This is a genomic window from Ramlibacter cellulosilyticus, assembly GCF_014297465.1.
Classification (GTDB): domain Bacteria; phylum Pseudomonadota; class Gammaproteobacteria; order Burkholderiales; family Burkholderiaceae_C; genus Ramlibacter; species Ramlibacter cellulosilyticus.
Window position 1 is genome coordinate 552,356 of the sequence record NZ_JACORT010000001.1, and the last position, 108,435, is coordinate 660,790.

A 108,435-nucleotide genomic window follows, 5' to 3' on the forward strand; every position below is an offset into this window, starting at 1 on the left:
CGCGACGCCGGCCACGGCAAGGAGCAGCCAGGCGGCCAGGTAGGTCGTCATCACCATGGGACCTCCGGGCTCAGGCCGCCCGCCGGGTGCGCGCCGATTTCGCGGGCGTGCGGCTGCGGGTGGTGGTGGTCTTGCTGGCGGTGCTGCGCTTGCGCGGCTTGGCGGCCGCGACGGCGTGCTCCTCCGACTTGTGCGAGCGCTTCGCAGTGGCCGTGGACCGGCCCCCGCTGCTGCCGCTGCGGGTGGACGCCGGCGCCGCGGCCTTGGCGCCGCCCTTGAGGCTGCGGCGCAGCAGCTCGGTGAGGTCGATGACGTCGGCGCCCTGTTTCTCGGGCGCCTCTTCCAGCGGCTCGACCTGCGCCGTGTCGCCCGCCTTCGCCTTGCGTTCCACCAGCTTCATGATGGCGTCGTGGAAGTTGTCGCGGAACTCCTGCGCGCTCCAGTGGCCGCTCATGTCGGCGATGAGGCTGCGCGCCATCTTCAGTTCGGCGTCCTTGATGCCGGTCTTGCCTTCCGAGGGCAGCGGCAGGTCTTCCCAGGAGCGGATCTCGCCGCCCCAGCGCAGCAGGTTCAGCACCAGCGCCGGCCCGCAGGGCAGGAGCACGGCCAGGTGCTGCTTGCTGTGGATCACCACGCGGGCCAGTCCCGCCTTGCCGGTTTCCTTCAGCGCTTCGCGCAGCAGCTTGTAGACCTTCTCGCCCTTGTTGATCGGGGCGGTGTAGTACGGCTTCTCGAGGTACACGAACGGCACCTCGGAGATGTCGACGAAGGCCTCGATCTCGATCGTCTGCGTGGTGCGCGGATAGGCCTCGGCGATCTCGTCCGGGGAGAGCACGACGTAGTTGCCCTTGCCGTACTCCACGCCCTTGACGACGTCCTCCTTGTCGATCTCCTTGCCGGTGCGCTTGTTGATGCGCTTGTAGCCGACCGGGTCCAGCGTGCGCCGGTCCAGCCAGTCGAAGTTGACGTCGCTTTCCTCGGTCGCCGAGTACAGGCCGATGGGGATGTGCACCAGCCCGAAGGTGATCGCGCCCTTCCACAGGGAGCGCGTCGACGTCCTGGCCATGCCTTGGGTGTCTGCCATGTTGCGTGCAAATGTTTCGGCCAGTTTGCGAATGTGCACGGCCGTGCACTGTCGGACGCGCCCCGTGCGTCCTGTAGGCGCGTGCCCACTGCGCGGCGGGCGCCCCGGAAAAGCAGACGCCGGCGAGGCGGGGGAGCCTGGCCGGCGTGGCGGAGGGGTTCGGACGGGGGCCGCGGGTCCGTCACCGGACGGCCGCGTCCCGGGCCGGGTCAGGCGCGGGGGGCGTCTGCAGCGGCGGCAGCGGCGCGCGCGTGGCGCTTCTTGCCCGCGGCACGGGCTTCCTCGCTGGTGAATTCGTGGGCGTGGCCGCTCTGGTGGGCCGCGCGGCCACCCAGGCTGGCGATCTCGCGCTGGCGCTGCGGGTCCATTGCAGCGAAACCGCGCAGGGACTTCTTCGGAGCGGGCTTGACGTTGTCGGTGTCGTGGGCGGTTTGGGAATCCATGGGGTCCTCGTCTAGGTTGGTCTCACGAAAGTGGGCAGGCGCCCGTGTCCAGGGTGTGCGCTGCCGGCTAAGGGGAGTCAGGTCAACGCAACGGCAGAGTCTGTTCGCTTTGCACGCCGCGTCTTGTAGGACGATGCCTCTAGCTATGTCGGTGCCCTCCTGCGGGCGCGCGGGGCATGCAGGAAGCTGCGATGGGCGATCGCCTAGACTCGCGGCCATGAAATCGGAGACCCTGCCGGCGCCCACGTTCTCGGAGGCCCACTGGGTGGAAGGGGAACTCGTTCGCGGCCTCATGCGCACGCAGCGCCAGGCGCAGTGGTTGTCCCTCGTGCTCATGGCGGTGATCGTCGGCGTGCTGTGGGCCGACGTGTCTCCCGCGTGGCTCGCCGCGTGGGTCCTGCTCGGACTCGGGGTCGCCGCGTGGCGCTGGTGGATCCTGCGTCGCTACCAGCGCGAGGTGGTACACCAGGGTACCGACGAACACCTGGCGTTCTTCCGGCGCTATCGCCTCTTCTGGCCGGCGTCCGCGCTCGCGTGGGGCATCACGACCCTCCTGTACTTCGACCGGTCCTCGCTGGCCGACCAGTTCATCTGCTGGCTGACGATGGCGGGCCTCGCGATGATCGCGGCGAACAGCCTCTCCAGCCAGCTCGCGACGATGCGCGGGTACATCGACACCATGGCGGTCACGGCGCTCGCCGTCATGGCCTGGCGCATGGGCGTGGAGTTGCGGCTGCAAGGGCCTTCGTACCACTGGTGGCTGGTGGTGCTGCTGCTGGTGTTCTGGCAGGTGCTGCGGCACGCGGGCCAGCAACTGCACGAGACGCACAGGCGCAACTTCGAGCTGCAGTTCCGCAATTCGCAGCTGATCGAGTCCCTGACGCGCCAGACGCAGGCGGCGCTGGACGCGGTGGAGATCAAGAACCGCTTTCTCGCGAGCGCCGCGCACGACATCCGGCAGCCGGTGCACGCGCTGGGCCTCTACGCGGACTGGCTCGGGACCGAGCCGGAGCTGGTGCACGAACTCGCGCCCAAGATCGTGGAGTCCACCAAGGCGGTCAACCAGCTGTTCGACTCCCTGTTCGACCTCGCGCGACTGGATTCCGGCAAGGTGCGCCTGAACATCGAACCGGTGGACGTGGCCAAGCTGCTGCGCGACCTGGAAGTGCAGTACCGGCCGCTGTGCGAGGCCAAGGGCCTGCAGTTCCGCATGCGCGTGCGGCCCGGGACGGCGCAGTCGGACCCGATCCTGCTGCAGCGGATCGTCGGCAACCTGATCTCGAACGCGGTGAAGTACACCCAGCGGGGAGGCGTGCTCGTCGCCTCGCGCGTCACCGCGCAGGGCCTGCGGGTGGACGTGTGGGACACGGGCGTCGGGATTGCGCCGGTGCACCAGCGCGAGATCTTCCGCGAGTTCTACAAGGTGCCCACGCATGCGGGCACCGAGGACGGCTTCGGCCTGGGGCTCTACATCGTGGGCCGGCTCACGCACATCCTGGGGCACCCGCTGACGCTGCAGTCGCGTCCGGGGCGGGGGAGCGTGTTCCGGCTGCTGCTGCTGCCCACCGATGCGCGCGCCGCGGCGGAGCGCACCATGAGCTCGCTCGCGCAGATGACGCCGCCGCGGGAGTGAGGGTCAGGCCCCCAGCAGGCCGTGCGTGCGCGCGTAGTGGATCGTCTGCGTGCGGCTCTTCACGCCGAGGCGGCGGAACAGGCGCCACAGGTGCACCTTCACCGTGTGCTCGCTGATCCCGAGTTCGTCGGCGATCTCGCGGTTGGAGAGGCCGCGATCGAGCATCACGATCAGCTGCTTCTGCCGCTTGGACAGCTTGCTGTCCGTGGGGGCGAGCTCCTCGAACTGGCCGTCGGCGGACAGCAGCGCGCGCAGCGCGTTGCCGATCTCCTGGCCGCCCGAGGACTTCTCGATGTAGATGTCGGCGCCGGCTTCGATGCACGCTTCCTCCGCGTCCGCGGCGGGCGATGCGGACAGCACCGCCAGCGGCGTTTCGGGGAAGCGCTTCTTCAGTTCGTGCACGCCGGAGGTGCCGGTGGTGTCGGGAAGCTTCAGGTCCAGCGTGATCAGGTCGGGCACGCCGTGCTGGCGCACCGCGGCCTCGACGCCGCCCAGGCGATCGAGTTCGACGACTTCGGCGCCGGGACGCATCCGGCGCAGCAGCATCACGACGGCCTCGCGCATGAGCGGATGGTCGTCGATGACGTAGAGGGTCATATTGCGAGGTTTTCTGTCAGGGAACGATAAGCAAGCATAGCGCTTTCGCCATGCAGACGTCCGTGCTAATTCCTTAGTTCCCGGATTCCGCCAGTTCCCGCAGCGCCGCGACGACCTGCCCGGCATCGACGCCGTCGGCCGTGGCGGCGGGCAGCCCCGGCGGCAGCGCCTGCGCAGCCTTGAGGCCCGCGATGCATTGCCCGGCCTCCTTCGGCGAGGCGAAGCCGCTGCTTTGCAGCAGCAGGCGTCCCTGCGCGTCGACGAACTTGAAGTAGAACAGGCCGTCGCTCTCGCGGTACTGCTTGAAGCTGGGCAAGGCCGCCTTCGCCTTCTCCTTCTTCGCGCCGCCGGCCAGCGTCGCGAGGTTGCGCAGGCCCACCGCCTCGCGCAGCTCGCGCATCAGCGGCGTCGCGCGTTGCCGCGCCTTGGCCGCGCCGGCCTGGAGGATGCGCTCGAGTTCTTCCGGATGGTTCACCAGGTGCTCGTAGCGCGCGCGCATGGGCGCGATCTCGGCGTCGATGCGATCGAACAGCATCTGCTTCGCGTCGGACCAGGCGATGCCCGCCGCATACTGCTGGCGCAGCTTCTGCGTTTCCTCCGGCGTGGCGAAGGCCTGGTAGATCTGGAACAGCGCGGAGCCTTCCGTCTCCTTGGGCTCGCCGGGCGCGCGCGAGTCGGTCACGATCGAGAAGATCTGCTTGCGCACCTGCTCGCGCGGCGCGAACAGGCCGATCACGTTGTCGTAGCTCTTGCTCATTTTCCGGCCGTCCAGGCCGGGGAGCAGCGCCACCGATTCGTCGACCTGCGCCTCGGGCAGCACGAGGTGCTCCCCATAGAGGTGGTTGTAGCTCTGCGCCATGTCGCGCGCCATCTCCAGGTGCTGCACCTGGTCGCGGCCCACCGGCACCTTGTGCGCCTTGAACATCAGGATGTCCGCGGCCATGAGCACGGGGTACATGAACAGGCCCATGGTCACCTCGGCATCGACGTCGACGCCCGCGGCCGTGTTCTTGTCCACCTGCGCCTTGTACGCGTGCGCGCGATTGAGCACGCCCTTGCCGGTGACGCAGGTGAGCAGCCAGGTGAGCTCGGTGATCTCGGGGATGTCGGACTGGCGGTAGAAGAAGACCTGCTCCGGGTCCAGCCCCGCCGCGACCCAGCACGCGGCGATCTCCAGCGTGGAGCGCTGGATGCGCGCCGGCTCGTCGCACTTGATCAGCGCGTGGTAGTCGGCGAGGAAGTAGAAGTTCTCGGTGCCGGCGCGGCGGCTCGCCTGCACGGCGGGGCGGATCGCGCCGACGTAGTTGCCCAGGTGGGGCGTGCCGGTCGTGGTGATGCCGGTGAGATAGCGGACGACGGAGGCGCTCATGCGGGTCAGGACAGCAGGAATTGGAAGGGGGACAGGAGCCAGCCGAGAATGGTGTAGCCGACGGAGATGAGCGGGCTGAGCCAGAACGTGCTCACGATGCCCGCGAGCACCAGGCCCAGCACGATGAAGAAGCCCCACGGCTCGATGCGCGAGAAGGCGTAGGCCTGCCGCGGCGGCAGCAGGCCGACCAGCACGCGGCCGCCATCGAGCGGCGGCAGCGGGAACAGGTTGAAGGCCCACATCACCAGGTTCACCAGCACGCCGGCCTTGGCCATCAGCAGGAAGAAGCGCTCGTTGATGCCGAAGGCCGTGAGCAGCGTGAACACCAGCGCCCACAGGATGGCCTGCACGAAGTTGGAGAGCGGCCCCGCGAGGGCCACCCAGATCATGTCGCGCTTGGGGTGCCGCAGGTGAGCGAAGTTCACCGGCACCGGCTTCGCGTAGCCGAAGAGGAAGGCGCCCGAGGTCGCGAAGTACAGCATCAGCGGCATCAGGATGGTCCCGATGGGGTCGATGTGCTTGATCGGGTTGAGCGTGACGCGCCCCATCATCGCCGCGGTGTTGTCGCCGAAGTGGCGCGCCACGTAGCCGTGCGCCGCCTCGTGCACGGTGATCGCGAAGAGCACCGGCAGCGCGTAGATCAGGACGGTCTGGATCAGGTTGTTGAAGTCCACCCGCCCATTGTCTCAGACCGGTTCAGAGGCCCAGGACCGAAGGGTCGCCGCGGCCCGGGCGCACCAGCACGGGATCGCCGCCCGTGTCCATCGGCGTGAGGTCGACGACCGTCGTGGGCTGGTCCGGGCAGGGGCCGGAGCCGATCACCGCATCGAGCACTTTCTGGAAGCGTTCGCGGATCTGGTCGGGGTCGTTCAGGGGCTCGTGGTCGTCGGGGCCCATGAGCGTCGTCGCGAGCAGCGGCGCGCCGTGCGCCTCCAGCAGCGCCTGCAGGGCGCGGTGGTCCGGCACGCGCAGGCCGATGGTCTTGCGCTGCGGGTGGCTCACGCGCCGCGGCACCTCGCGCGTGGCATCGAGGATGAAGGTGTACGGCCCCGGCGTCGCCGACTTCAGCAGCCGGTACTGGCGGTTGTCGACGCGGGCATAGTTCGACAGCTCGCTCAGGTCGCGGCACAGGAGGGTGAGGTGGTACTTGTCGTCGATCCGGCGGATCTGCCGCAGCCGGTCGGCGGCCGCCTTGTCGTCCAGGTGGCAGGCGATCGCATAGCTCGAATCGGTGGGCACGGCCACGACGCCTCCGCCCGCGATCACGGCCACCGCCTGCTTCAGCAGGCGGGGCTGCGGGTTCTCCGGATGCAGTTCGAAGTATTGCGCCATGGTCAGTTAACTCTGAAAAATCGCCAGAGGCGATTTTTCAGAGTTGCCTAATCAGTGCGAAGAGGACCGGCAGAGCCGGATCCTCTTCGCAAGTGGGATCGCGCTGCATGTTATTCCGCGCAATCCTCGAAACACCGAATCAATCCCGCGCAGCGGCACGTGGACCGGACGGAGCATCGCGCAGGCCGGTCCGCCTTGAGGAGGGGATCCGGCTTTGCCGGGCCCCTCCTCACCATTCAGGCCACTGAAAAATCCGCTTCAGCGGATTTTCAGTGAAGGGCTTCAGGGGGCCGCGCGCCGCTCACGCACCGTGAGCCAGGCGCCGGCCGCGCCGCAAACCGCGATCATGACGATCCCGGCGAGGGACAGGTGGTCCGGCACGTGCGAAAACACGAGGAACCCGCCGAGCATGGCGAAGGCGATCTGGCTGTAGAGATAGGGCGTCAGCGTGGCGGCGGGCGCTCGGTAGTACGCCAGGATGAGCGCGAAATGGCCGATCGTGGCCATCAGTCCCATGAAGCACATGCCGGCCCACAGCCACGGGTCCGGGACCTGGGTCCACACGAAAGGGACCAGCACCGAAGCGACCAGCGTCCCCGTCCAGCCCGTGTACAGGTGCATGGTGACGGGGTCTTCCGTGCGCGCCAGCTTGCTGGTCAGCACCTGGAACCAGGCATTGCTGGCCACGAGCGCCAGCGGCAGCAGGCTGCTCCAGCCGAAGCTGCCGTGGCCCGGCCGGATGATGACGAGCGTCCCCAGGAAGCCGCCCGCCACCAGCACCCAGCGCAGCGGCGTCACCGCCTCCTTGAGCAGCGTGGCGGCCAGCAGCGTGATGGCCAGCGGCGTGATCATGACGATGGCCGTGAATTCGCCGACCGGCAGGTAGCGCAGCGACAGGAAGGCGAGGAAGCTGCTCGTGAGCAGCAGCAGCCCGCGCACGACCTGCCATGCCAGGTGGCGGGTGCGCCAGATGCGCCAGCCGCGCTGCGGCAGCACGAGGGCGGTGGTGGCGACCGCCTGGAACAGGTAGCGGAACCACAGCGCCATGAGCAGCGGCACCGAGGCGCTGACCCACTTGGTGGTGGTGTCCAGCGCCGCGAAGCAGGCGCTGGCGCCGATGACGAGCGCGATGCCCGCGAGCGCGTGCGGCTTGCGAAGGGCGGGGGCGGCGGTCTCCGCCGTCACTGGATGCGGTCGGCCAGCAGCTCCCACACCGGCGTCAGGTCGCCCGGCAGGTAGGGCAGCTGGCCCAGGTCGGTGTGGCTCTCGTCCGGGCTGTGGAAGTCGCTGCCGCGCGATGCGGCGAGGCCGAACTCCTTGGCCGTCGCCGCGTACTTCACGTATTCCGCGCTCGTGTGGCTGCCGGTGACGACCTCCACGGCGCGCCCGCCGTGCGCCTTGAACTCGCTGAAGAGCGCGTACTCCTCGTTGGCCGTGAACTTGTAGCGGGCGGGGTGGGCGATGACGGCCATGCCGCCGGCATCCGTGATCCACTGCACGGCGTGCTTCAGTGAGGCCCAGCGGTGCGGCACGTAGCCCGGCTTGCCCTCGACGAGGTAACGGCGGAACACCTCGGGGGTGTCCTTGCACACGCCCGTCTCCACCAGGAAGCGCGCGAAGTGCGTGCGCGAGATGAGCTCGGGGTTGCCGACGTACTTGAGGGCGCCTTCGTAGGCGTCCTTGATGCCCACCTGGGCCAGGCCGGCCGCGATCTCGTGGGCGCGGGCGCCGCGGCCGCCGCGGGTCTCCTCGAGCCCGCGCTTCATCTGCGGGTCGTCGGGGTCGAAGCCGAGGCCGACGATGTGCACCGTCTCGCCCGCGAAGGTGACGGAGATCTCGGTGCCCGTGAGATAGCGCATGCCGTGCTCGCGCGCCGCGGCGGCGGCGCGGTGCTGGCCGCCGATCTCGTCGTGGTCCGTCAGCGCCCAGAGCTCCACGCCGTTGGCCGCGGCGCGCGCCGCCAGCACCTCCGGCTGCAGCGTGCCGTCGGAGACCACGGAGTGGCAGTGGAGGTCGGCGTTGAGGATGGACACGGACCGATTCTATCGACGAGGTCCCGGCCTGCGCCGGGACGGGTGCATTCACTGAGCACGGGTCAGTTCAATGCACCCGCTTCCTTGCGGATGTCGTGCGTCGTGGACAGGGCGGTGGTGATCGCGATCTCCAGCCCGCGCACGAGCTCCTGCAGCCGCATGGAGGGCTGGCCCTGCTCCGGCAGCCACGGTACATGGATCAATCCGCCCCGCACGCCCTGCCATTCGGGCCGGGCGAGCAGGTGCATCAGGCCGTAGAAGGTCTGGTTGCAGACGAAGGTGCCGGCCGTCTGCGACACCTCCGCGCGCACGCCGGCATCGAGCAGCGCCTTCAGCATCGCCTTGATCGGCAGGCTGGTGAAGTAGGCGGCCGGGCCGTCGGGGACGATGGGGACGTCGATGGGCTTGGCGCCCACGTTGTCCGGGATGCGTGCATCGTTCACGTTGATGGCCACCCGTTCCAGCGAAATCGCCGGGCGGCCCCCCGCCTGGCCGGTACAGATCACGAGGCGGGGCCGGTGCTGCTCCATGAGTGCCTGCAGGCGCCCGAGGGAGGTGCCGAAGACGGTGGGGATTTCACCGCCGACGATGCGGTGGCCGGCGATCTCCCGCCCGTTCAGGGCATGGATGGCATCCCAGCTGGGGTTGACGGCGCTCCCGCCGAAGGGATCGAACCCGGTAACCAATACGGACGAAGGACTACGAACGGCTGTGCTTGGGGGCGATAGCATCGAACCACTCTACAGCACGGAGAACGACCATGCGCTGGGAAGGCAACCGGGAATCATCCAACGTCGAAGACATGCGCGGCGGCGGCGGCGGCGGCTTCGGCCTCGGCGGCGGCACGATCGGCATCGGCACGCTCGTCATCGCGCTCGTGGGCGGCGCGCTGCTGGGCGTCAATCCACTCACGCTCCTGGGCATGATGACGGGCGGCGGCCAGGTCACCCAGCAGCAGGGCCCCGCGCCCGCGCCGCCGGCCAACGACCAGGAGGCGAAGTTCGTCTCCACCGTCCTCGCCGACACCGAGGACGTGTGGACGGAGCTCTTCAAGCAGGGCGGCGCCACCTACCAGGACCCGAAGCTGGTCCTCTTCCGCGGCGCCGTGCGCACGGCTTGCGGTGCGGGCCAGGCGGCGATGGGGCCGTTCTACTGTCCCGCCGACCAGAAGGTCTACATCGACCTGAGCTTCTACGACACGCTCAAGTCCCGCCTGGGCGCGCCCGGCGACTTCGCGCAGGCGTACGTGATCGCGCACGAGGTGGGCCACCACGTGCAGCAGGAACTGGGCATCACCGAACAGGTCGACCGCGCCCGGGCGCGCGCTTCGCAGGCCGAGGGCAACGCGATGAGCGTGCGGCTGGAACTGCAGGCCGACTGCTTCGCCGGCGTCTGGGCCCACCATGCCCAGCGTGCGCGCAACGTCCTGGAGCAGGGCGACATCGAGGAAGCGATGAACGCCGCCCAGAAAATCGGCGACGACGCCCTGCAGCAGGCCTCCGGCCGCGCGGTGGTGCCGGAAAGCTTCACGCACGGCACGAGCGCGCAGCGCCAGAAGTGGTTCTCCACCGGGCTGCAGACGGGCAGCGTGAAGTCGTGCGATACGTTCAGCGCGCGGAGTCTCTGAAGACGGACATCCGAACGCAAAGGGCGCAAAGGTTTCGCAAAGGACGCAAAAAATCCAAGGGAAAACCTTCGAGGTCTTCTTTTGCGTCCTTTGCGTATCTTTTGCGCTCTTTGCGTTCGGATGTCCGCCCCCGCTTTCTGACCTCCGGCACGCTTTTTGCGGCAGTGCGACAATACGAGGTTGATGTCCGAATCCGCCTTTTCCAAACTGAACCTGGCCGAGCCCCTGGCGCGGGCCGTTGCCGAGATGGGCTACGAGTCCATGACGCCCATCCAGGCGCAGGCGATCCCCGTCGTCCTCACCGGCAAGGACGTGATGGGCGCCGCGCAGACCGGCACCGGCAAGACGGCTGCCTTCTCGCTGCCCCTGCTGCAACGCCTGCTGAAGCACGAGAACGCCTCCACCTCGCCCGCGCGGCACCCCGTCCGGGCGCTGGTGCTGCTGCCCACGCGCGAGCTCGCGGACCAGGTGGCCCAGCAGGTCAAGCTCTATGCCAAGCACACCAACCTGCGCAGCGCGGTGGTGTTCGGCGGCATGGACATGAAGCCGCAGACGGCCGAACTGAAGCGCGGCGTCGAGGTCCTGGTCGCCACGCCGGGCCGCCTCCTGGACCACATCGAGGCCAAGAACGCCGTCCTGAACCAGGTGGAGTACGTGGTGCTGGACGAAGCGGACCGCATGCTGGACATCGGCTTCCTGCCGGACCTGCAGCGCATCCTGTCGTACCTGCCCAAGCAGCGCACCACGCTCCTGTTCTCCGCGACCTTCTCGCCCGAGATCAAGCGGCTGGCCGCGAGCTACCTGCAGGACCCGGTGACCATCGAGGTCTCCCGGCCCAACACGACGGCCTCCACCGTCGAACAGCACTTCTACAGCGTGCCGGAGGACGACAAGCGCCGCGCGCTGCGCCAGGTCGTGCGCCAGCGCGGGATCACGCAGGCCTTCGTGTTCGTCAACAGCAAGCTCGGTTGCGCGCGCCTCGCGCGTTCGCTGGAGCGTGAAGGCCTCAAGACGACGGCGCTGCACGGCGACAAGAGCCAGGACGAGCGCCTGAAGGCGCTGGACGCCTTCAAGAAGGGGGAAGTGGACCTGCTGGTGGCCACCGACGTCGCCGCGCGCGGCCTGGACATCAAGGACGTGCCGGCGGTGTTCAACTTCGACGTGCCCTTCAACGCCGAGGACTACGTGCACCGCATCGGCCGCACCGGCCGCGCCGGCGCTTCCGGCCTGGCGGTCACGCTGGTGTCGCCCGGCGACGGTCGCCTGGTGGGCGACCTCGAGAAGCTGCTGAAGCGCAAGCTCGAGATCGAGCCGATCGAGTTCGAGGAGGATCGTCCGCGCGGCCGCATCAACGACGGCCGCCGCGCCTGGCGCGAGCAGGACGACGAGGACCGCCCGCAGCGCTCCTGGGACGAGCGCCGCCGCGAGTCGCGCGCCGCGCCGGCACCCAAGGACCCCTTCTTCGACCAGCCTTACCAGCCGCCCGCGCGCGAGGAAGTGCCCGCGTGGGAAGCCAACGCGAAGCCGGCCAGCAGCCGCGTCTCGGCGAACATCAAGACGAAGCGCAAGGTGGCGGCGCTGTTCAAGTCCACGACTTGAACGGGCGTGGTGCTGGGGTGCACTTCGTGCAACCCAGCCTACGTTGGCTGCGTGCGTTCGTAGGCTGGGTTGCGCGAAGCGCACCCCAGCGATCCGCCTCTACTCCCCCGGCGCCTGCGCCTGCTCGCACTTCTCCTGAATGAGCTCGTGCCGTCCATCCGCGGACAGCTTCAGCGCGCTCAGGCACCCGCCCCACACGCAGCCCGTATCCAGCGCGATGAGGTCCGGCCGCCGCAGGTAGCCCAGCGTCGACCAGTGCCCGAACGCGATGGGCACGCCCGCCGTCTTGCGCCCCGGCACGTCGAACCACGCGAGCATGCCGGGCGGCGCCTGGTCCAGGCGGCCGGACGCCTTCAGGTCCATCGCGCCTTCCGGCGTGCAGAAGCGCAGGCGCGTGAGCGCGTTCACGATCACGCGCAGCCGGTCCGCGCCGGTGAGCGCGTCGTCCCAGCGATCCGGCTGGTTGCCCCACATGCGCGCAAGGAAGCCGGGCAGGTCCGGCCCGCGCAGCACCGCCTCCACTTCACTCGCCAGCGCCAGCGCCTGCCGCACGTCCCAGGACGGCAGCACGCCGCCGTGCACCAGCAGCACGCCGTGCGCCAGCAGCGCCATCGAGCGGTGCCGCAGCCAGTCCAGCATCGCCTCGCGGTCCGGCGCCTGCAGGATGTCGTCCATCGTGTCGTTGCGGTGCGGCGCGCGGTGCCCGTGCGCCACCGCGAGCAGGCTCAGGTCGTGGTTGCCCAGGAGGCAGTGCGCCGCGTCGCCGTATGCCATCAGCCGCCGCAGGACCGCCGCGGAGGACGGCCCGCGGTTCACGAGGTCCCCGAGCAGGTACAGCGTGTCGCGGCTCGGGGAGAAGCCGATCTTCGCGAGGAGGCGCGCGAGGGGCGCGTCGCAGCCCTGGATGTCGCCGACGAGGTAGGACGCCATCGCTTCAGCGCTGCGAGCGGTACGGCGTGCTGGAACGCGCCACGCGGTCGGCCCACGCGGGCTGGTACAGCTCCAGCATGCGCACGACGGAGCGCAGCGCGAGCGGCGTCGCCAGCACGGGGCCGAGGATGATCCGCCGCACCATCTGCTCCAGGCGCAGCTGCGTGGACGTCCCGAGCGCGTCGGTGGTGAAGCGCAGGCGCGGCTCGATGCCGCGCGAGCCGATGGCGTAGTGCAGCTGCTGCGTGAACAGCCCTTCGCGGTCCAGCTCGCGCAGGTAGACGATGCGCCACTCGCGCTCCTCGTGGAAGCCGCGGTGCTTCGTGAACAGCGCGAACAGCTTGATGCGCTCGAACAGCGCATCGGCCGCGGCCTTCATCTGCGTGACCGGACCGCCCGCGCGCTGCAATGCGTGCGCGAACTGCTGCAGCTTGCGGTCCATCCACGCCTCGCTCGCTTCGTACGAGAGGTACTGCACCTGCCGCACCAGCAGCGGGGAGCGCGCCGCGAGCAGCGGGCCCATGTCGAACACGATCGCGACGCCGTTGCCGTCGCCGCCGTAGCCTCGCCACATGGACAGCAGCCCGTCGTCGCCGATCTCGTCGTCGTGCTCGGAGCAGCTGAAGACGTACACGTCGAACGCCGAGTCGCTGTCGAACGCGGAATACAGCTCGTCGAAGGCATCGAGCAGGGCGTTGTAGTGCGTCGGCGGGCAGGCCTCGCGCAGCCCCGTGTGGCTGCGCACCGCGTGCAGGCCCAGGTTCATGCCGTAGCGGAGCTCGTCCACGTCGTTCATGTACAGCGGGTTGGAGAACCAGATCTCGCCGGTCTGCGCGATGCGCTCCAGGGTGCCGATGGAGGTGTAGTGGGCCAGCAGCGGCAGCGCGCCGGGCGCGGGCTCGTGCTGCATGTCGGACCAGAGCACCGGGCGGAGGGTTTCGTCGGGCACGGGTGGCTTGGGATAAAGTGCGTTGCTCCGATTCTGTCCCGATTCATGGATTTCCTGCTGATCGCACTGCTCACGCTGCTCAACGGCCTCTTCGCGATGTCCGAGATGGCGCTGGCCTCCACCCGGCGCGCGCGCCTGGCGTCGATGGCCGAGGCAGGCGACGGCGGTGCGCAGGCGGCGCTGAAGCTGCTGGACCAGCCGACGCAGTTCCTGTCCACGGTGCAGGTGGGCATCACGTCCATCGGCGTGATCAACGGCATCATCGGCGAGGCCGCGTTCAGCGAAGGGCTCGCCATGAGCCTGCGCGAATGGGGCGTTCCGGCCAAGGCCTCGGGCATCGCCGCCACCGCGATCGTCGTGGCCATCATCACCTACGTCACGATCATCTTCGGCGAGCTGGTGCCCAAGCGCATCGGCCAGATCTACCCCGAGCAGATCTCGCGCGCCGTCGCGCGGCCCATGCGCTGGCTCTCCAGGGCCGCGGGCCCGTTCGTCAGGGTGCTGTCCGCCTCCACGCAGGCGATCCTGAAGGTGCTCGCCATCGACACGCGCGCCCGCGCCGTGACCGAGGAGGAGATCCAGCACAGCCTGGAGGAAGGCGTGGAAGCCGGCGTGATCGAGGAGCACGAGCACCAGATGGTGCGCAACGTGTTCCACCTCGACGACCGCCCGCTCACCTCGATGATGGTGCCGCGCGGCGACGTGCAGTGGCTCGATGCCTCCACCAGCGTGCGCGAGGCGCTCGCGCGCGCGGGCGAGGGGGATGCGCACTCCTGGTACCCCGTGTGCCGCAACTCGCTCGACGACGTCGTGGGCGTCGTGAGCGTCTCGCGCCTCATCTCCCTGGGGCCCTCGCACGAAGGGCCGATCGAGCCGCATGCCGTGCCCGCCCCGTTCGTGCCGGAGACGCTCAGCGGCATGGAGCTGCTGGAGCAGTTCCGCATCCAGGCCGCGCGCCTGGTGTTCGTCGTCGACGAATACGGCATCGTGCAGGGCCTCATCACGCCGCACGACCTGCTGGAGGCGATCACCGGCGAGCTGCAGCCCGCGCAGCAGGACGAGGCCTGGGCCACGCAGCGCGAGGACGGCTCCTGGCTGCTGGACGGCCTGATGCCCGTGTCCGAACTCAAGGCACGGCTGGAGATCCGCGACCTGCCCGAGGAGGACAAGGGCCGCTACAACACGCTGGCCGGCCTGCTGATGGCCGTGTCCGGCCGCCTGCCGGCGCCCGGCGAGCGCATCGACTGCGGCGACTGGGTGTTCGAGGTGGTGGACCTGGATGGCCGCCGCATCGACAAGGTGCTGGCGCAGGCCGTGCCCGAACCCGCGGATGCGGCGGCGGGCGACTGAGGACGCGAGGAGGGACGAGATGGCGCAACCGGCTTACTACGAACGACCCGTGCTGCTCGATCGCGAGCGGCATCGCCGCCGGCGCGTGAAGCCGGCCACCGGCTTCGGCTTCGCGCGCAAGACGCACTCGGTGGCCCTCGCCGCCGCGGAATTCGGCGAAGCCGCCAAGGAGTACGCGATCGTCTTCACCCGCACGGCGGGAGGCCCGGTGGTGCCGGTGGCGCTGCTCGGGCTGCGTGCCGGCGAGAACCTCTTCGTCGACGCGCAGCAAGCCTGGGACGCGCGCTACGTCCCTGCGTTCGTGCGCCGCTATCCCTTCGTGCTGGCGGAGATGCCGGGCCAGTCGCTCGCCGTGTGCGTGGACGAGGCCTTCGCGGGCTGGAACATCGAGGAGGGCGAGGCGCTCTTCGACGAGCAGGGGCAGGAGACGCCCTTCCTGAAGAACGCGCTGGAGTTCCTCACCCGCTACCAGCGCGAGCACGTGCGCACGCTCGCCTTCTGCGAACGGCTGGAGCAGGACGGCCTGCTGAAGGAAATGAACGCGCAGGCGAAGCTGACCGACGGGCGCGCCTTCACCATCGACGGCCTGATGGTCGTCGACGAGCAGAAGCTGCTGGCGCTGCCCGACGCGGCGGCGCTGTCCCTGTTCCGCAGCGGCGAGCTGCACCTCGTCTCGATGCACCTGGCATCGCTGTCCAACCTGCAGCGGCTGGTGGACCGGATGGCGGAGCGCAAGAGCACGATCGAGCCCGCGCCCCAGCCGGCGTCCTAGGAGCTCAGGCGGCGCGTGCCTCGCGGCCGGCGAACCGGGCGGGGTCGATCACTTCCAGCGCGCCTTCCTGCACCAGCTTCATCAGCAGCTTGTCCAGCTGCTGCGGCGCCATGCGGCAGCGCGCGAGCAGGTACTGGCGGTTCACCGGCTGGTGGCTCATCACCGAGAGCACGCGGTAGATGTCCGCGGTGCGCCCGTCCTCCGGCAGCTGCGGCCACGACTTCATGCGGAAGATGAGGTCGGCACCCGGCCGCCGGTGCAGGCCGGTGGCGGGAGCGGTGGGTTGGAAGGGGCTGCCGGGAGCTTCCTTGCGCTTGGCTCCGAACAACCCGCGAAGCGACAATGTGAGCATGCCAACAGTGTCACCCATGGATGAGCACTGCCCGCTAGGTGTTTGGCGCCGCGCGTTCTAGTCCGATTTCCTACGTGCTACGACAGAGCTCTCGCCGTGGCGAAGCCGAGCGCGGTGAGCAGCAAGGAACCGGCGAGGTGCGTCCCGGCCACGAGCAAGGCGGGCAGCAGCCGGCCATCGTGGAGGTGAGCGACGACTTCGGCGGAGAAGGTGGAGAAGGTGGTGAGGCCGCCCAGCAGGCCGGTCACCAGGAACAGGCGCAGCTCCGCGGGCAATTCAGGATGTTGCGCCAGCCATCCCAGCACCAGGCCGATCGCATAGCCGCCCGCAAGGTTCGCGATCAGCGTGCCCAGGGGCAGCGCGGGCCACAGCGGATTGAAGCGCACCGCCAGCACCCAGCGCAGGAGCGCACCCACTGCGGCGCCGGCGCCGACCGCGAGCACCGACAGCAGCGGGACGCCGCTCACGCGGGCGTGTCCTCGGCGATGCGATAGCCGACGCCGCGCACGGTCTGGATCACGCCGTCGCCGAGCTTGCGGCGCAGGTGGTGCACGTGCACTTCGACGGCGCCGCCGTCGCTCACGCGGTTGCCGCTGCGCGCCTGGATGTCGGCGCGGCTCAGCGCCTTCGGACGGTCTTCCAGCAGCGCCAGCAGCACGGCGAATTCCTGCTCGGTGAGTTCCACCGCCTGGCCGGCCCGCTGCACGAACCGGCTGGTCGGGTCCACCACGATGTCGCGCCAGCTGATCTGGCCGGCGGAGATCGTCGTGCGGCGCCTCAGCAGGGCCCGCAGCACCGCGCCGACTTCCTCGAGGTGCACCGGCTTGATGATGTAGCCGTCGGCACCGAGGTCCAGCGCGCTGAGGCGCGAGCGCAGCTGCGAACGGGCGGAGATCACGAGCACGGGTGTCTTCGGGTCCGGCCACAGGCCGGCCGGGGCCCGCCTGAGCTTCTGCAGCAGGTCGGTGCCTTCGCCATCGGGAAGGCTCAGGTCCAGCAGCACGAAGTCGAAAGGCCCTTCGCGCAAGGCGTTCCATGCGGACTCGAGGTCCTCGCGGACCTCGGCCTGCCATTGGTGGCGCCGCACGAGCCCCGAGAGGGCGGCGGCAGTGGTGGGGTCATCCTCGACGATCAGTGCGCGCGTCACATCCCCGAGGATAGACGATGCACGGCAGCAGCCGTGTTACCGCGGGCTCAGGCGGAGAGCTCGGGCTTCAGTTCCGTGGCGGGGATGATGCCCTGGTCGCCGTCTTCGTAGATCAGGTACGCGGCGTTGCCCATCATGCGCCAGCAGGCCTGGAAGCGCTGGCCCTGGAACATCGCGGAGGCGGCGCGGAACTGTTCGGCCATGCCGGGCTCGAGGCGGCTGATCACCAGCTCGCTCTTGCAGGAATCTTCCGAGAGGCGGACCGAGTCGTCGCCCTGGCGGGCGATGAGGTCCTGGGAGAAGGCAGGCGCCGCGGCGAAGGCGGCAAAGGCAGCGCAGAAGACGACGGCTTTCATGTTGGACTCCACGGTTCTTCGGTTGAGCGCATCGCCAGCTACGGGATGAAGACTGAAGGTCTGCGCTACGTGGGAGCCATGGTGGGGCCGGGGCGAAAACCACCCTGTAGGAAAGGCGGCGTGCGAACCGTCCTCCAAGTCCGTGCAAGAGCCTAGTCCGCAGGGCTGCCTGCGCCGTGGAGCCGTCCTGCGCGTGCCACAGCCGTTTGGCGGCCGCGACGCGCGCGCGGAAGATTCACGCGCCGGCGTTCTCCACCTGCAGCACGCCGCGGCGGATCTGGTCGCGCTCCAGCGATTCGAACAGCGCCTTGAAGTTGCCGTTGCCGAAGCCGTCGTCGCCTTCGCGCTGGATGAACTCGAAGAACACCGGGCCCAGCAGCGTCTCGCTGAAGATCTGCAGCAGCAGGCGCGGCTTGCCGGTGGACGTATCGCCATCGAGCAGGATGCCGCGCGCCTGCAGTTCGGGCACCGGCTGGCCGTGGCCCGGCAGGCGCTCTTCGAGCATCTCGTAGTAGATGTCGTTGGGCGCCGTCATGAGCGGCACGCCCGCCATCTGCAGCTGGTCCACCGTCTCGCGCAGGTTGTCCGTGAGCAGGGCGACGTGCTGGATGCCTTCGCCGCTGAACTTCATCAGGAACTCCTCGATCTGGCCCGAGGTCTTGCCCGACTCCTCGTTCAGCGGGATGCGGATGAGGCCGTCCGGCGCGGTCATCGCCTTGGACGTGAGGCCCGTGTACTCGCCCTTGATGTCGAAGTAGCGGATCTCGCGGAAGTTGAACAGCTTCTCGTAGAACGCCGCCCAGTGCGCCATGCGGCCGCGGTAGACGTTGTGCGTGAGGTGGTCCACCACCTTCAGGCCCACGCCCCTGGGATGGCGCTCCACCCCGGGCAGCCATTCGAAGTCGATGTCGTAGATGGACTTGCCGTCCTCGAAGCGGTCGATCAGGTACAGCGGCGCGCCGCCGATGCCCTTGATGGCCGGCAGGCGCAGTTCCATCGGACCGGTCGGGATCTCGATCGGCTGTGCGCCGAGCTCCAGCGCGCGCTCGTAGGCCTTGTGCGAATCGCGCACGCGGAAGGCGAGGGCGCACGCGGACGGGCCGTGCTCCGCGGCGAAGTAGCCGGCGAAGCTCTTGGGCTCGCGGTTGACGATGAAGTTGATGTCGCCCTGGCGGTACAGCAGCACGTCCTTGGAGCGGTGCTTCGCGACGAGGGTGAAGCCCATCTTCTCGAAGAGGGGCTCCAGGACGTTGGGGGTCGGCGAGGCGAATTCGACGAACTCGAATCCGCACAGGCCCATGGGGTTGTCGAACAGATCAGCCATTGGGAACTCCTGCAAGAGGGAAGAACCACGCGCGGTGCGCGTGCCCTGGGTTCCCGCCCGCGCGGGAACGACGGCCTAGGCAGGAGGCGCGCCCGGGATCCCCCGCACGCTGCGCGCGAGGTGGTCACCGATGAAGAGGGCGAAGCCGGGCATCACGCGCCGAGTCTAAACCCTTTGCGGCCCGGATGCGCCGGGTCCTGACGTGCGTCAAGGTGCGCGGCCGGGGCAAGGCCATCATCGGACCATGGCCGCCCTGTCCCTCCCGCACCACCCGCAACGCCTGGCGGACGACGCCCAGGGGCTCGCCACCGGCACGCTGCTGGCCGCGTTCGGCGTGTTCCTGATGCAGCAGGCGGGCCTGGTGCCCGGCGGCACGGTCGGCATCGCGCTGCTGCTGCACTATGCGAGCGGCGTGGACCTCGGGGCCACGCTCTTCCTCGTCAACCTGCCGTTCTACGCGCTGGCCTGGCTGCGCCTGGGCAAGGCGTTCACGGTGCGCACGCTGCTCGCGGTGAGCCTGCTCGCGGCGCTCTCGTGGTGGCTGCCGCGCGCGATCGCCGTCCAGCAGGTGGACGGGGTGCTCGCCGCGGTGCTGGGCGGCCTGCTGTGCGGCGTCGGCATGCTGATCCTGTTCCGGCACGGGGCGAGCCTCGGCGGCCTCAACGTGCTGGTGCTGCGGCTGCAGGATCGCTTCGGGTGGTCCACCGGCAAGGTGCAGCTCGCGTTCGACGCAATGATCGTGCTCGCGGGCGCCTGGTTCGCGGGCGACCTGCGGCGCTTCGCCCTCTCGGTGCTCGCGGTCGGCATGCTGAACCTGGTCCTGGTCTGGAACCACCGCCGGACGCGCTAGTGCCGAGCGGGTAGCATCCGCTCCCATGCGCATCCTCCTGGTCGAAGACGACAAGGTGCTGGCCGACGCGCTCGCGCGCGCGCTGGTGCAGTCCGCCCATGCGGTGGACCACGTCGCCACCGGCGAGGAGGCCGACCGCGCGCTGGCGCTGGGCATCTACGACCTCGCGATCCTGGACATCGGCCTGCCCGGCCTCTCGGGCCTGGAAGTCCTCAAGCGGCTGCGCGGGCGCAAGTCCACCATGCCGGTGCTGATGCTCACCGCCTTCGACACCACCGAGGACCAGGTGCGCGGGCTCGACCTCGGCGCCGACGACTACCTGTCCAAGCCTTTCGACCTGCCCGTGCTCGAGGCGCGCGTGCGCGCGCTGCTGCGGCGCGGCAGCAATTCCACGCCTTACCTCGAACACGGCCTGCTGAAGTTCGACACGGTGGGCCGCCGCGTCTTCTACGACAAGAAGCCGCTGGAACTGTCGCCGCGCGAGCTCGCCGTGCTGGAGTTGCTGCTGATGCGCGAAGGCCGCGTGGTCAGCAAGGAGCAGCTCGTGAACCACCTCTATGGCTGGGGCGACGAGGTCGGCGACAACGCGATCGAGGTCTACGTCTACCGCCTGCGGCGCAAGCTCGAGCCGCTGGGATGCGAGATCCGCACCGTGCGCGGCATGGGCTACCTGATGGAGCGGGGCGATGCGCAAGACTGAGCCGCGCCTGCAGCGCAAGCTGCTCGCGTGGCTGCTGGGGCCCCTGCTGGTGCTGCTGGTGCTGGACACCGCCGCCGCCTACTGGGTGTCGCAGCGCTTCGCCAACCTCGCATACGACCGCGCGCTGCACGAGATCGCGCGCGAGATCGTCCTGCACGTGCACCAGCAGGACGGCCAGCCCCGCCTGCAACTGTCCGATGCCGCCGCCGACATCCTGCTGATGGATGCGCAGGACCGCCTCTTCTACCGCGTCGATGCCGCGGACGGCACCCTGCTCGGTGGCGACGCGACCATCCGCAAGGCGGCGTCGCCGGGCACGGACCCGCGCTTCTACGAAGACGAATTCCACGGCGAGCCGGTGCGCATGATCGCCGCCCGCATGCCGATCGGCGAAACGGCGGGCGGCCCGCTCGTCACCGTGCAGGTGGCCGAGACCCTGAACAAGCGTTCGCGCCTCGCGTTCGAGATGGTCGCCAACGTGGTGCTGCCGCAGCTGCTGCTGATCGTCATGGCGACGCTGGTGGTGTGGTTCGGCGTGTCGCGCGGGCTGGAGCCCCTGCAGCGCCTGCGCCGTGCCGTGGCCGGGCGCTCGCACCTGGACCTGAGCCCGATCGACACGCACGACGTGCCCGGCGAGGTGCGTCCGCTGGTCGACGAGGTCAACGAACTCATGGCGCGCCTCGGCAAGACCTTCGACTTCCAGAACCGCTTCGTCGCCGACGCCGCGCACCAGCTGAAGACGCCGGTGAGCGGCCTGAAGGCGCAGATCGAGCTCGCGCTGCGCGAGAACGATCCCGAGCGCGTGCGCCATTCGCTGGCCCAGCTTTACATCAGCGCGGACCGGCTCTCGCGCCTGGTCCGCCAGCTGCTCTCGCTGGCGCGCAACGAACCGGGTGCGCTGGACACCGTGCAGCTGCAACCGCTGGACCTCCACGCCTTCGCGCTGGAGGTGAGCATGGACTGGGTGCCGCACGCCATCAAGCGCAACATCGACCTCGGCTTCGAAGGCGTGGAGCACCCCCTCACGATCGCCGCGGACCAGGACCGCCTGCGCGAGTTGATCAACAACCTCATCGACAACGCGATCCGCTACAGCCAGGAGGGCGGCCGCGTCACCGTGCGCACGAGCCGCGAAGCCGACGGCCAGTGCAAGCTGGCGATCAGCGACGACGGCCGCAGCATCCCGGTGGAGGAACGCGCGCGCATCTTCGAGCGCTTCCACCGCCTGCTCGGCACGCAGGAGGACGGCAGCGGCCTCGGCCTCGCCATCGTGAGCGAGATCGCCACGCTGCACGGCGCACGCATCAGCCTGGAGGAGGACATCGACGGGGTCGGCAACACCTTCAGCGTCTTTTTCCAGCCATCGGAAGACGAGCGCGCGACTGTAAGCGGGCTGAAAGCTGCCGTCTAGGAGCCTGTCAGCCCAGCCTCGTAGCCTCGGTGCATTCGGGACGGCGACGTCCCGGGAGCCCTTTTTCGCTTACGAGGAGACACCATGGCATTTCTCAGTTCGCCGGAGTTCTGGATCGCTCTCGGCCAGATCATCCTGATCAACATCGTGCTGTCCGGCGACAACGCCGTCGTGATCGCGCTGGCCTGCCGTTCGCTGCCGCCCAAGCAGCAGAAGAACGCCATCATCTTCGGCTCCGTCGGCGCGATCGTGCTGCGCGTGATCCTCACCTTCTTCGCGGTGTACCTGCTGACGCTGCCCTACCTCAAGCTGATCGGCGCGGCGCTGCTGCTGTGGATCGGCATCGGCCTGCTCAAGGGCGACGACGAAGACGAGGAGATCGAGGGCAACTCGGGCCTCGCCGCCGCGATCAAGACCATCATCATCGCGGACCTCGTGATGAGCCTGGACAACGTGATCGGCGTGGCCGCCGCCGCCAAGGGCAACGTGCCGCTGCTGGTGCTGGGCCTCGTCATCAGCATCCCGCTGATCATCTTCGGCAGCCAGATCATCCTGAAGCTGATGGCGCGCTTCCCGGTCATCATCACCGCCGGCGCCGCGCTGCTGGGCTGGGTGGCAGGCGAAATGGCCATCGGCGACCCCGCCGTCAAGGGCTACATCGAGAACATCCACTGGCTGCACTACGCCGCGCCGCTCGCGGGTGCCGTGATCGTGGTCCTGGTGGGCAAGTGGCTCGCGAGCCGCGGCGGTCACGCCGAAGAAGGCCGCGCCGCCGACCAACCGGCTGCCTGAGCGCACCATGCGGCAGCTGCTCGTTGCCGTGGATCCCCACAGCCCGGCGCGCACGCGCTCGGCGGTGGAATCCGCCGTCCGGATCTGGCGCGAGGAATTCGTCGCCATCCGGCTGGTGCGGGTGCAGCCCCGCCTGACGGGGCACGTGGCGATGTTCTTCGGCACGCGGGAGCTGCAGGCGATGCAGCTGGAACAGGGTGCCGAGGAACTGAAGTTCGCCCAGGGCCTGCTCGACGTGGCCGGCGTCCCGTACACCAGCACCGTGCTGATCGGCCGCAGCGCCGAGACCATCGCCCAGGCCGCACGCGAGTTCGGCTGCGACCGCATCCTCTTCGGCGACGAAGGCCCGAGCCTCGCAGGCAAGGTCTTCGGTTCGCTGGCGGAACAGGTGCGGCACTTGCTCGGTCCGGGCAATGCGTACCAGGTGATCGGGTCGTAGGACCAAGAACCCCAACATCCGAACGCAGAGGACGCAAAGGTTACGCAAAGGCCGCAAAAGAACATCCTGCAAGGGGTTCCTCTTCCTTTTGCGTCCTTTGCGATTCCTTTGCGCCCTTTGCGTTCGGATGTCCGCTCCCTCTCGGGTCAATCCCGCCCCTCGCCTGCCCCATCCTGCGGCACCATGGCACCTCGAAACCCGAGGAGCTCCCCATGGATTCCGCCGTCCGCCGCCAGACATTGGCCGACCTCCTGCGCCGCAGTGCCAAGCGCTTTCCGCACAAGCCCGCGCTCGAATGCGGCACGACGCGCTGGACCTTCGCCGAGTTCGACAACGTGGTGGACCGGCTCGCGGCCGGCCTCGCACGCATGGGCGTCGCCAAGGGCACGCCGCTCGCCGTGCTCGCGCGCAACTCGCATGGCTTCGCCGCCTTGCGCTTCGCGCTCGCGCGGCTCGGCGCCGTGCTCGTCCCGATCAACTTCATGCTGAAGGCGGAGGAGGTCGCGTACATCCTGCGGCACTCCGGTGCCGGCCTGCTGGCCACCGACACCGGCCTGGCGGAGCTTGCGCGCAGCGCGGCGGCGCTGGACACGCAGGTGAAGCAGTTCCTCTGGCTGCCTTCCGAAGATCCGGCCGCCCCCGTCGCGGGCATGACGACGTTCGACGCGCTCGTCGACCGCAACGAAGCGCCGCCCGCCGTCGACCTCCGCGGCGACGACGTGCTGCAGATCGTCTACACCAGCGGCACCGAGTCCAGCCCCAAGGGCGCGATGCTCACGCACGATGCGGTGATCTGGCAGTACGCCAGTTGCGCCGTCGACGCGAGCATCGCCGCCGGCGACGTCATGCTGCATGCGCTGCCCCTCTACCACTGCGCGCAGCTCGACGTGTTCCTGGGTCCGATGGTCTACGTGGGCGGCACCAGCATCGTCACGGCCAAGCCCACGCCGGAGAACCTGCTGCCCCTGATCGCGAACCACCGCATCACGTCCTTCTTCGCGCCGCCGACGGTGTGGATCGCGCTGCTGCGCTCGCCGCTGTTCGACCAGACGGACCTCTCGTCGCTGCGCAAGGGCTACTACGGCGCGTCCATCATGCCGGTGGAAGTGCTGCGCGAGCTCGCGCGCCGCCTGCCGGACGTGGGCTTCTGGAACCTGTACGGCCAGACCGAGATCGCGCCGCTCGCCACCATGCTCGGCCCCGAGGACCAGTTGCGCAAGCCGGGCTCCTGCGGGCGCGCCGTGCTGAACGTGGAGACGCGCGTGGTCGACGACGCGATGCGCGACGTCGCGCCGGGCGAAGTGGGCGAGATCGTGCACCGTTCGCCGCACCTCATGCTGGGCTACTTCCACGACGAGGAGCGCACGCGCGCGGCCTTCGAAGGCGGCTGGTTCCACTCGGGCGACCTCGCGACGATCGACGGCGAGGGCTACATCACCGTCGTCGACCGCAAGAAGGACATGATCAAGACCGGCGGCGAGAACGTCGCGAGCCGCGAAGTCGAGGAGATGATCTACCGCCTGCCCGGCGTGTCCGAAGTGGCCGTGGTCGGCGTGCCGCACCCGCGCTGGGTGGAGGCGGTGGTCGCCGTGGTGGTGCCCAAGGCCGGACAGCAGCTCACGGAGGCCGAGGTGCTGGCGCACTGCCAGCAGCACCTCGCGGGCTTCAAGACGCCCAAGGCCGTGGTGTTCACCGAGGCGCTGCCCAAGAACCCGAGCGGCAAGCTGCTCAAGCGCGAGCTGCGCCTGCGCCACCAGGGTCATTTCGCCGGCGGGGCGACGTGAGCACGCACGCGGGCCTGCTGCTGCTCGATGCGGGCACGCTCGCGCGCCGCATCGCCGCGCGCGAAGTCTCCTGCCGCGAGCTGATGGAGGCGAGCCTCGAACGCATCGCGGCGCTCAACCCGCTGCACAACGCGATCGTCTCGCTGCGCGAGCCCGAGGTGCTGCTGGCCGAAGCCGATGCCTGCGACGCGACGCTGGCGCGGGGTGAGATCACCGGCTGGATGCACGGCTTCCCGGTCGCGGTGAAAGACCTCAGCGACGCGGCCGGCCTGCCCACCACGCTCGGTTCGCGCACGGTGCATCGGGTGCCGGAGACCGACGCGCTGTTCGTGCAGCGCATGAAGAAGGCCGGCGCGATCGTGATCGGCAAGACGAACACGCCGGAGTTCGGCCTCGGCTCGCACACCTACAACCAGGTCTTCGGCCTGACGCGCAACGCCTGGGATCCGGCGACTTCCGCCGGCGGCAGCAGCGGCGGTGCGGCGGTCGCCGTGGCCCTCGGCATGCTGCCGGTGGCGGATGGCAGCGATTTCGGCGGTTCGCTGCGCAACCCCGCGGCCTTCAACAACATCGTCGGCTTCCGCCCTTCGCGCGGCCGCGTGCCCGCGGTGCCGGCGGAAGACGTCTTCTTCCAGCAGCTCGGGACCGAAGGCCCGATGGGACGCACGACGGAAGACGTGGCGCGGCTGCTGTGCACGATGGCGGGCTGGGATGCGCGCGCGCCGCTGTCGCTCGACGAACCGCTGCCCGATCCCGCCGCCGACGACCCGATCGCCTGCGAACCCGGCAAGCGCATCGGCTGGCTGGGCCCGATCTGGCCGGACCTGCCGCTCGCGCCCGGCATCCGCGAGCTGTGCGAGGCGGCGCTGCGCAAGCTCGAGGCCGCGGGCTTCGTCGTGGAGCCCTGCACGCCGGACCTGCCGCGCGAAGTGAACTGGTCGGCCTGGCTGCGCGTGCGCCAGATGCTCACGGCGGGCAAGCTGCGCGCGCTCTACGACCAGCCGCAACTGCGCGCGCTGATGAAGCCCGCGGCGCTGTGGGAAGTGGAGCAGAGCTTCCGCCTCACGGCGGCGCAGCTGTACGAGGCCTCCGTGCAGCGCACGCAGGTCTACCAGGCCTTGCGCCGCCTGTTCGAGCGGCACGACTACCTCGTGGCGCCCGCGGCCCAGGTCTTTCCCTTCCCGGCGGAGGAGCACTGGCCGCAGGAAGTGGCCGGGGTGGCAATGGACACCTACCACCGCTGGATGGAGATCGTCACGCCGTTCTCGCTCGCGGGCCTGCCCGTCGCAAGCGTGCCGGTCGGCTTCGGGCCCGGCGGGCTGCCCATGGGCCTGCAGGTCGCCGGCCCCGCGCGGGCGGACTTCACGGTGCTGGCGCTCGCTCGCGCCTGGGAGCGCATCGCGCCCTGGAGCACGCAGCGGCCGCCGGCCGTCGCGCGCCTGGCTTGACCGCCGACACGCGCTTCGCCGCGGACGCCATGCTGGGGCGGCTCGCGCGCTGGCTGCGCGTGCTGGGCTACGACACCTGGTACGACATCGCCGTGGCCGACCCCGTGCTGGTGGAGCTCGCGCAGGCCGAGGCGCGCGTCCTCCTCACGCGCGACCGCCACCTGCTGCAGGAACTGCGGCCCGTGCGCGCGCACGAAGTGCGGCAGGACGATCCCCTGCAGCAGCTGCGTGAGCTGGTGCTCGCACTGGAGCTTCCCGGGCCGCGCATGTTGTTCACGCGCTGCCTCCTGGACAACGCGGCGCTCGTCCCGGTGCCGCCGGAGGAAGCCGAGCCCCTCCTGCCGGAAGGCGTGCGCGGGCTGGCCGCAACGGTGCGCCGCTGCCCCGCCTGCGAGCGCCTGTACTGGGATGGTTCGCACGTCCGCCGCATGCGCGCGGCGCTCGACCGCGTGCTGCCAGGCTGGGTCCAGGCCTGAGGGGAGGGGTTCCTGCGGAGGCGCACTGCCGCGCCAGCGCCTACCATCGCGGCGGCAAACACAGCAGGAGACACGCAACATGCACAAGCGCCTCTGGTTGCGCGCACTGGGCTGCGGCCTTGCCGCCGCCTGCCTCGCGGCCCCCACGCACGCCCAGGACTTTCCGCCGAAGAAGGCCGTGACGATGGTCGTCGGCTTCGCACCGGGCGGTGCCGCCGACGCGGCCGCGCGCCTGATCGCGAAGAAGCTGGGCGACAACATCGGCCAGGCGGTGGTCGTCGACAACCGCGCGGGCGCGGGCGGCAACATCGCCCACCAGCTCGTGGCGAACGGCCCCACCGACGGCTCGATGATCCTGCTGGGCTCCATCGGCCCGCTCACGATCGCGCCGCACATGATGAAGGTGGGCTACGACCCCTTCAAGGACCTGGCACCGCTGTCCGGCGGCGTGCACTTCCCGAACGTGCTCGTGGTGAACGCAGGTGCGGGCATCAAGACGCTGGCGGACTTCGTGGCTGCGGCGCGCAAGCAGCCCGGCGCCGTGACCTTCGCCTCCACCGGCGCCGGCTCCGCTTCGCACCTCACCGGCGAACTGTTCGGCCAGCAGGCGAAAGTGGAGATGGTGCACGTGCCGTACAAGGGTGGCGCCCCCGCCATGCAGGACCTGCTGGCCAACCGCTTCACCGGTTACTTCGCGGCGCCGCCCACGGCGCTGCCGCACATCGAGAGCGGCAAGCTCATCCCGCTCGCCACCACGGGCCTCGCGCGGCCGGCCTACCTGCCGAACATCCCCACCGTCGCGGAGTCCGGCTACCCCGGCTTCGAGGCCCTGAACTGGTATGCATTCGTGGCTTCCGCGAAGACGCCGGCGCCCATCCTGGACCGCTGGAACCAGGAGATCGTGAAGGTGCTCAACGACCCTTCGGTGCGGGAGCAGCTGTCGAAGCACGGCCTCACGCCGCATCCCACCACGCGGGCGGAACTGACGGACTTCATGCAGAAGGAGTCCGTGAAGTGGGGTGCGATCGTGCGCGATCGCAAGATCACGGGGGAGTAAGCCCATGCGGCGGGATGCGGAACTAAGTCCGCCCCGTCACAGGTGCGGACTTCCGTTTACATGGGGGACATGTGGCCCCCGCGGGTGCTTGCTAGATTGCGACGGCCGAAGCAAGAGACCATGAAGCTGATCCCCTTTGCCGACTTTCCATTGCAGGAACGCGATGCGCTGCACGCGGTGCTGGCCCGCCAGGGCGTGGCGCCGCAGCACGTGTGCATCTCGCGCATGCTGCCCATGCCGGGGGCGGACGACGCTGCGCTGCCGACGGTGGTGCTGGTGTCGGCGCCCGGCTGGAGCCGCACCTACGAGGGGGAGGACTGGATGCGCCAGTTCGAGGCCGACCTGGTGCGCGCGCGGCAGCGCCCGCGTCTGTCCGTGGCTTCCGGCGAAGGCGCCCCGACGTCGCCGGCGCCGCTGGGCGCGGCCTGAGCTGCCTCAGCCGCGCACGCACACGCGCAGGGCGCGCGGACGGATGCGGTAGTGCAGCGGGGTGTCCATCATCGCCACCTCGCCGTCGGTCGCCACGCGGATGCGGCGGTCGGTCGTGGCGACCTCGAAGGCCGTCCCCGTGAGCATCTCGAAATCCTCGTCCTGCCGCAGCCGGTGCGCGAGCGCGCGCAAGGCAAGCTGCACCAGCGCCAGCCGCCCGCGCCGCCGCCCGACGTAGAGCGCCAGTTCACCGCCCTGCAGCGACGCCCGCGCGCCGATCGCGAGGCCTTCCATCGTGTAGCGGTTGTTGCCGACGAACACGAACGGCGTGCGGTGCACCTGCTGTTCGCCGTCCGCTTCCACCTTCACCGCCATGCCGGGGCGTCCTTCCGTCGCGTGCAGGGTGGCGCTCGCCAGTGCGCGCCACTTGCCCTTGCCCAGGTGCAGCCGTTGCAGCTCGCGCTCGCGCACGATCTCGGGGTAGAGCCCGATGCTGGAGTTGTTGAGGAACACGCGGCCGTTCACCTCGCCGACGTCGACCTCGATCACGCGGCCCTGCGCCAGCGTGCGGATCGCATCGGCTTCCTTCAGCGGAATGCCGAGGTCTTTCGCGAAGTGGTTCAAGGTGCCGAGCGGCAGCACGCCGAGCACGGTACGCGTGTCCACGAGGCGCGAAGCGACGGCGCTTACCGTGCCGTCGCCGCCGCCGGCGACGACCAGCTCCACCCCCTCGCGACGGGCGCGGTCCACGGCGGCGAACAGTTCCTCGCCGTCGGCCGCGAGCGCCAGCTGCGCGTCCAGTCCCGCCTCCGCGCACAGGTGCCGCAGTTCCTCCACCCGCGCAGGCGCGCTGCCGGTGCCGGAACGGGCGTTGAGGAGGACGAGCGCACGCATGGCAGCGCATCATGGCCCGGAACGGGCGGCACCGGCGTCGGCCGAGGGACAATCACGCCATGGATACATTGGCAGTGGGCTGCGGCGCCGGTTTCTCCGGCGACCGCACGGACGCGGCGGCCCCGGTGGTGCGCACGCTGGTGCAGCGCGGCGGCCCGGCCGCGCTCGTCTTCGAGAACCTGGCCGAGCGCACGCTGGCCCTGCAGCACCTGGCGCGGCGGCGCGACCCCGCGCTGGGCTACGAGCCCCTGCTGGTGGAGGAATTGCGCCCCGTGCTGGCGGACTGCCTGCGGCACGGCATCACGATCGTCGGCAACTTCGGCGCGGCCAATCCGGAGGGGGCCGCGGCGGTGATCCGGCAGCTCGCGGGCGAGCTCGGCCTGCCCGCGCCCCGCATCGGCGTGGTGGGTGGCGACGACCTCTCGGACGCACGCGGGCGCGCGCTGCTGCGCGAGCGGCTCGAAGGTGGCCTGGACGAGGCACGCTTCGTCTGCGCCAACGCGTACCAGGGCGCGCAGGAGATCGCGGACGCGATCCGCGCCGGCGCGCAGGTGGTGGTCACCGGCCGCGTGGCCGATCCCTCGCTGGTGCTGGGCCCCGCGATGGCGCACTACGGCTGGGACGCGCGCGACTGGGACCGCCTCGCCGGCGGCACCATGGCAGGCCACCTGCTGGAGTGCGGCGCGCAGGTCACGGGCGGCTACTTCGCCGACCCGGGCAAGAAGGACGTGCCGGGCATGGAGGACGTCGGCTTTCCCATCGCCGAGATCGCGGAAGACGGCAGCTGCATCGTCGGCAAGGCGGCGGGCACCGGCGGCCTGGTCGATGCGCGCACGGTGAAGGAGCAACTGCTGTACGAGGTGCACGACCCGGCCGCGTACGTGACGCCCGACGTCGTGGCGGACCTCACGCAGGCGACGGTCACCGAGCTCGGGCGCGACCGCGTGCGCCTCTCCGGCGTGAAGGGCCATGCGCGCACGCCCACGCTCAAGGCGCTGGCCTTCTTCGACGGCGGCTGGCTCGGCGAGGCGGAGATCTCCTATGCGGGGCCCAACGCGGAAGCGCGCGCCCGGCTCGCGATGGACATGATGCGCAAGCGCCTGGAAGGCGTGCTGCCCCTGCGCTGCGACCTGATCGGCGTCAGCAGCATCCTCGGCGACGACGCCGGCGAGCTGCTCGCGGGGCTGCCGAAAGGCGATGCGCGCGACGTGCGCCTGCGCGTCGCGGGCCGCCACGAGGAGGCCGCCCCGGTCGAACGGCTGCTGCGCGAAGTCACCGCGCTGTGGACGGGCGGGCCCGCCGGGGGCGGAGGGGTGCGCACCGCGCGCCGCCAGCGGCTCTCCAGCCGTGCCTGCCTCGTGCCGCGCGAGCTCGTGCCCGCCACCTGGCGCATCGCCTGAGGAAGAGCATGGCCGAGACTGCACTCTACGAACTCGCCCACGGCCGCACCGGCGACAAGGGCAACCGCATCAACATCAGCGTGATCGCCTACCGCGAGCAGGACTGGCCCTTGCTGGTCGAACAGCTCACGGAGGCGCGCGTCGCCGCCCACTTCGGCTACCGCCATCCCGCGGCCGTGCAGCGCTACCTGCTGCCCCGCCTGGGCGCGATGAACTTCGTGCTGGACGAGGTGCTGGACGGGGGCGTCAACGACGCGCTGAACCTGGACATGCACGGCAAGGGCCTGTCCTTCCACCTCCTGGCCCTGAAGCTGCAAGTTCCCTGACGCCCCGCGCCTCCTGACATACCCCATGAAGGGGCGGGCATCGTTCTTGCCAGAATGACTCCCCGTCGGGGTCCCTCGCAGCCCCGCGAAAGGGCTGGCCGCATGACCTGGTCGATTCTGGCGCGCGATGAGGCGGGACGCTTCGGCGTCGCGATCGCCAGCCGCTTCTTCGCGGTCGGCGCGCTCACGGTGCACACCCGCCGCGGCGTGGGCGCGCTCGCGACGCAGGCGCTGATGAATCCCTTGTACGGGCCGCGCGGCATGGACCTGCTGGCCCAAGGCCGTGCGCCGGACGAGGTGGTGCAGGCGCTCACGTCGGGCGATGCGGGACGCGAGCACCGGCAGGTGCACGTGCTGCCCGCGCGCGGTGCGCCGGCGGCGTGGACCGGTGCATCCTGCATCGATTGGTGCGGCCACACGCTGGGGGAAGACTTCAGCGTGGCCGGCAACATGCTGGCGGGCCCGCAGGTCGTGCAGGCGACGGCGGAGGCCTTCCTTGCGACGCGCGGCCAGGACCTGGCCGAACGCCTGCTGGCCGCACTGGCCGCCGGCGAGGACGCGGGCGGCGACAAGCGCGGCAAGCAGGCCGCCGCCTTGCGCATCCATGCCGACGAAGACCATCCCCAGCTGGACATCCGCGTCGACGACCACGCGGAGCCCGTGCGCGAACTGCGGCGCCTCTACGCCGTGAGCCTCGAGCGCTACCAGCCTTTCATGGCCTGCCTCGCGGGCCGGCACGATCCGGCGGGCATCACCGACCGCGCCGTGATCGAGGAACGCATCGCGGCCTTCCACCGCGCGCGGGGAGGGCGCGCCTGATGGCCGTGCTGGAAGTGCGCGGCCTGCGCACGGAGTTCCGCACCGACGGCGGAACCTTCGCCGCCGTCGACGGCGTGGACTTCACGGTGGAGGCGGGCCGCACGCTCGCGATCGTGGGCGAGTCGGGTTGCGGCAAGAGCGTGACGGCGCTTTCCATCATGGGACTGGTCCCCGCCGCGGGACGCGTCGCAGGCGGCTCGATCCGCTTCGAAGGGCGCGAGCTGGTGGGCGCGGCCAAGCGCGATCTGCTGGACTTGCGCGGCAACGGCATGGCCATGATCTTCCAGGAGCCGATGACCTCGCTGAACCCCGCCTTCCCCATCGGCGAGCAGATCGTCGAAGGCCTGCTGCGGCACTGGCCCGTGTCGCGCGCCGAGGCGCAGGAGCGGGCGCTCGAGGTGCTGCGGCAGGTGCGCATCCCGGCACCGGAACAGCGCTTCCACGAGTATCCGCACAAGCTCTCCGGCGGCATGCGCCAGCGCGCGATGATCGCGATGGCGCTGGCGTGCCGGCCGCGGCTGCTGATCGCCGACGAGCCGACCACCGCGCTCGACGTCACCATCCAGGCGCAGATCCTGGAGCTGATGCGCACGCTGCAGGCGGAGACGGGGACCGCCGTCATCCTGATCACGCACGACCTCGGCGTCGTGGCCGAAGTGGCGGACGAAGTCGCCGTGATGTACTCGGGCCGCGTGGTGGAGCGCGCGTCGGCGCAGGCCTTGTTCGACCAGCCGCAGCATCCGTATACGGTGGGCCTGCTCGGATCCATCCCCCGCCTCGACGTGGCGCAGGAGCGGCTCGCCGCGATCGAGGGGCAGGTGCCCGATCCGCTGCGCCGGCCCGCGGGCTGCAGCTTCGCCGACCGCTGCCCGTTCGCGGTGGCGCGCTGCCGTGCCGAAGCGCCGCCGTTGCGCGAAGTGGCGGCTGCGCACCAGTCCGCGTGCTGGCGCGCGCCGCTCGATCCCGACGTGCTCGTGCCCCATGCGCCCGAGGTGGCGCTCGCGCCATGAAGGTCGCAACGCCGCTCGTGCAGGCCGAGGGCCTGGTGAAGCACTTCCCCGTGCGGCGCGGGTTGTTCGGGCGCGTGCAGGGCCTGGTGCGCGCGGTGGACGGCGTGGACGTGCAGGTGGCCGCCGGCGAGACGCTGGGCGTGGTGGGCGAGTCGGGCTGCGGCAAGTCGACGCTCGGCCGCATGCTGCTGCGGCTGATCGAGCCGACCGCGGGCCGCATGCTCTTCGAAGGCGAAGACCTGGGCGCGCTCGCACCCGCGCAGCTGCGCGCGCGCCGGCGCGCCATGCAGCTGATCTTCCAGGACCCGTATTCCTCGCTCAACCCGCGCATGACGGTGGGCCAGGCGCTCACCGAGCCGCTGCGCCTGCACGGCCTGCACGCGGGCCGCGAGCGCGAGCGGGTGGAGGCGCTCTTGCACACGGTGGGGCTCGCGCCCGGGCATGCGCTGCGCTACCCGCACGAATTCTCGGGCGGCCAGCGGCAGCGCGTGGGCATCGCGCGGGCGCTGGCGGGCGAGCCGAAGCTGGTCGTGTGCGACGAGGCCGTGTCCGCGCTGGACGTTTCGGTGCAGGCGCAGGTGGTGAACCTGCTGCAGGACCTGCAGCGCCGCTTCGGGCTGGCCTACGTGTTCATCGCGCACGACCTCGCGGTCGTCAAGCACATCGCGCACCGCGTGGCCGTGATGTACCTCGGGCGGGTGGTGGAGATCGCCGGCAAGGACGCGCTCTTCGCGACGCCGCGGCATCCGTACACGCAGGCGCTGCTCGCGGCCATCCCGCGGCCGGAGCCGGCCCTGCATCGCACGCGTGCCGTGCTGGGCGGCGACGTGCCGAGCCCGCTGCACCCGCCACCGGGCTGCCACTTCCACACGCGCTGCCCGCATGCGCGCGAGCTGTGCGCGCACGAAGTGCCGCCGCTCGAAGCCACGCCGGACGGCCATGCCGCCGCGTGCCATTTCTGGCGCGAGCTCGCGGCGCAGGCCCCCGCGCCGCAAGCCATCGCTTTCTTCCCGGCCCGCCAGCGCCTCGCGCGCCTGCAAGCGGCGTTCGTCGCACCGGATTCGCAGACCTTCACCTCGTCAACGGAGAGCCCATGATGGAACAACGATCCAGACGCATCCTGCTCGCCCTGGCCCTCGCGGCCGGCGCCGCCGCCGCGCAGGCGCAGACCCTGCGCATCGGCCTGGCGGAAGACCCCGACGCGCTCGACCCCTCGCTCGCGCGCAGCTTCGTGGGGCGGGTGGTCTTCGCGAGCCTGTGCGACAAGCTGTTCGACATCGACGAGAAGCTCGGCATCGTCCCGCAGCTCGCCACCGGCTACGAGTGGGCGGCCGACGGCAAGGCGGTCACGCTCAAGCTGCGCCAGGGCGTCACCTTCCACGACGGCGAGAAGTTCGACGCCGCCGCGGTGAAGTACAACATCGAGCGACACAAGACCATGCCCGGCTCCAACCGGCGCGGCGAGCTCGCGCCGGTGGCGGGCGTGGACGTGGTGGATCCCTCCACCGTGCGGCTGAACCTGTCCGCGCCGTTCTCGCCGCTGCTGGCGCAGCTGACCGACCGCGCCGGCATGATGGTGTCGCCCAAGGCGGCGCAGGCCGCGGGCGACAAGTTCGCGACGCATCCGGTGTGCTCGGGCCCGTACAGGTTCGTCGAGCGCGTGCCGCAGGACCGCATCGTGCTGGAGCGCTACGCGAACTACTGGAACAAGGGCGCGGTCCACTTCGACAAGGTGGTCTACACCCCCATCCCGGATGCGACGGTGCGTCTCGCGAACCTGCGCTCGGGGCAGCTGGACTTCATCGAGCGGGTCGCCCCCAGCGACATGGAGAAGATCGTCGCGGAGAAGAAGTTCAAGACCGCGAGCATCACCGAGATCGGCTACCAGGGCATCACGATCAACGTCGGCAAGAGCGACAAGGCGAAGGCGAATCCCCTGGGCCGCGACGCGCGGGTGCGCGAGGCCTTCGAGCTCTCGCTCGACCGGCAGGGCCTGGTGCAGGTGGTGATGGACAACGAGGCCATCGTCGGCAACCAGTGGGTGCCGCCCACGAACCAGTGGTACGCGAAGAACGTGCCGGTCCCGAAGCGCGACATCGCCCGCGCGAAGCAGCTGCTGAAGGAAGCGGGCGTGCCCAACCCGAGCTTCACGCTCGTCACGCCCACGACGTCGGACGCGCAGCGCATCGCGCTGGTGGTGCAGGCCATGACGCGCGAGGCGGGCTTCGACGTGAAGATCCAGGCCGCCGAATTCGCGACTTCGCTGAACATGGCGGACAAGGGTGACTTCGAAGCCTACGTGCTCGCCTGGAGCGGCCGGCCGGACCCGGACGGCAACCTGTACAGCTTCCACGCCTGCAAGCAGCCGCTCAACTACGCGGGCTACTGCGATCCCGAGACCGACAAGCTGATCAACGCCTCGCGCGAGGCCCGCGACCCGGCGGAACGCAAGAAGATCTTCGAACAAGTCGCCGCCCGCGTGCTCAAGGAGCGGCCGGTCATCTACATCTACCACCGCAAGTGGCTGTGGGCATACAACCCGAAGCTCACGGGCGTGCGCCAGATCCCGGACGGCCTGCTGCGGGTGCAGGGGTTGAAGATGTGAAAGGCGGACAGCCGGACATCCGAACGCAAAGGACGCAAAGGATTCGCAAAGGACGCAAAAGAAACCAATTCCCTTGATGGCTGTTCTTTTGCGACCTTTGCGTAACCTTTGCGACCTCTGCGTTCGGATGTCCGTTCCCGTTCCCGTCTCCTAGCATGCTCGACTACCTCCTCCGCCGCCTCGCGCAGCTGATTCCCACCCTCGTGCTGGTGTCCATGCTGATCTTCGGGTTGCAGCAACTGCTGCCTGGCGATCCGGCGAAGATCCTGGCGGGGGAGGAGCAGGACCCGACGGTCGTCGCGTACCTGCGGCAGAAGATGCACCTCGACGAGCCGCTGCCGGTCCGCTACGCGTACTGGGTCGGCGGCGTGCTCAAGGGCGACCTTGGAGAGTCCATCCGCAACCAGCAGCCGGTGCTGTCGCTGGTGGCGCAGAAGCTGCCGGTGACGCTGCAGCTCGCATTCATGGCGATCACCATCGCGCTGCTGATCGGGATCCCCGCGGGAATCGTGTCGGCGGTGGGCAAGGGCACGGCCTGGGACTGGGCCGCGAACGTCTTCGCCTTGTGGGGCATCTCCACGCCCAACTTCTGGCTGGGCATCCTGCTGATCCTGCTGTTCGCGGTGAACCTGGGGTGGCTGCCGGCTTCCGGGTACGTGAGCCCGTTCGAGGACCTCGGCGCCAACCTGAAGGCGATGATCATGCCGGCCTTCGTGCTGGGGAACGCCATCGCCGCCGTGCTGATGCGGCACACGCGCAGCGCGATGCTGCAGGTGCTGTCGGCCGACTACGTCCGCACCGCGCGGGCGAAGGGCCTGTCCGAGCGCACCGTCGTCCTGAAGCACGCGCTGCGCAACGCGCTCACGCCGGTGATCACGCTGGGCGCGCTGGAACTCGGCACGCTGCTTTCGGGCGCGGTGCTGACCGAGCAGGTCTTCACGATCCCCGGCTTCGGCAAGCTGATCGTCGACGCGGTGTTCAACCGCGACTACGCCGTGGTGCAAGGCGTCGTGCTCGTGACCGCGACGGCGTACATGCTGCTCAACCTGCTGGCCGACCTGGCTTACTTCGTGGTGAATCCGCGCCTGCGGCATTGAACATGGCAGCCGTCCTTCCCGTTCCCGCCACCGCCACGCCGGCAACGATGCCCGCGGGCCCGTGGCGCCGTGCCTGGCGACGCCTGCGCCGCCGGCCGTCCGCGATGCTGGGGCTGGTGGTCGTGCTCGCCTTCATCGCACTGGCCTTGTGCGCGCCCTGGGTCTCGCCCATGGACCCGATCGCCACGAGCTGGAGCGCGATCCGCAAGGCGCCGTCCGCGGAGCACTGGTTCGGCACCGACGAGATCGGGCGCGACGTGCTCTCGCGCGTGATCTGGGGCACGCGGGCCTCGCTGCTCGCGGGCGTGGTGTCGGTATCCATTTCGCTCCTCATCGGCGTGCCGATCGGCATGGCCGCCGGCTTCCTGGGCGGCTGGGTGGACGCGGTGGTCTCGCGCATCACCGACGCCTTCCTGGCCTGTCCCTTCCTGATCCTCGCGATCGCGCTCGCCGCCTTCCTCGGCCCCAGCCTCACGAACGCCATGGTGGCCATCGGCGTGTCGGCCGCGCCGATCTTCGTGCGGCTCACGCGCGGGCAGGTGCTGGCCGTGAAGGTGGAGGATTACGTCGAAGCGGCGCGCGCGGTCGGCAACCCGCCGCTGCGCATCGCGCTGCGCCACATCCTGCCGAACATCACGGCGCCGCTGATGGTGCAGGCCACGCTCGCGATCGCCGCCGCGGTGATCGCCGAAGCCAGCCTGTCGTTCCTGGGCCTCGGGCAGCAGCCGCCGGCGCCGAGCTGGGGCAGCATGCTGAACACGGCCAAGAACTTCATCGACAACGCGCCGTGGATGGCGATCTGGCCGGGCGTGGCGATCTTCCTGCTGGTGCTGTCGTTCAACCTGCTGGGGGATGGGTTGCGGGATGCGCTGGATCCGAGGGCGTGAGGGGTTGCTGGGGTTCGCTTCGCGAAACCCAGCCTACCGCCGGATTGCACGGCGAACGTCGGGGCCCGTAGGCTGGGTTGCGCGCAGCGCACCCCAGCGATGCGTCACCCGAAATGCCGATCGACCACCAGCTCGATCTTCACGTCCTCCACCAGCTCCTGCATCACCACCGGTTCCCCCGATCGCACCTCGCACGTGATCACCAGCCGCCGCTGGCCGAACCACCGGGTGGAGAGCGGCTCGCAGGAGCCGACGAACACCAGCCGCGGCTTCAGGCTGCGCAGCAGGTCGCCCTCCTTGCGCAGGAACACGCCGGAGCCGAGGCCCAGCCCCTCGGGCAGGCGGCGGACCTCCGCCGTCCACGCGCCGTCGGGCGAGGGCGTGCCGGTGGTGTCCACCAAGGGGTACTCCGAGCGCCAGCGCGCCTCGCGAAAGGCGAACACGGCCGCCGCGAGGAGCAGCAGGACGGCGACGAGGACGAGGAATGCGCGAAATTTCACGTCGGGGGCTTTCGTGCGGCCTGCGAATGTAACGCCCCTTGCGTGCGCCCGGTCCGCTGCCAACTATCCGTCCGTGGCCCGCTCCGGGCCCTGACGAAGGAACGAAGCATGTTCAAGCGCCTGACCCTCCTGTGGACCGTGCTGCGCGGCGACGCCCGGCAGCTCTGGGCGGCCCTGCGCCACCCGGCCGCGCCGGGTTGGCTGAAACTGGGCACCGCCCTCATCGTCCTGTACGTGCTCTCGCCCATCGACCTGGTGCCCGACTTCATCCCGGGCCTGGGCATGGTGGACGACATCGTGCTGGTGCCGCTGGCGATCCGCTGGCTGCTGCAGCGCCTGCCGCCGGCGCTGCGCGAGGCCGCGGCGCGGCGCCGCTGACCGGCGGGGCTTGCGCATCCGCGCCGGGGCAGGCCAATAATCGGCCATGCCCCGGCCCGGCTGGATCCCATCGTCCCTGCGCGAGCGCCCGGCCCTGGCCGCGCTGCTGCTGGCGGCCTGCCTGCCCGCGGGGTGCAGCCGCGGCGGCGACGCGCCGTGGTCCGGCTATGCCGAAGGCGACTACGTCTACGTGGCCGCGCCGCTCGCCGGCACGCTGGCCACGCTGCGCGTGCAGGCGGGCCAGCAGGTCCGCCAGGGCCAGCCCCTGTTCTCCCTCGATGCCGAATCGGAACGCGCCGCCCGCGAGGAAGCGCAGGCGCGCCTGGCCGCAGCCCGCTTCCAGGCGGCCAACACGGAGAAAGGCCGCCGGCCGCCGGAAATCGCCATGACGCAGGCGCAGCTGGTGCAGGCGCGCGCGCAGCTGGACCTCGCGCGGCGCGAGCTGGCGCGCAAGACGCCGCTGGGCCCCAGCGGCGCCGTTTCGCGCGAGGAGATCGACGCGGCGCGCAGCGCGGTGGACCAGGCGCAGGCACGCGTCGCCGAACTGGAGGCTTCGCTGCGCGTCGCGCAACTGCCTTCGCGCACCGACGAACGCGGCGCCGCGGAAGCGCAGGTGGAAGCCGCGCGCCAGGTGCTGCGCCAGAACGCCTGGCGCGAAGCGCAGAAGGGCCAGGACGCGCCGGCCGATGCCGTGGTGAGCGACACCTTCTTCCGTCCCGGCGAGTTCGTCGCGGCAGGGCAGCCGGTGCTGTCGCTGCTGCCGCCCGGCAACCTCAAGGCGCGCTTCTACGTGGCCGAAGCCGAGCTCGCGCGCATCGCGCCGGGCCAGGAGGTGCGCCTGTCCTGCGACGGCTGCGGCCACCCCATCGCCGCGCGCGTGAGCTTCATCGCGACGCAACCCGAGTACACGCCGCCGGTCATCTACTCCAACGCGCAGCGCAGCAAGCTGGTGTTCCTCGTGGAGGCGCGGCCGGTGTCGGCGGCGGATGCGACGCGGCTGCGTCCCGGGCAGCCGCTGGACGTGCGGCCGGCGCCCAGGCCATGACCGCGTTGGCGATCGACGTACGCGGCCTGACGAAGCGCTATGGCAAGCGTGCCGTCGTCGATCGCGTCGACCTGCAGGTCGCCACCGGCCGCATCTGCGGCTTCCTCGGCCCGAACGGCAGCGGCAAGACCACCACCATCCGCATGCTGTGCGGGCTGCTGCGGCCGGATGCGGGCGAAGGCCGCTGCCTCGGCTTCGACGTGCTGCGCCAGTCGCGCGAGATCAAGCTGCAGTCCGGCTACATGACGCAGAAGTTCGGGCTCTACGAGGACCTCTCCATCCGCGAGAACCTGGACTTCGTCGCGCGCCTCTTCCAGTTGCCGGAGCGCGAACGCGCGGTGGACGACGCGGTGCGGCGGCTCGGCCTCGTGGAGCGCCAGCAGCAGCTCGCCGGCACGCTCTCCGGCGGCTGGAAGCAGCGCCTCGCGCTCGCCGCGTGCCTGATCCACGCACCGCGCCTGCTGCTGCTCGACGAACCCACGGCCGGCGTGGACCCGAAGGCGCGGCGCGAGTTCTGGGACCACATCCGCGCCCTCGCGGACGAAGGCATGACGGTGCTGGTCTCGACGCACTACATGGACGAGGCCGAGCGCTGCGACGAGCTCGCGTACATCGCCTACGGCGCGCTGCTCGCGCGCGGCACGGCGCCCGAGGTGGTGCAGCAGGCGGGGCTGCCGGAAGGCGCATCGCTGGAGGAAGCGTTCGTGCAGCTGATCGCCCGCGCGCAGGACAATTTCGCGACGCCATGATGCGCCTGTCCTGGGCCCGCACCTACGCGGTCTTCCTCAAGGAGTTCCAGCAGATGATGCGGGACCGGCTCACCTTCGCCATGGCGATCGGCGTCCCCATCCTGCAGCTGGTGCTCTTCGGCTATGCCATCAACACCGATCCGCGCGGCCTGCCGACGGCGATGGTCAGCGCGGACAACGGGCCCATCGCACGCAGCATCGTGGCCACCGTGCAGAACACGGGCTACTTCCGCATCGTGCACCAGGGCACCAGCGACGCCGAGGGCGAGGCGCTGCTGGAACGCGGCGAGGTGCAGTTCCTGCTGGTCATCCCGCCGCGCTTCGGCCAGCAGGTGGTGCGCGGCGAGAAGCCATCGCTGCTGCTGGCGGTGGATGCGACCGACCCGTCGTCATCGGGTCCCGCGCTCGCCGCGCTCGATGCCGCCGCGCGCCAGGCGCTGCAGCGTGAACTCACCGGGCCGCTGCGCAGCCTGCAGGCGCAGGGCCTGCCGTTCGGGATGGTGGTGCACAAGCGCTACAACCCCGAAGGGCTCTCGCGCTACAACATCGTGCCGGGGCTGGTGGGCACCATCCTCACGATGACGATGGTCATGCTCACCTCGCTGGCGATGACGCGCGAACGCGAGCGGGGCACGATGGAGAACCTGCTCGCCACGCCCGTGCTGCCCGCGGAGGTGATGGCCGGCAAGATCCTGCCCTACGTCGTGATCGGTTACGTGCAGCTCGCGGTGATTCTCGCGGCGGCGCGGCTGCTGTTCGAGGTGCCCATGGAGGGAAGCATGGCGCTGCTGCTCGCCATGATCGGCGTCTTCATCGTCGCGAACCTGGGCGTGGGCTTCACCTTCTCGACGCTCGCGCGCAACCAGCTGCAGGCGATGCAGATGACGTTCTTCTTCTTCCTCCCCAGCATGCTGCTCTCCGGCTTCATGTTCCCCTTCCGCGGCATGCCGCAATGGGCGCAATGGCTCGGCGAGCTGCTGCCGCTCACGCACTTCCTGCGCATCGTGCGGGGCATCCTGCTGAAGGGCAACGACGCGGGGCAGCTCGTGGGCGAGCTGTGGCCCATGCTGGCGTTCATGGCGGTGGCGACGGCGGTGGCGTTGGCGCGGTATCGGCAGACGCTGGATTGAGGGGGCGGTTGCTGGGGTCGCCTGCGGCGAACCCAGCCTACCGGTCGGCGCGGGTGGGGTTGTTGTCGGCGCGGGTGTGGGTTGTTGTCGACGCGGGCGGGGGTTGTTGTCGACGGGGATGTTGTCGACGCGGGTGAGCGGTGTCGTCGACGCGGGCGTTCGTAGGCTGGGTTCGCCGCAGGCGACCCCAGCAAGCTTCACGCAGGCGGTGCCGTGGCCGCCACCACCTCCGGCGCACCCACCTTGATCGTCCCGTCCGGCCGCTCGTACGTCGCGGTGATCATTCCGCTCGCGAGCGCCCGCTGCTGGATCGCTTCCACCACCTCATCCCGCCCCGGCGTCTTGCCGAAGGGCTCGCCGGGCCCCAGCGCGAAGAGCTGGAACACGTAGCGGTGCTGCCCGTGCCCCGGCGGCGGGTCGGGCGGCAGCCAGCCGGTGCGGAAGTAGGAATTGCGGCCCTCGTGCACGTCGTCGCCCTCGTGGCCGGGGCTGTCCAGCGCGCCTTCGTGCAGGCTGCCGTCCTCGGCGGGCAGGCCGACGACGATCGCGTGCACCAGCGGCTCGCCCGTGGGCGCATCCGCGTCTTCCACGATCAGCACCAGGCTGTCCGTGCCCTGCGGCACGCCTTGCCAGTGCAAGGGCGGCGACACGCCTTCGCCGTCGGCCGTGTAGCGCGCCGGGAGGGGCGCGTGGTCGGCGAAGGCGAGGCTGCCGAGCTGCAGCAGCCCCTGGCCCGTGCGCAGGCCGCTGCGGTTGAAGGCGATCTTCTCCAGGCCCGCGCGCCGGTCGCGCAGCACGTGGCCGACCGCGGGGGGCAGTTTCTCGAGCATGGCGTCACTCCTGGCTTTCTTGTGTAACGCCGGGTTCGCGCAACGGTTGTCGGACAAGGGCGCCTCCCGCCCGGGCTGCTCGGCCACAATGCGCTCCAGCATGGCCCCTGCCGTCCCGCGCCGCATCCTGCCCGTCATCGTGCTGTCGCAGTTCGCGGGCACGTCCCTGTGGTTCGCCGTGAATGCGGTGCTGCCCGACCTGCAGCGCGGCTGGGCGCTGCCGCCCGCGGCGCTCGCGAGCCTGACCACGGCGGTGCAGCTCGGGTTCGTCGCCGGCACCCTCGTGTTCGCGCTCCTGACGCTGGCCGACCGCTTTCCGCCCACGCGCGTGTTCCTCTTCTGCGCGCTGGCGGCCGCGGCGTGCAACGCGGCGATCGCGGCGCTGGACGGGCAGTACGCGCTGTTGCTGGCCTTGCGCTTCGCGGTCGGCTTCCTGCTGGCCGGCATCTATCCGGTGGGCATGAAGATCGCGGCCAGCTGGTACCGCGAAGGACTCGGCGCCGCGCTCGGCGTGCTGATCGGCGCGCTGGTGCTCGGCACGGCCCTGCCGCACGGGTTGCGGGCGTTGGCGGGCGAGGGCGGCATGGCGTTCGCGACGGGTGGCCTGCAGCCCTGGCAATGGGTGGTGCTGTCGGTGTCGGTGCTCGCCGCGCTGGGCGGCATCGCCACCGCCAGCCTCGTGCCCGAGCACCGCATGGGCGCCGGCGCGCCGGTCCGCTTGCGCGCGCTCTCCGCGTTGTGGCGCGAGCCGCGCCTGCGCGCCTCGGTGTTCGGCTACTTCGGCCACATGTGGGAGCTGTATTCGCTGTACGTGCTGGTGCCCGTCGTCATCGCGACGCGCCACGCGGGCACGACCGTCAGCGCGCTCGCCTTCTGGACGATCGCCGCGGGCGCGCTCGGCTGCGCCGGCGGCGGCCTCTTCGTGCGCCGCTTCGGCAGCGCCCGCGTGGCCCGGTGGCAGCTCGCCACCAGCGGCGCCTGCTGCGTGCTCGCGCCGGCGATGCTCTCCGCGCCCCAGCCGCTCTTCGTCGCCTGGCTGCTGCTGTGGGGCCTCAGCGTCGCGGGCGACTCGCCGCAGTTCTCCGCGCTCACGGCCCGCAACGCGCCGCCCGAGGTGGTGGGCAGCGTCCTCACCTTCACCAACTGCATCGGCTTCGCGATTTCGGTGGCGAGCATCGAGGTGTTCGTGCGCGCCGCGCAGGCGTGGCCGCTGGCCGCCGTGCTCCCGTGGCTGGCGGTCGGCCCGCTGCTGGGCGTGCTGGCGATGCGGCCGCTGTTCCGCGCCGCGCCCTAGAATCCCGCCACACACAAAGGAGACCCTCTTGCGCCGTACCTTCCTCTCCCTGGCCGTCCTTGCCGCCGCCTCGCTGCTCGGCACCCCGGCCTTCGCCGACACCTGGCCGAGCAAGCCGATCAAGGCCATCGTGCCGTTCGCCCCCGGCAGCGCCACCGACCAGATCGGCCGCGCCTTCGCCGCCGAGATGGCGAAGACGCTGGGGCAACCCATCGTGGTGGACAACAAGCCGGGCGTGAACGGCATGCTCGGGGCGGCCGAAGTGGCCAAGGCCGCGCCCGACGGCTACACCATCCTGATCGGCACCAACAGCACCAATGCGGCGCTGAAGAGCCTGATGAAGCAGCTGCCCTACAACCAGGACACCGCCTTCGCGCCCCTGGGCTACATGGGCTCGGTGCCGCTGATCGTCGCCGTGAACAACGACGTCCCCGCGAAGAACCTGCGCGAGCTGGTCGCGCTGGCCAAGGCGAAGCCGGGCAACGTGACCTTCGCGAGCGCCAGCACCTCGCAGCTGGTCTCCACCGAGATGCTCGCCAGCATGGCCGGCGTGCAGATGACGAACGTGCCGTACAAGAGCGGTCCCGCCGCCATGACGGACCTGATCGGCGGGCAGGTGAACCTCTTCACCGCCGACTTCGCGGTGATGCTGCCGCAGGTGAAGGGCGGCAAGGTGCGCGGCCTCGCGGTCACGTCGACGAAGCGCTCGCCCGCGATCCCCGAACTGCCGACGGTCAACGAGGCGCTGGGGCTGAAGGACTACGAGCTGATCGCGTACTTCGCGATGTTCGCGCCGGCAGGCACGCCGCCGGACGTGGTCGCGAAACTGAACCAGGCCATCAACGCCGCGGCGAACAACAAGGAAGTGCAGGACAAGTTCGCGCCCATCGGCTTCGTCGTGGAACCGGGCACGCCCGACGCCCTGGCGCAGCGCACGAAGGCGGAAACGGCGAAGTGGGCGAAGGCGATCAAGGACGCGAAGATCGAGCCGCAGTAAAGTCCGTCATCCCCGCGCAGGCGGGGACCCAGGGCTTTCGAGGAAGCGGCCCGCGGGCCGCTTCTTTCGTTCGGGGAGCCCTGGGTTCCCGCCTTCGCGGCAATGACGGCTAAGCGCTCGCCGCGTCCAGCTTCCTCAAGGTCTCCGCCGGCAGCCGCAACTGCGCCGCCTGCACCAGCTCCTGCAACTGCGCCAGCGAGGTCGCACTCGCGATCGGCGAGGTGACCGCCGGCTGCGCCAGCAGCCAGGCGATCGCCACCTGCCCCGGCGTGCAGCCCGTCTCCTTCGCCGCCTGGTCCAGCGCGGCCAGGATCTTCCGCCCCCGGTCGTCCAGGTACTTCTTGACCACCATGCCGCCGCGCGGGCTCTTGGCCACGTCCGCTTCGCTGCGGTACTTGCCCGTGAGGAAGCCCGCGGCGAGCGCGTAGTAGTTCATGACGCCGACCTGTTCGCGCTGGCACAAGGCCTGCAGCTCGCGTTCGAAATCGGCGCGGTCGTACAGGTTGTACAAGGGTTGCAGCGACTCGTAGCGGGGCAGGCCCTGCCGCGCGCTCACCTGCAGCGCCTCGGCGAGGCGCGGCGCCGTGTAGTTGGAGGCACCGATCGCGCCCACCTTGCCTTCCTCGATGAGGCGCGCGAAGGCTTCCAGCGTCGCCTCCAGCGGCGTGGACTCGTCGTCCTTGTGGGCCTGGTACAGGTCGATGCGGTCCACCCGCAGGCGGCGCAGCGAGGCTTCCACCGCTTCGCGGATGCGCTGCGGTTTCAGGCCGATGCGGCCTTCGCCCATGTCCATGCCGACCTTGGTCGCGATGACGACCTTGTCGCGGCGGCCGCCCTGCGCCAGCCAGCGGCCGATCACCGTCTCCGACTCGCCGCCCGCGTGGCCCGGCGCCCAGCGCGAATACACGTCGGCGGTGTCGATGAAGTTGAAGCCCGCGTCCACCCACGCATCGAGCAGGGAGAACGAAGTCTTCTCGTCGGCCGTCCAGCCGAACACGTTGCCGCCGAAGCACAGCGGCGAGACTTGCAGGGCCGAGCGGCCCAGCTTGCGGTATTCCATCGTGGTTTCCTCAGCGTTGCGACCAGAAGGCGCGCTGCACCGCGAGCACTTCGCCGGCGATTTCCGGCACGGGCCCGAGCAGTTCCACCGGCTTCTGGCAGTGGTCGAAGACGTAGCGTGCGGGCACGCTCATCGTGGGGTTCTCGGCATGGCTGCCGGTAGCCTGCAGCAGCATCGCTTCGGTGAGCCCGAAGACCACGCGGCCGATGTTGGCCCAGTAGGCGGTGCCCGCGCACATGCAGCAGGGCTCCACCGAGGTGTAGAGCGTGCAGTCCCAGAGGTAATCGGCCGGGTAGTTCGTGGCCGCGACGCGGGCCAGCGTGGACTCGGCATGGTTCACCGTGTCGATGTTGCACTGCTCCAGCAGCACCGTCTCGTGGTCCGGCGCGACGAGGATGGCGCCGAAAGGATGGTGGCCGAGCGTGACGGCGCGCTGCGCCACTTCGTTGCAGCGGCGCAGGTGCCGCAGGACCTGCTCCTGCGAGGGGGAGCCGCGCATCCTCAGACGCCTCCGTGCGGATGCGTCGGATCGATCCAGAGCACCTGCTCCGGCTTCTCGACCGGCTCGATGTCCAGGTTGACCGCGACGGCCTGGCCGTCGCTGCGGCACAGCACGCACTCCAGCACCTCGGTCGGGCTGGCGTTGATCTCCTGGTGCGGCACGTAGGGCGGGACGTAGATGAAGTCGCCCGGACCCGCTTCGGCCGTGAACTCCAGGTGCTCGCCCCAGCGCATGCGCGCGCGGCCCTTCACCACGTAGATCACGCTCTCGAGGTGGCCGTGGTGGTGCGCGCCCGTCTTCGCGTCCGGATGGATGCTGACGGTCCCTGCCCAGAGCTTCTGCGCGCCGACGCGCGCGAAGTTGATGGCCGCCTTGCGGTCCATGCCCGGCGTCTGCGCGGTGTTCGCGTCCAGCTGGTTGCCCGGGATGACGCGCACGCCGTCGTGCTTCCAGCGCGCTTCGCCGTGCTCGTGCGGATGGTCGTGGTGGTGCTCGCTCATGGGGGCAGCGTACACGGATTGCGCCGGCAAGCACAATGCAGGCATGAGCGACGAGAACCTGCCCCTGCTGGATGCCCCCGCGCTGCGCGCGCTCGCGCAGGCGCACGACGGGCCGGGCTGCCCCGCCTGCGCGGCGATCCGCGCGCCCGGCTGGGAGGCGCTGCCCGGCGGCTTCGATGCTTCGCGGCTGCGCAAGGCCGGCACCTTGCGCGACCCGCGCGTGGACGATCCCACGCTCGAGGAATGGCACCCGCAAGGCACGCGTTCCTGGTCGCCCGAGGCGCCGGTCGCGCCGGCCTTCTTCCCGTACAACCGTTGCGACGCCTGGCAGTGCGCGGCTTGCGGGCGGCCGTTCCTGCGCTACACGGAGTACGGCGGCTACTACGTGGAGGAGCGGGTGCGCGAGCTGCATGCCGCGCTGGTCGTGGACGCGCCCCTGCCGTGACCTGCGGCTGCTGACATGCACTGTCGCGCCTGTCCGTCACGACCGCCGTGGTGGCGCGGCCATCCTGCAAGCTCCACAAGTCCAGGAGTACAGAACATGGCAACCGCAAAGAAGCAGGCTTCCTCCCGTGGCCGCAGCCAGGACCGCAGCAAGGTCGCCGGCGGGCAGAAGCACGAAGTGCAGTACGAGGCGAAGAAGACGGGCGCTTCCGCCGCCGACGTGAAGCGCGCCGTCAAGTCGGCCGGCAACAGCCGCACGAAGGTGGAGCGCGAGCTCAAGAAGTGAGCGGCCGGCCGGCCGCGCAGTCTTTGGTCTGCCCGTGCCGCGCTGACAAGGGGAACGGCTCTGCGCCTGCACGGCTGCGCCACGCGCAGGCCGTACCCTTGGTGACATGAAGAGGAAGTTCGAAACGCTCGCCCTGCTGGCCTGCCTGGCCGTGGGCGGGACGGCACACGCCGTGAAGTTGCCCAAGCCTGCGCCCATGACGCAGGCGCAGTACGAAGCCGGGAAGCGCCAGATCGAGGCGGAGTACAAGGCGAACCGCAAGCTCTGCGATGCGATGAAAGGCAAGCGGGAGGACGTCTGCGAAACGGAGGCGAAGGCCCGCGCCGAAGCGCTCGAGGCCGAGCTCGAGGCGAAGTTCAAGCCCAGCCCCGAGGCGTCCCAGAAGGCCAAGAACGTGACGGCCGATGCGAACTACCAGGCCGCGAAGGCCAAGTGCGACCTGCTGAAGGACAAGGCGAAGGACCGCTGCGTCAAGGAAGCCAAGGCCGCGCGCGAGGCGGCCATCCGCCAGGCGAAGGTGGAGAAGGTGCAGGAAACCGGCGGGGCCTTCGCGAGCAGTACCGGCAAACGCGCCATGTAGTCGTGTTCTGACAGCGGAACCTTCGCGCTTCCTACTGCTGGGGCAGGGGGCACCCGCGTTTCTGGGGTGGACCGTTCCAAAACCTCCACTCCAGAAAGGACCACCCCATGAAACAGATCACCAGCCTGGCCGTCGCCCTGTGCCTGGGATTCGCCGGTTCCGCGTTCGCGGCCGACAACACCGCCATGAGCAAGGACGCGTACAAGTCCGCGAAGGACAGGATCGAGGAGCAGGCCAAGGCGGACAAGAAGGCCTGCGACGCGATGAAGGACAACGCCAGGGACGTGTGCAAGGCCGAGGCGAAGGGCAAGGAGAAGGTCGCCAAGGCCGAACTCGACGCGCAGAACAAGCCGGGCGCCAAGGCCGACGAGAAGGTGAAGCTGGCGAAGGCCGACGCCGACTACGACGTCGCCAAGGAAAAGTGCGAGGACCAGAAGGGCGCTGCGCAGTCGGCTTGCAAGAAGGAAGCCAAGGCGGTGCACGACAAGGTGAAGGCCGAAGCGAAGGCGGACGCGAAGGCCGCGGACGCAAAGATGGACGCGAAGAAGAAGTCCTGACGCCTCGCCACGGGCAGGGGAGCTACCCCAGCCCGATCCCGCGCAGGTAGGCGTCCACCGCCTTCAGCGCGATCGGCTCGAGCTCGAACGCACCAGGATCGAGCAGCCAGTTCTGGATGAAGCCGTCCAGCAGGGCGTGCAGGCCGTGCGCCGCCACGGTGGCGGGCACGGCCAGCTTCACGCCGCGGGCCTGCGCGCTGCGCAGCAGCACGTGGCGGAAGCGGTCGGTCCACAGGTTGCGGATCTGCAGGTGCCGCGCCCGCACCGCGCACAGGCTGTCGACGTACTCCACCTTGTGCGTCGCCACTTCGAACACGCGGCGCGTCTGCGGATCGTTGACGGTCTGGCGCAGCGCGGCGCGCAGGGCCTTCTTCAGCCCGGGCAGCGGATCGTCTTCCGGCTGCGCATCCACGAGAGACAACGCACCCTGCAGGGGCATTGCGACGCGGTCCATCATCGCGTTGAACAGGTCCGCCTTGTCCTTGAAGTGCCAGTAGATCGCACCGCGCGTGGTGCCGGCCGCCTGCGCGATGTCGTTGAGCGAGGTGCCGGCGACCCCCTGCGCGAGGAACACGTGTTCCGCCGCGTCGAGCAGGGCGTGGCGGGTGGCGAGGGCTTCTTCCTTCGTGCGGCGGACCATGACCCGGCTAATATACATGCAAGTCTGCATGTATATACTCGCGCTCTTGCGCTGGCCTGCCGTCCCGGGGCCGCTTTCCGCTCCACACACGAACAACACCGATGGCTGCACGCTTGCCGCACATTCCCGCATGGTCCCTCCTGTCCCTCCTCGTCCTCGTCCTTGCCGCCTGCGGCAAGGGTGACGGCGCGCCCCAGCAGGGCGCCGGCGGCGGCATGCCGCCACCGGAAGTCGGCGTGGTGCGCGTCGCCACCGGCGACATCGGCATCGTCCGCGAGCTGCCCGGCCGCCTGGAAGCCTCCCGCGTCGCGCAGGTGCGCGCGCAGGCCACCGGCATCGTGCTCAAGCGCGAGTTCCGCGAAGGCAGCGACGTGCGCGCGGGCCAGCTCCTGTTCCGCATCGACCCCGGCCCGTACGCCGCGCAGGTGGCCAGCGCGCAGGCCAACGTGGCCAAGGCGCAGGCCGCCTTCGCCAAGGCGAACGCGCTGGAACAGCGCTACCGTCCGCTGGTCGAGGCCAACGCGATCAGCAAGCAGGAGTACGCGGACGCGGTCGCAGCCGAGAAGCAGGCCGAGGCCGACGTGGCCGCCGCGCGTGCCGCGCTGCGCGCCGCGGAGATCAACATGGGCTACACCACCGTCAATGCGCCGATCTCCGGCCGCATCGGCCGCGCGCTCGTCACCGAAGGCGCGCTCGTGAGCCAGGCCGAGGCGACGCAGCTCGCGGTCATCCAGCAGATCAACCCGCTCTACATCAACTTCACGCAGTCCGCGACCGAGGTCACGGAGCTGCGCCGCGCGCTGCAGGAAGGCCGCCTCAAGCGCGCCGGCAGCGAAGGCGCGCAGGTGCGCGTGCAGCTCGAGGACGGCAGCCTGCATCCCCAGCCCGGCCGCCTGCTGTTCGCGGACCTCACGGTGGACCAGAACACGGGCCAGGTGACGTTGCGCGCCGAGGTGCCGAACCCCGCCGGCATGCTGCTGCCCGGCATGTACGTGCGCGTGCAGATCGAGCAGGCCAAGGCCGGCAACGCGCTGCTGCTGCCGCAGCAGGCCGTGACGCGCTCGCCGCAGGGCGACACCGTGATGGTGGTGGACGCCAACGGCAACGTGAGCCAGCGCACCATCAGGATCGGCGGCGCGCAGGACAGCAAGTGGGTGGTGCTCGGTGGCCTGGCGGCCGGCGAGCAGGTGATGGTCGACGGCTTCCAGAAGCTGCGCCCCGGCGCGCCCGTGAAGCCGGTGCCCTGGGGCGCCAGCTCCGGGCCGGCCGGCACGGCTGCCGTGCCCGCGTCCGCCCCGGCTTCGGCGGCCGCCCCGGCCGCATCCGCGGCGTCCGCCCCGGCCTCCGCTGCGTCGCAGGCGAAGAAGGGCTGACCCGTCCATGGCCAAGTTCTTCATCGACCGCCCCATCTTCGCGTGGGTGATCGCGCTGTTCATCATCGTGATCGGCGGCGTCGCCGTCACCCGGCTGCCGATCGCGCAGTACCCGCCGGTGGCGCCGCCCGCCATCGTGCTGACCGCCACCTACCCGGGCGCCTCCGCGAGCACGCTGGAACAGAGCGTGATCAGCGTGATCGAGCAGGAAATGAACGGCTCGCCCGGCATCATGTACATGGAGTCGGTCACGCAGGCCAACGGCGTGGGCCAGATCACCATCAGCTTCGAGCCGGGCACCAATCCGGCGCTGGCGCAGGTGGACGTGCAGAACCGGCTGGCGCGCGCGACGCCGCGCCTGCCTTCGGCGGTGACGCAGCAAGGCGTGCGCGTCGAGCAGTCGCGCTCCAACTTCCTGCTGTTCACGATCCTGTCCTCGGACGACCCGAACTTCACGCCCGTGGACCTCGGCGACTACGCGGCGCGCAACATCCTGCCGGAGATCCAGCGCATCCCCGGCGTCGGCCAGGCGCAGCTGTTCGGCACCGAAGCGGCGATGCGCGTCTGGATCGACCCGGACAAGCTGGTCGGCTTCAACATGTCGGTGGCGGAAGTCAACGCCGCCATCCGCGCGCAGAACGCGCAGGTGTCCGCCGGCACGATCGGTGACCTTCCGAACATCCCCGGCCAGACCATGGCGGCCACCATCGTGGTGCCCGGCCAGCTGACCAGCGTCGAGCAGTTCGGCAACATCGTGCTGCGCTCCTCGCCCGGCGGCGCCACGGTGCGCCTGAAGGACGTGGCGCGGGTCGAGCTGAACGCCCAGTCCTTCGCGACCGCCGCGCGCCTGAACGGCAAGCCCTCCACCGGCATCGGCGTGCAGCTCGCCTCCTCGGGCAACGCGCTCGCCACCGCCGACGCCATCCGCAAGCGCATGGGCGAACTCGCCCCGTACTTCCCGCGCGGCATGAAGTGGGACATCCCGTACGACAGCTCGCGCTTCATCAGGATCTCGATCACGCAGGTGGTGGAGACGCTGGTCGAGGCGGTGGTGCTCGTGTTCCTGGTGATGTTCCTGTTCCTGCAGAACTGGCGCTACACCATCATCCCGACGCTCGTCGTGCCCGTGGCCCTGCTGGGTACCTTCGGCGCGCTGCTCGCCCTGGGCTTCTCGATCAACGTGCTCACCATGTTCGGCATGGTGCTGGTGATCGGCATCGTGGTGGACGACGCCATCGTGGTGGTGGAGAACGTCGAGCGGATCATGAGCCACGAGGGGCTGCCGCCACGCGAAGCCACGCGCAAGGCCATGGGCCAGATCCAGGGCGCCATCATCGGCGTGACCGTGGTGCTGATCTCGGTGTTCGTGCCGCTCGCCTTCTTCGCGGGCTCGACCGGCAACATCTACCGGCAGTTCTCCGCCGTGATGGTGGCCTCGATCGCGTTCTCGGCACTGATGGCCCTGTCGCTCACGCCGGCGCTGTGCGCGACGCTGCTCAAGCCGGTGGAGGCCGGCCACCACGAGGAGAAGCGCGGCTTCTTCGGCGCCTTCAACCGCTTCTTCACGCGCACCGCCAAGGGCTACGAGGGCTGGGTGGCGCGCCTGCTGAAGCGCGGCGGCCGGATGATGATCATCTACGGCGTGATCGCCGCCGTGGCCGCGCTCATCTACACGCGCCTGCCCACGTCCTTCCTGCCGCAGGAAGACCAGGGCAACATCATCGTGAACGTGCAGCTGCCCCCGGGCGCGACCCTGCAGCGCACGACGGCCGTCATGGAGCAGGTGGAGAGCTTCATCCTGAAGCAGCCCGAGGTGCAGAGCATGGTGGGCGTGCTGGGCTTCTCGTTCTCCGGCCAGGGCCAGAACGCGGGCCTCGCCTTCGTGACGCTGAAGGACTGGGACCAGCGCAAGGGCGAGGAGCACTCGGCGCAGGCGCTGGCGGGCCGCGCGTTCGGCGCGCTGTCCGGCATCCGCGACGCCTTCATCTTCCCGCTCAGCCCGCCGCCGATCCCGGAACTGGGCGTGGCGTCCGGCTTCACCTTCCGCCTGCAGGACCGCGGCGGCAACGGCCACGACGCGCTGGTCGCCGCGCGCAACCAGCTGCTCGGCCTGGCCGCGCAGAGCAAGGTGCTGGCGCAGGTGCGCCCCGACGGCCTGGAAGACGCGCCGCAGCTGCAGGTGGACATCGACCGCGAGAAGGCGCAGGCGCTGGGCGTCACCTTCGATGCGATCAACGCCACGCTGTCGACGGCGCTGGGCTCGTCGTACATCAACGACTTCCCCAACCGCGGCCGCCTGCAGCGCGTGGTGGTGCAGGCCGATGCGCCTGCCCGCATGCAGCCGGAGGACCTGCTGCGCCTGAACGTGCCGAGCACGCAAGGCAACGTGGTGCCGCTGGGGACGTTCGCGAAGACGCGCTGGGTGACCGGCTCCATGCAGAACGTGCGCTACAACGGCTATCCGGCGATGCGCATCTCCGGCTCGCCCGCACCGGGCTACAGCACGGGCGCGGCGATGGCGGAGATGGAACGCCTGGCGGCGCAGCTGCCCGCCGGCTTCGCGTACGAATGGACCGGCCAGTCGCGCGAGGAAAAGCTCGCGGGCGCGCAGGCGCTCGTGCTGTACGGCTTCGCCATCCTGGCGGTGTTCCTGTGCCTCGCGGCGCTGTACGAGAGCTGGTCGATCCCGCTCGCGGTGATCCTGGTGGTGCCGCTGGGGGTGCTGGGCGTTCTGCTCGCCACCTTGTTCCGCGGCTACGCCAACGACGTGTACTTCCAGGTGGGCCTGATCACGATCATCGGCCTGTCGGCGAAGAACGCCATCCTGATCATCGAGTTCGCCAAGGACCTGCAGGCGCAGGGCAAGAGCGTCATCGAGTCGGCGCTGGCGGCGGCGCACCTGCGCTTCCGGCCGATCGTCATGACGTCCATGGCCTTCGGCCTCGGCGTGCTGCCGCTGGCCATCGCGTCCGGCGCCGGCTCCGCCAGCCAGCGCGCCATCGGCACCGGCGTGCTGGGCGGCATGCTCACCGGCACGACCCTGGCCGTGTTCTTCGTCCCGGTCTTCTTCGTGGTGGTGCGCGGCTACTTCAAGGGCAGCGAGCGCCAGCGCAAGCTGTACACGCACGAACTGGAGCGCGAGATGCCCGCGGGTGCCACGGCGGGAGACCAGGTATGAGATCGCACATGAGGACCCTCTCCACGCTCGCCGCCGCGCTGCTGCTCGCCGGCTGCTCCATGATCCCGGCGTACGAGCGCCCCGCGGCGCCCGTCGCGGGAAGCTTCCCCTATCCCTCGGCGCAGGACGGGACGCCGGCCGCGCAACTGCCCTGGCAGGACTTCTTTCCGGACGCGCGGCTGCGCTCCCTCATTGACACGGCCCTCGCGGGCAACCGCGACCTGCGCGTGGCGGTGCTCAACGTCGCCCAGGCGCGCGCGCAGTACGACATCCGCAACGCGGACCGGCTGCCGACGGTGGGCGTCAGCGCCAGTGCGTCGCGCTCGCCGAGCGCGATCACCGGCGACCAGGTGAACAGCTACTCGGTGAGCCTGGGCCTGAGCAGCTGGGAGATCGACTTCTTCGGCCGCGTCGCGGCGCTGAGCGAGTCCGCCCTGTCGCAATACCTGGCCACGGAGGAAGGCCGCAAGGCGGCGCAGGTCACCATCGTGGCCAGCGTCGCGAACGCCTGGCTCGCCCTCGTCGCCGACGAGGAACTGCTGGCGCTGACGCGCGAGACGCTGGGCACCCGCGAGGAAACGCTGCGCCTCACCCGCCTGCGCTTCGAGAACGGCGTCACGAGCGAGATCGACTTCCGCCTCGCGCAGTCGCTGGCGGAGAGCTCGCGCGCGGCGCTCGCGCAGACGCAGCGCCAGCGCGCCAACGACCTCAACGCGCTCGCCTTGCTGATCGGCCAGCCGGTTCCGCCCGATTTCCTCGTGGGCCTCACCACGCGCGACGTGAAGCTGCCGGACGTGCCAGCGGGCGTGCCGTCGGAGGTGCTGGTGCGCCGTCCCGACGTGCGCCAGGCGGAACGGCAGCTGCTGGCCGCCAACGCCAACATCGGCGCGGCGCGCGCGGCGTTCTTCCCGCGCATCTCGCTCACGGCGGGCATCGGCACGGCGAGCTCCGAGCTCTCGGGCCTGTTCCAGAGTGGCGCCTGGGGCTACACCGTTGCCCCGAGCCTGCTGCAGCCCATCTTCGACGCCGGCCGCAACCGCGCGAACCTGGCCTCCGCCGAAGTGTCGCGCGACATCGCGGTGGCGCAGTACGAGCGCAGCATCCAGCAGGCGTTCCGCGACGTGGCCGACGCCCTGGCCGGGCGTGCGACGTATGGGGAACAGCTGCGCGCGCTCGGCGCGGTGGCCGACGCGGAGGCCGCGCGCTTCCGCCTCGCGCGCCTGCGCTACGAAAGCGGCGTGGCCAGCTACCTGGACCTGCTGGACGCGCAGCGCGCGCTGTTCACGGCGCAGACGGCGCTCGTGCAGTCACGGCTGGCAAGCCTGCAGAACCAGGTGGCCTTGTACCGGTCGCTGGGCGGGGGCTGGACGGAACCCGTCGCTCAATAACGCACGTCGACGCGGCGCTGCAGCGTGCTGGCGAGGCGCAGCATGCGGCCGATGCGGGTCTGGGCGATGGAGGAGAGCAGGGAGGCGGCGAGGAGCATTTCTTTTCCGTCAGGCATGTCTTTCGATGCCCGTATGGTCGCTGCCCGCGCGGCCGCAGCCCGTCGGTGGACTACGGCGATCGAAGTCGCCGTGCTGCGGACAGCCGTAGGATGCGCTCGCAGCACGAAAGTACCAGGAGCCCCGCAGGGCTCCCGGTGTCAGGGCGCGTCGCCCTGGCTCGCCACCTGGTGGTAGACGCTGGTGATGGCGTAGCCCTTTTCCTCGATCTGCGCCCGCGGGTTGTCGATTTCGTACGGGTGCAGGTGCTCCACCGCGTCGTCGACGTGCACGGCTTGCTTGCGTGCCTGCCAGTCGACGTTGGTGGCTTCCTCGGGGATCGGCTGTCCCGTCGGCACGATGAGGTAGGAGAGCTTGTTGCCAGGCTCGCTGCGGCGGTAGATGTCGACGTTCATGACGGGATTCTTGGGCCACATCCGGCCGGCGCGGCGTAGGACGGCGCCCACATCCGCTCGGCCGTACGGGGAGGCGCCTAGAGCAGTTCCACGCGCTGCGCCCGGACGACGAGCTCCTCCTGGCCGAAGCGGCGCCCCAATTCGGTGCGGTATGCCGCCCACCAGGCGCGGTCGGGGTCCTCGACCATGACTTCGTAGACCACGATGTCGTCGCGGGCCACGCTCCCGCCGTTGTCGCTCCACAGCCCCTCCGCCGGGGCGCGGTTGTACGCCGTGAGCCCGCCGAAGCGGTCGACCAGCTCCTGGCGCACGGCCGCGAACAGTGCCTGCGGCTGGCGGCTGCCGTCGTTGCGGAACACGGGGAGCAGCAATTGCACGAGGTGCATCCGGCCAGCATAAGCCAGGTCCGAGGCGCCGGGGCGTGCGGCAGAGGCTGGTGCAGACTACACTGCGGGTTCCTCAAGCATGGCCGCCCGTCGATGATCGAACGTTCGCAACACAGTGTGCTCGTCGTGGACGACAACGCTGCCACACGCTATGCCACGGCCCGCAGCCTGCGGGCCGGCGGCTTCAACATCGTGGAGGCGGCGGCCGGCGCCGAGGCGCTGGAGCTGGGTGAGTTCGTGTCCGCCGTCGTGCTCGACGTGCACCTGCCGGACCTGCTGGGCTTCGAGGTGTGCCGGCTGTTGCGCAGCAAGCCGACGACGGCGCAGCTGCCCATCGTCTACCTCTCGGCGATGTACGTGACCGAGGCCGACCAGAAGCACGGCATGGAGACCGGCGGCAACGCCTATATGGTCTCGCCGGTCGACCCGGAAGCCCTGCTGGCGACGCTGGACCAGCTGATCGGCCAGCGTCCCACGCTGGCCCACTAGCTCCTAGACCACCATCGGCGTGCTCGCGCCGTCCATGGAAAGCACTGCCCCCGAGATGTAGGAAGCGCGGTCCGAGGCGAGGAACACGACCGCCGCGGCCACTTCCTCGGGCTTCGCGAGGCGCCCGAGCGGCAGCTTCTTTTCCGACTGGCGCAGGACTTCTTCCGCCGTGGTGCCGCGCAGGCGCGCATCGGCCTGCAGTCCTTCGGCCAGCCGGTCGGTGAGCGTGAGGGTGGGGTTCACCGCGTTCACGCGCACGCCGTGCGGGCCCCAGGCGGCCGCCAGGCCGGCGCTCGCCAGCATCAAGGCCGCGTTGGCGGCGCCGCCGGGCAGGTGGGTGGCCGTGGCCACCTTGCCGCCCATGCCCACCACGTTGACGATCGCGCCGCGGCCGCGCCGGCCCATGCGGCGCACGACGGGGTCCATCACGTGCACATAGGTGAAGAACTTGGACTGCATGGCATCGTGCCAGGCCTGCGGCTCCAGTTCCGCGTACGGCGTGCGCTTCGCGGCGCCGGCGGAATTCACGAGGATGTCGATGGGACCCTGCTGCGCCTCGGCTTCGTCCACCACGCGCAGCGCCGCGGCGGCGTCGCGCAGGTCGGCGCAGAAGCCCCGCACCTCGCCGCCGAGGTCGGCACGCGCGCGGTCCATGTGGCCGGGATCGCGGCCGACGAGGCTGACGCGGCAGCCTTCGCGCAGGAACTCGCGGGCGCACGCGAGCCCGATGCCGCGGCTGCCGCCGGTGACCAGCACGTGCCGGCCTTGCAGTTGCAGGTCCATCCTTTGTTTCTCCTTCAGGGGATGTCGAGCACGACGTGCCCCAGCACGCGGCCCTGTTCGACGATGTCGTGCGCCCGCGCGATGTCGGCCAGCGGCAGGCGCAGCGCAATGGTGTGGTGCAGGGCGCCGGCCTCCAGCAGCGCGCCGACTTCGCGGTGGCACAGGGCGCGTTCGTCCGCATCCATGTCGTAGACGAACAGGTGCTCCAGCCGGATCCGGTTGCGCATGAACCAGTAGGTGGGCAGCGTCGCCTCCTGCGCGCCCAGGCCGTAGACGACCACGGTGGCGCCGGAGCGCACGCAGGCCGGGTAGTGCCGCACGTTGGTCGTGAAATCCATCTCGACCACCGCATCGACGCCGCGGCCGCCGGTGAGCGCCTGCACGCGGGCGCCGACGTCCTCGTCGCGGTAGCGGATGACGTGGTCGGCGCCGGCCGCGCGTGCGTGCGCGGCCTTGTCGTCGGTACTGACGGTGGTGAGCACGGTCGCGCCCTGGCGCTTCGCCATCTGGACCGCGTAGTGGCCGACGGACCCCGCGCCACCGGACACGAGCACGGTGCGACCCGGCGCCAGCTGCGCCCGGTGAACTGCCTGCCAGGCGGTGCGCACGGGGATCCCGATGCAGGCGCCTTCCGCATCGGAGAGGCGGGTGGGCATCCGCACGGCGAGCTCCGACGGCAGCGCGATGAACTGCGCCGCGGTGCCGAAGGGCCGGTTCCACTGCGCGTTCCAGGTCCAGACGCGCTCGCCGATGCGCTCGCGCGGCACGCCTTCGCCGACCGCGTCGATCGTGCCGGCCCCATCGCTGTGCGGGATGACCAGCGGGAAGCCGAGCGCCCGGCCCATGCCGCCCTTGCGCACCTTCCAGTCGGACGGGTTCACGCCCGAGGTGGCGAGGCGCACGCGCACTTCACCCGGCCCGGGTTGGGGCGTGGGTTGATCGCCGACGGTGAGCACTTCGGGGGCCGGGCCTTGATGGGTGTAGAAGGCGGCTTGCATGGTTTGGAATTCCGGGTTGTGCGAGGAGGAGAACGCAGAGGTCGCAGAGGTTGCGCAGAGGTCGCAGAGGAATCCGGTGTTCCTCAGCCCTCCCGCGCGCGCCGCTCCAGCCCGCGCGCGAAGGCCCAGCCGAGGATGGGCAGCGCCACCGCCGGTCCCACCAGCAGCGGCAGCGGCCCGCCGTGGTCGTAAGCGTAACCGGCCAGGCTGACCCCGATCGCCTGCCCGTTGAAGAAACAGAAGGCGAAGGTGGCCATCGCCGTGCCGCGGGTGGCCGGCGCCATCTGCGTGGCATTCGTCTGCAGGGTGTTGTGCAGCAGGTAGGTGCCGAAGCCCACGGCGAGCGCGATCGGCGCGGCCAGCCAGGCGACGGGCGTGGCGTAGAGCGCGAGGAAGCCCAGGCCCATCACGATGCCGCCCGACAGCACCATGCGGCGCTCGCCGAGGCGCCGCACCACGTGGTGCGCGACCAGGGCGTAGAGCAGGCCGCCGAAGGCATACAGCGCGATGAGGCCCGAGGCCGTGGACAACGCGAGGCCGAAGCGCTGGTGCAGGTAGGAAGGCAGGAAGGCGAGCGGCCCCATGAGGATCACGCCTTCGGCGAACACCGCCAGGATGACCACGCGCGCCCACGGGATGGCGAGCACGGAGCCGAGCTGCTTCGCGAAGCCGAAGCGGCCGCCGCCGCGCACCGGCGGCGCAGAAGGAATCGTGCGCAGGCGCGCGAGCAGCAGCAGGCCCACCACGATGTAGCCGACGCAGAGCGTGCCGAAGGCGCCGCGCCAGCCCAGGGGCGAATCGGCGAAGAGTCCGCCGCCCAGCTGGCCGGCGGTCATGCCCGACAGCGTCCCCATCAGCATGCGCGCCAGGGTCGCCTGGCGCTGCTCGTAGTGCACGTGGTCGCCGATCCAGGCGATCGCCAGCGGGATGATGCCGGCGGCGGCCACGCCCCAGAAGATGCGCAGGCGCACCAGGGTCTCGAAGTCCGGCGCGAGGATGCAGGCGAGCGAGGCCAAGGCGCAGCCGAAGAGGGCGCCGCACATGACGCGGGCCTTGCCGTAGCGGTCGCCGAGCGGCCCGAAGAGCAGCTGCGAGACACCGTAGGCGACGGCGAAGGTGAGGATGACGCGGCCGGCGACGCCGGGCGTCACGGCGTAGTCGCTGGCCAGGCGCGGGATCAGCCCGTCGCAGATGCGCAGGGCGGCGCCGCTGAAGAAGCCGGCGATCGCCAGCAGCAGGATGGCGGCGCGGGTGGCGGCTTCGGGATCGGGCGCGGGGGAGGTTACTGCGGGAGAGGTCACGGAGCATCCTACAACGGCCACCGGGCGTCACTCAGCAGGCGTTGGTGCCGTCCTACGGCCGCGGCGCCGGCGAAGCGCCACCATACCGGCCATGAACCTTCCACGCGTGCAGCTCACCATCGGTGGGCATCCCATCGAGGTGTACGTCGCCCGCAGCGACGAGGAGCGGGCGCTCGGCCTGATGCACCGGCGCGACCTGCCGCAGGACGAAGGCATGCTCTTCATGTGCGATGAATGCGCCGTCCAGAGCTTCTGGATGAAGAACACGCCGCTGCCGCTGTCGATCGCGTTCCTCGAGGAGGACGGCACCATCCTGAAGATCGCCGACCTCGAGCCGCACGACCTGGAGGGCGAGTCGTCCGGGCATCCCGTGCGCTTCGTGCTGGAAGTCAACCAGGGCTGGTTCGACGAGCGCGGCATCGCGCCGGGCACGCGCATCGAAGGCCCGCTCTTCCTCGCGTCCGCCCCATGAGTGAACCCATCGTCGTCCATCCGGGCGAACCGTATCCCCTGGGCGCGACCTGGGATGGCGAAGGCGTCAACTTCGCCATCTATTCGGAGAACGCCACGCGCGTCGAAGTCTGCCTGTTCGACGCGGAAGGCAACGAGACCCGCGTGCCGCTGCGCGAGCAGACCGCGTTCACCTGGCACGGCTACCTGCCCGGCGTGCAGGCGGGGCAGCGCTACGGCTACCGCGTGCACGGTCCCTACGATCCCGACCGCGGGCTGCGCTTCAATCCCAACGTCGTCCTGCTCGACCCTTACGCACGGGCGCTCGACGGGCTGGAGAACTTCGAGCGCGGCGTCTTCGCGTACGAGCTGGGCACCGAGCGCGAGGACTACGCGATGCTGGAGCAGGACCAGCGCGGCGTGCCGCTCGGCGTGGTGGTGGACAACGCCTTCGACTGGGGCGACGACCGCTGGCCCAACACGCCCTTGCACGAGACCGTGATCTACGAGGCGCACGTGAAGGGGCTCACGCAGCTGCATCCCGACGTGCCCGAGGAACTGCGCGGCACCTACGCGGGGCTCGCGCATCCGGCCATGGTCACCTACCTGAAGAAGCTGGGGATCACCGCCGTCGAACTGATGCCGGTGCACGTGCACCTGGACGACCCTTTCCTGCTGGACAAGGGCCTCACCAACTACTGGGGCTACTCGACGCTCAATTTCTTCGCGCCGGAGCTGCGCTACAGCGCGGCGTTCAAGCGCGGCGACCCCGTCGGTGCCGTGCGCGAGTTCAAGGAAATGGTGAAGGCCCTCCACGCCGCGGGGCTGGAGGTGATCCTGGACGTGGTCTACAACCACACCTCCGAAGGCAACCACATGGGGCCGACGCTCAGCTTCAAGGGCATCGACAACCCCACGTACTACCGGCTGGTGGGCGACAACCCGCGCTTCTACTTCGACTACACCGGCACCGGCAACACGCTCAACGTGCGGCATCCGCAGACGCTGCAGCTGATCATGGATTCGCTGCGCTACTGGGTGCTGGCGATGCACGTCGACGGCTTCCGCTTCGACCTGGCGAGCACGCTCGCGCGCGGCCTGCACGAGGTCGACCAGCTCTCGGGCTTCTTCACCATCATCCACCAGGACCCGGTGCTCTCGCACGTGAAGCTGATCGCCGAGCCGTGGGACGTGGGCGAGGGCGGCTACCAGGTCGGCAACTTCCCGGTGCGCTGGGCCGAGTGGAACGGCGTGTACCGCGATTCGATCCGCGCCTTCTGGAAGGGCGAGGGCGGCCTCGCCAGCGACCTCGGCTACCGCCTCACCGGCTCCAGCGACCTGTACCAGGGCGACGGCCGCAAGCCTTCGGCGTCGATCAACTTCATCACCGCACACGACGGCTTCACGCTGCGCGACACGGTGAGCTACAACGACAAGCACAACGAGGCGAACAAGGAAAACAACCAGGACGGCCACAACGACAACCGTTCCTGGAACTGCGGCGCCGAGGGGCCGACCGACGACCCCGAGGTGAACCGGCTGCGCGACCGGCAGATGCGCAACTTCCTCGCGACGCTCCTGCTGTCGCAGGGCACGCCCATGCTGCTGGGCGGCGACGAGTTCGGCCGCAGCCAGCAGGGCAACAACAACGCGTACTGCCAGGACAACGAGATCAGCTGGTTCGACTGGGCGCAGGTGGACGGCAAGCTGCTGGAGTTCACGCGGCGGCTGATCCGCATCCGCAAGGGGCACCCGGCGCTGCATCGGCAGAAGTTCTTCTCGGGCCGCCCGATCCGCGGCAGCGACATCCAGGACGTGATGTGGTTCCGCCATGACGGCGAAGCCATGACCGACGAGGACTGGCAGAACCCGCACACGCAGTCGCTTGCGATGTTCCTCGCCGGCAACGGGCTGAAGGAGACGGACCGGCAGGGCCGCCCGCTGCACGACGACCACCTGCTGCTGATGCTCTCGGCCTCGCACGAGGACCTGGAGTTCACGCTGCCCGCCTTCCCGGAGTGCCGGCAGTGGGAGCTGCTGGTGGACACGAGCGACGACGAGGCCTCCGAGACGCACCAGGCCGGCGAGCGGACGCTGCTTCCGGCGCGGACGCTCAAGCTGTTCCGCTGTCCGCGCGACTGAGCTGCAAGCGGGCAAACGCTGGGGTGCGCTGGCGCGCAACCCAGCCTACGTGCCGCTGACGAAGCGGCGCACCGCCTCGATCACCGCTTCCGGCTGGTCCTTGTGCGGCGAATGGCCGCACTGGGGCAATTCGAGCAGTTGCGCCTGCGGCACGCGCCGCGCGATCCCGCGGATCTGCTCCAGCGTGCCGTACTCGTCGTCCAGCCCCTGGATCGCCAGCACGGGGCAGCGGATGGCGCCGATCTCCTCCTCGATGGACCACGCGCGGAAGGCCGGCGAGAGCCACACGTCGTTCCAGCCCCAGAAGGCCGAATCGACGTCCGCGTGGTAGCGCCCCAGCTTCTGCTTCAGGTCCGTGCGCAGGTAGGTCTCCCGCGCCTGCTCGATGCTGCGGACCGAGATGTCCTCCACCAGGATGTGCGGCGCGAGCACCACCGCTCCTTGCACGGCTTGCGGAAAGGCCGCGGCGTGGAGCAGGGCGATCGAGCCGCCGTCGCTGTGGCCGAAGAGCCAGGGCCGCTCGACACCGAGCGCGCGCAGCAGCGCGGGCAGCACTTCCCGGGCCTGGCGGTGCATGAAGTCCGGCAGCCATTTCTCGCCGTGCGGGCGCGGCGTGGACTGGCCATAGCCCGGGCGCGAGTACACCAGCCCGCGCAAGCCCGCCGCCGCGCACAGCCGCGCGGGGAAGTCGCGCCACATCGCGACGGAGCCGAGGCCCTCGTGCAGGAACACCATCACCGGCGCGTGTTCCGCGCCGACCCACTCGTATTCGACGCGGACGCCGTCCAGGGAAGCGAATGCCATGGGCAGCCAATATAGTGCAGGCTGCAGGAGATCCCATGAACCCGACCACCGCCCCGCGTCCCGAAGGCGCCGAGGAGATGCCGCAGTCCACCCGGCTGGACGACGTCCGCATCCGCGACGTGCGCCCGCTGATCTCGCCCGCGCTGCTGCAGCACGAGCTGCCCGCCGACGAGGCGGTGCAGGCCTTCGTGGAGCGCAGCCGCGACGAGGTCGCCGGCGTCGTGCACGGCAGCGACCCGCGGCTGCTCGTGGTGGTCGGCCCGTGTTCCATCCACGACCATGCGCAGGCGCTGGAGTACGCGCGGCGCCTGCGCGCGCTCGCCGACGAACTGCGGCAGGACCTGCTGCCCGTCATGCGCGTGTACTTCGAGAAGCCGCGCACCACGGTGGGCTGGAAGGGCTTCATCAACGACCCGCGCCTCGACGGCAGCTTCCGCATCAACGAAGGCCTGCGGCTCGCGCGGCAGCTGCTGCTGGAGGTGGCGCAGCTGGGGCTGCCCGCCGGCACGGAGTTCCTGGACCTGCTCAGCCCGCAGTACATCTCGGACCTGATCAGCTGGGGCGCCATCGGCGCGCGCACGACGGAAAGCCCCAGCCACCGGCAGCTGGCCTCGGGCCTCAGTTGCGCGATCGGCTTCAAGAACGGCACCGACGGCAGCGTGCAGATGGCGGCCGACGCGCTCGTCGCCTGCCGCTCGCCGCATGCCTTCATCGGCATGACCAAGATGGGCGTGGCCGCGGTGTTCGAGACCGAGGGCAACGCCGACTGCCACATCATCCTGCGTGGCGGCTCGCGCGGTCCCAATTACGCGGCGGCCGACGTGGAAGCGGCCTGCGCGCTGCTGCGCAAGGGCGGGGTGCTGGAACGCGTGATGGTCGACTGCTCCCACGCGAATTCGGGCAAGGACTATCGCCGGCAGCCCGACGTGGCGCGCGACGTGGCCCGCCAGGTTGCCGCCGGCGAGAAGCGCATCCTGGGCGTGATGATCGAGAGCCACCTGCGCGAAGGCAAGCAGGACCTGAAGACGGGCGTGGCGCCTGCCTATGGCGTGTCGGTCACCGATGGCTGCATCGGCTGGGAGCAGACCGAGGAGTTGCTGCGCGAGCTGGCGGCTGCGGTGCGGAAGGGGAGGGGGGGTTGAAGCGAGGACGATCGGTGGGGTTCGCTTCGCTCACCGTCCGCGGCTTCGCCGCGCCACCCTACGGCGTGCGCCGTCCGGGTGTGTGGGGTGGCGCCGCGCCGGCGGCGGAAGGTGAGCGCCAGCGAACCCCACCGTGCGGCGCTCACCCCGCCAGCCACTCGATCGCGTCCGTCAGCTCCGTGAACACGCGCAGCTGCAGCCCCTGCGACTGCGCGGCCGCCTCGCTCACGCGCGTGATCTTGTCCGGCGGAACCAGGGACGCGATCCGTTCCAGGTGCGAGAGGTAGCGGTACGCCAGCAGGCCGATGTCCCGTTGCTGCTCGGGGCCGAAGGTGCCCACCACGTCCATCAGGTTGATCAGGAGCTTGCGGTCGCCGTGCTGGCCCGTGCACTCGGCGATGTAGCGCAGCGCGGGCTCGGCGTTCTCGAGGAACGCGAGCGAGGTCACCTCCACGACCGCGAAGTTCGGGCCGTGGGTGTAATGCACGGTCGCCGTCATGCCGCGGCGCTCCCGGCGGGATGCGGGCTGCTTCTCATGGGTCCTCCCTGGCAGCCCCCATCGTACCCGGTCCGGGTGCTCCGTCAGGAGTAGCTGTAGAAGCCGCGGCCCGTCTTGCGCCCCAGGCGGCCAGCGTCGACCATTTCCTGCAGCAGGGGGGCCGGGCGGTACTTCGGGTCCTTGAATCCGTCGTAGAACACGTTCATCACGGCCAGCATCGTGTCCAGCCCGATCAGGTCGGCCAGCGCCAGCGGTCCGATGGGATGGTTGCAGCCCAGGCGCATCCCGGTGTCGATGTCCTCGGCGGTCGCCAGGCCTTCCTGCAGCACGAAGATCGCCTCGTTGATCATCGGGCAGAGGATGCGGTTGACCACGAAGCCCGGGCTGTTGCGCACCGTCACCGGCGTCTTGCCGATCGCCTGCGCGAACGCGGCGCTCGCGGCGTGCGTCGCGTCGTCCGTCTGCAGGCCGCGGATCAGTTCCACCAGCGCCATCATCGGCACCGGGTTGAAGAAGTGCATGCCGATGAAGCGGCCGGGCTGCTTCAGCACGGCGGCCAGCTGCGTGATGGAGATCGAGGAGGTGTTGGTGGCGATCGTGGCGTCCTGCCCGACGATCTCCTCGACCTGCCGCAGGATGCGCAGCTTGAGCTCGATGTTCTCGGTGGCCGCCTCGACCACGAGGTCGCAATCGCGCAGGTCGGCGTACTGCGTGCTGCCGCGCACGAGCCCGATTGCCTTCGCCTTCGCGTCCTCGCTGAGCTTCTCCTTCTTCACCAGCCGGTCCAGGCTGCCGGCGAGGGCCTTGGTGCCGCGCTGCACGGCCTCGTCGCTGATGTCCACCATCACGACGGGCAGGCCCGCGACGGCGCAGGCCTGCGCGATGCCGTTGCCCATGGTGCCGGCGCCGATGACGCCGACCTTGCGGATGTTTCGCATGACTCTCTCTCTTCCTTCTCTCACATGTTGCGGCGGTACTGCCCGCCGACTTCGAACAGGGCGCCCGTGATCTGCCCCAGCGAGCAGACGCGCACCGCATCCATCAGGACCTCGAACACGTTCCCGTTGCCGATCACGGCCTGCTGCAGGCGCTGCAGCATCGCCGGTGCTTCCTTCGCGTTGCGCGCATGGAAGTCGCGCAGGCGCTGCAGCTGCCCCTGCTTCTCTTCCTCGGTGGAGCGGGCGAGCTCCAGCTTCTCGGGGATGGCGTCGCCGTGCGGGTTGCGGAAGGTGTTGACCCCGATGATGGGCAGCTCGCCGGTGTGCTTGAGCATCTCGTAGTGCATGCTCTCGTCCTGGATGCGGCCACGCTGGTAGCCGGTCTCCATCGCGCCCAGCACGCCGCCGCGCTCGGAGATGCGCTCGAACTCGGCGAGCACCGCTTCCTCCACCAGCTCGGTGAGCTCCTCGATCACGAAGGCGCCCTGGTTCGGGTTCTCGTTCTTCGCGAGGCCCCACTCCCGGTTGATGATCAGCTGGATCGCCATCGCGCGCCGCACGGATTCCTCGGTGGGCGTGGTGATCGCCTCGTCGTAGGCGTTGGTGTGCAGCGAGTTGCAGTTGTCGTAGATCGCGATCAGCGCCTGCAGCGTCGTGCGGATGTCGTTGAAGGCGATCTCCTGCGCGTGCAGCGAGCGGCCCGAGGTCTGGATGTGGTACTTGAGCTTCTGGCTGCGCTCGTTGGCGCCGTACTTCTCCTTCATCGCCACCGCCCAGATGCGGCGCGCCACGCGGCCCAGCACCGTGTACTCCGGGTCCATGCCGTTGGAGAAGAAGAAGGAGAGGTTGGGCGCGAAGTCGTCCACGTGCATCCCGCGCGCGAGATAGGCCTCGACGAAGGTGAAGCCGTTGGACAGCGTGAAGGCCAGCTGCGAGATCGGGTTCGCGCCCGCCTCGGCGATGTGGTAGCCGGAGATGGACACCGAGTAGAAGTTGCGCACGTCGTGGTGCACGAAGTACTGGGCGATGTCGCCCATCACCTTCAGCGAGAACTCGGTGGAGAAGATGCAGGTGTTCTGGCCCTGGTCTTCCTTGAGGATGTCGGCCTGCACGGTGCCGCGGACGTTGGCGAGCACCCATTCGCGGATCTTGGCCGCCTCGGTGTCGGTGGGTTCGCGTCCGTTGTCCGCCTTGAACTTCTCGATGTTCTGGTCGATGGCGGTGTTCATGAACATCGCCAGGATCGTCGGCGCGGGGCCGTTGATGGTCATCGACACCGAGGTCGCCGGGTCGCACAGGTCGAAGCCGGAGTACAGCACCTTCATGTCGTCCAGCGTGGCGATCGACACGCCGGAGTTGCCGACCTTGCCGTAGATGTCGGGCCGCGGGTCGGGGTCGTTGCCGTACAGCGTGACCGAGTCGAAGGCGGTGGACAGGCGCTTGGCCGGCATGCCCGCGGACAGCAGCTTGAAGCGCTTGTTGGTGCGGAACGCATCGCCTTCGCCCGCGAACATGCGCGTGGGGTCCTCGTTCTCGCGCTTGAAGGCGAACACGCCGGCGGTGTACGGGTAGCTGCCCGGCACGTTCTCCAGCATCAGCCAGCGCAGGATCTCGCCGTGGTCCTCGTACGGCGGCAGCGACACCTTGCGCACGACCGTGCCCGAAAGGGACGTGTAGGTCAGTTTCGTGCGGATCTCGCGGTCGCGGATCTTCACCACGTATTCGTCGCCCGCGTACGCCTTCTGCATGTCCGGCCACTGCTTCAGGAGATGGAGCGCGTCCTTGTCCATCTTCGCGAGGCGATGGGCGGCCAGGTCGAGCGTCGCCTCCGCCGCGGGTGCGCGGCCGGGCTTCTCGAGCTTCAACATGCGCGCGGCTTCCTTCAGCTGCTGGATCTCGCGGGCGAGCTGCACCTGCTGGCGCACGCGCTTCTTGTAGCCGCGCACGGTCTCCGAAATCTCGGCAAGGTAGCGCGTGCGCGCGGGCGGGACCACGGGCGTCTGGTTCGTGCTGTGGCGTACCGTGACGGAAGGCAGCCGCCCGTCCTGCAGCGGCAGGCCCAGTTCGGCCAGGCGCGGCTTGAGCGCCTGGTACAGCGCCGTGACGCCGTCGTCGTTGAAGCGTGCCGCCATGGTGCCGAACACCGGCATCTCCTCCGGGCGCCTGCCGAAGGCTTCGCGATTGCGCTGCACCTGCTTGGCCACGTCGCGCAGCGCATCGGCCGCGCCCTTGCGGTCGAACTTGTTGATCGCGACGAACTCGGCGAAGTCCAGCATGTCGATCTTCTCGAGCTGGCTCGCGGCGCCGAACTCCGGCGTCATCACGTACAGCGGGATGTCGACGTGGGGGACGATCGCCGCGTCGCCTTGCCCGATGCCTGCGGTCTCGACGACCACGAGGTCGAAGCCGGCGGCCTTGCAGGCGGCGACGACGTCGCCGAGCGCGGCGGAGATCTCGTTGCCGTCCGAGCGCGTGGCGAGCGAGCGCATGTAGACGCGCTGGCCTTGCTGCCACGGTCCGATTGCGTTCATGCGGATGCGGTCCCCGAGGAGCGCGCCCCCGCTCTTGCGGCGGGAAGGATCGATGGAAATGACGGCGACGTGCAGGCGGTCGTCCTGGTCCAGGCGCAGGCGGCGGATCAGTTCGTCGGTGAGGGAAGACTTGCCGGCGCCACCGGTGCCCGTGATCCCGAGCACGGGGATGCGGACGCCGTCGGCGGCCATCCGCAGGTCCTGCACCAGCTTGCCGCCGGCGCTGCCGTTCTCCAGTGCGGTCACCAGCTGCGCCAGTGCGCGCCAGGCCTGCTGCGTGTGGCCCCGGATGGCGGGGAGCTCGCGCGGGGCGTGCGCCGACAGGTCCTGGTCGGCGCGCATCACCATCTCGCCGATCATGCCTTGCAGGCCCATGCGCTGCCCGTCCTCCGGGCTGTAGATGCGGGTGACGCCGTAGTCCTGCAGCTCGCGGATCTCCGCCGGCACGATCACGCCGCCGCCGCCGCCGAAGACCTGGATGTGGGCGCCGCCGCGCTCGCGCAGCAGGTCGACCATGTACTTGAAGTATTCGACGTGGCCGCCCTGGTAGGAGCTGACGGCGATGCCCTGCACGTCCTCCTGCAGCGCCGCGGTCACGACGTCGTCGACGCTGCGGTTGTGGCCGAGGTGGATCACCTCCGCGCCCATGCCCTGCAGGATGCGCCGCATGATGTTGATCGCGGCGTCGTGGCCGTCGAACAGCGAGGCGGCGGTGACGAAGCGCACCTTGTGGGTCGGGCGGTAGCTGGCGAGCGCCTTGAATTCGGCGGACAGGTCGGTCATTCGGGGGAGCTCCAGGAGAGCCGGTACCTTAATTGACGTTTACGTCAACGTCAACGAAAACCCGCCGCGGTCCTCGGTGGAAACCGTCACGACGGGCTGCGTCACCGTGGACAGCAGTTCCCTGGCGCCATCCCAGATGATCTGCACGCCCAGGCACAGGAGGATGAAGGCGGCGAGCCGGAGGAACACCACGGTGCCGGCCTCGCCGAGCGGGCGCAGCAGCACCTGCGCATAGCGGAACGCGAAGTACAGCAGCACGCCGCAGGCGAGCAGCGCCAGCAGGCCGCCGCCGATGTGGGCGAGCGTCACGGTCACCCGCGCGTCGATCAGCGAGACCCCCACCGTGATCGCCGCGGCGATGGAGCCGGGGCCGCAACTGATCGGGAAGGTCAGCGGATAGAAGGCCTGGCGCCGCGCCTGTTCGGGCGTGAAGGCGTCGGCCAGGGCCGCGCGGTCGTCCGCATGCACCGGGTCGGCGGAGAGCAGGCGCCACGCGGCGGCGGCCACGACGAGGCCACCGCCCACGCGCACGATGGGCAGCGAGATGCCGAAGAAGTCCAGCACGTAGGAGCCCACCAGCATGGAGCCCGCCAGCAGCAGGATCATGTTGCCGGCGATGCGCCGCGCCAGCAGGGCGCGCGTCTCGGCGCTCGCCCCTTCGGTCAGGGTGAGGAAGACGGGGGCGGTCGCTGCCGGATTCACGATCGGCAGGATGGCGGCGAGCGCGAACAGGAATCCGCGCCCGACGGCCCCCAGGAGTTCCCAGCTCACGGCCATGGAGTCTCTCGGTCTGGTCGGTCACGCATTCTGCACGCGGCCCAGGATGGAAAAAGGCGGCCGGAGCCGCCTTTTCGCCGTGCATGGTGCGCTCAGCGTCCGTACAGGACCGAGGGCAGCCACAGGCCGATCTCGGGCCAGATGTACAGCAGGAAGATCGCGAGGATCTGGATGCCCATGAACGGGATCATCCCCGCGAAGATCTGGTTCAGCGTCACGTGCGGCGGGCTCACCCCCTTCAGGTAGAAGGCGGACATCGCCACCGGCGGGGACAGGAAGGCCGTCTGCAGGTTCAGCGCCACCAGCAGGCCGAACAGCAGCGGGTCGACCCCGAAGTTGTCCAGCAGCGGCACGAAGATCGGCATGAAGATCACGATGATCTCCGTCCACTCCAGCGGCCAGCCCAGGATGAAGATGATCACCTGCGACAGCACGAGGAACTGCGTCTTCGTGAGGTCCATCGACAGCACCCAGCGCTCCACCAGTTCCTGGCCGCCCAGCAGCGCGAAGGCCGCCGAGAAGATCGCGGAACCCACGAACAGCCAGCACACCATGGCGGAGGTCTTGGCCGTGAGGAACACGCTTTCCTTGACCACCTCGAAGGTCAGTTGCCGGTAGGCGATGGCGAGCAGGAAGCCGCCGAGCGCACCCACGGCGGCGGCTTCCGTCGGCGTCGCCAGCCCCAGCACGATGGAGCCGAGCACCGCCAGGATCAGCACCATCAGCGGGAAGAAGCTGGTGAGCAGCATCTTGAACACTTCGAGCCGCGCGAACGTGAGCAGGGCGTAGAAGATCGCGAACAGCGCCGCGAAGATGGCGAAGGTGATCCACCATCCGCGCGAGGCCTCGCGTTCGCCGTTGGTCGCACCCGCCTTCGCATCCGCGCCCGGAGGCTCCTGCACGCCTGCGGCAGCCGGGGGCTCCTGGACGGAACCGGGCGGCTCGGCCACGCCACCGGCGGCGGGCGGCTCGGACACACCGGTGGACGCAGCCGGTGGTTCCGACACGCCGCCTGCGGCAGGCGGCTCGGACAGGCTGCCGCCTGCTGCCGGCTCTGCCGGAGGTTCGGCCAGTCCACCCGAGGCGGGCGGTTCGGCGAGCCCGCCGGAGGCGGCGGGAGGTTCCGCCAGCCCGCCGGCAGCCGGCGGCTCGGCCAGGCCGGACGAAGTGCTGCTGCGCTGCGCGGGTGCGCCTTCGCCCATGCGCGTGAGGTTCTCGTAGGTCGCCTCGGCCTCCAGCGGCTCCGTCACGAGCTTGTAGCTCCAGAGGGAAGCGAACACGAAGAGCAGCAGCGGCGCGACCGCGAGCGCGAGCTGGCGCACCAGGTAGCCGGTGGGCACGTCCTGGTTGCGCTTGCCCTTGAGGGCGGCGACCAGGCCGAGGACCGCGTGCTGGCGGCCGTCCGGGTTGGTGATCTTCTGCGTGAGCGGCGGCAGCGGGACGAACCGGTCTTCCGCGGACAAGGGCGGCGCCAGCGAGGGCTTGACCTTGGCCACGATGATCACGAACAGCACGTACAGGCCCGCGAGCATCAGGCCGGGGAAGAACGCGCCCGCATAGAGCTGCACCACCGACACGCCGGCGGTGGCGCCGTAGACGATCAGCAGCACCGAGGGCGGGATCAGGATGCCGAGGCAGCCGCCCGCCGTGATCGAGCCGGCGGTGAGGCGCACGTTGTAGCCCGCCTTCAGCATCGCCGGCATCGCGAGCAGCCCCATCAGCGTGACGACCGCGCCGACGATGCCGGTGGCCGTCGCGAAGATCGCGCAGGTGACCAGCGTCGCCACGGCGAGCGCGCCGGGCAGCCGTGCGAGCGCCAGGTGGATGCTGCGGAACAGGCGCTCGATCAGGTTCGCCCGTTCGACGATGTACCCCATGAACACGAACAGCGGGATCGCGATCAGGACGTCGTTGCCCATCGTCTTGAACGTCGCCTGCACCATCAGGTCCAGCGTGTGCGTCGTGTTCCTGCCGTATGCGAGCCAGGTGAAGATCATCCCCATGCCCATCAGCGTGAAGGCGGTGGGGAAGCCCAGCATGATCGCCACGACCACCAGCGACAGCATCAGCAGGCCGATGTGGCCGCGCTCGATGGTGTCGACGGCGATCAGCATCCAGAGGGCGGCGATCACGATCACCGCCATCAGCCCGAAGCCGAACCAGAGTTCCTTGCGGATCTTCACAGCGGGCCACCTCCACGTTCGGCCGGCGGGGCGGCGAGTTCGGAGTGCGGGTCCGCATGGACCATCGCCTTGAGCTTGTCGACGTCGACTTCCTCCACGTCCTGCTCGCGAGAGGGCCACTGGCCGTCACGGATGCAGATCACGCAGCGCGCGATCTCCACCAGCCCCTGCAGCAGCAGGATGGCGCCGGCGAAGGGAATGAAGAACTTGAAGGGATAGACCGGGATCGGGTCCGCGTTGAAGGTCGTCTCGCGGATCGCGAGCGACTCGCCGAAGTACAGCCACCCCGCATACGTCATGGCGACCACGCCGGGCAGGAAGAACAGGATGTACAGCACCAGGTCCAGCGACGCCTGCGTGCGCGGCCGGAAGAAGCCGTACAGCACGTCGCCGCGGACGTGCCCGTTCTTCGACAGGGTGTAGGCGCCCGCCATCATGAACAGGATGCCGTACAGCATGATCTGCACGTCGAGCATCCAGCCGTGCGGTTTGCCGAGCACGTAGCGCGAGAACACTTCCCACGAGATGAGCCCGGTCAGGAGGATGATGGCCCACGCGAACAGCTGCCCGATCCAGGTGGACAGCCGGTCCACGGCCAGTAGTACTTTCTGCATTCTTTTCCTTTGCTCCAGGTCCGTGCCGGCCAAAAAAAGGGCGGCTGCGAATCAGCCGCCCCTGCTCGGCCCCGCGTCGCCTCAGGTCTTCTTGCCGCCGGCGCGGAAGTAGCGGTTCCAGGCCATCTTGTAGTCGACCAGGTAGTCGTTCTGCCACTGGCCCGCGCGCTCGGCATAGGCGCGCTGCGAAGCCAGCACCTTCTCGAAGTGCGGGTTCTCCTTGGCCTTGGCGGCGGTCACCTTGTCCCAGGCATCGAGCTGCGCCTTCAGGATGGAGTCGGGCGTCTTGTAGAAGCTGATCTTGTCCTTGGTCTTCAGCTCGATGTAGTCCTTGGAGTTGCGGTCGATCGCCTTCCACGACATGTCGGCGCTGGAAGCCTGCACGGCGTAGTCGATGATCGCCTTGAGCTCGGCGGGCAGGCCGTTGTACTTGCTCTTGTTGAACAGGATCTCGAACTGCTCGCCGGACTGGTGGAAGGACTGCAGCATGCAGTTCTTGGCCACGTCGGGGAAGCCGAGGATGCGGTCGGACGTGGCGTTGTTGAATTCCGCCGCGTCGATCAGGCCGCGGTCCAGCGCGGGCACGATTTCGCCGCCGGGCAGCGGGTTCACCGCGGCGCCGAGTTCCTTGAACACGTCCACGGCCAGGCCCACGGTGCGGAACTTGAGGCCCTTGATCTGCGCCACGTTCGACACCGGCTTCTTGAACCAGCCGAGGGGCTGGCAGGGCTGCGGGCCGTACAGGTAGGACACGACGTCCATGTTGATGGACTTGTAGATGTCGTCCAGCAGCGCCTTGCCGCCGCCGTAGTAGTGCCAGGACAGCACCATGTTCGGGTCCATGCCGAACGCCGGGCCCGAACCCCACAGGGCCAGCGCGGAGTTCTTGCCGTAGTGGTAAGCCACCACGCCGTGGCCGCCGTCGAGCGTGCCCTTGTTCACCGCTTCCAGCAACTGGAAGGCAGGCACCACGGCACCGGAGGGCAGCACCTCGATCTTCAGGCGGCCGCCCGCCATGTCGTTCACCTTCTTGGCGAAGTCGTTGGCGTACTCGTGGAAGATGTCCTTCGCGGGCCAGGTGCTCTGGAAGCGGAACGACGTGGTCTGCGCGACGGCGACCATCGGCGCCGACATGGCACCGGCGGCGACGGCGGCTCCCTTCAGCAGGTTGCGGCGCCGCGTGTTGTTGGTGGCGGTCATGGGCTTGTCTCCTTGCGTTGGAATGAGTGGCAGGCGATCATTGATTCGCTCTGTACAGGGGGTAATAGGGTTTACACGGAGCGCCTACCGGGACAGGACGCCTATTCCTGACGAAGGGCTGTCGACCCTCCCCGATCCCGCATCGTCCAGACAAAACCCAGGAGACATCAACGATGGACAGACGCCATTTCTTCCAAGGAACTGCCGCCGCGGCCGCGACCACGCTCGCCGGCTGCGCGAGCACCGGCACGACCATGGGCATGGGCGGCGGCAAGCCGCTCTTCCAGGTCGCCGATACCTACATTCCCGTCGCGGGTTCCGGCGAGCTCTTCCCGGTGCGGCGCATCTACTGCATCGGCCGCAACTACGCGGCGCATGCGCGCGAGATGGGCTCGGACCCGACCCGCGAACCGCCCTTCTTCTTCCAGAAACCCACCGACGCGATCCAGAACGTCACCCCCGGGCAGGTGGCGGACCATCCGTACCCGACGCTCACGAAGAACTACCACTACGAGGTGGAACTCGTGGCGGCGCTCGGCAAGGGCGGCCGCAACATCCCCGTGGCGCAGGCGCTCGACCACGTCTGGGGCTACACGCTCGGCCTGGACATGACGCGCCGCGACCTGCAGCGCGCGATGGGCGACGAGAAGAAGCCCTGGGAGATCGGCAAGAGCTTCGACCATTCCGCCGTGCTCGGCCCGCTGTATCCCGCTTCGCGGATCGGCCACTTCACGCAGGGCGCGATCTGGCTGAAGGTGAACGGCCAGACCAAGCAGAACGCCAACCTCAACCAGATGATCTGGTCGGTGGCGGAGCAGATCAGCAAGCTGTCGGAAGCCAACGAGCTCTTCCCCGGCGACATCATCTACTCGGGCACGCCCGAGAACGTCGGTCCCGTGGTGCGCGGCGACGTGATGGAGATCCACATCGACAAGCTGCCCAACCTGCAGGTGCGGGTGGTCTGATCCGGAGCGCCCGCGGCGGCGGGTGGCAAAATCGCCGCCATGAACGCCGCCGCTTCTCCTCCCCCCGACCAGCCCCGGCCTGCCGAGGGCTACGCGGGTGACGTGACGCCCGAGCTCGCCTGCCGCTGGTGGCAGGCGGGCGACGCCGTGCTCGTGGACGTGCGCACCGACGCCGAGCGCGAATGGGTGGGCTTCGTGCCGGGCGCGGTGCCGCTCGCGTGGAAGCAGTGGCCGGGCATGCAGGTCGATGCCGCGTTCGGCGACAAGCTGCGCGCGGCCGTGCCGCCCGGCAAGAAGGCCGTGCTCCTGTGCCGCAGCGGCGTGCGCTCCATCGCGGCGGCGAAGCGCGCCACGGAGCTGGGCATCGAGGCGTACAACATCCTGGAAGGCTTCGAGGGCGATGCCGACGAGCAGGGGCACCGCGGCCGCAAGGGCGGCTGGCGCTTCCGCGGCCTCCCCTGGCGCCAGGGCTGAAGCCGGCGTTCCCTTCGAGAAAACACAAGGACTCTTCATGGCAGTCAACCTGGGCGCCCCGCGCGCGGACTCGCTGCACCCCGTCCCGGGCGTGCGCATCGGCGTGGCGGAGGCGGGCATCCGCAAGGCGAACCGCAAGGACCTCGTCGTCTTCCTGTTCGACGAGGGCACGGCGGTGGGCGGCGTCTTCACGCGCAACCGCTTCTGCGCGGCGCCGGTGCAGGTGTGCCGCGAACACATCGCGCGCGGCGACATCCGCGCGATGGTCATCAACACCGGCAACGCGAACGCGGGCACCGGCGAAGACGGCCTGGTGCGCGCGCGCACGACGTGCGTCGCCGCCGCGCGCCTGCTGGAGCTCGCGCCCGAGCAGGTGCTGCCGTTCTCCACCGGCGTGATCATGGAGCCGCTGCCGGTCGACCGCATCGAGAAGGGCCTGCCCGCCGCGATCGCCGACGCGAAGCCGGAGCACTGGCTCAAGGCGGCCGAAGGCATCATGACGACCGACACGCTGCCCAAGGCGTTCAGCCGCCAGGTGCAGGTCGAAGGCGCCACGGTCACCGTCACCGGCATCAGCAAGGGCGCCGGCATGATCCGCCCGAACATGGCGACGATGCTGGGCTTCCTGGCCACCGACGCGCAGGTGGACCCGCGCCTGCTGCAGGAGCTCGCGTTCGAGCTGGCGGAGGGCTCGTTCAACCGCGTCACCGTCGACGGCGACACGTCGACCAACGACTCCTTCGTGGTGGTCGCGACCAACAAGGCGCGGCACCCCGTGATCGGTTCGCTGCACACGCCGGCCGGCCGGGCGCTGAAGGCCGCCATGCTGGAGGTCGCGCGCCTGCTCGCGCAGGCCATCGTGCGCGACGGCGAGGGCGCGACCAAGTTCATCACCGTGCGCGTGCAGGGCGGCAGGACCGCCGACGAGTGCCGGCAGGTCGCGTACGCGATCGCGCATTCGCCGCTGGTGAAGACCGCGTTCTTCGCGAGCGACCCGAACCTGGGCCGCATCCTGGCCGCCGTGGGCTATGCGGGCATCGAGGACCTCGACCAGGCCGGCATCGAGCTGTACCTGGACGACGTGCACGTCGCCACGCGCGGCGGCCGCAATCCCTCGTACCGCGAGGAAGACGGCCAGCGCGTGATGAAGCAGTCCGAGATCACCGTGCGCGTGGACCTGGGCCGCGGCACCGCGGCCGACCAGGTGTGGACCTGCGACTTCAGCCACGAGTACGTGACGATCAACGCCGACTACAGATCCTGATGAGCCAGAACTTCGACGCGCTGATTTCGCGCGCCATGCAGCTCCTCGACCGCCTCGAGGCGGTGCTGCCGCAACCTCTTTCCGCCCCCGACTGGAATGCGGCGATCGCCTGGCGCTACCGCAAGCGCTCCAGCGGCCACGGCGTGCTGGAGCCCGTGAAGCACGTGGCCGGCATCCGCCTGGAGGACCTGAAGGAGATCGACCCGCAGAAGGAGAAGATCCAGCGCAACACGGAGCAGTTCGTGCAGGGGCACCCCGCCAACAACGTGCTGCTCACCGGCGCGCGCGGCACGGGCAAGTCCTCGCTGGTGAAGGCCTGCCTGAACGAATACAGCGGCCAGGGCCTGCGCCTGATCGAGATCGACAAGGCGGACATGGTGGACCTGCCCGACGTGGTGGACATCGTCGCGGGCCGGCCCGAGAAGTTCATGGTGTTCTGCGACGACCTCTCCTTCGAGGAAGGCGAGGCCGGGTACAAGGCGCTGAAGTCCATCCTCGACGGGTCGGTCGCGGCATCGACGCCCAACGTCCTGATCTACGCCACGAGCAACCGCCGCCACCTGCTGCCCGAGTACATGAAGGAGAACCTCACGTACACGCACACGGACGATGGCGAGGTGCACCCCGGCGAAGTGGTCGAGGAGAAGATCTCGCTGTCCGAGCGCTTCGGGCTGTGGGTGAGCTTCTATCCCTTCAGCCAGGACGAGTACCTGCACATCTGCGCGACGTGGCTGGAGCACTTCGGCGTGGCGAAGGCCGACATCGAGGCGGCGCGTCCGCAGGCCCTCGTGTGGGCGCTGGAGCGCGCCTCGCGCAGCGGCCGCGTCGCGTACCAGTTCGCCCGCGACTACGCGGGACGGCACCACGCGTGAGCGGCGTGCTGGTTGCCGACGGGGACCGTCCGCGCGAGGGTGGTCCGGACCGCAAGGAAGTGGAAGTCGCGGTCGGCGTGTTGATCCGCGCGGACGGCGCCTTCCTCCTCACCTCGCGCCCGCCGGGCAAGGTGTACGAGGGCTACTGGGAATTCCCCGGCGGCAAGGTCGAACCCGGCGAGACCGTCGAACAAGCCTTGCGCCGCGAGTTGCAGGAGGAGATCGGCGTCACGATCGGCCCCGTGCATCCCTGGCGCGTGGAACGCGTCGACTATCCGCACGCGCTCGTCCGCCTGAACTTCTGCAAGGTCTACGAATGGACCGGCGAGCTGCACATGCACGAAGGGCAGCAGTGCGCGTGGCAGCAGCTGCCCGTGCAGGTGCAGCCGGTGCTGCCGGGGACGGTGCCGGTGCTGAAGTGGTTCGCGGAAGAACGGGGTTTCGCGGGGGCGACGCACGCGGTCTGAAGACGGACATCCGAACGCAAAGGGCGCAAAGGTTTCGCAAAGGTCGCTAAAGGAATACCTTCAAAGGATTTCTTTGCGACCTTGGCTGTTCTACTTTTGCGTCCTTTGCGTTCGGATGTCCGCTTTACTGCTCCTTCGGATCACCGAACGGCAGGTCGTCCGGCGGCGTCTGGTCCGGCACGCGGAAGTTCTCGCTGGCCCAGTCGCCGAAGTCGATGTTCTTGCAGCGCTCGCTGCAGAACGGCCGGAACGGATTGCTGGGGGCGTAGACGCTGTCGCCGCCACAGGCAGGGCAGCGCACGATGCGGGGCTTGTCGGCACGCGTGGCCATGTCAGGCGCAGAGCGTCAGCTCGAAAGGCGTGTTGTCGCTGCTGGGCACCAGCTTGTCGTTGTCCTGCCGCATGAGGCGCACGGACACGATCAGGCGGTTGCCGCTGATCTCGGGCACCAGCCCCAGCGAGGGGTCGATGCGCAGGCGCAGCAGCTGGAAGGTCTTGCCCTGGGGCAGCGTCTGCTGCAGCTGGCCGCCGGTGGCCATGACCTTCTGCGGCATGCCCGAATCGCGCAGCAGCTTCAGCAGCAGGTGGATCGATTCCGCCAGCGGCGCCAGCGTGTTCGCCCAGCGCTCCAGGTCGGCGCGGCGCGCTTCGGCCGGATGGTGCTGCCAGGCGTAGTAACCGGGCAGGTCGAATTCGCAGGTGCCGCCCGGGATGCCGGCGCGGCTGCGGATGCTCATGAGCCACTCGTTCTCGGTGAGGGGCTGGCCCGCCTTGCCGGGCGTGCCGTTCACGGTGCTGAAGCAGGACTCCAGCTGGCCGATCACGTCGTCGAGCACCCTCTCCGAAATCGCCGGGTTGCCGCGGTAGCCATTGAGCACCTGCTTCTGCCGCTCCAGGTCCTTGAGCACGTCGGACTTGAGGTCCGCGCGCGCGGCCACGTCCATCACCTCGAAGATGGTGGCGAGCGCGTAGTGGTGGTCCAGCGGGTGGCTGCGGGGAATCAGCTCGCCCAGGCGGCGGAACAGGTGTTCCAGCCGCAGGTACGTCCGGATGCGTTCGTTGAAGGGGTATTCGTAGAGGATCACCGGCGGGCGTGGACTGCGGACAACAGGCGGCAGGGCGCCATCATAGCCCGAAGGTCCGTGCCGCCTGTTCCACTTCGTTCCGCAGTGCTTCCAGCGTCAGCCCCTCGTTGCAGATCACGAGGTCGGCCGCCGCGAGGCGCAGGGCGCGCGGGGCCTGCGCCGCGATGATCGCCCGGACCTCGTCGGGGGCCAGCCCGCTGCGTGCGCTCACCCGTGCCACCTGCGTTTCGGGCTCGCAGTCGACGACCAGCACGCGATCGAGCTGGTGGCGCCAGCGGCCGGATTCCACCAGCAGCGGAATGTCGAAGACGATGCAGCGGGCGCCGGCGGCCAGCGCCGCGTCGACCTGCCGCGCGATCTCCTCGCCCACGAGCGGATGGATGATCTGTTCCAGCTCGCGGCGCGCCTCCGGGTGGGCATACGCGCGCTCGCGCATGCGGCCCCGGTCCAGGGCGCCGTCGGCGGTGACGAAGTCCGGGCCGAACTTCTCGCGGATGGCGGCGATGGCCGCTCCGCCCGCCGCGGTGGTCGCCCGCGAGATCGCGTCGGCGTCGATGGCCGCGGCGCCCAGCGCCTGCAGCATGCCGAGCACGGTGCTCTTGCCGCTGCCGATGCCGCCGGTGAGGCCGATGCGCGCGGCCATGGCGTGGTCAGCGGACGCCGAAGGGGAAGGCGAAGGGCAGCAGCAGGGGCACGGCCGCCGGGCTCAGGGCCAGCGACAGCAGGCCCGCACCCGCCAGGTAAGGGCCGAAGGGCATCGGGATGTCCTTGTTGGCCAGCTTGCCCACGAACAGCAGCAGGATGCCGATCGCGGCGCCCACGATGGAGGACATCAGGATGATCGCCACCAGGTAGGGCGCGCCCAGCCAGGCGCCCAGCGCGGCGAGCAGCTTGAAGTCGCCGTAGCCCATGCCTTCCTTGCCGGTGGCCAGCTTGAACAGCTGGAAGATCAGCCAGAAGACGCTGTAGCCCAGGGCGGCGCCCCAGACCGCGGAGGACAGCGACACCGTCCAACCCATCGAGGAGGCGAGCAGGCCCAGCCAGAGGAGGGCGTAGTTCAGGTCGTCCGGCAGGATCTGCGTGTCCATGTCGATCAGGAACAGGCAGATCAGGAGCGCCGCGAACGCGGCCCAGGCCGCGGCCTGGATGCCGAGGCCCCAGCGCCAGGCGCACAGGAAGAAGAAGGCGCCGGTCACCAGCTCCACGATGGGGTAGCGGACGCTGATGCCCTTGCTGCACGAGGAGCAGCGGCCGCGCAGCGCGAGCCAGCTCACCACCGGGATGTTCTCGTACCAGCGGATCTGGTGGCCGCAGTGCGGGCAGCGCGAGCGCGGCACCACCAGGTTGAAGGGCTCGGCTTCCGGGACCGGCTGGCCCTGGAAGTCCGCGCACTCGGCGGCCCATTGCCGCTCGAGCATCAACGGGTAGCGGTAGACGACGACGTTGAGGAAGCTTCCGACCAGCAGGCCGAAGAGGGCGGCGATGATCGCCGCCTCGAGACCGGGAGCCAGGAACATCAGACGACGGAACCGAGCTTGAAGATCGGCAGGTACATGGACACGACGATGCCGCCGATCACGGTACCCAGCACCACGATGATGATCGGTTCCATCAGGCTGGACAGGCCCGCGACCATGTCGTCGACCTCGGCTTCATAGAAGTCGGCGGCCTTGCCCAGCATGTGGTCGATGGAGCCGGACTCCTCGCCGATCGCGCACATCTGCAGCACCATCGACGGGAACACGTTGGCGTTGGTCATGGCCGCGGTCAGGCTGGTGCCGGTGGACACCTCCTGCTGGATCTTCTGCGTGGCCAGCTCGTAGACCGAGTTGCCCGAGGCACCGCCGACCGAGTCGAGCGCTTCCACCAGCGGCACGCCCGCGGCGAACATCGTGGACAGCGTGCGCGTCCAGCGGGCGATGACCGACTTGTAGACCAGGTTGCCGAAGAGCGGCAGCTTCAGCATGAGGCGGTCCATGAACTGCTGGACCTTCTCGTTGCGCTTCCACGCCTGCATGAAGAAGTACAGGGTGCCGCCGATGCCCCCGAAGATCGCCCACCACCACTTGACGAAGACCTCGCTCACGGCGATCACGAAGAGGGTGGGCGCCGGCAGGTCGGCGCCGAAGGAGGTGAACACCTCCTTGAACGCCGGGATCACGAAGATCATGATCACCGAGACCACGACGAAGGCGACCACCAGCACCGCGATCGGGTACATGAGCGCCGACTTGATCTTGGACTTGATCGCCTCGGTCTTCTCCATGTAGGTGGCCAGGCGGTCCAGCAGGCTTTCCAGGATACCGGCCGCTTCGCCGGCCTCCACCAGGTTGCAGTAGAGGTTGTCGAAGTAGATCGGGTACTTGCGGAACGCCGCGGACAGCGAGGTGCCGGTCTCGACGTCCGTGCGGATGTCGTTCAGCAGCTTGGTGACGCTGGGGTTCGCGTTGCCGCGGCCGACGATGTCGAAGGCCTGCAGCAGCGGCACGCCGGCCTTCATCATGGTGGCGAGCTGCCGGGTGAAGATCGCGATGTCCTTCGGCTTGATCTTCGAGCCGGAGCGCATGCGGCGCTTCTTGATCTTGGTGGGGGAGACGCCCTGGCGGCGCAGCGACGCCATGACCTGGTTCTCGCCCGCGGCGCGCGTCTCGCCGCGCACCTGCTTGCCGTTGCGATCGCGGCCCTCCCACTCGAAGACGAATTCGCTGACCTTGGTTGCTGCGGTGGCCATCTGGGTTCCTCTCGACTTTCCGCTTTTCTCGGTGTTATTCGTTGGTCACGGCGAGGACTTCCTCCAGCGAGGTCAAGCCCAGCCGCACCTTGTGCAAGCCCGATTCCCGCAGGCTGCGGACGCCTTCCTTGCGCGCCTGCTCCGCGATCTCGAGGGCGCTGCCGTCGGCGAGGATGATGCGCTGCATGTCCTCGCTGATCGGCATCACCTGGTAGATGCCCACCCGCCCCTTGTAGCCGTTGTTGCACGCGGAGCAGCCCACCGGCTGGTAGGGCGTCCAGGTGCCGTCCACTTCCTCTTCCTTGAAGCCCGCCTCGATCAGGTTCTCGTACGGGATGTCCAGCGGCTTCTTGCACTGCGCGCACAGGCGGCGCGCCAGGCGCTGCGCGGTGATCAGGATGACGGACGACGCGATGTTGAAGGGCGCGATACCCATGTTGCGCATCCGGGTCAGCGTGGTCGGCGCGTCGTTCGTGTGCAGCGTGGACATCACCAGGTGGCCGGTCTGGGCGGCCTTGATGGCGATGTCGGCGGTTTCCAGGTCGCGGATTTCGCCGACCATGATGATGTCCGGGTCCTGGCGCAGGAAGGACTTGAGCGCGGCCGCGAAGGTGAGGCCCGCCTTGTCGTTCACGTTCACCTGGTTGATGCCCGGCATGTTGATTTCCGCCGGGTCTTCCGCGGTGGAGATGTTCACGCCCGGCTTGTTCAGCAGGTTCAGGCAGGTGTACAGCGACACCGTCTTGCCGGAGCCGGTCGGGCCGGTCACCAGGATCATGCCGTAGGGGCGGCCGATCGCCTCCATCAGGCGCGCCTTCTCTTCCGGCTCGTAACCCAGCGCGTCGATGCCGAGGCGGGCGGAGCTGGGATCCAGGATACGGATCACGATCTTCTCGCCGAAGAGCGTGGGCAGCGTCGAGACCCGGAAGTCGATCACGCGGTCGGCGCTGATCTTCAGCTTCATCCGGCCGTCCTGCGGCACGCGCTTCTCGGAGATGTCCATGCGGGAGATCACCTTGATGCGGGAAGCCAGCTTGTCCTTGATCGCGATCGGGGGCGAGGCGATCTCGCGCAGCTCGCCGTCGATGCGGAAGCGCACGCGGTACTGGTGCTCGTACGGCTCGAAGTGCAGGTCGGATGCGCGCGCGCCGATGGCGTCGAGCAGCATCTTGTGCAGGAACTTGACGACGGGGGCGTCGTCGACGTCGGAGGTGGCGCCCTGGTCGTCGTCGGCGTTCGTCGCGTCCATGCTGGACTCGTCGAACTCGAAGTCGTCGCCGATGATGCTGTCCATCGCCTCGGTGGTCGAGGTGCCGATGGTCTCCACCATCTTGGTCAGCTTGTCGTACTCCGCGATGATCCAGTCCACGCCCATCTGCGTGGCGAACTTGATCTTCTCGGCGGCGGCCTGGTCGGACGGGTCCGCCGTGGCGCAGATCAGCCGGTTGTTGCGCTTGGACAGGACGACGATGCGGAAGTCCTGGCAGATCTTTCCGTCCAGCAGGCCCTTCGGCAGCCGGTTCGTGTCCAGCGCGTCCAGGTCCAGCACGGGCGCGCCGAAGGCACTGGACATCGTGTGGGCCAGGTCCGCCGGGGACACGGCGCCCGAGCCGGTGAGCTCCGCGATGAAGCTCGTGCGGTTGGACTGGGCCTTGCGGTAGATGTCCTCGGCGGCCTTCTGCCCCAGCTTGCCCGCGGAAACGAGGGCGCGGCCGAGGCCGGGGAGGGCGACGGCGGAGGCTTCGGTGAAGGGATCGACAGCGGCCATGGAGTGCGTTCAGGCGGCCGGAAACGCGTCCGGCCAGAGGGAAATCAGTTTCCGATCATCCCGAAAAGCCGAGTTGGTGTAAATGCGCAAGCTCTTTGAGAAGCACCGGCGTTGGTAGGAAGTCACGGGTAGCGGATGATGCACCCGTTTTGCAAGTGCTTGTTACCCGTGGCGCGCCTCAGCGGTTGCCCTGCGGGGATGGGCGGCGAGAGCGAAAACGGCGCGCTCTTGCGTGCCGTTGCGGATGCGTCCGGCCCCAACGAAAACAGCACCTTGCCGCGGTGCTGTCCGGGACGCAAAAACGAAAACAGCACCTTGCGGTGCTGTCTTCGTGTGTGTGTCCTGGTCGGGGTGAGAGGATTCGAACCTCCGGCCTCTACGTCCCGAACGTAGCGCTCTACCAGGCTAAGCTACACCCCGATTTCCGTTGCTCCCGCGTGCCTGAGGGTCCTCAGTTGCGCCGTGCGAGCAGCGAAGCCGCCAATTGTAGCAAAGCCTGAGCATGCTCATTCGACGGCAGCTGTTCGGCAGCTGACATCGCGCGTTTTGCTTCCGCGGCAGCGGCCTCGTGGGCCACTTCGAGCGCACCGGTGGCGCGCACGATTTCCACCACGTGATCGAGTTCTTCCAGCGCGCCCGTCTCCACCGCGCGGCGGATCAGGTCGCGCTGCTGCGCGCTGCCGCGGCGCATCGCCGCGATCAGGGGCAGCGTGACCTTGCCTTCGCGCAGGTCGTCGCCGAGGTTCTTGCCCATCTCCTCCGCCGCGCCCGCGTAGTCCAGCACGTCGTCCACCACCTGGAAGGCGGTGCCGAGCGCCTGGCCATATTCGGCGCAGGCGTCCTCCAGCGGCCGCGGCACGCCGGCGAGCACGGCGCCCAGGCGGGCGCTCGCCTCGAACAGCTTGGCGGTCTTGGAGCGGATCACCTGCAGGTACGCCGACTCGTCGAGGTTCGGGTCGTGCATGTTCATCAGCTGCATGACCTCGCCCTCGGCGATCACGTTGGTCGCGTCGGCCAGGATCTCCATCACCCGCACGTCGTGCGCGTCCAGCATCATCTGGAAGGCCCGCGAGTAGAGGAAGTCGCCCACCAGCACGCTGGCGGGGTTGCCGAAGTGCTCGTTCGCCGTGGGGCGGCCGCGGCGCAGGGTGGACTCGTCCACCACGTCGTCGTGCAGCAGCGTCGCCGTATGGATGAACTCCACCACGGCGGCCAGGTTGAAGCGCTGCGCTCCCCGGTAGCCGAGGGCGCCGCAGATCAGCAGCAGGAGGGCGGGGCGCAGGCGCTTGCCGCCGGAGGAGATGATGTAGCGCGAGACTTCGCCGACCAGGGGAACGCCGGAGTCCAGCCGGCGTCCGATGACGGCGTCCACCTCGCGCATGTCGTCCGCGATCAGGGCGAGGACGGACGTGGCGCTGGAATCGGTCAAGACAGGGAATCCGCAGAGTTGGGCAGGATTATAGGAAGGGCACCGCCTCTGCCCGGGCTCACCACGTCCCTCGCTTGTGAGCGGCCGCCAACCATGGCATAATCGCGGGCTCTCCGGAGTTCTTCCGGGGAGTTTTCATTTGTGAGGTCATCAACCATGTACGCGGTCATAAAAACCGGTGGCAAGCAGTATCGCGTTGCTTCCGGCGACAAGATCAAGGTAGAACAGATTGCTGCGGACATCGGCCAGGAAATCACGATCGACCAGGTTCTCGCTCTCGGCAACGGCAGCGACCTGAAGATCGGCGCTCCCCTGGTGTCCGGTGCCACGGTCAAGGTGAAGGTCGTCTCGCACGGCAAGCACGACAAGGTGCGCATCTTCAAGCTGCGCCGCCGCAAGCACTACCAGAAGCACCAGGGCCACCGCCAGGCTTACACCGAGCTCGAGATCGGCTCGATCGCCGGCTAAGGAGAAAGCGAAATGGCACAGAAAAAAGGCGGCGGCTCCACGCGAAACGGGCGTGATTCCCAGCCGAAGATGCTGGGCGTCAAGGCCTTCGGCGGCGAACTCATCAGCGCCGGCTCCATCATCGTGCGCCAGCGCGGCACCAAGTTCCACCCCGGCACGAACGTCGGCGTGGGCCGGGACCACACGCTGTTCGCCCTGGTGGACGGCCACGTGCAGTTCCAGGTCAAGGGCTCGCTGAACAAGCACACGGTCAACGTGGTCCCGGCGGCGTAAGGTACCCTTGCCCCGCGACAAGAAGAGCCCCGACTTGTCGGGGCTCTTTCGTTTTTGAGGTTCGAACATGAAATTCGTAGACGAGGCATTCATCGACATCGCCGCGGGCGACGGCGGGAACGGCTGCGTCTCGTTCCGCCACGAGAAGTACAAGGAGTTCGGCGGCCCCAACGGCGGCGACGGCGGCCGCGGCGGGCACGTGTGGGCGGTGGCGGACCCGAACCTCAACACGCTGGTCGACTACCGCTTCTCGCGCCGGCACGAGGCCGGGCGCGGCGAGCACGGCATGGGTTCCGACATGTTCGGCGCCATGGGCAACGACATCACGCTGAAGATGCCGGTGGGGACCATCATCACCGACGCCGAGACGGGCGAGGTGCTGTACGAACTGCTGAAGCCGGGCGAGAAGATCATGATCGCCAAGGGCGGCGACGGCGGCTTCGGCAACATGCGGTTCAAGAGCTCGATCAACCGCGCGCCGCGGCAGAAGACGCCGGGCTGGCCGGGCGAGAAGAAGAGCCTCAAGCTCGAACTCAAGGTGCTGGCCGACGTGGGCCTGCTCGGGATGCCGAACGCCGGCAAGTCCACGCTGATCGCCGCGGTGTCGAACGCGCGGCCCAAGATCGCCGACTATCCCTTCACGACCCTGCACCCGAACCTGGGCGTCGTGCGCGTCGGCCCGGAACAGAGCTTCGTCGTCGCCGACGTGCCGGGGCTGATCGAGGGCGCGGCGGAAGGCGCCGGCCTCGGCCACCAGTTCCTGCGGCACCTGCAGCGCACGCGACTGCTGCTGCACGTCGTGGACCTCGCGCCCTTCGACGAAGGCGTGGACCCCGTCGCCCAGGCGAAGGCGATCGTCGAGGAGCTGAAGAAGTACGACAAGGCCCTCTACGAGAAGCCGCGCTGGCTGGTGCTGAACAAGCTGGACATGGTGCCGGTGGAGGAGCGCGCGGCGCGCGTGAAGGACTTCGTCAAGCGCTTCAAGTGGAAGGGGCCGGTGTACGAGATCTCCGCCCTCACGCGCGAGGGCTGCGAGCCGCTGATCAAGGGCATCTGGCAGCACGTGCACGCGCAGCAGGTCGCGGAGCAGCCGCACGTGGAGGTCGACCCGCGTTTCGCGAAGGACGAAAATACGTCCTCATGACGGATCAGAAGAACGGACAGGCGGCGCTGAAGGACGCGCGGCGCATCGTCGTGAAGGTGGGTTCCAGCCTGGTCACCAACGAGGGCCGCGGGCTGGACGAGCGCGCGATCGGCGAGTGGAGCCGGCAGATGGCGGCGCTCGCGGCGCAGGGCCGCGAGGTGATCATGGTCTCCAGCGGCGCCATCGCCGAAGGCATGAAGCGCCTGGGCTGGACCACCCGGCCGCACGAACTGGACAAGCTGCAGGCCGCGGCGGCCGTCGGCCAGATGGGCCTCGCGCAGATGTACGAGACCAAGCTGCGCGAGCACGGCATGGCGTCCGCCCAGGTGCTGCTCACGCACGCCGACCTCGCCGACCGCGAGCGCTACCTCAATGCGCGCTCGACGCTGCTCACGCTGCTGTCGCTGCGCGTGCTGCCCGTCATCAACGAGAACGACACGGTCGTCAACGACGAGATCAAGTTCGGCGACAACGACACGCTGGGTGCGCTGGTGGCGAACCTGGTCGAGGCCGACCTGCTCGTGATCCTCACCGACCAGAAGGGGCTGTACAGCGCGGACCCGCGCAAGGACCCCGCGGCGAAATTCATCCAGGAAGCGCACGCCGGCGACGCGGCGCTGGAGCAGATGGCCGGCGGCGCCGGCTCCAGCATCGGCAAGGGCGGCATGATCACCAAGGTGCTCGCCGCGAAGCGCGCGGCCGGTTCCGGCGCGTCGACCGTGATTGCCTGGGGCCGCGAGCCCGACTGCCTGCTGCGCCTCGCGCAGGGCGAGATCATCGGCACGCTGCTGGTCGCGCCGACGCAGAAGCACCAGGCGCGCAAGCGCTGGATGGCCGACCACCTGCAGCTGCGCGGCGCGGTGACGGTCGATGCGGGCGCGGCCGGCAAGCTGCGCACCGAAGGCAAGAGCCTGCTGCCGATCGGCATGACGGGCGTCGAAGGCGACTTCTCGCGCGGCGAGGTGATCGCGGTGCGCGACCCCGCCGGCCAGGAGATCGCGCGCGGCCTGGCGAACTACGCCGCGGCCGAGGCGCGGCTGCTATGCCGCAAGCCGTCGACCGAGATCGAGAAGCTGCTCGGGTACGTGGCAGAGCCCGAGATGATCCACAGGACGAACCTCGTCGTGACGCGCTGAAGGGGAACGCTGGGGGTGCGCTGCGCGCACCTTCCGGCGGCCCGCCGCCGCCAGCCTACCGGTTGACGCCGCCGCGCTGCCAGCGGCGGTCCACCGGCGCCTTGAGGTCCAGCGCGATCTGCGCCGGCGAGACGTTCGGGGAGTTCTCCTGGCACGCGCCCGAGCGCGCGATGGCCAGGCTGTAGCGCAGGTTGGCGGTGCGGAAGATGTCCCGCCACTCGGCGTCCTTCGCGACCACCCAGCCCGAGTCCGGGTTGTGGCGCGCGTAGACCTTCACCTGGCCCTTGCCGCAGTGGATGCCTTCGTAGAAGCCGTTCACCGCACCGGAACTGCTGGTGGCGACGACCACGTAGCGGACCACGTCGTCCTTGCCGATGGTGATGGAAGCCGGGTCCACGCCGAAGCGCAGGCTGGTGCCCGCCACGTCGATCGGGATCAGGCCGCTGGTGCGCAGCGGCGGGGGCGGCGGCGCCTCGAGCTCCTGCCACTCCGGCACGTAGGGGATGTTGCTGTTGTCGGGGGTGCCGGGCGGGGCGCCCAGCAGGTCCGCCGCGGACGCGGCGCCGACGGCGCTGGCCAGGGCCAGCGCCAGGAATCTACGAAGCATGCTTTCCCTTGATGGCGACGGGCTCGGCCCGTCCCTGCGGATTCGGTTCGAACGTGGCGCCGGGCGGCAGTTCCATGCCGGGCGCCGGCAGCGGCGCGCCGTGCGCTTCGTGCGGGCCGTGTTCGGCCTCGCGCGTGCGCATGCCGCTGCGGAGATACCGGTTGCGGTGGTCGTTGCGCGGAAGGTAGCGGGCCAGCTCGCGCAAGGCCATCTCGTACACCCCGCGCTTGAACTCCACCACCACGTCGAGAGGCACCCAGTAGTCGTTCCAGCGCCAGGCGTCGAACTCGGGGTGGTTGGTGGCGCGGAGATTCAGGTTGTGGTCCTGCCCGATCAACTGCAGCAGGAACCAGATCTGCTTCTGGCCCTTGTAGTGGCCACGGGCGTCGCGCCGGATGTAGCGCTCGGGAACCTCGTAGCGCAGCCAGTCGCGCGTGCGCCCGACGATGCGCACATGCTCCGGCATCAACCCGATTTCCTCGTGCAATTCCCGGAACATCGCCTGTTCGGGGCTCTCGCCGCGGTCGATGCCGCCCTGAGGAAACTGCCAGCTGTGTGTCCGGATGCGCTTGCCCCAGAACACCTGGTTTTTCTGGTTGAGCAGGATAATGCCGACGTTGGGCCTGAAGCCGTCCCGGTCCAGCATAATCACACCCCAAAATCTTTGAACTGAGTTCATTATGCACGGCGCCCCTGCGCGCTGGAAGGGCTCAGCAGTCACCACCCCCCGGTCCATTTTGATGAGAGCCTCCCAGTTCCTGATTTCCACCCTCAAGGAAGCCCCCGCCGACGCGGAAGTCGCCAGCCACAAGCTGATGATGCGCGCCGGCATGATCAAGAAGCTGGGCGCGGGCATCTACACGTACATGCCCATGGGCCTGCGCGTGATCCGCAAGGTGGAGGCGATCGTGCGCGAGGAGATGAACCGCGCCGGTGCCGTGGAGTGCACGATGCCCGTCGTGCAGCCGGCGGAACTCTGGCAGGAGACCGGCCGCTTCGACAAGATGGGCCCCGAGCTGCTGCGCATCAAGGACCGGCACGACCGCGACTTCGTCGTGCAGCCCACCAGCGAGGAGGTCGTCACCGACATCGCCCGCCAGGAGCTGCGCAGCTACAAGCAGCTGCCCAAGAACCTGTACCAGGTGCAGACCAAGTTCCGCGACGAGCGCCGTCCGCGCTTCGGCCTGATGCGCGGCCGCGAGTTCATCATGAAGGACGCGTACAGCTTCGACCGCGACCAGGCCGCGGCCAAACGCAGCTACGAGACCATGGCGCAGGCCTACCGGCGCATCTTCGACCGCTTCGGCCTGCGCTATCGCGCCGTCGCGGCGGACAGCGGCGCGATCGGCGGTGACCTCTCCGAGGAGTTCCAGGTGATCGCCGCCACCGGGGAGGACGCGATCGTCTACTGCCCGGACAGCCAGTACGCCGCCAACATGGAGAAGGCCGAAGCGCTGGCGCCCACGCATGCGCGCCCCGCGCCCGGCCGCGCGATGGAGAAGGTGCCCACGCCCGGCAAGAGCACCTGCGAACAGGTCGCCGAGCTGCTGAAGGTGCCGCTCGCGACGACGGTGAAGTCGCTGGTGCTCGCCACCGACAAGCTGGATGCGCAGGGCAACGTCACCGGCTCGCAGGTGTGGCTGCTGCTGCTGCGCGGCGACCACGACATGAACGAGATCAAGGTCGGCAAGGTGCCCGGCCTGGACAACGGCTTCCGCTTCGCGACGGTCGCGGAGATCGAGGCCCATTTCGGCGCGAAGCCCGGCTACCTGGGCCCGATCGGCCTGAAGCAGCCGGTGAAGATCGTGGCCGACCGCGAGGTCGCGCTCATGGCCGACTGGATCGCCGGCGCCAACGAAGAGGACTTCCACACGGTCGGCATCAACTGGGGCCGCGACCTGCCGGAGCCGGACGCGGTCGCCGACCTGCGCAACGTGGTCGAAGGCGACCTGTCGCCGGACGGCCAGGGCAAGCTCGCGATCGAGCGCGGCATCGAGGTCGGGCACATCTTCTACCTCGGGACCAAGTACTCGAAGGCGATGGACGCCACCTTCCTCGACGAGGACGGCAAGCCGAAGGTCTTCGAGATGGGCTGCTACGGCATCGGCATCACGCGCCTGCCCGCCGCCGCCATCGAGCAGAACCACGACGAGCGCGGGATCATCTGGCCGGACGCGATCGCGCCGTTCACGGTGGTGGTGTGCCCGATCGGCATGGACCGCAGCGCGGACGTGAAGGCCGCCGCCGAGAAGCTGCACGACGAGCTCGCCGCGGCCGGCGTGGACGTGCTGCTGGACGACCGCGGCGAGCGTCCCGGCGCCATGTTCGCGGACTGGGAGCTGATCGGCGTGCCGCACCGCGTGGTGATCTCCGACCGCGGCCTCAAGGAAGGCCAGCTGGAATACCAGCACCGCCGCGATGCGGCCGCGACCAAGGTCGCCGCGGGCGAGATCGCCGCCTTCGTCAAGGGGCGGCTCGCGGCGTGATCACGCGGCGCGGCTGTCTCGCCCCGGCGCTCGCCGGCGCCGGTCTCTGGGTTGCGGGCCTGCCGCTCGCGCGCGCGGGCGCGCAGCTCGAGGAGCCGCTGGCGGATTCGGTCCGCACGGCGCTCAGCTCCGCGATCGCGAACAGCGCGCCGCCGGTCCCCGACTTCAGCGACATCGACCAGCGCCTGCGCTACCTGCGCTGGCTCGGCGCCATGAGCCACCGGCTGCAGCGGCGCAAGACCGAGTGGCTGGAGCGCAAGGAATTCCTGCAGACCGTCTGGTACGAGACCAAGCGGGCGGGGCTGGACCCCGGCCTGGTGCTGGGGCTGATCCAGGTCGAGAGCGCCTTCCGCAAGTTCGCGGTGAGCCCGGTGGGCGCGCGCGGCTACATGCAGGTGATGCCGTTCTGGACGCGGCTGATCGGCAACGGCGATCCCTCCAGCCTGTTCCACATGCAGACGAACCTGCGCTTCGGCTGCGTGATCCTGCGCCACTACCTCGATCGCGAGAACGGCAACCTGTACATGGCCCTGGGCCGCTACAACGGCAGCCGCGGGAAGCCGCAGTACCCGAACGCGGTGTTCGGGGCGGCGAAGGTCTGGGAATGGAAGGACGGGGCGCCGGCGCCGGAGGTGCAGCCGGGGGCGGCGCCGATGCGGGCGCCGGGGGGGTAGGACTGGTCGATCGCTGGGGTGCGCTTCGCGCAACCCAGCCTACGGTGCGCTTCGCGTAACCCGGCCCGCCGCCCGTTCATGCGACCCGTCGTGCGCCGCGGTTGGTAGGCTGGGTTGCGCGCAGCGCACCCCAGCATTCACCCACTCACCCCCTCACTGCAGGAACCCCAGCTTCGTCTTGCTCCCGCCGCACTTCGGCAGGTCCTCCGGCAGGATCGCCTCGCGATGCGCGAGCCGCGCATTGCCGAATCCGGTCATCAGCGCCCGCCGCATCTCGCGCGGGGCGAGTTCCGCCAGGCAATCGAGCACGTCGTCCCCGGGCTCGTCCTCGAAGCGAGCGCCCCAGCCGTGGTCGCCGCGGATGGAGCGGTACAGGTTGCGCGCGATGGCGCGGGCCTGTTCGTGCGAGGGAGCGTCGATCTCGAACACGTTCATGCGGTTCAGGATCGGCTCCGGGATGCAGCGCTCGTCGTTGGCCGTCATGATCCAGATCACCTGGCTCGCGTCGATCGCGACTTCGGCGAATTCGTCCATGAAGGCGCCGGCCGTGTCGTGCTCCAGCAGGCCGTAGAGCGAACCCAGCGGGTCGTACTGCGCATCGGCGCTGGCCTTGTCGATCTCGTCGACGACGATGACCGGGTTGGCGTACTGGCCGTCCACGATCGCTTCGAACACCTTGCCCGGCTTGGCGCCCTTCCACTGGGACGAGGCGCCGGACAGCAGCCAGCCCGCGGTCATCGAGCTCATGGGCACCAGGCTCATGCCGGTGCCGAGCAGGTCGGCGAGCTGGCGCGCGAAGTGCGTCTTGCCGATGCCGGGCGGGCCGAGCAGCAGCATGGGGGTGATCTCGATGCCGTCGCCGGCGTCCTGCGAGAGGGCGACGTGGCGCTTCACGTCGTCGAGCGCGTCCGCGAAATTGGGGAGCTGCTCGTAGAGCGAGGCCATCTCGGGGATGCCGCTCGGCTTGACCTGGAAGCGTTCCGGGCCGCGCTCGAGCATGCGTTCGTAGGTGGCTCGCAGGCTTTCGTGGTCGCGCGCGGGCAGCTTGGCCAGCTTGCGCTCGACGTCGTGCGGACGGAAGACGTTGCGCAGGTTGGCGATCGGCAACTGCAGGCCGGGGCTGTGCGGGACGAGGCTACGCGATTGCATACCCAACTCCTTCAACGACTGTTCTGGATTCCAGCATAGGCCGTGCCACGAGGGCAAGCCGTGGACGAGCTTTCGCACGACCTTGTCAGCTGCAGTCGACAGTGGGAGCGGGAGAAGTGGCTGCTGGCAGCCGGGGAGGGGGAGTGCTAGTCGCGGACCCGCGCGATGCGGGTCCGCGGGAGACCGCTCAGGACTGCGCCGGGGTGCCCAGCACCTGCTGCAGTTCGCCGCTCTGGTACATCTCCATCATGATGTCCGAGCCGCCGATGAATTCGCCGCGCACGTACAACTGCGGGATGGTGGGCCAGTTGCTGTATTCCTTGATGCCCTGGCGGATCTCGTCGTCCTCCAGCACGTTCACGGTCTTCAGCTGCTTCGGGTCCACGCCGCAGGCCTTCAGGATCTGGACGGCGCGGCCGGAGAAGCCGCACATGGGGAAGGACGCATTGCCCTTCATGAAGAGCAGGACGTCGCTGTTCTTGACCAGGTCGTCGATGCGTTGCTGGGCGTCGCTCATGGGGAACCTCTCCTGTGCAGGGTCTGCGCTGAGTTGATGGCGGATTATCCCAGTTCAAGCCGGCGCCCGCCGGAACAGCGGGCGATCCCGGACAGGTCCTGGCGGCTCTGCACTTGCGCGAAACCGGCAGCCGCGAGCAGTTCGCGCACGGCGCCGGCCTGGTCCCAGCCGTGTTCCAGCAGCAGCCATCCTCCCGGCGCCAGGTGGCGCGGCGCGGCGGCGACGATGGCGCGCAGGTCGTCCAGGCCGTCGGTGCCGGCGGCGAGCGCCTCGCGCGGCTCGTGGCGCAAGGCGGGCAGGTGCGGGTCGGCATCGGCGATGTAAGGCGGGTTGCTCACGACCAGGTCGTACTGCCCGGCGCCTTCGAGCCAGCGGGCCTGGCGCAATTGCACGGCGAGGCCGAGCCGGGCCGCATTGGCGGCAGCAACCTCCAGCGCACCGGCGCTGCGGTCCACCGCCTCCACCCGCGCGTCGCGACGGGCCGACGCAATCGCGAGCGCGATGGCACCGCTGCCGGTGCCGAGGTCGACCACGCGCGGTGCCTCCCGGTCGCGCAGCACCTCCAGCGCCCACTCGACGAGCGTCTCGGTGTCGGGCCGCGGCACGAGCACGCGCGCGTCCACCCGCAGCGGCAGGCCGTAGAACTCCTTTTCCCCCGTGAGGTAGGCGACCGGTTCCCCCGCCGCCCGCCGCTGCGCGAGCGCCTGGAAAGCCTCCATGCGGCCGGCAGGAAGCGGATCGGTGTCGTGCGCGAGCAGCCAGCCGCGCTCGCCGGCGCCGCGGTCCAGCACGTGCAGCAGCAGCAGCTGCGCATCGAGGCGGTCCAGCCCCAGCGCCGCCGCGGCGGCCAGTGCGTCCGCGATCGTCACGCCCGCGCGGCCCCCATCCCCACCTCGAGTTCCTCCAGCTGCTCGGCGCGGCGCGCCAGCAGCAGGGCGGCGACCACTTCGTCGAGTTCGCCTTCCATCACGGCGCCCAGCTTGTAGAGCGTCAGGTTGATGCGGTGGTCGGTCACCCGGCCCTGCGGGAAGTTGTAGGTGCGGATGCGGTCGGAGCGGTCGCCGCTGCCGATCAGGCCCTTGCGCGTCGCCGCTTCCTTCGCTGCGCGTTCCGCGCGTTCCTTTTCCTGGATGCGCGCCGCCAGCACCTGCAGGGCCTTGGCCTTGTTGCGGTGCTGCGAGCGGTCGTCCTGGCACTCGGCCACGATGCCCGTGGGCAGGTGCGTGATGCGCACGGCGGAGTCGGTCTTGTTCACGTGCTGGCCGCCCGCGCCGGAGGCGCGAAAGGTGTCGATGCGCAGGTCGGCCGGGTTGATCTGCACGGCCGCGGCCTCGTCGGGCTCGGGCAGCGCCGCGACGGTGCACGCGCTGGTGTGGATGCGCCCCTGGCTCTCGGTGGCCGGCACGCGCTGCACGCGGTGGCCGCCCGATTCGAACTTCAGCTTGCCGTAGGCGCCGTCGCCGACCATGCGGACCACCACTTCCTTGAAGCCGCCGACCTCGCCTTCGCTCTCGCTCACGATCTCCGTCTTCCATCCCTGGCGCTCGGCATAGCGCGTGTACATGCGCAGCAGGTCGCCCGCGAAGAGCGCGGATTCGTCGCCGCCGGTGCCGGCGCGGATTTCCAGGAAGACGTTGCGCACGTCGTCGGGGTCGCGCGGCAGCAGCAGGGCCTGCAGCTCGTTCTCGAGGGCCGGCAGTTCCTGCTCCAGCCCGGCGAGTTCCTCCTTCGCCATGTCGGCCATGTCGGGGTCGTCCAGCATCTGCCGCGCCTCGGCGAAATCGCGTTCGCGCTGCAGGAAACGCTGGTAGACGCCGTTCACCTCGGTCACCTCCGCGTGCTCGCGCGTGAGCTCGCGGAAGCGCTCCATGTCGTTCACGACCTCGGGCTGCGAGAGGAAGAAGTCCAGCTCCTGCAGGCGGACGGGGAAGCGCTCGAGTTGCTGGCGGAGGAAGGGTTTCATGCGGAGGATGTCATTGCGGGCTGGGAGAGCCTGCCCCGGGCTTGACCCGGGGCAATCCATGCGGGTTCGGAGGGACCATGGATGCCGGGTCAAGCCCGGCATGACATGGGGGCGTTCACCGCGCCGCTAACGCTCCTTGCGCAGGAAGAAATGCTCGATCGCCTGCTGCGCGCGCTGGCGCGCCTCGGCGTCGCCGGTGCGCAGTTCGGCCATGGCGCCGTGCAGCATCTTCTGGGTGAGGCCGCGCGAGAGGGCCTCCAGCACGGCGTCGACGTCCTCGCCGCGGGCGAGCAGCTTGCGGGCGCGCGCCAGTTCGGCGGCGCGCCATTCGTCCGCCTGCGAGTTGAGCTGCTGGATCAGGGGCACGGCGCCGCGCTGGTCCATCCAGTGCACGAAGCTCTGCACGCCGGCGTCGATGATCGCCTCGGCCTGCGCGACCGCGGCCTGGCGGTTGGCGTGGCCGGTCTGCACCACGTGCGCGAGGTCGTCGACGGTGTACAGGTACACGTCTTCCAGCGCCTTGACCTCCGGCTCGATGTCGCGCGGCACGGCCAGGTCCACCATGAACATCGGGCGGTGCTTGCGCGCCTTCAGGGCGCGCTCCACGGCGCCGAGGCCGATGATGGGCAACTGGCTCGCGGTGGAGCTCACCACGATGTCGAATTCGTGCAGCCGCGCCGGCAGGTCCGCCAGGCGCATCACCTCGCCGCCGAAGCGGGTGGCGAGCTTCTCGCCACGCTCCAGGGTGCGGTTGGCGATGGCGATGGACTTCGGGCTCTTCGCCGCGAAGTGCGTCGCCGCCAGCTCGATCATCTCGCCGGCCCCGACGAACAGCACGCGGACCTTCGACAGGTCCTCGAACAGCTGGCCGGCCAGGCGCACGGCGGCGGCGGACATGCTGATGGAATGGGCGCCGATCTCGGTGGAGGTGCGGACTTCCTTGGCGACGGCGAAGGAGCGCTGGAACAGCTGGTTGAGCGTGGTGCCCAGGGCGCCCGCTTCGTCGGCGACGCGCACGGCGTCCTTCAGCTGGCCCAGGATCTGGGCCTCGCCCAGCACCATGGAATCGAGCCCGCTCGCCACCCGGAAGGCATGGCGGGCCACGCCGGCGTCCTGCAGCGTGTAGGCGTGGCTGCGCAGCAGGCCCGCGTTCACGCCGCCGGAATGCGCCAGCCACTCCACGGTGGTGTCGATCTCGTGCTGCGCGCCCGCGCAATAGATCTCGGTGCGGTTGCAGGTGGAGAGGATGGCGGCCTCGGGCTGGCGGCCCAGCCGGGCCCCGACGCTGTCGCGCAAGCCGTGCAGCGTGGGCGCGATCTGGTCGAGGGCGAACGCGAACCGGCCCCGCAAATCGAGCGGTGCCGTGTTGTGGTTGATCCCCAATGCCCAGACTGCCATGCGCCGAATTATAAAATTCGATCCAGATCAAGCACTTAGCCCGGATCGATTCCCACTTGTCCCAGATCAACCGAACCGCGTGTCCTTTTTCGAACTCCTGAGGCACCTTGCCGGATTCCTAGCCCCCGCGGTCGTCGTCGCCGTGCTCGTCGCCGGCGCTGCCCGCATTGTGCTGCCTCCCGCCGCCCGCCCGCAGTCCTGGTGGATGGCCGTGGCCCTGAACACGCTGGCCGGGGCCCTGGTGCTGGCCGCCGGCCTCTGGTACTTCGGCCGGGATGGCAAGATGGCTACGTACGCGGCCCTGGTGCTGGCTGTCGCCACCGTGCAGTGGCTCAGCGGCAGGGCCTGGCGCTCCTAGAAAGACCCATGCTCTTCCTCCTGTCCCCGGCCAAGACGCTGGATTACACCTCGCCCCTCCCGGAGGTCGCGCACACGCTGCCGGACTTCGCCGGCGACGCCGCCCGCCTGATCGAGGTGCTGCGCCGCAAGTCCCCGGCCGAAGTCGCCAGCCTGATGTCCATCAGCGACCCGCTGGCGGCGCTGAACGTCGCCCGCTACCAGGCCTGGTCGCCCAAGTTCACGGCCCGCAACGCCCGGCAGGCGGTGCTGGCCTTCGACGGCGACGTGTACGACGGCCTGCAGGCGCGCCAGCTCGGCGCCCGGGAACTGGAGTGGGCGCAGCAGCACCTGCGCATCCTGAGCGGCCTCTACGGCGTGCTGCGCCCGCTGGACTGGATGCAGCCCTACCGGCTGGAGATGGGGACCTCGCTGAAGGTGGACGCCGCGGCCAACCTCTACCAGTACTGGGGCAGCCGCATCGCGGAGCACCTGAACGGCATCCTGGCCGCCGACAAGACGCCCGTGGTGATCAACCTCGCGTCGCAGGAATATTTCAGGGCCGTCGACCGCAAGGCGCTGAAGGCCCGCGTCGTCGAGTGCGTGTTCGAGGAATGGCGCCCGGGCGGCTGGAAGATCATCAGCTTCTCCGCCAAGAAGGCGCGCGGCCTGATGGCACGCTACGCGATCACGCACCGCGTGGAGACCCCGCGCAAGCTCGAGAATTTCAACCTCGAAGGCTATGCCTTCGACCCGGCCGCGTCGGAACCCGACCGGCTGGTGTTCCGGCGAAGGACCGCAGCATGAGCATGACGCAGACGCAGCAGCAGGTCACCCCCGAGCTGCGCAAGTGGATCGTGGAACAGGCCCAGGCCGGCCACGGCGCCGAATCGGTGCTCAAGGCCATGCTGGCTTCCGGCTGGAACGAGGACGTGGCGGTCGAGGCCATGGAAAGCACCTTGCGCGGCCACCTGGAGCAGCAGGCGGTGGGCCAGGGGCTGCCCGCATCGGTGCCGGTGCCCGAGCCGAAGCTGGAGGAGTCGCCCTTGTACCTGGACGCCGGCGACCGCCGCGTGGCCGTGCTGCAGGCGATGGCCCATCCGCGCGTCGTGGTGTTCGGCGACCTGCTGTCCGCGGAGGAATGCGACCAGCTGATCGAGCTCGCCAAGCCGCGGCTGGCGCGCTCGCTGACGGTCGCCACCAAGACGGGCGGCGAGGAGGTCAACGCCGACCGGACCAGCAACGGCATGTTCTTCCAGCGCGGCGAGAACGAGCTGGTGCGCCGCATCGAGCAGCGCATCGCCCGGCTCGTGAACTGGCCCGAGGAGAACGGCGAGGGCCTGCAGATCCTGCACTATGTCCCGGGCGCGGAATACAAGCCGCACTACGACTACTTCGATCCCAACGAGCCGGGCACGCCCACCATCCTGCGCCGCGGCGGCCAGCGCGTGGGCACCATCGTCATGTACCTCGCCGAGCCGGAGAAGGGCGGCGGCACGGTGTTCCCCGACGTGCACCTGGAAGTCGCGCCCAAGCGCGGCAACGCCGTGTTCTTCAGCTACGAGCGCGCGCATCCGTCCACGCGCACGCTGCATGGCGGCGCGCCGGTGCTGGCCGGCGAGAAGTGGATCGCCACCAAGTGGCTGCGCGAGCGCCGCTTCGAATGAAGGTCCAGGCGAACGGCCTCGCGATCGAGGTCGAGGACACGGGGCCGCACGGCGCCCCGCCCGTGCTCCTGGTCATGGGGCTGGGCATGCAGCTCACGGCCTGGCCCGCTTCCTTCGTCGAGACGCTGGTGCGCGCCGGCCACCGCGTGATCCGCTTCGACAACCGCGACATCGGCCTGTCCGCGCGCCTGGACCACCTGGCCGTGCCCAACCTGCTGTGGGAGGGCATGAAGGTGCGGTTCGGCCTGCCGGTGCGTGCGCCGTACAGCGTCGCCGACATGGCGGCGGACGCGTTCGGCGTGCTGGACGCCCTGGGCGTGCGCGAAGCGCACGTCGTGGGGGCCAGCATGGGCGGCATGATCGCGCAGCGCATGGCGCTGGCGGCGCCGGAGCGCGTCCTCAGCCTCACCAGCATCATGAGTTCCAGCGGCGCGCGCCACCTGCCCGGGCCGCGGCCGCAGGTGCTGCAGGTGCTGATGTCGCGGCCGAAGGACCACAGCGAGCCTGCGGTGCTCGCGCACTACGTGCGGCTGTTCCAGGCGATCGGCAGCCCCGGCTACCCGATCCCGCCCGACGAATTGCGCAAGCGCATCCGCGAATCGATGCGGCGCGGCGGCTACCGGCCCGCGGGCAGCGCCCGGCAGATGGCGGCCATCGTCGCGGACACCTCGCGGGCGCAGGAACTGCGGTCGCTGCGCGTGCCGACGCTGGTGCTGCACGGCGCCGACGACCCGCTCGTGCCGCTCGCGTGCGGCGAGGACACCGCGCGGCGCATTCCCGGCGCGCAGCTGGTGACGGTGCCCGGGCTCGGCCATGACCTGCCGCCAGGTGGGGTCGAGCGCCTGCTCGAACCCCTGCTGCCGCATCTGGCGGTAGGCTCGCAGCGATGAATTCCCCCGAGCAGTCGCAGCTGGGCAAGCCCGTCGCGTACCCCGACCAGTACGACGCGGCCCTGCTGTACCCCATCGCGCGCGCGCCCAAGCGCGAGGAAATCGGCATCGCCGGCGCGCCGCCCTTCTTCGGCGCGGACCTGTGGACCGCCTACGAAGTCAGCTGGCTGAACCCGCGCGGCAAGCCGCAGGTGGCGCTGGCGCACATCACCATCCCTTGCGAGACGCCCAACATCGTCGAGAGCAAGTCGCTGAAGCTCTACCTGGGCAGCTTCAACGGCACGGCGTTCGCCAGCGCGGACGAAGTGCGGGAACGGCTGCGCAAGGACATCGGCGAGGCGGTGTGGCGCGGGGCGCCTGCGCCTGCGTCCATCGGCGTGCGGCTGGTCCTTCCGGACATGTTCGATGCGCAGCAGGTGCAGGAGCTCGACGGCCTGAGCCTCGACCGCCTCGACATCGAGTGCACGCACTACACGCCCGCACCCGAGCTGCTCACCTCCGCGGTGGACGAGCAGCCGGTGGAAGAAGTGCTGACCAGCAACCTGCTGAAGAGCAATTGCCTGGTGACGGGGCAGCCCGACTGGGGAAGCATCCAGATCCGCTACACCGGGCCGCAGATCGACCAGGGCGGGCTGCTGCGCTACCTCGTGAGCTTCCGCAACCACGACGAATTCCACGAGCAGTGCGTGGAGCGCATCTTCATGGACGTGTGGCGCCGCTGCAAGCCGTCGCGCCTGGCGGTGTACGCCCGCTACACGCGCCGCGGCGGGCTGGACATCAACCCGCTGCGCACCAGCCACCCGATGGCGCTGCCGGCCAACGTGCGGAACGCGCGGCAGTAAGCCTCAGTTCACGGCCAGCAGCCAGTCGCAGCGCAGGCGCTTCTCGCGGTGCGCCCGCTTGCGCCACAGCACATAGAGCTTGGGCGCGGACATGGCCAGGGCGAGGACGGGCGCGATCCACAGCGCACCGAACACGAAAGCGGGAATCCAGCCCACCCAGCCCGCCAGCCACACCGTGAGCATCGCGTCCCAGGCGTTGCATTCGATCGGGTGTTCGCGCTGGTGGGCGACGTGCCAGCGTTTGATGCGTTGCAGGGCGTCGAGGTCCATGCGGTTCAATGTAAGTTCCGCGTAAGGACCTGTCCATGGGACGTTGGGCGTACTCGCGTGTCAGCCGGTGCCGCTTGCGGAGCCGAGGCCGTGAAACAAGTCCGGCGTGGGCTCCGCCGCGGCGGGCGCGGCTTCAGGCTGCGCGGGAATGGCGTCCGCCCTGGCCAGCTTGCCGACGCGAACGCCGAGCAGGCGCAGGCGCGGGCCCAGGTCCACCCGTTTCAGGCACTGGCCCGCGGCACGGCGGATGGTGGCCGCTTCGTCCGTGTACTCCTCCAGCGTGACGTCGCGTGTTGCCGTGCGGAAATCCTCGTAACGAAGCTTGATGCCGATGGTGCGGCCCACGTAGCCCTTGCGCCGCAGGTCGCCCGCGACGCGCGTGCACAGGTCGGTGAAGATCGCGCCCAGCTCCGCGCGGTCGCGCACGGCGTGCAGATCGCGCTCGAAGGTGGTCTCGCGGCTCATGGACACCGGTTCGCTTTCGGTCACCACCGGCCGGTCGTCGCGGCCCCAGGCGGCGTCGTGCATCCAGCGGCCGTAGGACTGCCCGAAGTTGTCGACCAGCCACTCGGGCGTCTGGGCGGCGATGTCGCCGATGGTGTGCAGGTGCAGGCGGTGCAGCTTGGCCTCGGACTTCGGGCCGATGCCGTTGATCTTGCGCACCGGCAGCGGCCAGATGCGCGTCTGCACGTCCTGCTCGTGGACGACCGAGATGCCGTTCGGTTTCTCGAACTCGCTCGCCATCTTGGCGATCAGCTTGTTCGGCGCGACGCCGATCGAGCAGGTGAGGCCGGTCGCCTCGAAGATGGATTTCTGGATCAGGCGCGCGAGCACGCGCCCGCCTTCGCGCTGTCCGCCGGGGACGTCCGTGAAGTCGATGTAGACCTCGTCGATGCCGCGGTCCTCCACCAGCGGCGCGATCTCCCGGATCACGGACTTGAAGGTGCGCGAGAAGCGGCGCACCTCGTCGAAGTCCACCGGCAGCACGATGGCCTGCGGACAGAGCTTGGCCGCCTTCATCATCCCCATCGCGGAGCCGACACCGAACTGGCGCGCGGGGTAGGTCGCGGTGGTGATCACGCCGCGGCCGACGTAGTCCTTCAGCAGCGGAAAGGCGTCCGGGGGGATCTGCGCGAGCGGCCGGTCGGCGTAGCGCTCGCGGATCATGTCGTCGACGCGCCGGCGCCCGCCGCCGATCACGACCGGCAGGCCCTTGAGCTGCGGATAGCGCAGCAGCTCCACGGACGCGAAGAAGGCGTCCATGTCGAGGTGGGCGATGCGGCGCAGGCGGGTCACTGCGCGATTGTGCAGTGGCGCGGCCGGTGCGGTTGACTTGCGACAAGGCGGCCCGCCGCTGCGCGGGGGATGATCGCCGCATGGATCGTTGGGAAGAAGAAGACGGCGCCGCGGGCGCCGGGACGGTGGTCGCGCGCGTCGTCTACGCAAGCCGCGCCGAGGCGCGCGGCGGCATCTACGCGCAGATGGAAAGCATCCGCGCGAGCGCGCTGAGACACAACGAGCCGGCGGGCGTCGCGACGGCGCTGCTGTACCAGGCCGGCTGGTTCGTGCAATGGAAGGAAGGCCCCGCGGACGCCGTGCTGCGCATCATGGACCGCGTGGCCACGGACCCGCGGCACCGCGACCTGCGCACGGTGCACCGCAGCCGCGGGCCACGGCTGCTGTGCGGGCCGTGGTCCATGGCGATCGTGCAGAGCGGGGAGACGCCGTTCGACATGGAGCGGCGCGTGCTGGCGCTGAAACGCGAAGTGGACGCCGGCGAAGTCTTCACGCCGCCGGCGATCTGGCGGCGCCTTTCGACGCCGCTGCGCCATCCCGGCTCGCTGCTGCAGCAGGAGGCGGACGCCTTCCAGCGCGTGCTCGTGTGCTCGGCGCAGGGCAGCGATGCGTTCGCCCTCGTGGAGTGGCTCGCGCGCCGCCACGGTGCGGACGTCGTGCGGCGACGCTTCGCCGGCGGCCACGGGCAGGACGTCGGCACCGACTACATCGACCTGCTGCAGGACGGCCGGCTGCTGCGCGTGATCGCCATGGCGCGGCACGGGCTGCACCTGCCGCTCACGCGGGCCTTCCTGCCGGACTACTCGCACGTGGTGCTGCTGCTGGCGGAGGACGCCGACGCGAACGCGCAGCTGATGGTGCGCGTGCTCTCGGCGCTGCGCCCGCTGGAGGATCCGCCGGCGCTGCTCGGGATCGCTCGCACGGCGCAAAGGCATGCCGAACCCGCGGCGCTGGCGCAGCGCTTCGGCCTGGACTACGCGTCGGCCGAGGCGGACGTCACGCATCCGGCCGGCTGCTGGCAGGAGCTGCAGCCCCTGCTCGCAGGCGAACGCGTTCAGTAGCTCCCGGGCAGCAGGATGCTGCGGTCCACGTCGCGGATGTCCGTGCGGCCGCAGAAGGCCATGGAGAGGTCCAGCTCGTTGCGGATGATCTCCAGCGCCCGCTCCACGCCTTCCTGCCCCATGGCGCCCAGGCCATAGAGCATCGCGCGGCCGATGTAGACGCCGCGCGCGCCCAGGGCCACCGCCTTGAGCACGTGCTGGCCGGAGCGCACGCCGCCGTCCATGTGCACCTCGATGCGGTCGCCCACCGCCTCGACGATGTCGGGCAGGGCCGAGATGGAGGAGGGCGCGCCATCGAGCTGGCGGCCGCCATGGTTGGACACGATCACGGCGTCGGCGCCGGATTCCGCGGCGAGCCGCGCGTCCTCGACGTCCTGCACGCCCTTGAGGATCAGCTTGCCGCCCCAGCGGCTCTTGATCCACGCGACGTCGTTCCAGGACAGGCGCGGGTCGAACTGCTTGGCCGTCCACTCCGACAGCGAGCCCATGTTCTCGACGCCCTTCACGTGGCCGACGATGTTGCCGAACTGGCGGCGCCTGGTGCCCAGCATGCCGAGGCACCAGCGGGGCTTGGTCGCGAGGTTCACGAGGTTGGCGAACGTCGGCTTCGGGGGCGCCGAGAGGCCGTTCTTCAGGTCCTTGTGCCGCTGGCCGAGGATCTGCAGGTCGAGCGTCAGCACCAGCGCGGAGCAGTTGGCGGCCTTCGCGCGGTCGATCAGGCTCTCGATGAAGCCGCGGTCGCGCATCACGTACAGCTGGAACCAGAAGGGATGCCGGCCCGTGCCTTCGGCGACGTCCTCGATCGAGCAGATGCTCATGGTGGACAGGGTGAACGGGATGCCCATGGCCTTGGCCGCGCGCGCGGCGAGGATCTCGCCGTCCGCATGCTGCATGCCGGTCAGGCCGGTGGGCGCGATCGCGACGGGCATCGCCACGTCCTGGCCGACCATCGTCGTGCGCAGGCTGCGGCCTTCCATGTTCACCGCCACGCGCTGGCGCAGCAGGATGCGCTCGAAGTCGGCTTCGTTGGCGCGGTACGTGCTCTCGGTCCAGGACCCCGAGTCGGCGTAGTCGTAGAACATCCGGGGCACGCGCTTCTTCGCGAGCACGCGCAGGTCCTCGATGTTGGTGATGACGGGCAAGACGGTCTCCTCCTTCTGCGCCGAGGATGGTAACGGCTCCCCGCGGCCGGCGCGCTGAAGTTTTTTCGCCGCGGCCTCGGTGAAGTTCACGCGAGGCGGTTGACCCCGATCAACCGGACGGGCCGGCCCGGCTTCTACAGTTCGGCGTCCCAACACTGGAGCGCTGTTTGTCCCCGATCGAGCTTTTCCGCAACGAGCACCATGCCTGCCTGATGTTCACCGACCTCATGGACGAGGACGGCCAGGCGGTGCAGTCCAACCAGTTCCTGGTCGTCGACCACGGCGTCGGCGCCATCATCGACCCGGGCGGCAACATCGCGTTCAACGAACTGTTCATGGCGCTCACGCGCTGGTTCCCGGCGCAGAACCTCAGCTACGTGGTGGCCTCGCATGCGGACCCGGACATCATCGCCTCGCTGGACCGCTGGATGACCTCCACCCGGGCGAAGCTGGTGATCTCGCGCATCTGGGAGCGATTCGCGCCGCACTTCACCAAGGCCGGCAAGACCGAGGACCGCGTCATCGGCGTGCCGGACGCAGGCGGCAAGCTGCCCCTGGGCAAGAGCGAGCTGTGGCTGCTGCCCGCGCACTTCATGCACGCGGAGGGCAACTTCCACTTCTACGACCCCGTGAGCAAGATCCTCTTCACGGGCGACCTGGGCGTGTCGATGATGACGGGCGAGGAGGCGCGCACGCCGGTGAAGGACCTGCGGCCGCACGTGGCGCGCATGGAAGGCTTCCACCGCCGCTACATGGTGAGCAACAAGATCCTGCGCCTGTGGACGCAGATGGCCCGCGGCCTCGACGTGAAGATGCTCGTGCCGCAGCACGGCGCTCCCATCGTCGGCAAGCAGGCGATCGCGGAGTTCTACGACTGGATCGAGAACCTGCGCTGCGGCGTGGACCTCTTCGACGAACGCAACTACCAGGTGCCGACGGCGCGCATCGATCCGCAGTCGAACCGGGTGACGGCGGCGCTGCGGGTGGCGTAGCAGGGAAGTGGTGCGCGCGGGGCCGTCGGATGGCTTGCCCCGGGGCCCGTAGGCTGGGTTGCCCGCAGGGCACCCCAGCTTCCCGCCGTCTGCGCACGCTGGGGTGCGCTTCGCGCAACCCAGCCTACGGGCCGACGGAGGGCGGCGCTACGCCCCCAGGCGCTGGCGGTGCCGCTCCACCTGCGCCTTCACCTGCGCCGGCGCCGTCCCGCCCAGCGTGTTGCGGGCGTTCAGCGATCCGCGCAGCGAGAGGTGGTCGTAGACGTCCTTCTCGATCGATGCGTTGAACTGCTTCAGCACCGCCAGCGGCAGCTCCGACAGGTCGCAGTTGTGCGACTGCGCCGCCTTCACCGCGTGCGCCACGGTTTCGTGGGCGTCGCGGAAGGGCAGGCCCTTCTTCACCAGGTAGTCGGCGAGGTCCGTGGCGGTGGCGTAGCCCTTCAGCGCCGCCTGCTCCATCGCCTGCGGCACCACGGTGATGCCGCCCGCCATCTCCGCGAAGATGCGCAGCGTGTCCTTGAGCGTGTCGACGGTGTCGAACAGCGGCTCCTTGTCTTCCTGGTTGTCCTTGTTGTAGGCCAGGGGCTGGCCCTTCATCAGCGTGATGAGCGCCATCAGGTGGCCCACCACGCGGCCCGTCTTGCCGCGGGCGAGCTCGGGGACGTCGGGGTTCTTCTTCTGCGGCATGATCGACGAACCGGTGGTGAAGCGGTCGGCGATGCGGATGAAGCCGAAGTTCTGCGACATCCACAGGATCAGCTCCTCGGACATGCGGCTCACGTGCACCATCACCAGCGAAGCGGCGGCGGTGAACTCGATGGCGAAGTCGCGGTCGCTGACGGCGTCCAGCGAGTTCTGGCAGACGCCTTCCATGCCCAGCTCCTTCGCCACGAACTCGCGGTCCAGCGGGTACGTCGTGCCGGCCAGGGCGGCGGAGCCGAGCGGCAGCCGGTTGACCCGCTTGCGCACGTCCAGCATGCGCTCGTGGTCGCGCGCGAACATTTCCACGTAGGCCAGCATGTGGTGGCCGAAGCTCACGGGCTGCGCCACCTGCAGGTGCGTGAAGCCGGGGAGCACGACGTCCACGTTCGCTTCCGCCAGGCCCAGGAGCGCCTTCTGCAGCTCCTGCAGCAGGTCGGCGATGACGTCGATCTCGCCCCGCAGCCACAGGCGCACGTCGGTGGCGACCTGGTCGTTGCGGCTGCGGCCGGTGTGCAGGCGCTTGCCCGCGTCGCCCACCAATTGGGTCAGGCGGGCCTCGATGTTCAGGTGCACGTCCTCCAGGTCCAGCTTCCACTCGAAGGCACCGGAGCCGATTTCCTGGCGGATCTGGTTCATCCCGCGGCGGATGTCGGCCAGGTCCGTTGCGGAAATGACACCCTGTTTTTGCAACATCGCGGCGTGCGCCAGGGAGCCGGCGATGTCGGCCTGCCACAGCCTCTTGTCGAAGAACACGCTGGCGGTGTAGCGTTTGACGAGATCGCTCATGGGTTCGCTGAAAAGGGCGGACCAGGCCTCGGACTTGTGATCGAGTTGGCTCATAGGAGGTGCACGGATGCGCTGGGGGATGGGCAGGGCGGTCGCTTCACCAATAATGCGGGCAGGAAGGGGGCCCGGCGGGGCGCGCGTGAGCGCGCACTGACTCTGATGGACGACTCACAACTATTATCCGCGTTCCAGGAACTGTCCCGTCCCGAGGCGACGGCGAAGCCGCGCCCGCGGATGGCTTTCGACGTGTGCCAGACGGGCGTCGTGCTGCGCGTCGTCCTGTTCGTGGAGGGCGTGCTGGCGGTGGCCGCGGTCTTCGGCAGCGGCAGCGTCACGGAATGGCTGCAGCGCTTCGCCGTCACCAGCGGCGCCGCCGTGCCCGTCACGGCCGGCTGGCTGTTGCTCACCTGCGCCAGCGAGAGGCTGCTGGCGCGCCTGCCGTCCGCGGGCCAGCAGGCCTTCTGCATGGCGCTCGGCGCGATCGCCGGGCTCACCGCCTGCGCCCTGCTGTCCGTGGTGGGGATGCTCGGCTCGCCGCCCTGGCTCGGTGGCGGCCTGGCCGGCGCCTTGCTGGCGGGCGTGGTGGTCACGGCGCTCGTCCTGCGGGACAAGGGCCGCATGCCGGCGGAGACGGCCGCCCGCCTCGCGGAGCTGCAGGCGCGCATCCGGCCCCATTTCCTGTTCAACAGCCTGAACAGCGCCATTGCCCTCGTGCGGGAGGAGCCGGCGCGGGCCGAGCACCTGCTGGAGGACCTGAGCGAGCTGTTCCGCCACGTGCTCGTCGCCAAGGCGGACGCGGCGACCCTGGCGGAGGAGGTGCAGGTGGCGCGCCACTACCTGGACATCGAGCAGGTGCGTTTCGGCGAGCGGCTGCGGGTGCAGTGGTCCATCGACCCCGACGCGGGCAAGGCCAGGGTGCCGGCCTTGTTCCTGCAGCCCTTGGTGGAGAATGCGGTCAAGCACGGCGTCGAGCCGAGTCCGACCGGAGCGGACGTGAAGGTCACCACCCAGAAGAGGGGCAGCGTGGTGGTGATCAAGGTGACGAACACGGTGCCCGCCGGCCAGGGGAAGCCCGGGCACGGCGTGGCGCTCGACAATGTACGCGACCGCCTGAGGCTGCTGCACGACGTGCAGGCGCAATTCCAGACGGCGCTGATCGACGGACGCTACCAGGTGCGCATGGAAGTGCCTGCGTAGCGAGAGGAAGACTTGGAGGGGAACCATGGGCCTGAAGATGCTGTTGGTCGATGACGAGCCGCTGGCGCGCTCGCGCCTGCGCACGCTGCTGGCGGACTGCAAGGCGCCGGCCGCGGAAGTCGCGGGGGAGGCCGCCAACGCGGCGCAGGCGATGGAGCACCTGCGCCGCCAGGCGTTCGACGGCGTGTTGCTGGACATCCACATGCCCGGTGCCGACGGCCTCGCGCTCGCGCAGGTGCTGCGCACGCTGCCGGAGCCACCCGCGGTGGTCTTCGTGACGGCCTATGCGGAGCACGCGGTCACCGCCTTCGAGCTGGAGGCCGTGGACTACCTGACCAAGCCCGTGCGGCTGGAGCGCCTGGAGCAGGCCCTCGCCCGGGTGGAGAAGGCCCGCCAGGCCCGCTCCGGCGGCGCCGAGGCGGAGCAGGAGGTGCTGGTGATCCAGGACCGGGGCCGCACCGAGCGGGTGCCGGTCAACGAGGTCCTGTACTTCAAGGCCGAACTGAAGTACATCACGGTCCGCACCGCGGCCAGAAGCTATATCCTCGACGGTTCCCTCAGCGACCTCGAGGAGCGCCACGGCGGGCAGTTCCTGCGCGTGCACCGCAACGCGCTGGTGTCCCGCCGCGCGGTCCGCGCCCTCGAGAAGCACTTCGATGCGGAGGAGGGCGAAGGCTGGGCGGTACGCCTGAACGGGGTCGAAGAATCCCTGTCCGTGTCGCGCCGGCAGCTGAGCGCGGTGCGGGAGGCGCTCGCAAGCTGAGTGGTGCGAGGAAACGGGGACTCGCCGGAGTGACAAGTCCAAAAGTGAGTTCCGAACCTTCCGATCCGTCCGACATCGACGACCTTCCGCGCACGCCGGTCGACCCGAAAGACCCGCCGCACGTGCTGCTGCACATGCCGGAGAACGCGCGCAACGTCGCGCTCACGGTGCTCGTGGTCATCGCCATCCTCGCCGTGCTGCGGTGGGCGAGCGGCTTCTTCATCCCGCTGATGCTGGGGCTGGTCTTCAGCTATGCGCTGTCCCCCGTCGTCGACTGGCTGCAGGCCCGCAAGGTCCCGCGGGCGCTCAGCGCCGCGGTGCTGATCCTCGGCATCCT

115 protein-coding genes, 1 tRNA gene and 1 pseudogene (2 of these 117 only partly in view) are annotated in these 108,435 nt (G+C 69.6%); 61 read left to right on the forward strand and 56 right to left on the reverse strand.

Annotated elements, in window-relative coordinates; translation table 11 throughout:
- The 3 genes from H8N03_RS02700 to H8N03_RS02710 all read right to left on the reverse strand — a co-directional run.
- Positions 1–57, reverse strand: the 5' portion of a protein-coding gene (locus H8N03_RS02700) for a hypothetical protein (RefSeq protein ID WP_187074574.1). 447 nt of this gene lie to the left of the window's left edge; only the first 57 of its 504 coding nucleotides appear in the window; it begins with the start codon at positions 55–57; its stop codon lies beyond the left edge, outside the window.
- A 13-nt stretch (positions 58–70) separates the two neighbouring features.
- A complete protein-coding gene (gene ku / locus H8N03_RS02705; RefSeq protein ID WP_187074575.1) occupies positions 71–1,084 on the reverse strand; it encodes a non-homologous end joining protein Ku in 1,014 nt (337 codons plus the stop codon).
- Between the two features lie 209 nt (positions 1,085–1,293).
- On the reverse strand, positions 1,294–1,527 hold the full coding sequence (locus H8N03_RS02710) for a KGG domain-containing protein (protein ID WP_187074576.1): 234 nt from the start codon (positions 1,525–1,527) through the stop codon (positions 1,294–1,296).
- Positions 1,528–1,744: 217 nt separating this feature from the next.
- On the opposite strand from H8N03_RS02710, the gene H8N03_RS02715 reads away from it, so the two are divergent.
- A complete protein-coding gene (locus H8N03_RS02715) occupies positions 1,745–3,160 on the forward strand; it encodes a sensor histidine kinase (protein ID WP_187074577.1) in 1,416 nt (471 codons plus the stop codon).
- A 3-nt stretch (positions 3,161–3,163) separates the two neighbouring features.
- Here the strand turns inward: H8N03_RS02715 and H8N03_RS02720 are convergent, their stop codons facing one another.
- From H8N03_RS02720 to pcp, 7 genes are all read right to left on the reverse strand, one after another.
- Positions 3,164–3,757: a response regulator transcription factor gene (locus H8N03_RS02720; RefSeq protein WP_187074578.1), complete on the reverse strand. Its 594-nt coding sequence runs from the start codon at positions 3,755–3,757 to the stop codon at positions 3,164–3,166.
- A 73-nt stretch (positions 3,758–3,830) separates the two neighbouring features.
- Positions 3,831–5,126: a tryptophan--tRNA ligase gene (locus H8N03_RS02725; RefSeq protein WP_187074579.1), complete on the reverse strand. Its 1,296-nt coding sequence runs from the start codon at positions 5,124–5,126 to the stop codon at positions 3,831–3,833.
- A gap of 5 nt (positions 5,127–5,131) precedes the next feature.
- Entirely contained in the window at positions 5,132–5,800 is a 669-nt protein-coding gene (locus H8N03_RS02730) for a site-2 protease family protein (RefSeq protein ID WP_187074580.1), read from the reverse strand.
- A gap of 22 nt (positions 5,801–5,822) precedes the next feature.
- Entirely contained in the window at positions 5,823–6,458 is a 636-nt protein-coding gene (locus H8N03_RS02735; RefSeq protein ID WP_187074581.1) for an L-threonylcarbamoyladenylate synthase, read from the reverse strand.
- A 282-nt stretch (positions 6,459–6,740) separates the two neighbouring features.
- Positions 6,741–7,643 (reverse strand): DMT family transporter, encoded by a 903-nt coding sequence (locus H8N03_RS02740; RefSeq protein WP_354005063.1) that lies wholly within the window; start codon positions 7,641–7,643, stop codon positions 6,741–6,743.
- Positions 7,640–8,491 (reverse strand): 3',5'-nucleoside bisphosphate phosphatase, encoded by an 852-nt coding sequence (locus H8N03_RS02745; RefSeq protein WP_187074583.1) that lies wholly within the window; start codon positions 8,489–8,491, stop codon positions 7,640–7,642. Before H8N03_RS02745 ends, H8N03_RS02740 begins: the two co-directional genes overlap by 4 nt.
- Positions 8,492–8,553: 62 nt before the next feature.
- On the reverse strand, positions 8,554–9,222 hold the full coding sequence (gene pcp / locus H8N03_RS02750) for a pyroglutamyl-peptidase I (RefSeq protein WP_187074584.1): 669 nt from the start codon (positions 9,220–9,222) through the stop codon (positions 8,554–8,556).
- A 29-nt stretch (positions 9,223–9,251) separates the two neighbouring features.
- On the opposite strand from pcp, the gene ypfJ reads away from it, so the two are divergent.
- The gene (gene ypfJ / locus H8N03_RS02755) at positions 9,252–10,118 is read left to right on the forward strand and encodes a KPN_02809 family neutral zinc metallopeptidase (protein ID WP_187074585.1); all 867 of its coding nucleotides are present in this window, start codon (positions 9,252–9,254) and stop codon (positions 10,116–10,118) included.
- Between the two features lie 183 nt (positions 10,119–10,301).
- Positions 10,302–11,717 (forward strand): DEAD/DEAH box helicase, encoded by a 1,416-nt coding sequence (locus tag H8N03_RS02760; protein WP_187074586.1) that lies wholly within the window; start codon positions 10,302–10,304, stop codon positions 11,715–11,717.
- A 99-nt stretch (positions 11,718–11,816) separates the two neighbouring features.
- Here H8N03_RS02760 and H8N03_RS02765 read toward each other — a convergent pair whose 3' ends face one another.
- Positions 11,817–12,647 carry a symmetrical bis(5'-nucleosyl)-tetraphosphatase gene (locus H8N03_RS02765; protein ID WP_187074587.1) on the reverse strand — a complete coding sequence of 277 codons (831 nt, stop codon included), beginning with the start codon at positions 12,645–12,647 and terminating at the stop codon, positions 11,817–11,819.
- 4 nt (positions 12,648–12,651) lie between these two features.
- On the reverse strand, positions 12,652–13,596 hold the full coding sequence (locus tag H8N03_RS26585) for a DUF2971 domain-containing protein (RefSeq protein WP_187074588.1): 945 nt from the start codon (positions 13,594–13,596) through the stop codon (positions 12,652–12,654).
- 45 nt (positions 13,597–13,641) lie between these two features.
- Here H8N03_RS26585 and H8N03_RS02775 point away from each other — a divergent pair, with 45 nt between their 5' ends.
- Both H8N03_RS02775 and H8N03_RS02780 read left to right on the forward strand, forming a co-directional pair.
- Positions 13,642–14,946 (forward strand): hemolysin family protein, encoded by a 1,305-nt coding sequence (locus H8N03_RS02775; RefSeq protein WP_187074589.1) that lies wholly within the window; start codon positions 13,642–13,644, stop codon positions 14,944–14,946.
- Positions 14,947–14,965: 19 nt separating this feature from the next.
- Positions 14,966–15,718 carry a SapC family protein gene (locus H8N03_RS02780; protein WP_187074590.1) on the forward strand — a complete coding sequence of 251 codons (753 nt, stop codon included), beginning with the start codon at positions 14,966–14,968 and terminating at the stop codon, positions 15,716–15,718.
- Between the two features lie 4 nt (positions 15,719–15,722).
- On the opposite strand, the gene H8N03_RS02785 is transcribed toward H8N03_RS02780, so the two are convergent.
- The 5 genes from H8N03_RS02785 to hppD form a co-directional block, all read right to left on the reverse strand.
- A complete protein-coding gene (locus H8N03_RS02785; RefSeq protein ID WP_187074591.1) occupies positions 15,723–16,070 on the reverse strand; it encodes a hypothetical protein in 348 nt (115 codons plus the stop codon).
- 77 nt (positions 16,071–16,147) lie between these two features.
- On the reverse strand, positions 16,148–16,537 hold the full coding sequence (crcB, locus tag H8N03_RS02790) for a fluoride efflux transporter CrcB (RefSeq protein ID WP_354005064.1): 390 nt from the start codon (positions 16,535–16,537) through the stop codon (positions 16,148–16,150).
- Positions 16,534–17,217 carry a response regulator transcription factor gene (locus H8N03_RS02795; protein ID WP_354005065.1) on the reverse strand — a complete coding sequence of 228 codons (684 nt, stop codon included), beginning with the start codon at positions 17,215–17,217 and terminating at the stop codon, positions 16,534–16,536. The genes crcB and H8N03_RS02795 overlap by 4 nt, the downstream gene beginning before the upstream one ends.
- Positions 17,218–17,264: 47 nt before the next feature.
- Positions 17,265–17,573: a hypothetical protein gene (locus H8N03_RS02800; protein ID WP_187074592.1), complete on the reverse strand. Its 309-nt coding sequence runs from the start codon at positions 17,571–17,573 to the stop codon at positions 17,265–17,267.
- A gap of 235 nt (positions 17,574–17,808) precedes the next feature.
- Positions 17,809–18,897, reverse strand: coding sequence for a 4-hydroxyphenylpyruvate dioxygenase (hppD, locus tag H8N03_RS02805; protein WP_187074593.1), 1,089 nt, complete (start codon positions 18,895–18,897; stop codon positions 17,809–17,811).
- A gap of 244 nt (positions 18,898–19,141) precedes the next feature.
- On the opposite strand from hppD, the gene H8N03_RS02810 reads away from it, so the two are divergent.
- The 10 genes from H8N03_RS02810 (at position 19,142) to H8N03_RS02855 (ending at position 28,283) form a co-directional block, all read left to right on the forward strand.
- Positions 19,142–19,747, forward strand: coding sequence for a YitT family protein (locus H8N03_RS02810; protein ID WP_187074594.1), 606 nt, complete (start codon positions 19,142–19,144; stop codon positions 19,745–19,747).
- A 25-nt stretch (positions 19,748–19,772) separates the two neighbouring features.
- Positions 19,773–20,447, forward strand: a complete 675-nt coding sequence (locus tag H8N03_RS02815) for a response regulator transcription factor (RefSeq protein WP_187074595.1) — start codon at positions 19,773–19,775, stop codon at positions 20,445–20,447.
- A complete protein-coding gene (locus H8N03_RS02820; RefSeq protein WP_187074596.1) occupies positions 20,434–21,858 on the forward strand; it encodes a sensor histidine kinase in 1,425 nt (474 codons plus the stop codon). The genes H8N03_RS02815 and H8N03_RS02820 overlap by 14 nt, the downstream gene beginning before the upstream one ends.
- 84 nt (positions 21,859–21,942) lie before the next feature.
- Positions 21,943–22,650, forward strand: a complete 708-nt coding sequence (locus tag H8N03_RS02825) for a TerC family protein (RefSeq protein WP_187074597.1) — start codon at positions 21,943–21,945, stop codon at positions 22,648–22,650.
- A gap of 7 nt (positions 22,651–22,657) precedes the next feature.
- Entirely contained in the window at positions 22,658–23,089 is a 432-nt protein-coding gene (locus H8N03_RS02830) for a universal stress protein (RefSeq protein WP_187074598.1), read from the forward strand.
- Positions 23,090–23,301: 212 nt separating this feature from the next.
- Positions 23,302–24,873 (forward strand): acyl-CoA synthetase, encoded by a 1,572-nt coding sequence (locus H8N03_RS02835; RefSeq protein ID WP_187074599.1) that lies wholly within the window; start codon positions 23,302–23,304, stop codon positions 24,871–24,873.
- Positions 24,870–26,321: an amidase gene (locus H8N03_RS02840; protein WP_187074600.1), complete on the forward strand. Its 1,452-nt coding sequence runs from the start codon at positions 24,870–24,872 to the stop codon at positions 26,319–26,321. The genes H8N03_RS02835 and H8N03_RS02840 overlap by 4 nt, the downstream gene beginning before the upstream one ends.
- Positions 26,318–26,797, forward strand: a complete 480-nt coding sequence (locus tag H8N03_RS02845; RefSeq protein WP_187074601.1) for a Mut7-C RNAse domain-containing protein — start codon at positions 26,318–26,320, stop codon at positions 26,795–26,797. The genes H8N03_RS02840 and H8N03_RS02845 overlap by 4 nt, the downstream gene beginning before the upstream one ends.
- 79 nt (positions 26,798–26,876) lie before the next feature.
- Entirely contained in the window at positions 26,877–27,854 is a 978-nt protein-coding gene (locus tag H8N03_RS02850; RefSeq protein WP_187074602.1) for a Bug family tripartite tricarboxylate transporter substrate binding protein, read from the forward strand.
- A 120-nt stretch (positions 27,855–27,974) separates the two neighbouring features.
- Positions 27,975–28,283 (forward strand): hypothetical protein, encoded by a 309-nt coding sequence (locus tag H8N03_RS02855; protein ID WP_187074603.1) that lies wholly within the window; start codon positions 27,975–27,977, stop codon positions 28,281–28,283.
- Positions 28,284–28,289: 6 nt separating this feature from the next.
- On the opposite strand, the gene H8N03_RS02860 is transcribed toward H8N03_RS02855, so the two are convergent.
- On the reverse strand, positions 28,290–29,177 hold the full coding sequence (locus tag H8N03_RS02860; protein ID WP_187074604.1) for a diacylglycerol/lipid kinase family protein: 888 nt from the start codon (positions 29,175–29,177) through the stop codon (positions 28,290–28,292).
- A 59-nt stretch (positions 29,178–29,236) separates the two neighbouring features.
- Between H8N03_RS02860 and H8N03_RS02865 the strand changes: the two genes are divergently transcribed.
- From H8N03_RS02865 to H8N03_RS02900, 8 genes are all read left to right on the forward strand, one after another.
- On the forward strand, positions 29,237–30,577 hold the full coding sequence (locus H8N03_RS02865; RefSeq protein ID WP_187074605.1) for an acyclic terpene utilization AtuA family protein: 1,341 nt from the start codon (positions 29,237–29,239) through the stop codon (positions 30,575–30,577).
- Positions 30,578–30,585: 8 nt separating this feature from the next.
- Complete coding sequence (locus H8N03_RS02870; RefSeq protein ID WP_187074606.1) at positions 30,586–30,903, forward strand: AtuA-related protein; 318 nt, start codon at positions 30,586–30,588, stop codon at positions 30,901–30,903.
- A 102-nt stretch (positions 30,904–31,005) separates the two neighbouring features.
- Positions 31,006–31,722: a DUF1028 domain-containing protein gene (locus H8N03_RS02875; RefSeq protein WP_187074607.1), complete on the forward strand. Its 717-nt coding sequence runs from the start codon at positions 31,006–31,008 to the stop codon at positions 31,720–31,722.
- Positions 31,722–32,732, forward strand: coding sequence for an ABC transporter ATP-binding protein (locus H8N03_RS02880; RefSeq protein ID WP_187074608.1), 1,011 nt, complete (start codon positions 31,722–31,724; stop codon positions 32,730–32,732). The genes H8N03_RS02875 and H8N03_RS02880 overlap by 1 nt, the downstream gene beginning before the upstream one ends.
- Positions 32,729–33,829: an ABC transporter ATP-binding protein gene (locus tag H8N03_RS02885; protein ID WP_187074609.1), complete on the forward strand. Its 1,101-nt coding sequence runs from the start codon at positions 32,729–32,731 to the stop codon at positions 33,827–33,829. Before H8N03_RS02880 ends, H8N03_RS02885 begins: the two co-directional genes overlap by 4 nt.
- Positions 33,826–35,337 (forward strand): ABC transporter substrate-binding protein, encoded by a 1,512-nt coding sequence (locus H8N03_RS02890; RefSeq protein ID WP_222622792.1) that lies wholly within the window; start codon positions 33,826–33,828, stop codon positions 35,335–35,337. Before H8N03_RS02885 ends, H8N03_RS02890 begins: the two co-directional genes overlap by 4 nt.
- Before the next feature lie 155 nt (positions 35,338–35,492).
- Entirely contained in the window at positions 35,493–36,434 is a 942-nt protein-coding gene (locus H8N03_RS02895) for an ABC transporter permease (RefSeq protein WP_187074610.1), read from the forward strand.
- Between the two features lie 2 nt (positions 36,435–36,436).
- Complete coding sequence (locus H8N03_RS02900; RefSeq protein ID WP_187074611.1) at positions 36,437–37,321, forward strand: ABC transporter permease; 885 nt, start codon at positions 36,437–36,439, stop codon at positions 37,319–37,321.
- A 104-nt stretch (positions 37,322–37,425) separates the two neighbouring features.
- On the opposite strand, the gene H8N03_RS02905 is transcribed toward H8N03_RS02900, so the two are convergent.
- On the reverse strand, positions 37,426–37,821 hold the full coding sequence (locus H8N03_RS02905; protein ID WP_187074612.1) for a hypothetical protein: 396 nt from the start codon (positions 37,819–37,821) through the stop codon (positions 37,426–37,428).
- A gap of 108 nt (positions 37,822–37,929) precedes the next feature.
- Between H8N03_RS02905 and H8N03_RS02910 the strand changes: the two genes are divergently transcribed.
- The 4 genes and pseudogenes from H8N03_RS02910 (at position 37,930) to H8N03_RS02925 (ending at position 41,123) form a co-directional block, all read left to right on the forward strand.
- Entirely contained in the window at positions 37,930–38,199 is a 270-nt protein-coding gene (locus tag H8N03_RS02910; protein WP_187074613.1) for a YkvA family protein, read from the forward strand.
- 46 nt (positions 38,200–38,245) lie between these two features.
- A complete protein-coding gene (locus H8N03_RS02915; RefSeq protein ID WP_187074614.1) occupies positions 38,246–39,244 on the forward strand; it encodes an HlyD family secretion protein in 999 nt (332 codons plus the stop codon).
- A pseudogene (locus tag H8N03_RS02920) lies at positions 39,241–39,942 on the forward strand (ABC transporter ATP-binding protein); the annotation flags it as partial. The gene H8N03_RS02915 and the pseudogene H8N03_RS02920, both read left to right, overlap by 4 nt.
- A gap of 47 nt (positions 39,943–39,989) precedes the next feature.
- Positions 39,990–41,123 (forward strand): ABC transporter permease, encoded by a 1,134-nt coding sequence (locus tag H8N03_RS02925; RefSeq protein ID WP_187074616.1) that lies wholly within the window; start codon positions 39,990–39,992, stop codon positions 41,121–41,123.
- A 197-nt stretch (positions 41,124–41,320) separates the two neighbouring features.
- On the opposite strand, the gene H8N03_RS02930 is transcribed toward H8N03_RS02925, so the two are convergent.
- The gene (locus tag H8N03_RS02930; RefSeq protein WP_187074617.1) at positions 41,321–41,953 is read right to left on the reverse strand and encodes a YbhB/YbcL family Raf kinase inhibitor-like protein; all 633 of its coding nucleotides are present in this window, start codon (positions 41,951–41,953) and stop codon (positions 41,321–41,323) included.
- 100 nt (positions 41,954–42,053) lie between these two features.
- On the opposite strand from H8N03_RS02930, the gene H8N03_RS02935 reads away from it, so the two are divergent.
- Both H8N03_RS02935 and H8N03_RS02940 read left to right on the forward strand, forming a co-directional pair.
- Positions 42,054–43,247 carry an MFS transporter gene (locus H8N03_RS02935; RefSeq protein ID WP_222622793.1) on the forward strand — a complete coding sequence of 398 codons (1,194 nt, stop codon included), beginning with the start codon at positions 42,054–42,056 and terminating at the stop codon, positions 43,245–43,247.
- Positions 43,248–43,275: 28 nt separating this feature from the next.
- On the forward strand, positions 43,276–44,244 hold the full coding sequence (locus H8N03_RS02940; RefSeq protein ID WP_255428017.1) for a Bug family tripartite tricarboxylate transporter substrate binding protein: 969 nt from the start codon (positions 43,276–43,278) through the stop codon (positions 44,242–44,244).
- A 109-nt stretch (positions 44,245–44,353) separates the two neighbouring features.
- Here H8N03_RS02940 and H8N03_RS02945 read toward each other — a convergent pair whose 3' ends face one another.
- Genes H8N03_RS02945 through H8N03_RS02955 form a run of 3 tightly spaced genes read right to left on the reverse strand, consistent with a single transcriptional unit; the run spans position 44,354 to position 46,306 of the window.
- Complete coding sequence (locus tag H8N03_RS02945; protein WP_187074619.1) at positions 44,354–45,304, reverse strand: aldo/keto reductase; 951 nt, start codon at positions 45,302–45,304, stop codon at positions 44,354–44,356.
- 10 nt (positions 45,305–45,314) lie between these two features.
- Positions 45,315–45,803 (reverse strand): nucleoside deaminase, encoded by a 489-nt coding sequence (locus H8N03_RS02950; RefSeq protein WP_187074620.1) that lies wholly within the window; start codon positions 45,801–45,803, stop codon positions 45,315–45,317.
- 2 nt (positions 45,804–45,805) lie between these two features.
- Complete coding sequence (locus tag H8N03_RS02955; RefSeq protein ID WP_187074621.1) at positions 45,806–46,306, reverse strand: cupin domain-containing protein; 501 nt, start codon at positions 46,304–46,306, stop codon at positions 45,806–45,808.
- A gap of 43 nt (positions 46,307–46,349) precedes the next feature.
- Here H8N03_RS02955 and H8N03_RS02960 point away from each other — a divergent pair, with 43 nt between their 5' ends.
- The 4 genes from H8N03_RS02960 to H8N03_RS02975 all read left to right on the forward strand — a co-directional run bounded on the left by H8N03_RS02960 (position 46,350) and on the right by H8N03_RS02975 (position 48,173).
- A complete protein-coding gene (locus H8N03_RS02960; protein ID WP_187074622.1) occupies positions 46,350–46,751 on the forward strand; it encodes a hypothetical protein in 402 nt (133 codons plus the stop codon).
- Positions 46,752–46,847: 96 nt separating this feature from the next.
- A complete protein-coding gene (locus tag H8N03_RS02965; RefSeq protein ID WP_187074623.1) occupies positions 46,848–47,036 on the forward strand; it encodes a DUF3606 domain-containing protein in 189 nt (62 codons plus the stop codon).
- A 106-nt stretch (positions 47,037–47,142) separates the two neighbouring features.
- Positions 47,143–47,616, forward strand: a complete 474-nt coding sequence (locus H8N03_RS02970; protein ID WP_187074624.1) for a hypothetical protein — start codon at positions 47,143–47,145, stop codon at positions 47,614–47,616.
- A 107-nt stretch (positions 47,617–47,723) separates the two neighbouring features.
- On the forward strand, positions 47,724–48,173 hold the full coding sequence (locus H8N03_RS02975; protein ID WP_187074625.1) for a hypothetical protein: 450 nt from the start codon (positions 47,724–47,726) through the stop codon (positions 48,171–48,173).
- A 22-nt stretch (positions 48,174–48,195) separates the two neighbouring features.
- On the opposite strand, the gene H8N03_RS02980 is transcribed toward H8N03_RS02975, so the two are convergent.
- Complete coding sequence (locus tag H8N03_RS02980; RefSeq protein ID WP_187074626.1) at positions 48,196–48,813, reverse strand: TetR family transcriptional regulator; 618 nt, start codon at positions 48,811–48,813, stop codon at positions 48,196–48,198.
- A gap of 101 nt (positions 48,814–48,914) precedes the next feature.
- On the opposite strand from H8N03_RS02980, the gene H8N03_RS02985 reads away from it, so the two are divergent.
- The 3 genes from H8N03_RS02985 to H8N03_RS02995 are packed head-to-tail and all read left to right on the forward strand — an operon-like array spanning position 48,915 to position 54,752.
- A complete protein-coding gene (locus H8N03_RS02985; protein ID WP_187074627.1) occupies positions 48,915–50,186 on the forward strand; it encodes an efflux RND transporter periplasmic adaptor subunit in 1,272 nt (423 codons plus the stop codon).
- 7 nt (positions 50,187–50,193) lie between these two features.
- Positions 50,194–53,364 carry an efflux RND transporter permease subunit gene (locus tag H8N03_RS02990; protein ID WP_187074628.1) on the forward strand — a complete coding sequence of 1,057 codons (3,171 nt, stop codon included), beginning with the start codon at positions 50,194–50,196 and terminating at the stop codon, positions 53,362–53,364.
- A gap of 8 nt (positions 53,365–53,372) precedes the next feature.
- A complete protein-coding gene (locus tag H8N03_RS02995) occupies positions 53,373–54,752 on the forward strand; it encodes an efflux transporter outer membrane subunit (RefSeq protein WP_255428018.1) in 1,380 nt (459 codons plus the stop codon).
- 257 nt (positions 54,753–55,009) lie between these two features.
- Here the strand turns inward: H8N03_RS02995 and H8N03_RS03000 are convergent, their stop codons facing one another.
- Both H8N03_RS03000 and H8N03_RS03005 read right to left on the reverse strand, forming a co-directional pair.
- Positions 55,010–55,264 carry a DUF6139 family protein gene (locus H8N03_RS03000; RefSeq protein WP_187074630.1) on the reverse strand — a complete coding sequence of 85 codons (255 nt, stop codon included), beginning with the start codon at positions 55,262–55,264 and terminating at the stop codon, positions 55,010–55,012.
- Between the two features lie 77 nt (positions 55,265–55,341).
- On the reverse strand, positions 55,342–55,650 hold the full coding sequence (locus tag H8N03_RS03005; protein ID WP_187074631.1) for a hypothetical protein: 309 nt from the start codon (positions 55,648–55,650) through the stop codon (positions 55,342–55,344).
- Between the two features lie 126 nt (positions 55,651–55,776).
- Between H8N03_RS03005 and H8N03_RS03010 the strand changes: the two genes are divergently transcribed.
- Complete coding sequence (locus tag H8N03_RS03010; protein WP_354005066.1) at positions 55,777–56,139, forward strand: response regulator transcription factor; 363 nt, start codon at positions 55,777–55,779, stop codon at positions 56,137–56,139.
- 3 nt (positions 56,140–56,142) lie between these two features.
- On the opposite strand, the gene H8N03_RS03015 is transcribed toward H8N03_RS03010, so the two are convergent.
- The 3 genes from H8N03_RS03015 to H8N03_RS03025 all read right to left on the reverse strand — a co-directional run bounded on the left by H8N03_RS03015 (position 56,143) and on the right by H8N03_RS03025 (position 59,221).
- Positions 56,143–56,922 carry an SDR family oxidoreductase gene (locus H8N03_RS03015; RefSeq protein ID WP_187074633.1) on the reverse strand — a complete coding sequence of 260 codons (780 nt, stop codon included), beginning with the start codon at positions 56,920–56,922 and terminating at the stop codon, positions 56,143–56,145.
- Between the two features lie 14 nt (positions 56,923–56,936).
- Positions 56,937–57,920: an NADPH:quinone reductase gene (locus tag H8N03_RS03020; protein WP_187074634.1), complete on the reverse strand. Its 984-nt coding sequence runs from the start codon at positions 57,918–57,920 to the stop codon at positions 56,937–56,939.
- Positions 57,921–58,003: 83 nt separating this feature from the next.
- Positions 58,004–59,221, reverse strand: coding sequence for an MFS transporter (locus H8N03_RS03025; protein WP_354005067.1), 1,218 nt, complete (start codon positions 59,219–59,221; stop codon positions 58,004–58,006).
- A gap of 91 nt (positions 59,222–59,312) precedes the next feature.
- On the opposite strand from H8N03_RS03025, the gene H8N03_RS03030 reads away from it, so the two are divergent.
- Positions 59,313–59,693: a DUF192 domain-containing protein gene (locus tag H8N03_RS03030; protein ID WP_255428019.1), complete on the forward strand. Its 381-nt coding sequence runs from the start codon at positions 59,313–59,315 to the stop codon at positions 59,691–59,693.
- Positions 59,690–61,813, forward strand: a complete 2,124-nt coding sequence (glgX, locus tag H8N03_RS03035; protein ID WP_187074636.1) for a glycogen debranching protein GlgX — start codon at positions 59,690–59,692, stop codon at positions 61,811–61,813. Before H8N03_RS03030 ends, glgX begins: the two co-directional genes overlap by 4 nt.
- Before the next feature lie 45 nt (positions 61,814–61,858).
- Here the strand turns inward: glgX and H8N03_RS03040 are convergent, their stop codons facing one another.
- Positions 61,859–62,617 (reverse strand): alpha/beta fold hydrolase, encoded by a 759-nt coding sequence (locus tag H8N03_RS03040; protein WP_187074637.1) that lies wholly within the window; start codon positions 62,615–62,617, stop codon positions 61,859–61,861.
- Between the two features lie 35 nt (positions 62,618–62,652).
- On the opposite strand from H8N03_RS03040, the gene H8N03_RS03045 reads away from it, so the two are divergent.
- Positions 62,653–63,759 (forward strand): 3-deoxy-7-phosphoheptulonate synthase, encoded by a 1,107-nt coding sequence (locus H8N03_RS03045; RefSeq protein ID WP_290428151.1) that lies wholly within the window; start codon positions 62,653–62,655, stop codon positions 63,757–63,759.
- 142 nt (positions 63,760–63,901) lie between these two features.
- Here H8N03_RS03045 and H8N03_RS03050 read toward each other — a convergent pair whose 3' ends face one another.
- The 7 genes from H8N03_RS03050 to H8N03_RS03080 form a co-directional block, all read right to left on the reverse strand.
- Complete coding sequence (locus H8N03_RS03050; RefSeq protein ID WP_187074638.1) at positions 63,902–64,258, reverse strand: SpoIIAA family protein; 357 nt, start codon at positions 64,256–64,258, stop codon at positions 63,902–63,904.
- A gap of 83 nt (positions 64,259–64,341) precedes the next feature.
- Positions 64,342–65,196 (reverse strand): 3-hydroxybutyryl-CoA dehydrogenase, encoded by an 855-nt coding sequence (locus tag H8N03_RS03055; RefSeq protein ID WP_187074639.1) that lies wholly within the window; start codon positions 65,194–65,196, stop codon positions 64,342–64,344.
- A 20-nt stretch (positions 65,197–65,216) separates the two neighbouring features.
- A complete protein-coding gene (gene icmF, locus H8N03_RS03060) occupies positions 65,217–68,510 on the reverse strand; it encodes a fused isobutyryl-CoA mutase/GTPase IcmF (protein ID WP_187074640.1) in 3,294 nt (1,097 codons plus the stop codon).
- 39 nt (positions 68,511–68,549) lie between these two features.
- Positions 68,550–69,281, reverse strand: coding sequence for a MarC family protein (locus H8N03_RS03065; RefSeq protein ID WP_435531647.1), 732 nt, complete (start codon positions 69,279–69,281; stop codon positions 68,550–68,552).
- 98 nt (positions 69,282–69,379) lie between these two features.
- Positions 69,380–71,470 (reverse strand): TRAP transporter large permease subunit, encoded by a 2,091-nt coding sequence (locus tag H8N03_RS03070; protein ID WP_187074642.1) that lies wholly within the window; start codon positions 71,468–71,470, stop codon positions 69,380–69,382.
- The gene (locus tag H8N03_RS03075; RefSeq protein ID WP_187074643.1) at positions 71,467–72,084 is read right to left on the reverse strand and encodes a TRAP transporter small permease subunit; all 618 of its coding nucleotides are present in this window, start codon (positions 72,082–72,084) and stop codon (positions 71,467–71,469) included. The genes H8N03_RS03070 and H8N03_RS03075 overlap by 4 nt, the downstream gene beginning before the upstream one ends.
- 81 nt (positions 72,085–72,165) lie before the next feature.
- On the reverse strand, positions 72,166–73,284 hold the full coding sequence (locus H8N03_RS03080; RefSeq protein ID WP_187074644.1) for a TRAP transporter substrate-binding protein: 1,119 nt from the start codon (positions 73,282–73,284) through the stop codon (positions 72,166–72,168).
- Between the two features lie 173 nt (positions 73,285–73,457).
- On the opposite strand from H8N03_RS03080, the gene H8N03_RS03085 reads away from it, so the two are divergent.
- The 5 genes from H8N03_RS03085 to H8N03_RS03105 are packed head-to-tail and all read left to right on the forward strand — an operon-like array spanning position 73,458 to position 77,326.
- Positions 73,458–74,249 (forward strand): fumarylacetoacetate hydrolase family protein, encoded by a 792-nt coding sequence (locus H8N03_RS03085; RefSeq protein WP_187074645.1) that lies wholly within the window; start codon positions 73,458–73,460, stop codon positions 74,247–74,249.
- Positions 74,250–74,288: 39 nt separating this feature from the next.
- Entirely contained in the window at positions 74,289–74,723 is a 435-nt protein-coding gene (locus tag H8N03_RS03090; protein WP_187074646.1) for a rhodanese-like domain-containing protein, read from the forward strand.
- 37 nt (positions 74,724–74,760) lie between these two features.
- Positions 74,761–75,987: a bifunctional glutamate N-acetyltransferase/amino-acid acetyltransferase ArgJ gene (gene argJ / locus H8N03_RS03095; RefSeq protein ID WP_187074647.1), complete on the forward strand. Its 1,227-nt coding sequence runs from the start codon at positions 74,761–74,763 to the stop codon at positions 75,985–75,987.
- A complete protein-coding gene (locus H8N03_RS03100; protein WP_187074648.1) occupies positions 75,987–76,859 on the forward strand; it encodes an ATP-binding protein in 873 nt (290 codons plus the stop codon). Before argJ ends, H8N03_RS03100 begins: the two co-directional genes overlap by 1 nt.
- A gap of 5 nt (positions 76,860–76,864) precedes the next feature.
- Complete coding sequence (locus H8N03_RS03105; protein ID WP_187075200.1) at positions 76,865–77,326, forward strand: NUDIX domain-containing protein; 462 nt, start codon at positions 76,865–76,867, stop codon at positions 77,324–77,326.
- Between the two features lie 124 nt (positions 77,327–77,450).
- Here H8N03_RS03105 and H8N03_RS03110 read toward each other — a convergent pair whose 3' ends face one another.
- From H8N03_RS03110 to H8N03_RS03145, 8 genes are all read right to left on the reverse strand, one after another.
- Positions 77,451–77,657, reverse strand: coding sequence for a DNA gyrase inhibitor YacG (locus tag H8N03_RS03110; protein WP_187074649.1), 207 nt, complete (start codon positions 77,655–77,657; stop codon positions 77,451–77,453).
- Position 77,658: 1 nt separating this feature from the next.
- The gene (zapD, locus tag H8N03_RS03115) at positions 77,659–78,411 is read right to left on the reverse strand and encodes a cell division protein ZapD (RefSeq protein WP_187074650.1); all 753 of its coding nucleotides are present in this window, start codon (positions 78,409–78,411) and stop codon (positions 77,659–77,661) included.
- 40 nt (positions 78,412–78,451) lie between these two features.
- Positions 78,452–79,054, reverse strand: a complete 603-nt coding sequence (coaE, locus tag H8N03_RS03120) for a dephospho-CoA kinase (RefSeq protein ID WP_187074651.1) — start codon at positions 79,052–79,054, stop codon at positions 78,452–78,454.
- Positions 79,055–79,061: 7 nt separating this feature from the next.
- Complete coding sequence (locus H8N03_RS03125; RefSeq protein WP_187074652.1) at positions 79,062–79,928, reverse strand: prepilin peptidase; 867 nt, start codon at positions 79,926–79,928, stop codon at positions 79,062–79,064.
- Complete coding sequence (locus H8N03_RS03130) at positions 79,928–81,142, reverse strand: type II secretion system F family protein (protein ID WP_187074653.1); 1,215 nt, start codon at positions 81,140–81,142, stop codon at positions 79,928–79,930. The genes H8N03_RS03125 and H8N03_RS03130 overlap by 1 nt, the downstream gene beginning before the upstream one ends.
- A gap of 34 nt (positions 81,143–81,176) precedes the next feature.
- Positions 81,177–82,910, reverse strand: coding sequence for a type IV-A pilus assembly ATPase PilB (pilB, locus tag H8N03_RS03135; protein WP_187074654.1), 1,734 nt, complete (start codon positions 82,908–82,910; stop codon positions 81,177–81,179).
- 343 nt (positions 82,911–83,253) lie between these two features.
- Positions 83,254–83,330 (reverse strand) — tRNA-Pro (locus H8N03_RS03140).
- A 31-nt stretch (positions 83,331–83,361) separates the two neighbouring features.
- The gene (locus H8N03_RS03145; RefSeq protein WP_187075201.1) at positions 83,362–84,291 is read right to left on the reverse strand and encodes a polyprenyl synthetase family protein; all 930 of its coding nucleotides are present in this window, start codon (positions 84,289–84,291) and stop codon (positions 83,362–83,364) included.
- A 204-nt stretch (positions 84,292–84,495) separates the two neighbouring features.
- On the opposite strand from H8N03_RS03145, the gene rplU reads away from it, so the two are divergent.
- The 4 genes from rplU to proB all read left to right on the forward strand — a co-directional run bounded on the left by rplU (position 84,496) and on the right by proB (position 87,360).
- Positions 84,496–84,807, forward strand: coding sequence for a 50S ribosomal protein L21 (rplU, locus tag H8N03_RS03150; RefSeq protein WP_187074655.1), 312 nt, complete (start codon positions 84,496–84,498; stop codon positions 84,805–84,807).
- Between the two features lie 12 nt (positions 84,808–84,819).
- Complete coding sequence (gene rpmA, locus H8N03_RS03155; RefSeq protein ID WP_187074656.1) at positions 84,820–85,080, forward strand: 50S ribosomal protein L27; 261 nt, start codon at positions 84,820–84,822, stop codon at positions 85,078–85,080.
- A 67-nt stretch (positions 85,081–85,147) separates the two neighbouring features.
- Positions 85,148–86,224 carry an Obg family GTPase CgtA gene (gene cgtA / locus H8N03_RS03160; protein WP_187074657.1) on the forward strand — a complete coding sequence of 359 codons (1,077 nt, stop codon included), beginning with the start codon at positions 85,148–85,150 and terminating at the stop codon, positions 86,222–86,224.
- Positions 86,221–87,360: a glutamate 5-kinase gene (gene proB / locus H8N03_RS03165; RefSeq protein WP_187074658.1), complete on the forward strand. Its 1,140-nt coding sequence runs from the start codon at positions 86,221–86,223 to the stop codon at positions 87,358–87,360. Before cgtA ends, proB begins: the two co-directional genes overlap by 4 nt.
- A 55-nt stretch (positions 87,361–87,415) precedes the next feature.
- On the opposite strand, the gene H8N03_RS03170 is transcribed toward proB, so the two are convergent.
- Both H8N03_RS03170 and H8N03_RS03175 read right to left on the reverse strand, forming a co-directional pair.
- A complete protein-coding gene (locus tag H8N03_RS03170) occupies positions 87,416–87,967 on the reverse strand; it encodes a CNP1-like family protein (protein ID WP_187074659.1) in 552 nt (183 codons plus the stop codon).
- Complete coding sequence (locus tag H8N03_RS03175) at positions 87,957–88,613, reverse strand: RNA pyrophosphohydrolase (RefSeq protein WP_187075202.1); 657 nt, start codon at positions 88,611–88,613, stop codon at positions 87,957–87,959. Before H8N03_RS03175 ends, H8N03_RS03170 begins: the two co-directional genes overlap by 11 nt.
- A gap of 94 nt (positions 88,614–88,707) precedes the next feature.
- Between H8N03_RS03175 and H8N03_RS03180 the strand changes: the two genes are divergently transcribed.
- Positions 88,708–90,453 (forward strand): proline--tRNA ligase, encoded by a 1,746-nt coding sequence (locus tag H8N03_RS03180; RefSeq protein ID WP_187074660.1) that lies wholly within the window; start codon positions 88,708–88,710, stop codon positions 90,451–90,453.
- On the forward strand, positions 90,450–91,127 hold the full coding sequence (locus H8N03_RS03185; protein WP_187074661.1) for a lytic transglycosylase domain-containing protein: 678 nt from the start codon (positions 90,450–90,452) through the stop codon (positions 91,125–91,127). Before H8N03_RS03180 ends, H8N03_RS03185 begins: the two co-directional genes overlap by 4 nt.
- Before the next feature lie 153 nt (positions 91,128–91,280).
- Here the strand turns inward: H8N03_RS03185 and H8N03_RS03190 are convergent, their stop codons facing one another.
- The 5 genes from H8N03_RS03190 to hemA all read right to left on the reverse strand — a co-directional run bounded on the left by H8N03_RS03190 (position 91,281) and on the right by hemA (position 96,154).
- On the reverse strand, positions 91,281–92,276 hold the full coding sequence (locus tag H8N03_RS03190; protein WP_187074662.1) for an AAA family ATPase: 996 nt from the start codon (positions 92,274–92,276) through the stop codon (positions 91,281–91,283).
- Positions 92,277–92,463: 187 nt separating this feature from the next.
- Positions 92,464–92,793, reverse strand: coding sequence for a Grx4 family monothiol glutaredoxin (gene grxD, locus H8N03_RS03195; protein ID WP_187074663.1), 330 nt, complete (start codon positions 92,791–92,793; stop codon positions 92,464–92,466).
- Between the two features lie 44 nt (positions 92,794–92,837).
- Positions 92,838–93,662 (reverse strand): peptide chain release factor N(5)-glutamine methyltransferase, encoded by an 825-nt coding sequence (gene prmC / locus H8N03_RS03200; RefSeq protein WP_187074664.1) that lies wholly within the window; start codon positions 93,660–93,662, stop codon positions 92,838–92,840.
- On the reverse strand, positions 93,659–94,756 hold the full coding sequence (gene prfA, locus H8N03_RS03205) for a peptide chain release factor 1 (RefSeq protein WP_187074665.1): 1,098 nt from the start codon (positions 94,754–94,756) through the stop codon (positions 93,659–93,661). The genes prmC and prfA overlap by 4 nt, the downstream gene beginning before the upstream one ends.
- 126 nt (positions 94,757–94,882) lie before the next feature.
- Positions 94,883–96,154 carry a glutamyl-tRNA reductase gene (hemA, locus tag H8N03_RS03210; protein WP_187074666.1) on the reverse strand — a complete coding sequence of 424 codons (1,272 nt, stop codon included), beginning with the start codon at positions 96,152–96,154 and terminating at the stop codon, positions 94,883–94,885.
- A 79-nt stretch (positions 96,155–96,233) separates the two neighbouring features.
- Here hemA and H8N03_RS03215 point away from each other — a divergent pair, with 79 nt between their 5' ends.
- From H8N03_RS03215 to queF, 5 genes are read left to right on the forward strand one after another with little or no spacing between them, the layout of a single operon-like run.
- A complete protein-coding gene (locus H8N03_RS03215; RefSeq protein ID WP_187074667.1) occupies positions 96,234–96,512 on the forward strand; it encodes a hypothetical protein in 279 nt (92 codons plus the stop codon).
- 8 nt (positions 96,513–96,520) lie between these two features.
- Complete coding sequence (gene yaaA / locus H8N03_RS03220; protein WP_187074668.1) at positions 96,521–97,297, forward strand: peroxide stress protein YaaA; 777 nt, start codon at positions 96,521–96,523, stop codon at positions 97,295–97,297.
- The gene (locus H8N03_RS03225) at positions 97,294–98,157 is read left to right on the forward strand and encodes a 2OG-Fe(II) oxygenase (RefSeq protein ID WP_187074669.1); all 864 of its coding nucleotides are present in this window, start codon (positions 97,294–97,296) and stop codon (positions 98,155–98,157) included. The genes yaaA and H8N03_RS03225 overlap by 4 nt, the downstream gene beginning before the upstream one ends.
- A complete protein-coding gene (locus H8N03_RS03230) occupies positions 98,154–99,047 on the forward strand; it encodes an alpha/beta fold hydrolase (RefSeq protein ID WP_187074670.1) in 894 nt (297 codons plus the stop codon). Before H8N03_RS03225 ends, H8N03_RS03230 begins: the two co-directional genes overlap by 4 nt.
- Positions 99,044–99,889 (forward strand): NADPH-dependent 7-cyano-7-deazaguanine reductase QueF, encoded by an 846-nt coding sequence (gene queF / locus H8N03_RS03235; RefSeq protein WP_187074671.1) that lies wholly within the window; start codon positions 99,044–99,046, stop codon positions 99,887–99,889. Before H8N03_RS03230 ends, queF begins: the two co-directional genes overlap by 4 nt.
- 3 nt (positions 99,890–99,892) lie before the next feature.
- Here the strand turns inward: queF and H8N03_RS03240 are convergent, their stop codons facing one another.
- A complete protein-coding gene (locus tag H8N03_RS03240; protein ID WP_187074672.1) occupies positions 99,893–100,159 on the reverse strand; it encodes a hypothetical protein in 267 nt (88 codons plus the stop codon).
- Between the two features lie 60 nt (positions 100,160–100,219).
- On the reverse strand, positions 100,220–101,422 hold the full coding sequence (gene dinB / locus H8N03_RS03245; RefSeq protein ID WP_187075203.1) for a DNA polymerase IV: 1,203 nt from the start codon (positions 101,420–101,422) through the stop codon (positions 100,220–100,222).
- A 113-nt stretch (positions 101,423–101,535) separates the two neighbouring features.
- On the opposite strand from dinB, the gene H8N03_RS03250 reads away from it, so the two are divergent.
- Positions 101,536–102,516 carry a BLUF domain-containing protein gene (locus tag H8N03_RS03250; protein WP_187074673.1) on the forward strand — a complete coding sequence of 327 codons (981 nt, stop codon included), beginning with the start codon at positions 101,536–101,538 and terminating at the stop codon, positions 102,514–102,516.
- Here the strand turns inward: H8N03_RS03250 and H8N03_RS03255 are convergent.
- Complete coding sequence (locus H8N03_RS03255) at positions 102,510–103,658, reverse strand: alpha-hydroxy acid oxidase (RefSeq protein WP_187074674.1); 1,149 nt, start codon at positions 103,656–103,658, stop codon at positions 102,510–102,512. The two genes, H8N03_RS03250 and H8N03_RS03255, sit on opposite strands and share 7 nt — an antisense overlap.
- Positions 103,659–103,870: 212 nt before the next feature.
- Here H8N03_RS03255 and H8N03_RS03260 point away from each other — a divergent pair, with 212 nt between their 5' ends.
- Positions 103,871–104,650, forward strand: a complete 780-nt coding sequence (locus H8N03_RS03260; protein ID WP_187075204.1) for an oxygen-binding di-iron domain-containing protein — start codon at positions 103,871–103,873, stop codon at positions 104,648–104,650.
- A gap of 147 nt (positions 104,651–104,797) precedes the next feature.
- Here the strand turns inward: H8N03_RS03260 and argH are convergent, their stop codons facing one another.
- Entirely contained in the window at positions 104,798–106,192 is a 1,395-nt protein-coding gene (argH, locus tag H8N03_RS03265) for an argininosuccinate lyase (RefSeq protein WP_187074675.1), read from the reverse strand.
- Between the two features lie 105 nt (positions 106,193–106,297).
- On the opposite strand from argH, the gene H8N03_RS03270 reads away from it, so the two are divergent.
- The 3 genes in view from H8N03_RS03270 to H8N03_RS03280 are tightly spaced (at most 44 nt apart) and all read left to right on the forward strand, a layout consistent with a single transcriptional unit that may run on beyond the window.
- Positions 106,298–107,335, forward strand: coding sequence for a sensor histidine kinase (locus H8N03_RS03270; RefSeq protein ID WP_187074676.1), 1,038 nt, complete (start codon positions 106,298–106,300; stop codon positions 107,333–107,335).
- 25 nt (positions 107,336–107,360) lie between these two features.
- Positions 107,361–108,098: a LytR/AlgR family response regulator transcription factor gene (locus H8N03_RS03275; RefSeq protein WP_187074677.1), complete on the forward strand. Its 738-nt coding sequence runs from the start codon at positions 107,361–107,363 to the stop codon at positions 108,096–108,098.
- A 44-nt stretch (positions 108,099–108,142) separates the two neighbouring features.
- Positions 108,143–108,435, forward strand: the 5' portion of a protein-coding gene (locus H8N03_RS03280; protein ID WP_354005068.1) for an AI-2E family transporter. It continues 883 nt past the right edge of the window; the window shows 293 of its 1,176 coding nt (coding positions 1–293); the start codon lies at positions 108,143–108,145; its stop codon lies off the right edge, out of view.

Excerpts from the sequence above, each read along its gene's own strand:
- ku (WP_187074575.1), bottom strand. The coding sequence starts at position 1,084 with ATGGCAGACACCCAAGGCATGGCCAGGACGTCGACGCGCTCCCTGTGG.
- H8N03_RS02710 (WP_187074576.1), bottom strand. The coding sequence starts at position 1,527 with ATGGATTCCCAAACCGCCCACGACACCGACAACGTCAAGCCCGCTCCG.
- H8N03_RS02715 (WP_187074577.1), top strand. The coding sequence starts at position 1,745 with ATGAAATCGGAGACCCTGCCGGCGCCCACGTTCTCGGAGGCCCACTGG.
- H8N03_RS02720 (WP_187074578.1), bottom strand. The coding sequence starts at position 3,757 with ATGACCCTCTACGTCATCGACGACCATCCGCTCATGCGCGAGGCCGTC.
- H8N03_RS02725 (WP_187074579.1), bottom strand. The coding sequence starts at position 5,126 with ATGAGCGCCTCCGTCGTCCGCTATCTCACCGGCATCACCACGACCGGC.
- H8N03_RS02735 (WP_187074581.1), bottom strand. The coding sequence starts at position 6,458 with ATGGCGCAATACTTCGAACTGCATCCGGAGAACCCGCAGCCCCGCCTG.
- pcp (WP_187074584.1), bottom strand. The coding sequence starts at position 9,222 with ATGCTATCGCCCCCAAGCACAGCCGTTCGTAGTCCTTCGTCCGTATTG.
- ypfJ (WP_187074585.1), top strand. The coding sequence starts at position 9,252 with ATGCGCTGGGAAGGCAACCGGGAATCATCCAACGTCGAAGACATGCGC.
- H8N03_RS02760 (WP_187074586.1), top strand. The coding sequence starts at position 10,302 with ATGTCCGAATCCGCCTTTTCCAAACTGAACCTGGCCGAGCCCCTGGCG.
- H8N03_RS02765 (WP_187074587.1), bottom strand. The coding sequence starts at position 12,647 with ATGGCGTCCTACCTCGTCGGCGACATCCAGGGCTGCGACGCGCCCCTC.
- H8N03_RS02775 (WP_187074589.1), top strand. The coding sequence starts at position 13,642 with ATGGATTTCCTGCTGATCGCACTGCTCACGCTGCTCAACGGCCTCTTC.
- H8N03_RS02780 (WP_187074590.1), top strand. The coding sequence starts at position 14,966 with ATGGCGCAACCGGCTTACTACGAACGACCCGTGCTGCTCGATCGCGAG.
- H8N03_RS02785 (WP_187074591.1), bottom strand. The coding sequence starts at position 16,070 with ATGCTCACATTGTCGCTTCGCGGGTTGTTCGGAGCCAAGCGCAAGGAA.
- H8N03_RS02800 (WP_187074592.1), bottom strand. The coding sequence starts at position 17,573 with ATGAAAGCCGTCGTCTTCTGCGCTGCCTTTGCCGCCTTCGCCGCGGCG.
- hppD (WP_187074593.1), bottom strand. The coding sequence starts at position 18,897 with ATGGCTGATCTGTTCGACAACCCCATGGGCCTGTGCGGATTCGAGTTC.
- H8N03_RS02810 (WP_187074594.1), top strand. The coding sequence starts at position 19,142 with ATGGCCGCCCTGTCCCTCCCGCACCACCCGCAACGCCTGGCGGACGAC.
- H8N03_RS02815 (WP_187074595.1), top strand. The coding sequence starts at position 19,773 with ATGCGCATCCTCCTGGTCGAAGACGACAAGGTGCTGGCCGACGCGCTC.
- H8N03_RS02820 (WP_187074596.1), top strand. The coding sequence starts at position 20,434 with ATGCGCAAGACTGAGCCGCGCCTGCAGCGCAAGCTGCTCGCGTGGCTG.
- H8N03_RS02825 (WP_187074597.1), top strand. The coding sequence starts at position 21,943 with ATGGCATTTCTCAGTTCGCCGGAGTTCTGGATCGCTCTCGGCCAGATC.
- H8N03_RS02830 (WP_187074598.1), top strand. The coding sequence starts at position 22,658 with ATGCGGCAGCTGCTCGTTGCCGTGGATCCCCACAGCCCGGCGCGCACG.
- H8N03_RS02835 (WP_187074599.1), top strand. The coding sequence starts at position 23,302 with ATGGATTCCGCCGTCCGCCGCCAGACATTGGCCGACCTCCTGCGCCGC.
- H8N03_RS02850 (WP_187074602.1), top strand. The coding sequence starts at position 26,877 with ATGCACAAGCGCCTCTGGTTGCGCGCACTGGGCTGCGGCCTTGCCGCC.
- H8N03_RS02855 (WP_187074603.1), top strand. The coding sequence starts at position 27,975 with ATGAAGCTGATCCCCTTTGCCGACTTTCCATTGCAGGAACGCGATGCG.
- H8N03_RS02860 (WP_187074604.1), bottom strand. The coding sequence starts at position 29,177 with ATGCGTGCGCTCGTCCTCCTCAACGCCCGTTCCGGCACCGGCAGCGCG.
- H8N03_RS02865 (WP_187074605.1), top strand. The coding sequence starts at position 29,237 with ATGGATACATTGGCAGTGGGCTGCGGCGCCGGTTTCTCCGGCGACCGC.
- H8N03_RS02870 (WP_187074606.1), top strand. The coding sequence starts at position 30,586 with ATGGCCGAGACTGCACTCTACGAACTCGCCCACGGCCGCACCGGCGAC.
- H8N03_RS02875 (WP_187074607.1), top strand. The coding sequence starts at position 31,006 with ATGACCTGGTCGATTCTGGCGCGCGATGAGGCGGGACGCTTCGGCGTC.
- H8N03_RS02880 (WP_187074608.1), top strand. The coding sequence starts at position 31,722 with ATGGCCGTGCTGGAAGTGCGCGGCCTGCGCACGGAGTTCCGCACCGAC.
- H8N03_RS02885 (WP_187074609.1), top strand. The coding sequence starts at position 32,729 with ATGAAGGTCGCAACGCCGCTCGTGCAGGCCGAGGGCCTGGTGAAGCAC.
- H8N03_RS02890 (WP_222622792.1), top strand. The coding sequence starts at position 33,826 with ATGATGGAACAACGATCCAGACGCATCCTGCTCGCCCTGGCCCTCGCG.
- H8N03_RS02895 (WP_187074610.1), top strand. The coding sequence starts at position 35,493 with ATGCTCGACTACCTCCTCCGCCGCCTCGCGCAGCTGATTCCCACCCTC.
- H8N03_RS02900 (WP_187074611.1), top strand. The coding sequence starts at position 36,437 with ATGGCAGCCGTCCTTCCCGTTCCCGCCACCGCCACGCCGGCAACGATG.
- H8N03_RS02910 (WP_187074613.1), top strand. The coding sequence starts at position 37,930 with ATGTTCAAGCGCCTGACCCTCCTGTGGACCGTGCTGCGCGGCGACGCC.
- H8N03_RS02915 (WP_187074614.1), top strand. The coding sequence starts at position 38,246 with ATGCCCCGGCCCGGCTGGATCCCATCGTCCCTGCGCGAGCGCCCGGCC.
- H8N03_RS02925 (WP_187074616.1), top strand. The coding sequence starts at position 39,990 with ATGATGCGCCTGTCCTGGGCCCGCACCTACGCGGTCTTCCTCAAGGAG.
- H8N03_RS02930 (WP_187074617.1), bottom strand. The coding sequence starts at position 41,953 with ATGCTCGAGAAACTGCCCCCCGCGGTCGGCCACGTGCTGCGCGACCGG.
- H8N03_RS02935 (WP_222622793.1), top strand. The coding sequence starts at position 42,054 with ATGGCCCCTGCCGTCCCGCGCCGCATCCTGCCCGTCATCGTGCTGTCG.
- H8N03_RS02945 (WP_187074619.1), bottom strand. The coding sequence starts at position 45,304 with ATGGAATACCGCAAGCTGGGCCGCTCGGCCCTGCAAGTCTCGCCGCTG.
- H8N03_RS02950 (WP_187074620.1), bottom strand. The coding sequence starts at position 45,803 with ATGCGCGGCTCCCCCTCGCAGGAGCAGGTCCTGCGGCACCTGCGCCGC.
- H8N03_RS02955 (WP_187074621.1), bottom strand. The coding sequence starts at position 46,306 with ATGAGCGAGCACCACCACGACCATCCGCACGAGCACGGCGAAGCGCGC.
- H8N03_RS02960 (WP_187074622.1), top strand. The coding sequence starts at position 46,350 with ATGAGCGACGAGAACCTGCCCCTGCTGGATGCCCCCGCGCTGCGCGCG.
- H8N03_RS02965 (WP_187074623.1), top strand. The coding sequence starts at position 46,848 with ATGGCAACCGCAAAGAAGCAGGCTTCCTCCCGTGGCCGCAGCCAGGAC.
- H8N03_RS02970 (WP_187074624.1), top strand. The coding sequence starts at position 47,143 with ATGAAGAGGAAGTTCGAAACGCTCGCCCTGCTGGCCTGCCTGGCCGTG.
- H8N03_RS02975 (WP_187074625.1), top strand. The coding sequence starts at position 47,724 with ATGAAACAGATCACCAGCCTGGCCGTCGCCCTGTGCCTGGGATTCGCC.
- H8N03_RS02980 (WP_187074626.1), bottom strand. The coding sequence starts at position 48,813 with ATGGTCCGCCGCACGAAGGAAGAAGCCCTCGCCACCCGCCACGCCCTG.
- H8N03_RS02985 (WP_187074627.1), top strand. The coding sequence starts at position 48,915 with ATGGCTGCACGCTTGCCGCACATTCCCGCATGGTCCCTCCTGTCCCTC.
- H8N03_RS02990 (WP_187074628.1), top strand. The coding sequence starts at position 50,194 with ATGGCCAAGTTCTTCATCGACCGCCCCATCTTCGCGTGGGTGATCGCG.
- H8N03_RS02995 (WP_255428018.1), top strand. The coding sequence starts at position 53,373 with ATGAGGACCCTCTCCACGCTCGCCGCCGCGCTGCTGCTCGCCGGCTGC.
- H8N03_RS03000 (WP_187074630.1), bottom strand. The coding sequence starts at position 55,264 with ATGAACGTCGACATCTACCGCCGCAGCGAGCCTGGCAACAAGCTCTCC.
- H8N03_RS03005 (WP_187074631.1), bottom strand. The coding sequence starts at position 55,650 with ATGCACCTCGTGCAATTGCTGCTCCCCGTGTTCCGCAACGACGGCAGC.
- H8N03_RS03015 (WP_187074633.1), bottom strand. The coding sequence starts at position 56,922 with ATGGACCTGCAACTGCAAGGCCGGCACGTGCTGGTCACCGGCGGCAGC.
- H8N03_RS03020 (WP_187074634.1), bottom strand. The coding sequence starts at position 57,920 with ATGCAAGCCGCCTTCTACACCCATCAAGGCCCGGCCCCCGAAGTGCTC.
- H8N03_RS03030 (WP_255428019.1), top strand. The coding sequence starts at position 59,313 with ATGAACCTTCCACGCGTGCAGCTCACCATCGGTGGGCATCCCATCGAG.
- glgX (WP_187074636.1), top strand. The coding sequence starts at position 59,690 with ATGAGTGAACCCATCGTCGTCCATCCGGGCGAACCGTATCCCCTGGGC.
- H8N03_RS03040 (WP_187074637.1), bottom strand. The coding sequence starts at position 62,617 with ATGGCATTCGCTTCCCTGGACGGCGTCCGCGTCGAATACGAGTGGGTC.
- H8N03_RS03045 (WP_290428151.1), top strand. The coding sequence starts at position 62,653 with ATGAACCCGACCACCGCCCCGCGTCCCGAAGGCGCCGAGGAGATGCCG.
- H8N03_RS03050 (WP_187074638.1), bottom strand. The coding sequence starts at position 64,258 with ATGACGGCGACCGTGCATTACACCCACGGCCCGAACTTCGCGGTCGTG.
- H8N03_RS03055 (WP_187074639.1), bottom strand. The coding sequence starts at position 65,196 with ATGCGAAACATCCGCAAGGTCGGCGTCATCGGCGCCGGCACCATGGGC.
- icmF (WP_187074640.1), bottom strand. The coding sequence starts at position 68,510 with ATGACCGACCTGTCCGCCGAATTCAAGGCGCTCGCCAGCTACCGCCCG.
- H8N03_RS03075 (WP_187074643.1), bottom strand. The coding sequence starts at position 72,084 with ATGCAGAAAGTACTACTGGCCGTGGACCGGCTGTCCACCTGGATCGGG.
- H8N03_RS03080 (WP_187074644.1), bottom strand. The coding sequence starts at position 73,284 with ATGACCGCCACCAACAACACGCGGCGCCGCAACCTGCTGAAGGGAGCC.
- H8N03_RS03085 (WP_187074645.1), top strand. The coding sequence starts at position 73,458 with ATGGACAGACGCCATTTCTTCCAAGGAACTGCCGCCGCGGCCGCGACC.
- H8N03_RS03090 (WP_187074646.1), top strand. The coding sequence starts at position 74,289 with ATGAACGCCGCCGCTTCTCCTCCCCCCGACCAGCCCCGGCCTGCCGAG.
- argJ (WP_187074647.1), top strand. The coding sequence starts at position 74,761 with ATGGCAGTCAACCTGGGCGCCCCGCGCGCGGACTCGCTGCACCCCGTC.
- H8N03_RS03100 (WP_187074648.1), top strand. The coding sequence starts at position 75,987 with ATGAGCCAGAACTTCGACGCGCTGATTTCGCGCGCCATGCAGCTCCTC.
- H8N03_RS03110 (WP_187074649.1), bottom strand. The coding sequence starts at position 77,657 with ATGGCCACGCGTGCCGACAAGCCCCGCATCGTGCGCTGCCCTGCCTGT.
- coaE (WP_187074651.1), bottom strand. The coding sequence starts at position 79,054 with ATGGCCGCGCGCATCGGCCTCACCGGCGGCATCGGCAGCGGCAAGAGC.
- H8N03_RS03125 (WP_187074652.1), bottom strand. The coding sequence starts at position 79,928 with ATGTTCCTGGCTCCCGGTCTCGAGGCGGCGATCATCGCCGCCCTCTTC.
- H8N03_RS03130 (WP_187074653.1), bottom strand. The coding sequence starts at position 81,142 with ATGGCCACCGCAGCAACCAAGGTCAGCGAATTCGTCTTCGAGTGGGAG.
- pilB (WP_187074654.1), bottom strand. The coding sequence starts at position 82,910 with ATGGCCGCTGTCGATCCCTTCACCGAAGCCTCCGCCGTCGCCCTCCCC.
- H8N03_RS03145 (WP_187075201.1), bottom strand. The coding sequence starts at position 84,291 with ATGCGCGAGGTGGACGCCGTCATCGGACGCCGGCTGGACTCCGGCGTT.
- rplU (WP_187074655.1), top strand. The coding sequence starts at position 84,496 with ATGTACGCGGTCATAAAAACCGGTGGCAAGCAGTATCGCGTTGCTTCC.
- rpmA (WP_187074656.1), top strand. The coding sequence starts at position 84,820 with ATGGCACAGAAAAAAGGCGGCGGCTCCACGCGAAACGGGCGTGATTCC.
- cgtA (WP_187074657.1), top strand. The coding sequence starts at position 85,148 with ATGAAATTCGTAGACGAGGCATTCATCGACATCGCCGCGGGCGACGGC.
- proB (WP_187074658.1), top strand. The coding sequence starts at position 86,221 with ATGACGGATCAGAAGAACGGACAGGCGGCGCTGAAGGACGCGCGGCGC.
- H8N03_RS03170 (WP_187074659.1), bottom strand. The coding sequence starts at position 87,967 with ATGCTTCGTAGATTCCTGGCGCTGGCCCTGGCCAGCGCCGTCGGCGCC.
- H8N03_RS03175 (WP_187075202.1), bottom strand. The coding sequence starts at position 88,613 with ATGCTGGACCGGGACGGCTTCAGGCCCAACGTCGGCATTATCCTGCTC.
- H8N03_RS03180 (WP_187074660.1), top strand. The coding sequence starts at position 88,708 with ATGAGAGCCTCCCAGTTCCTGATTTCCACCCTCAAGGAAGCCCCCGCC.
- H8N03_RS03190 (WP_187074662.1), bottom strand. The coding sequence starts at position 92,276 with ATGCAATCGCGTAGCCTCGTCCCGCACAGCCCCGGCCTGCAGTTGCCG.
- grxD (WP_187074663.1), bottom strand. The coding sequence starts at position 92,793 with ATGAGCGACGCCCAGCAACGCATCGACGACCTGGTCAAGAACAGCGAC.
- prfA (WP_187074665.1), bottom strand. The coding sequence starts at position 94,756 with ATGAAACCCTTCCTCCGCCAGCAACTCGAGCGCTTCCCCGTCCGCCTG.
- hemA (WP_187074666.1), bottom strand. The coding sequence starts at position 96,154 with ATGGCAGTCTGGGCATTGGGGATCAACCACAACACGGCACCGCTCGAT.
- yaaA (WP_187074668.1), top strand. The coding sequence starts at position 96,521 with ATGCTCTTCCTCCTGTCCCCGGCCAAGACGCTGGATTACACCTCGCCC.
- H8N03_RS03225 (WP_187074669.1), top strand. The coding sequence starts at position 97,294 with ATGAGCATGACGCAGACGCAGCAGCAGGTCACCCCCGAGCTGCGCAAG.
- H8N03_RS03230 (WP_187074670.1), top strand. The coding sequence starts at position 98,154 with ATGAAGGTCCAGGCGAACGGCCTCGCGATCGAGGTCGAGGACACGGGG.
- queF (WP_187074671.1), top strand. The coding sequence starts at position 99,044 with ATGAATTCCCCCGAGCAGTCGCAGCTGGGCAAGCCCGTCGCGTACCCC.
- H8N03_RS03240 (WP_187074672.1), bottom strand. The coding sequence starts at position 100,159 with ATGGACCTCGACGCCCTGCAACGCATCAAACGCTGGCACGTCGCCCAC.
- dinB (WP_187075203.1), bottom strand. The coding sequence starts at position 101,422 with ATGGACGCCTTCTTCGCGTCCGTGGAGCTGCTGCGCTATCCGCAGCTC.
- H8N03_RS03250 (WP_187074673.1), top strand. The coding sequence starts at position 101,536 with ATGGATCGTTGGGAAGAAGAAGACGGCGCCGCGGGCGCCGGGACGGTG.
- H8N03_RS03260 (WP_187075204.1), top strand. The coding sequence starts at position 103,871 with ATGTTCACCGACCTCATGGACGAGGACGGCCAGGCGGTGCAGTCCAAC.
- argH (WP_187074675.1), bottom strand. The coding sequence starts at position 106,192 with ATGAGCCAACTCGATCACAAGTCCGAGGCCTGGTCCGCCCTTTTCAGC.
- H8N03_RS03270 (WP_187074676.1), top strand. The coding sequence starts at position 106,298 with ATGGACGACTCACAACTATTATCCGCGTTCCAGGAACTGTCCCGTCCC.
- H8N03_RS03275 (WP_187074677.1), top strand. The coding sequence starts at position 107,361 with ATGGGCCTGAAGATGCTGTTGGTCGATGACGAGCCGCTGGCGCGCTCG.